106 protein-coding genes and 3 tRNA genes are annotated in these 113,794 nt (G+C 62.8%); 51 read left to right on the top strand and 58 right to left on the bottom strand.

What is annotated here, in order from left to right:
* Nucleotides 1–186: 186 nt before the first annotated feature.
* Complete coding sequence (locus NKI16_RS24365) at nt 187–3,390, bottom strand: efflux RND transporter permease subunit (RefSeq protein ID WP_023677132.1); 3,204 nt, start codon at nt 3,388–3,390, stop codon at nt 187–189.
* Nucleotides 3,387–4,493 carry an efflux RND transporter periplasmic adaptor subunit gene (locus tag NKI16_RS24360; RefSeq protein WP_051406143.1) on the bottom strand — a complete coding sequence of 369 codons (1,107 nt, stop codon included), beginning with the start codon at nt 4,491–4,493 and terminating at the stop codon, nt 3,387–3,389. Before NKI16_RS24360 ends, NKI16_RS24365 begins: the two co-directional genes overlap by 4 nt.
* Before the next feature lie 1,016 nt (nt 4,494–5,509).
* Here NKI16_RS24360 and NKI16_RS24355 point away from each other — a divergent pair.
* From NKI16_RS24355 to NKI16_RS24345, 3 genes are all read left to right on the top strand, one after another.
* Nucleotides 5,510–6,511 (top strand): hypothetical protein, encoded by a 1,002-nt coding sequence (locus NKI16_RS24355; protein ID WP_352457576.1) that lies wholly within the window; start codon nt 5,510–5,512, stop codon nt 6,509–6,511.
* A 58-nt stretch (nt 6,512–6,569) separates the two neighbouring features.
* Nucleotides 6,570–7,193 carry a hypothetical protein gene (locus NKI16_RS24350; protein WP_352457575.1) on the top strand — a complete coding sequence of 208 codons (624 nt, stop codon included), beginning with the start codon at nt 6,570–6,572 and terminating at the stop codon, nt 7,191–7,193.
* Nucleotides 7,194–7,310: 117 nt separating this feature from the next.
* Nucleotides 7,311–7,781: a hypothetical protein gene (locus NKI16_RS24345; RefSeq protein ID WP_352457574.1), complete on the top strand. Its 471-nt coding sequence runs from the start codon at nt 7,311–7,313 to the stop codon at nt 7,779–7,781.
* A 29-nt stretch (nt 7,782–7,810) separates the two neighbouring features.
* On the opposite strand, the gene NKI16_RS24340 is transcribed toward NKI16_RS24345, so the two are convergent.
* The 6 genes from NKI16_RS24340 to hisS all read right to left on the bottom strand — a co-directional run bounded on the left by NKI16_RS24340 (nt 7,811) and on the right by hisS (nt 16,338).
* Nucleotides 7,811–8,512 carry a hypothetical protein gene (locus NKI16_RS24340; RefSeq protein WP_352457573.1) on the bottom strand — a complete coding sequence of 234 codons (702 nt, stop codon included), beginning with the start codon at nt 8,510–8,512 and terminating at the stop codon, nt 7,811–7,813.
* A 904-nt stretch (nt 8,513–9,416) separates the two neighbouring features.
* Nucleotides 9,417–10,520: a calcium:cation antiporter gene (locus NKI16_RS24335; protein ID WP_352457572.1), complete on the bottom strand. Its 1,104-nt coding sequence runs from the start codon at nt 10,518–10,520 to the stop codon at nt 9,417–9,419.
* A gap of 85 nt (nt 10,521–10,605) precedes the next feature.
* Complete coding sequence (locus tag NKI16_RS24330; protein ID WP_352457571.1) at nt 10,606–12,372, bottom strand: AMP-binding protein; 1,767 nt, start codon at nt 12,370–12,372, stop codon at nt 10,606–10,608.
* Between the two features lie 408 nt (nt 12,373–12,780).
* Nucleotides 12,781–13,482 (bottom strand): ATP phosphoribosyltransferase, encoded by a 702-nt coding sequence (gene hisG, locus NKI16_RS24325; RefSeq protein ID WP_352797815.1) that lies wholly within the window; start codon nt 13,480–13,482, stop codon nt 12,781–12,783.
* Nucleotides 13,479–14,597: an ATP phosphoribosyltransferase regulatory subunit gene (locus tag NKI16_RS24320; protein WP_352797818.1), complete on the bottom strand. Its 1,119-nt coding sequence runs from the start codon at nt 14,595–14,597 to the stop codon at nt 13,479–13,481. Before NKI16_RS24320 ends, hisG begins: the two co-directional genes overlap by 4 nt.
* 178 nt (nt 14,598–14,775) lie before the next feature.
* Nucleotides 14,776–16,338, bottom strand: a complete 1,563-nt coding sequence (gene hisS, locus NKI16_RS24315; protein ID WP_352840673.1) for a histidine--tRNA ligase — start codon at nt 16,336–16,338, stop codon at nt 14,776–14,778.
* Nucleotides 16,339–16,776: 438 nt separating this feature from the next.
* Between hisS and NKI16_RS24310 the strand changes: the two genes are divergently transcribed.
* Nucleotides 16,777–17,028, top strand: a complete 252-nt coding sequence (locus tag NKI16_RS24310; RefSeq protein WP_031213141.1) for a hypothetical protein — start codon at nt 16,777–16,779, stop codon at nt 17,026–17,028.
* A 4-nt stretch (nt 17,029–17,032) separates the two neighbouring features.
* Here the strand turns inward: NKI16_RS24310 and NKI16_RS24305 are convergent, their stop codons facing one another.
* Entirely contained in the window at nt 17,033–17,668 is a 636-nt protein-coding gene (locus NKI16_RS24305) for a DNA-3-methyladenine glycosylase I (protein WP_352756685.1), read from the bottom strand.
* 222 nt (nt 17,669–17,890) lie between these two features.
* Here NKI16_RS24305 and NKI16_RS24300 point away from each other — a divergent pair, with 222 nt between their 5' ends.
* Both NKI16_RS24300 and NKI16_RS24295 read left to right on the top strand, forming a co-directional pair.
* Complete coding sequence (locus NKI16_RS24300; protein ID WP_352472683.1) at nt 17,891–18,625, top strand: L,D-transpeptidase; 735 nt, start codon at nt 17,891–17,893, stop codon at nt 18,623–18,625.
* A gap of 261 nt (nt 18,626–18,886) precedes the next feature.
* The gene (locus NKI16_RS24295) at nt 18,887–19,807 is read left to right on the top strand and encodes a bifunctional 5,10-methylenetetrahydrofolate dehydrogenase/5,10-methenyltetrahydrofolate cyclohydrolase (protein ID WP_352577555.1); all 921 of its coding nucleotides are present in this window, start codon (nt 18,887–18,889) and stop codon (nt 19,805–19,807) included.
* 166 nt (nt 19,808–19,973) lie between these two features.
* On the opposite strand, the gene glcF is transcribed toward NKI16_RS24295, so the two are convergent.
* From glcF to NKI16_RS24270, 5 genes are all read right to left on the bottom strand, one after another.
* Nucleotides 19,974–21,302, bottom strand: coding sequence for a glycolate oxidase subunit GlcF (gene glcF / locus NKI16_RS24290; protein WP_352577554.1), 1,329 nt, complete (start codon nt 21,300–21,302; stop codon nt 19,974–19,976).
* A gap of 68 nt (nt 21,303–21,370) precedes the next feature.
* Complete coding sequence (locus NKI16_RS24285; RefSeq protein WP_352577553.1) at nt 21,371–21,754, bottom strand: DUF4870 family protein; 384 nt, start codon at nt 21,752–21,754, stop codon at nt 21,371–21,373.
* Nucleotides 21,751–23,007, bottom strand: a complete 1,257-nt coding sequence (locus NKI16_RS24280; protein WP_352577552.1) for an FAD-binding protein — start codon at nt 23,005–23,007, stop codon at nt 21,751–21,753. Before NKI16_RS24280 ends, NKI16_RS24285 begins: the two co-directional genes overlap by 4 nt.
* Before the next feature lie 224 nt (nt 23,008–23,231).
* Nucleotides 23,232–24,728, bottom strand: a complete 1,497-nt coding sequence (locus tag NKI16_RS24275) for an FAD-linked oxidase C-terminal domain-containing protein (protein ID WP_352577551.1) — start codon at nt 24,726–24,728, stop codon at nt 23,232–23,234.
* Between the two features lie 136 nt (nt 24,729–24,864).
* The gene (locus tag NKI16_RS24270) at nt 24,865–26,199 is read right to left on the bottom strand and encodes a DUF3422 family protein (RefSeq protein ID WP_352457561.1); all 1,335 of its coding nucleotides are present in this window, start codon (nt 26,197–26,199) and stop codon (nt 24,865–24,867) included.
* 315 nt (nt 26,200–26,514) lie between these two features.
* On the opposite strand from NKI16_RS24270, the gene NKI16_RS24265 reads away from it, so the two are divergent.
* From NKI16_RS24265 to NKI16_RS24255, 3 genes are read left to right on the top strand one after another with little or no spacing between them, the layout of a single operon-like run.
* A complete protein-coding gene (locus NKI16_RS24265) occupies nt 26,515–27,318 on the top strand; it encodes an FCD domain-containing protein (protein ID WP_352457560.1) in 804 nt (267 codons plus the stop codon).
* A gap of 58 nt (nt 27,319–27,376) precedes the next feature.
* Complete coding sequence (locus NKI16_RS24260) at nt 27,377–28,513, top strand: alpha-hydroxy acid oxidase (protein ID WP_352457559.1); 1,137 nt, start codon at nt 27,377–27,379, stop codon at nt 28,511–28,513.
* Nucleotides 28,514–28,551: 38 nt separating this feature from the next.
* On the top strand, nt 28,552–29,322 hold the full coding sequence (locus NKI16_RS24255; RefSeq protein ID WP_352577570.1) for a metallophosphoesterase: 771 nt from the start codon (nt 28,552–28,554) through the stop codon (nt 29,320–29,322).
* Between the two features lie 28 nt (nt 29,323–29,350).
* On the opposite strand, the gene NKI16_RS24250 is transcribed toward NKI16_RS24255, so the two are convergent.
* Together NKI16_RS24250 and NKI16_RS24245 are read right to left on the bottom strand one after the other, a co-directional pair.
* Nucleotides 29,351–29,482: a hypothetical protein gene (locus tag NKI16_RS24250; RefSeq protein WP_280952144.1), complete on the bottom strand. Its 132-nt coding sequence runs from the start codon at nt 29,480–29,482 to the stop codon at nt 29,351–29,353.
* A 296-nt stretch (nt 29,483–29,778) separates the two neighbouring features.
* Nucleotides 29,779–30,477, bottom strand: coding sequence for a type 1 glutamine amidotransferase (locus NKI16_RS24245; protein ID WP_023680463.1), 699 nt, complete (start codon nt 30,475–30,477; stop codon nt 29,779–29,781).
* A gap of 74 nt (nt 30,478–30,551) precedes the next feature.
* Between NKI16_RS24245 and NKI16_RS24240 the strand changes: the two genes are divergently transcribed.
* From NKI16_RS24240 to NKI16_RS24225, 4 genes are all read left to right on the top strand, one after another.
* Nucleotides 30,552–31,199: a hypothetical protein gene (locus NKI16_RS24240; protein ID WP_023680464.1), complete on the top strand. Its 648-nt coding sequence runs from the start codon at nt 30,552–30,554 to the stop codon at nt 31,197–31,199.
* Nucleotides 31,200–31,231: 32 nt separating this feature from the next.
* Complete coding sequence (locus NKI16_RS24235) at nt 31,232–31,966, top strand: 16S rRNA (uracil(1498)-N(3))-methyltransferase (protein ID WP_023680465.1); 735 nt, start codon at nt 31,232–31,234, stop codon at nt 31,964–31,966.
* 186 nt (nt 31,967–32,152) lie between these two features.
* Complete coding sequence (locus tag NKI16_RS24230; RefSeq protein ID WP_023680466.1) at nt 32,153–33,526, top strand: glutamate--cysteine ligase; 1,374 nt, start codon at nt 32,153–32,155, stop codon at nt 33,524–33,526.
* 102 nt (nt 33,527–33,628) lie between these two features.
* Nucleotides 33,629–34,687: a DUF937 domain-containing protein gene (locus NKI16_RS24225; RefSeq protein ID WP_352571612.1), complete on the top strand. Its 1,059-nt coding sequence runs from the start codon at nt 33,629–33,631 to the stop codon at nt 34,685–34,687.
* A 175-nt stretch (nt 34,688–34,862) separates the two neighbouring features.
* Here the strand turns inward: NKI16_RS24225 and NKI16_RS24220 are convergent, their stop codons facing one another.
* Nucleotides 34,863–35,153, bottom strand: a complete 291-nt coding sequence (locus NKI16_RS24220) for a DUF1127 domain-containing protein (protein WP_352571613.1) — start codon at nt 35,151–35,153, stop codon at nt 34,863–34,865.
* Between the two features lie 178 nt (nt 35,154–35,331).
* Here NKI16_RS24220 and NKI16_RS24215 point away from each other — a divergent pair, with 178 nt between their 5' ends.
* From NKI16_RS24215 to NKI16_RS24205, 3 genes are all read left to right on the top strand, one after another.
* Nucleotides 35,332–36,288 carry a LysR substrate-binding domain-containing protein gene (locus tag NKI16_RS24215; protein WP_023680469.1) on the top strand — a complete coding sequence of 319 codons (957 nt, stop codon included), beginning with the start codon at nt 35,332–35,334 and terminating at the stop codon, nt 36,286–36,288.
* 70 nt (nt 36,289–36,358) lie between these two features.
* The gene (xseA, locus tag NKI16_RS24210; protein ID WP_352457093.1) at nt 36,359–37,924 is read left to right on the top strand and encodes an exodeoxyribonuclease VII large subunit; all 1,566 of its coding nucleotides are present in this window, start codon (nt 36,359–36,361) and stop codon (nt 37,922–37,924) included.
* Nucleotides 37,925–37,931: 7 nt separating this feature from the next.
* The gene (locus NKI16_RS24205) at nt 37,932–39,059 is read left to right on the top strand and encodes a DmpA family aminopeptidase (protein ID WP_352698063.1); all 1,128 of its coding nucleotides are present in this window, start codon (nt 37,932–37,934) and stop codon (nt 39,057–39,059) included.
* Between the two features lie 61 nt (nt 39,060–39,120).
* Here NKI16_RS24205 and NKI16_RS24200 read toward each other — a convergent pair whose 3' ends face one another.
* The 4 genes from NKI16_RS24200 to NKI16_RS24185 form a co-directional block, all read right to left on the bottom strand.
* On the bottom strand, nt 39,121–39,375 hold the full coding sequence (locus NKI16_RS24200; RefSeq protein WP_023677464.1) for a DUF768 domain-containing protein: 255 nt from the start codon (nt 39,373–39,375) through the stop codon (nt 39,121–39,123).
* A 510-nt stretch (nt 39,376–39,885) separates the two neighbouring features.
* Nucleotides 39,886–40,230, bottom strand: a complete 345-nt coding sequence (locus NKI16_RS24195) for an Atu4866 domain-containing protein (RefSeq protein WP_352577548.1) — start codon at nt 40,228–40,230, stop codon at nt 39,886–39,888.
* Nucleotides 40,230–40,958: an SDR family oxidoreductase gene (locus NKI16_RS24190; RefSeq protein ID WP_352698065.1), complete on the bottom strand. Its 729-nt coding sequence runs from the start codon at nt 40,956–40,958 to the stop codon at nt 40,230–40,232. The genes NKI16_RS24195 and NKI16_RS24190 overlap by 1 nt, the downstream gene beginning before the upstream one ends.
* A 94-nt stretch (nt 40,959–41,052) precedes the next feature.
* A complete protein-coding gene (locus tag NKI16_RS24185; protein ID WP_352634648.1) occupies nt 41,053–41,805 on the bottom strand; it encodes an SDR family NAD(P)-dependent oxidoreductase in 753 nt (250 codons plus the stop codon).
* Between the two features lie 125 nt (nt 41,806–41,930).
* Between NKI16_RS24185 and NKI16_RS24180 the strand changes: the two genes are divergently transcribed.
* Entirely contained in the window at nt 41,931–42,851 is a 921-nt protein-coding gene (locus NKI16_RS24180) for a LysR family transcriptional regulator (RefSeq protein WP_352698067.1), read from the top strand.
* A gap of 61 nt (nt 42,852–42,912) precedes the next feature.
* On the opposite strand, the gene NKI16_RS24175 is transcribed toward NKI16_RS24180, so the two are convergent.
* Nucleotides 42,913–42,989, bottom strand: a tRNA-His gene (locus NKI16_RS24175).
* Between the two features lie 339 nt (nt 42,990–43,328).
* Nucleotides 43,329–43,787, bottom strand: coding sequence for a phasin (locus NKI16_RS24170; protein WP_254819298.1), 459 nt, complete (start codon nt 43,785–43,787; stop codon nt 43,329–43,331).
* A gap of 253 nt (nt 43,788–44,040) precedes the next feature.
* Between NKI16_RS24170 and NKI16_RS24165 the strand changes: the two genes are divergently transcribed.
* Nucleotides 44,041–47,787: a PAS domain S-box protein gene (locus NKI16_RS24165; RefSeq protein WP_352698069.1), complete on the top strand. Its 3,747-nt coding sequence runs from the start codon at nt 44,041–44,043 to the stop codon at nt 47,785–47,787.
* A 281-nt stretch (nt 47,788–48,068) separates the two neighbouring features.
* On the opposite strand, the gene NKI16_RS24160 is transcribed toward NKI16_RS24165, so the two are convergent.
* Nucleotides 48,069–50,027, bottom strand: coding sequence for an acetoacetate--CoA ligase (locus tag NKI16_RS24160; protein ID WP_352698071.1), 1,959 nt, complete (start codon nt 50,025–50,027; stop codon nt 48,069–48,071).
* Nucleotides 50,028–50,310: 283 nt separating this feature from the next.
* Between NKI16_RS24160 and NKI16_RS24155 the strand changes: the two genes are divergently transcribed.
* On the top strand, nt 50,311–52,161 hold the full coding sequence (locus tag NKI16_RS24155; protein WP_352571621.1) for an AsmA family protein: 1,851 nt from the start codon (nt 50,311–50,313) through the stop codon (nt 52,159–52,161).
* A gap of 7 nt (nt 52,162–52,168) precedes the next feature.
* Here the strand turns inward: NKI16_RS24155 and NKI16_RS24150 are convergent, their stop codons facing one another.
* The 7 genes from NKI16_RS24150 to NKI16_RS24120 all read right to left on the bottom strand — a co-directional run bounded on the left by NKI16_RS24150 (nt 52,169) and on the right by NKI16_RS24120 (nt 60,307).
* A complete protein-coding gene (locus NKI16_RS24150; RefSeq protein ID WP_023677454.1) occupies nt 52,169–52,987 on the bottom strand; it encodes an ABC transporter permease in 819 nt (272 codons plus the stop codon).
* On the bottom strand, nt 52,984–53,952 hold the full coding sequence (locus NKI16_RS24145) for an ABC transporter permease subunit (RefSeq protein WP_352756671.1): 969 nt from the start codon (nt 53,950–53,952) through the stop codon (nt 52,984–52,986). The genes NKI16_RS24150 and NKI16_RS24145 overlap by 4 nt, the downstream gene beginning before the upstream one ends.
* A 9-nt stretch (nt 53,953–53,961) precedes the next feature.
* On the bottom strand, nt 53,962–55,101 hold the full coding sequence (locus NKI16_RS24140) for an ABC transporter ATP-binding protein (RefSeq protein ID WP_352571623.1): 1,140 nt from the start codon (nt 55,099–55,101) through the stop codon (nt 53,962–53,964).
* A gap of 72 nt (nt 55,102–55,173) precedes the next feature.
* The gene (locus NKI16_RS24135; protein WP_352571624.1) at nt 55,174–56,271 is read right to left on the bottom strand and encodes a polyamine ABC transporter substrate-binding protein; all 1,098 of its coding nucleotides are present in this window, start codon (nt 56,269–56,271) and stop codon (nt 55,174–55,176) included.
* A gap of 352 nt (nt 56,272–56,623) precedes the next feature.
* Nucleotides 56,624–57,577 carry a DMT family transporter gene (locus tag NKI16_RS24130; protein ID WP_023677450.1) on the bottom strand — a complete coding sequence of 318 codons (954 nt, stop codon included), beginning with the start codon at nt 57,575–57,577 and terminating at the stop codon, nt 56,624–56,626.
* 182 nt (nt 57,578–57,759) lie between these two features.
* Nucleotides 57,760–58,659 carry a DUF2167 domain-containing protein gene (locus NKI16_RS24125; protein ID WP_352571625.1) on the bottom strand — a complete coding sequence of 300 codons (900 nt, stop codon included), beginning with the start codon at nt 58,657–58,659 and terminating at the stop codon, nt 57,760–57,762.
* 196 nt (nt 58,660–58,855) lie between these two features.
* Complete coding sequence (locus NKI16_RS24120) at nt 58,856–60,307, bottom strand: helix-turn-helix domain-containing protein (protein WP_352756669.1); 1,452 nt, start codon at nt 60,305–60,307, stop codon at nt 58,856–58,858.
* Nucleotides 60,308–60,543: 236 nt separating this feature from the next.
* Here NKI16_RS24120 and aceA point away from each other — a divergent pair, with 236 nt between their 5' ends.
* Together aceA and NKI16_RS24110 are read left to right on the top strand one after the other, a co-directional pair.
* On the top strand, nt 60,544–61,833 hold the full coding sequence (aceA, locus tag NKI16_RS24115; RefSeq protein ID WP_352756668.1) for an isocitrate lyase: 1,290 nt from the start codon (nt 60,544–60,546) through the stop codon (nt 61,831–61,833).
* A gap of 78 nt (nt 61,834–61,911) precedes the next feature.
* Nucleotides 61,912–62,154, top strand: coding sequence for an SMc00767 family acetate metabolism repressor (locus tag NKI16_RS24110; protein WP_023719402.1), 243 nt, complete (start codon nt 61,912–61,914; stop codon nt 62,152–62,154).
* A gap of 65 nt (nt 62,155–62,219) precedes the next feature.
* Here NKI16_RS24110 and NKI16_RS24105 read toward each other — a convergent pair whose 3' ends face one another.
* A complete protein-coding gene (locus NKI16_RS24105; protein ID WP_352571628.1) occupies nt 62,220–62,681 on the bottom strand; it encodes a RidA family protein in 462 nt (153 codons plus the stop codon).
* Nucleotides 62,682–63,112: 431 nt separating this feature from the next.
* On the opposite strand from NKI16_RS24105, the gene NKI16_RS24100 reads away from it, so the two are divergent.
* On the top strand, nt 63,113–63,502 hold the full coding sequence (locus NKI16_RS24100; protein ID WP_352571629.1) for an ANTAR domain-containing protein: 390 nt from the start codon (nt 63,113–63,115) through the stop codon (nt 63,500–63,502).
* 32 nt (nt 63,503–63,534) lie between these two features.
* On the opposite strand, the gene NKI16_RS24095 is transcribed toward NKI16_RS24100, so the two are convergent.
* Nucleotides 63,535–64,251 (bottom strand): HAD family hydrolase, encoded by a 717-nt coding sequence (locus NKI16_RS24095; RefSeq protein WP_352571659.1) that lies wholly within the window; start codon nt 64,249–64,251, stop codon nt 63,535–63,537.
* A 167-nt stretch (nt 64,252–64,418) separates the two neighbouring features.
* On the opposite strand from NKI16_RS24095, the gene NKI16_RS24090 reads away from it, so the two are divergent.
* From NKI16_RS24090 to NKI16_RS24075, 4 genes are all read left to right on the top strand, one after another.
* Nucleotides 64,419–65,852 carry a glutamine synthetase family protein gene (locus NKI16_RS24090; protein WP_352571630.1) on the top strand — a complete coding sequence of 478 codons (1,434 nt, stop codon included), beginning with the start codon at nt 64,419–64,421 and terminating at the stop codon, nt 65,850–65,852.
* Nucleotides 65,853–65,885: 33 nt separating this feature from the next.
* Nucleotides 65,886–66,254 carry a four helix bundle protein gene (locus tag NKI16_RS24085; RefSeq protein WP_352571631.1) on the top strand — a complete coding sequence of 123 codons (369 nt, stop codon included), beginning with the start codon at nt 65,886–65,888 and terminating at the stop codon, nt 66,252–66,254.
* Between the two features lie 73 nt (nt 66,255–66,327).
* On the top strand, nt 66,328–67,614 hold the full coding sequence (locus NKI16_RS24080; protein ID WP_352756665.1) for an NAD(P)/FAD-dependent oxidoreductase: 1,287 nt from the start codon (nt 66,328–66,330) through the stop codon (nt 67,612–67,614).
* Between the two features lie 259 nt (nt 67,615–67,873).
* Nucleotides 67,874–68,674, top strand: coding sequence for an SH3 domain-containing protein (locus NKI16_RS24075; RefSeq protein WP_352756663.1), 801 nt, complete (start codon nt 67,874–67,876; stop codon nt 68,672–68,674).
* Nucleotides 68,675–68,737: 63 nt separating this feature from the next.
* Here the strand turns inward: NKI16_RS24075 and NKI16_RS24070 are convergent, their stop codons facing one another.
* Nucleotides 68,738–69,484 carry an SDR family oxidoreductase gene (locus tag NKI16_RS24070; protein WP_352756661.1) on the bottom strand — a complete coding sequence of 249 codons (747 nt, stop codon included), beginning with the start codon at nt 69,482–69,484 and terminating at the stop codon, nt 68,738–68,740.
* A gap of 274 nt (nt 69,485–69,758) precedes the next feature.
* On the opposite strand from NKI16_RS24070, the gene zwf reads away from it, so the two are divergent.
* From zwf to edd, 3 genes are all read left to right on the top strand, one after another.
* Nucleotides 69,759–71,228 (top strand): glucose-6-phosphate dehydrogenase, encoded by a 1,470-nt coding sequence (gene zwf, locus NKI16_RS24065; protein WP_023677437.1) that lies wholly within the window; start codon nt 69,759–69,761, stop codon nt 71,226–71,228.
* Nucleotides 71,210–71,923, top strand: a complete 714-nt coding sequence (gene pgl, locus NKI16_RS24060; RefSeq protein ID WP_023677436.1) for a 6-phosphogluconolactonase — start codon at nt 71,210–71,212, stop codon at nt 71,921–71,923. The genes zwf and pgl overlap by 19 nt, the downstream gene beginning before the upstream one ends.
* 73 nt (nt 71,924–71,996) lie before the next feature.
* Nucleotides 71,997–73,820 (top strand): phosphogluconate dehydratase, encoded by a 1,824-nt coding sequence (gene edd / locus NKI16_RS24055; RefSeq protein WP_023677435.1) that lies wholly within the window; start codon nt 71,997–71,999, stop codon nt 73,818–73,820.
* Between the two features lie 45 nt (nt 73,821–73,865).
* Here edd and NKI16_RS24050 read toward each other — a convergent pair whose 3' ends face one another.
* The 5 genes from NKI16_RS24050 to NKI16_RS24030 form a co-directional block, all read right to left on the bottom strand.
* On the bottom strand, nt 73,866–75,533 hold the full coding sequence (locus tag NKI16_RS24050) for a vWA domain-containing protein (protein ID WP_023677434.1): 1,668 nt from the start codon (nt 75,531–75,533) through the stop codon (nt 73,866–73,868).
* A gap of 112 nt (nt 75,534–75,645) precedes the next feature.
* Nucleotides 75,646–76,644 carry a GlxA family transcriptional regulator gene (locus NKI16_RS24045; RefSeq protein WP_023677433.1) on the bottom strand — a complete coding sequence of 333 codons (999 nt, stop codon included), beginning with the start codon at nt 76,642–76,644 and terminating at the stop codon, nt 75,646–75,648.
* Between the two features lie 16 nt (nt 76,645–76,660).
* A complete protein-coding gene (gene folD / locus NKI16_RS24040; RefSeq protein ID WP_023677432.1) occupies nt 76,661–77,560 on the bottom strand; it encodes a bifunctional methylenetetrahydrofolate dehydrogenase/methenyltetrahydrofolate cyclohydrolase FolD in 900 nt (299 codons plus the stop codon).
* A gap of 37 nt (nt 77,561–77,597) precedes the next feature.
* Nucleotides 77,598–77,732, bottom strand: a complete 135-nt coding sequence (locus tag NKI16_RS24035; protein ID WP_023677431.1) for a hypothetical protein — start codon at nt 77,730–77,732, stop codon at nt 77,598–77,600.
* 36 nt (nt 77,733–77,768) lie between these two features.
* Complete coding sequence (locus NKI16_RS24030) at nt 77,769–78,506, bottom strand: hypothetical protein (RefSeq protein WP_156937359.1); 738 nt, start codon at nt 78,504–78,506, stop codon at nt 77,769–77,771.
* A gap of 228 nt (nt 78,507–78,734) precedes the next feature.
* On the opposite strand from NKI16_RS24030, the gene proC reads away from it, so the two are divergent.
* Nucleotides 78,735–79,550 (top strand): pyrroline-5-carboxylate reductase, encoded by an 816-nt coding sequence (gene proC, locus NKI16_RS24025; protein ID WP_023677429.1) that lies wholly within the window; start codon nt 78,735–78,737, stop codon nt 79,548–79,550.
* A 14-nt stretch (nt 79,551–79,564) separates the two neighbouring features.
* On the opposite strand, the gene NKI16_RS24020 is transcribed toward proC, so the two are convergent.
* From NKI16_RS24020 to NKI16_RS24010, 3 genes are all read right to left on the bottom strand, one after another.
* Nucleotides 79,565–79,957 carry a type II toxin-antitoxin system VapC family toxin gene (locus tag NKI16_RS24020; protein ID WP_023677428.1) on the bottom strand — a complete coding sequence of 131 codons (393 nt, stop codon included), beginning with the start codon at nt 79,955–79,957 and terminating at the stop codon, nt 79,565–79,567.
* Nucleotides 79,957–80,199 carry a type II toxin-antitoxin system VapB family antitoxin gene (locus tag NKI16_RS24015; RefSeq protein ID WP_023677427.1) on the bottom strand — a complete coding sequence of 81 codons (243 nt, stop codon included), beginning with the start codon at nt 80,197–80,199 and terminating at the stop codon, nt 79,957–79,959. The genes NKI16_RS24020 and NKI16_RS24015 overlap by 1 nt, the downstream gene beginning before the upstream one ends.
* Nucleotides 80,200–80,285: 86 nt before the next feature.
* Nucleotides 80,286–81,614, bottom strand: a complete 1,329-nt coding sequence (locus tag NKI16_RS24010; protein ID WP_023677426.1) for an NAD(P)H-dependent oxidoreductase — start codon at nt 81,612–81,614, stop codon at nt 80,286–80,288.
* Nucleotides 81,615–81,777: 163 nt separating this feature from the next.
* Between NKI16_RS24010 and NKI16_RS24005 the strand changes: the two genes are divergently transcribed.
* The 4 genes from NKI16_RS24005 to NKI16_RS23990 all read left to right on the top strand — a co-directional run bounded on the left by NKI16_RS24005 (nt 81,778) and on the right by NKI16_RS23990 (nt 85,029).
* Nucleotides 81,778–83,133, top strand: coding sequence for a pilus assembly protein TadG-related protein (locus NKI16_RS24005; protein WP_348625932.1), 1,356 nt, complete (start codon nt 81,778–81,780; stop codon nt 83,131–83,133).
* A 26-nt stretch (nt 83,134–83,159) separates the two neighbouring features.
* Nucleotides 83,160–83,579 (top strand): TadE/TadG family type IV pilus assembly protein, encoded by a 420-nt coding sequence (locus NKI16_RS24000; RefSeq protein ID WP_023677424.1) that lies wholly within the window; start codon nt 83,160–83,162, stop codon nt 83,577–83,579.
* Nucleotides 83,569–83,973 (top strand): TadE/TadG family type IV pilus assembly protein, encoded by a 405-nt coding sequence (locus NKI16_RS23995; RefSeq protein ID WP_023677423.1) that lies wholly within the window; start codon nt 83,569–83,571, stop codon nt 83,971–83,973. The genes NKI16_RS24000 and NKI16_RS23995 overlap by 11 nt, the downstream gene beginning before the upstream one ends.
* Before the next feature lie 174 nt (nt 83,974–84,147).
* Complete coding sequence (locus NKI16_RS23990) at nt 84,148–85,029, top strand: YihY/virulence factor BrkB family protein (RefSeq protein WP_023677422.1); 882 nt, start codon at nt 84,148–84,150, stop codon at nt 85,027–85,029.
* Between the two features lie 105 nt (nt 85,030–85,134).
* Here the strand turns inward: NKI16_RS23990 and NKI16_RS23985 are convergent, their stop codons facing one another.
* The 4 genes from NKI16_RS23985 to NKI16_RS23970 form a co-directional block, all read right to left on the bottom strand.
* Nucleotides 85,135–85,896: a glutamine amidotransferase gene (locus NKI16_RS23985; protein WP_023677421.1), complete on the bottom strand. Its 762-nt coding sequence runs from the start codon at nt 85,894–85,896 to the stop codon at nt 85,135–85,137.
* A gap of 86 nt (nt 85,897–85,982) precedes the next feature.
* Nucleotides 85,983–86,984: a rhamnose ABC transporter substrate-binding protein gene (locus tag NKI16_RS23980; RefSeq protein WP_023677420.1), complete on the bottom strand. Its 1,002-nt coding sequence runs from the start codon at nt 86,982–86,984 to the stop codon at nt 85,983–85,985.
* A gap of 46 nt (nt 86,985–87,030) precedes the next feature.
* Nucleotides 87,031–88,020, bottom strand: a complete 990-nt coding sequence (locus NKI16_RS23975) for an ABC transporter permease (RefSeq protein ID WP_023677419.1) — start codon at nt 88,018–88,020, stop codon at nt 87,031–87,033.
* On the bottom strand, nt 88,017–90,575 hold the full coding sequence (locus NKI16_RS23970) for an ATP-binding cassette domain-containing protein (RefSeq protein ID WP_352691075.1): 2,559 nt from the start codon (nt 90,573–90,575) through the stop codon (nt 88,017–88,019). Before NKI16_RS23970 ends, NKI16_RS23975 begins: the two co-directional genes overlap by 4 nt.
* A 196-nt stretch (nt 90,576–90,771) precedes the next feature.
* Between NKI16_RS23970 and NKI16_RS23965 the strand changes: the two genes are divergently transcribed.
* The 5 genes from NKI16_RS23965 to NKI16_RS23945 all read left to right on the top strand — a co-directional run bounded on the left by NKI16_RS23965 (nt 90,772) and on the right by NKI16_RS23945 (nt 94,700).
* Nucleotides 90,772–92,055, top strand: a complete 1,284-nt coding sequence (locus NKI16_RS23965; RefSeq protein ID WP_352577521.1) for an ROK family transcriptional regulator — start codon at nt 90,772–90,774, stop codon at nt 92,053–92,055.
* 191 nt (nt 92,056–92,246) lie between these two features.
* The gene (locus tag NKI16_RS23960) at nt 92,247–92,447 is read left to right on the top strand and encodes a CsbD family protein (protein ID WP_023719429.1); all 201 of its coding nucleotides are present in this window, start codon (nt 92,247–92,249) and stop codon (nt 92,445–92,447) included.
* Between the two features lie 620 nt (nt 92,448–93,067).
* Nucleotides 93,068–93,499: a hypothetical protein gene (locus tag NKI16_RS23955; RefSeq protein ID WP_352691073.1), complete on the top strand. Its 432-nt coding sequence runs from the start codon at nt 93,068–93,070 to the stop codon at nt 93,497–93,499.
* Nucleotides 93,500–93,764: 265 nt separating this feature from the next.
* Nucleotides 93,765–94,022 carry a hypothetical protein gene (locus NKI16_RS23950; protein ID WP_352571650.1) on the top strand — a complete coding sequence of 86 codons (258 nt, stop codon included), beginning with the start codon at nt 93,765–93,767 and terminating at the stop codon, nt 94,020–94,022.
* Nucleotides 94,023–94,106: 84 nt separating this feature from the next.
* Nucleotides 94,107–94,700 carry an SOS response-associated peptidase gene (locus NKI16_RS23945; RefSeq protein WP_352589229.1) on the top strand — a complete coding sequence of 198 codons (594 nt, stop codon included), beginning with the start codon at nt 94,107–94,109 and terminating at the stop codon, nt 94,698–94,700.
* Between the two features lie 97 nt (nt 94,701–94,797).
* On the opposite strand, the gene NKI16_RS23940 is transcribed toward NKI16_RS23945, so the two are convergent.
* Entirely contained in the window at nt 94,798–95,349 is a 552-nt protein-coding gene (locus tag NKI16_RS23940; protein ID WP_352589226.1) for a globin domain-containing protein, read from the bottom strand.
* A gap of 1,215 nt (nt 95,350–96,564) precedes the next feature.
* Nucleotides 96,565–96,639, bottom strand: a tRNA-Thr gene (locus NKI16_RS23935).
* A 160-nt stretch (nt 96,640–96,799) separates the two neighbouring features.
* Between NKI16_RS23935 and NKI16_RS23930 the strand changes: the two genes are divergently transcribed.
* From NKI16_RS23930 to NKI16_RS23885, 10 genes are all read left to right on the top strand, one after another.
* Complete coding sequence (locus NKI16_RS23930; RefSeq protein ID WP_352571653.1) at nt 96,800–97,012, top strand: hypothetical protein; 213 nt, start codon at nt 96,800–96,802, stop codon at nt 97,010–97,012.
* 157 nt (nt 97,013–97,169) lie between these two features.
* Nucleotides 97,170–98,462 (top strand): UDP-N-acetylglucosamine 1-carboxyvinyltransferase, encoded by a 1,293-nt coding sequence (murA, locus tag NKI16_RS23925; RefSeq protein WP_023677408.1) that lies wholly within the window; start codon nt 97,170–97,172, stop codon nt 98,460–98,462.
* A gap of 300 nt (nt 98,463–98,762) precedes the next feature.
* On the top strand, nt 98,763–99,197 hold the full coding sequence (locus NKI16_RS23920) for a DUF2948 family protein (RefSeq protein ID WP_352457708.1): 435 nt from the start codon (nt 98,763–98,765) through the stop codon (nt 99,195–99,197).
* 4 nt (nt 99,198–99,201) lie between these two features.
* The gene (gene hisD, locus NKI16_RS23915) at nt 99,202–100,494 is read left to right on the top strand and encodes a histidinol dehydrogenase (protein ID WP_352756052.1); all 1,293 of its coding nucleotides are present in this window, start codon (nt 99,202–99,204) and stop codon (nt 100,492–100,494) included.
* 2 nt (nt 100,495–100,496) lie between these two features.
* Nucleotides 100,497–100,982 (top strand): UPF0262 family protein, encoded by a 486-nt coding sequence (locus tag NKI16_RS23910; protein ID WP_292663977.1) that lies wholly within the window; start codon nt 100,497–100,499, stop codon nt 100,980–100,982.
* A gap of 1 nt (nt 100,983) precedes the next feature.
* Entirely contained in the window at nt 100,984–101,451 is a 468-nt protein-coding gene (locus tag NKI16_RS23905; RefSeq protein WP_352571660.1) for an arsenate-mycothiol transferase ArsC, read from the top strand.
* Nucleotides 101,452–101,540: 89 nt separating this feature from the next.
* Nucleotides 101,541–101,759 (top strand): translation initiation factor IF-1, encoded by a 219-nt coding sequence (infA, locus tag NKI16_RS23900; RefSeq protein ID WP_006200926.1) that lies wholly within the window; start codon nt 101,541–101,543, stop codon nt 101,757–101,759.
* 25 nt (nt 101,760–101,784) lie between these two features.
* On the top strand, nt 101,785–102,414 hold the full coding sequence (locus NKI16_RS23895) for a Maf-like protein (RefSeq protein ID WP_352457706.1): 630 nt from the start codon (nt 101,785–101,787) through the stop codon (nt 102,412–102,414).
* On the top strand, nt 102,411–102,602 hold the full coding sequence (gene yacG, locus NKI16_RS23890) for a DNA gyrase inhibitor YacG (protein WP_023677402.1): 192 nt from the start codon (nt 102,411–102,413) through the stop codon (nt 102,600–102,602). The genes NKI16_RS23895 and yacG overlap by 4 nt, the downstream gene beginning before the upstream one ends.
* Before the next feature lie 319 nt (nt 102,603–102,921).
* A tRNA-Phe gene (locus NKI16_RS23885) sits at nt 102,922–102,997 on the top strand.
* 644 nt (nt 102,998–103,641) lie between these two features.
* Here NKI16_RS23885 and NKI16_RS23880 read toward each other — a convergent pair.
* From NKI16_RS23880 to NKI16_RS23845, 8 genes are all read right to left on the bottom strand, one after another.
* Nucleotides 103,642–104,256, bottom strand: coding sequence for a class I SAM-dependent DNA methyltransferase (locus NKI16_RS23880; protein WP_245274725.1), 615 nt, complete (start codon nt 104,254–104,256; stop codon nt 103,642–103,644).
* A gap of 217 nt (nt 104,257–104,473) precedes the next feature.
* On the bottom strand, nt 104,474–105,229 hold the full coding sequence (locus NKI16_RS23875) for an AAA family ATPase (protein ID WP_051406149.1): 756 nt from the start codon (nt 105,227–105,229) through the stop codon (nt 104,474–104,476).
* Nucleotides 105,230–106,139: 910 nt separating this feature from the next.
* Nucleotides 106,140–107,732 (bottom strand): gamma-glutamyltransferase, encoded by a 1,593-nt coding sequence (gene ggt / locus NKI16_RS23870; protein WP_352571655.1) that lies wholly within the window; start codon nt 107,730–107,732, stop codon nt 106,140–106,142.
* 21 nt (nt 107,733–107,753) lie between these two features.
* Nucleotides 107,754–108,473, bottom strand: a complete 720-nt coding sequence (locus NKI16_RS23865; RefSeq protein ID WP_352457755.1) for an ABC transporter permease — start codon at nt 108,471–108,473, stop codon at nt 107,754–107,756.
* A complete protein-coding gene (locus NKI16_RS23860; protein WP_352923753.1) occupies nt 108,470–109,183 on the bottom strand; it encodes an ABC transporter permease in 714 nt (237 codons plus the stop codon). The genes NKI16_RS23865 and NKI16_RS23860 overlap by 4 nt, the downstream gene beginning before the upstream one ends.
* 84 nt (nt 109,184–109,267) lie before the next feature.
* Nucleotides 109,268–110,113: a transporter substrate-binding domain-containing protein gene (locus NKI16_RS23855; RefSeq protein WP_023677394.1), complete on the bottom strand. Its 846-nt coding sequence runs from the start codon at nt 110,111–110,113 to the stop codon at nt 109,268–109,270.
* An 85-nt stretch (nt 110,114–110,198) separates the two neighbouring features.
* Nucleotides 110,199–110,870: a GntR family transcriptional regulator gene (locus NKI16_RS23850; protein ID WP_031211973.1), complete on the bottom strand. Its 672-nt coding sequence runs from the start codon at nt 110,868–110,870 to the stop codon at nt 110,199–110,201.
* A gap of 513 nt (nt 110,871–111,383) precedes the next feature.
* Nucleotides 111,384–111,761 (bottom strand): VanZ family protein, encoded by a 378-nt coding sequence (locus NKI16_RS23845; RefSeq protein WP_352571657.1) that lies wholly within the window; start codon nt 111,759–111,761, stop codon nt 111,384–111,386.
* A gap of 170 nt (nt 111,762–111,931) precedes the next feature.
* On the opposite strand from NKI16_RS23845, the gene NKI16_RS23840 reads away from it, so the two are divergent.
* A complete protein-coding gene (locus tag NKI16_RS23840; protein ID WP_023677391.1) occupies nt 111,932–112,174 on the top strand; it encodes a hypothetical protein in 243 nt (80 codons plus the stop codon).
* A 247-nt stretch (nt 112,175–112,421) separates the two neighbouring features.
* Here the strand turns inward: NKI16_RS23840 and NKI16_RS23835 are convergent, their stop codons facing one another.
* Both NKI16_RS23835 and NKI16_RS23830 read right to left on the bottom strand, forming a co-directional pair.
* Nucleotides 112,422–112,688 carry a DUF6894 family protein gene (locus tag NKI16_RS23835; protein ID WP_156937357.1) on the bottom strand — a complete coding sequence of 89 codons (267 nt, stop codon included), beginning with the start codon at nt 112,686–112,688 and terminating at the stop codon, nt 112,422–112,424.
* 102 nt (nt 112,689–112,790) lie between these two features.
* Nucleotides 112,791–112,982 (bottom strand): DUF3606 domain-containing protein, encoded by a 192-nt coding sequence (locus NKI16_RS23830; RefSeq protein WP_023677389.1) that lies wholly within the window; start codon nt 112,980–112,982, stop codon nt 112,791–112,793.
* A gap of 410 nt (nt 112,983–113,392) precedes the next feature.
* On the opposite strand from NKI16_RS23830, the gene NKI16_RS23825 reads away from it, so the two are divergent.
* The gene (locus NKI16_RS23825; RefSeq protein ID WP_352457747.1) at nt 113,393–113,692 is read left to right on the top strand and encodes a DUF1236 domain-containing protein; all 300 of its coding nucleotides are present in this window, start codon (nt 113,393–113,395) and stop codon (nt 113,690–113,692) included.
* Nucleotides 113,693–113,794: the final 102 nt, after the last annotated feature.

Below are 113,794 nucleotides of genomic sequence, written 5' to 3'. Positions count from 1 at the left end.
AGAAGATCGCATTGGCCTCGCCGCCCGGCATCGTCTCGCTGAACTGGATGCGGCTGTTAGGCTGGATCAGACCGAGCAGGGTCTCCGCCGCACCTCGACGCCGAGATCGCGCAGATCGTGGCCGTTGCCGCGCCGCGCCGATTTTCTGGAGTGATAAGCCGCGCCCGACGCGGCGAATTCGTAACCCTACTCGGCGGCCGTCTCCGATGGCGCCTCTGCCGGCCCCGAAGGCTCGGCCTCGGCACGGGGCTTGCGCCGTGAAAACAGCGACCTGAGCGTGACGTAGAACACCGGCGTCAGGAACAGGCCGACGAAGGTGACGCCGAGCATGCCGGAGAATACCGCGGTGCCGAGCGACTGGCGCATTTCTGCGCCCGGGCCCGTTGCAATCATCAGCGGCACGACGCCGAGGATGAACGAGAAGGCGGTCATCAGGATCGGCCGCAGCCTGAGCCGGCAGGCTTCGACGGCAGCCTCGGCGGCCGACAGGCCGCGTTCCTGCGCCTGCCGCGCGAATTCGACGATCAGGATCGCGTTCTTGGCGGCAAGCCCGATTAGCACGATGAGGCCGATCTGCACGAGGATGTTGTTGTCCAGCCCTCGGAGCGACACGCCGAGCAACGCCGCGAGCACGCCGAGCGGCACCACCAGCACAATGGCGAACGGCAGCACCCAGCTTTCATATTGCGCCGCCAGCGCCAGGAACACGAACAGCACCGACAGTCCGAAGATATAGACAGCGGCATTGCCGGTGTTGCGCTCCTGATAGGCGAGCTCGGTCCATTCATAGGAGGTACCGGCCGGCAGCGTCTTTGCCGTGATCCCTTCCATCAATGCCAGCGCGTCGCCCGTGGAAACGCCGGGCGCGGCGTTGCCCTGCAGCGGCACCGAGACGTACATGTTGTAGCGCTGGACCAGCGCCGGGCCGGTGACGTCGCGGATCTCGACCAACGTGCCGAGCGGAACCAGCGCGCCGGTCGCCGAGCGCACCTTCAGTTTCAAGATGTCGGCGCGATCGAGACGGAACGCCTGGTCGGCCTGCGCCCGCACCTGGTAGACGCGCCCGAAAGCGTTGAAGTCGTTGACGTAGGCAGTGCCCAAATTGATCGACAGCGCCTCGAAGATGTTGGGGATCGGCACGTTCAGGATGCGCGCCTTGTCGCGATCGATCGCCAGGAAGAATTGCGGGCTCGACGCGGAGAACGTGGTGAACACGCCCGTCAGCCCCGGCGTCTTGTTGGCCTTGCCGGCGATTTCGTTGGCAAGCGCCAGGATCTGCCGCATGTCGGCGCTGTTGCGCTCCTGGATCTGCAGCTTGAAGCCGCCGGCATTGCCGACGCCGCGGATCGGCGGCGGCGGCAGTGCGATAATGAAGGCTTCCTTGATGCTTTGCAGGCTGCCGAACAGATTGCCGATGACCTGGGTCGCCGACTGGCCGGCTTTCAGTCGCTCGTCAAACGGCTTGAACCTGGCGAAGATCACGCCCGCGTTGCTGGCGTTGGTGAAGGTCGCGCCGGAGAAGCCGGCGAAGGCGACTGCGTAGTCGACGCCTGGCGTTTTCTGGATGATCTGCGACGCCTGCTGGATGACCGCATCGGTCCTCGACAGCGAAGCGCCGTCCGGCAACTGGATGACGACGATCGCATAGCCCTGGTCAAGCGACGGAATGAAACCGCGCGGCACCGACTGCACCATGTAGACCGTGGCGTAGATGAGGGCCGCGAAAACGGCCAGCATGGCGGCGATCGTTATCCACGAGCCGACCAGCACGCGGATGATGCTCGAATACCAATGGGCGACCCTGTCGAAGCCGCGATTGAAGCCGTCGGCGAGCGCCCGTCCGAACCGCGCCAGGAAAAAGCGCGGCGGCGCCGCCGCGGCGTGATGCGGCTTGAACAGCAGTGCGGCCAGCGCCGGCGAAAGCGTCAGCGAATTGAATGCCGAGATCGCCGTCGACACCGCGATGGTGATCGCAAACTGCAGATAGAACTGCCCAGAAATGCCGGGGATGAAGGCTGTCGGTACGAACACGGCTATCAGCACCAGCGAGATCGCGATGACGGCCGTTCCGACTTCGTCCATGGTCAGGTGCGACGCCGGATTGGGCGCCAGCCCTCTGGCGATATTGCGCTCGACGTTTTCGACCACGACGATCGCATCGTCGACGACGATGCCGATCGCCAGAACTAGGCCGAACAGCGTCAGCATGTTGAGCGAGAAGCCGGCGGCGTAAAGCACCGCCAGCGTGCCGATCAGCGACACGGGGATCGCCACGATCGGCACGATCGCCATGCGCCACGATTGCAGGAAGACGATGATGACGATGATGACCAGCAGCATCGCCTCGAGAATCGTCTTGTAGACCTCCTGGATCGACTCGGCGACGAACTCAGTCGGATTGTAGACGATGTCGTAGCTCAACCCCCTCGGGAAGTCGCGGGAAAGCTCCTTCATCTTGTCCTGGATCTCCGCGGCTGCGGCGAGCGCATTGGTGCCCGGCCGCTGGAAGATGGCGAGCGCCACCGCCGGTTTGCCGTTGAGATAGGAGTTGGTGACGTAATCCTTGGCGCCGAGCTCGATGCGCGCCACGTCCTGCAGCGAGATCAGGCGGCCGTCGTCGGTCGATTTGACGATCACGTATCGGAAGTCGCGTGCGTCGTTGAAGCGGCCTTGCGTGGTGACCGTGTACTGGAACGCCGTGCCGGTGCTGGTCGGCGGCGCGCCGATCGAGCCGCCCGACACCTGGACGTTCTGGTCGCGCAGCGCCTGCACCACATCGCCCGAGGTCATCCCCAGGGCGGACAGTTTTTCCGGATCGAGCCAGATGCGCAGCGAATATTCGCGTTCGCCGAAGATGATGAGGTCGCCGACGCCGTCTAGTCTGAGCAGTATGTCGCGCACCCGCGAGCGGGCGTAGTTCGAGACGTAGAGCTGGTCGTAGGTATTGTCGGGCGACAGCATGTGCACGACCATCATCAGGTCGGGCGAGCTCTTGGTGGTGGTGATGCCGAGGCGGCGGACTTCTTCGGGCAGGCGCGGCTCGGCGACCGACACGCGGTTCTGCACCAGCACCTGAGCCTGGTCGAGATCGGTGCCCAGCTTGAAGGTGATGGTCAGCGCCATCGCCCCGTCGCCCGACGAATAGGACGACATGTAGAGCATGCCCTCGACGCCGTTGATCTCCTGCTCGATCGGCGTTGCCACCGTCGCTGCGACCGTCTCGGCGTCGGCGCCCGGATACTGCGCGCGAACGACGATGGTCGGCGGCGCGATCTCGGGATATTGCGCGACCGGCAGCTGGGTATAAGCAATCCCGCCGAGGATCAGCAGGACGATCGAAACGACCGATGCGAAGATCGGACGGTCGACGAAGAAATGTGCGAACCTCATTGCTGCAACTCGGCGGTCTCGGCCTTGGGCGGCAACGTCACCATCTCGACCTTCACCTTGGTGCCCGGCCTGGCGTGCATCAGCCCTTTGACGATGATTGTCTCGTCGCCGGTCAGGCCCTGGCGGATGACCCGGTAGCCGTCGAGAAGCGGGCCGGTGCGCACGGGCTTCGCCGACACCATCCCGGCCTCATCCACCAGGAACACGATGCGGCGATCCTGATCGGCGCCGATCGCCTCGTCGGGCACCAGCACGCCGCTATGCGGCAGCGACCCCGGCACGTTGATGCGCCCGAACATGCCTGGCTGGAGAATGCCATCGGCGTTGGGAAACCTTGCACGTACCCGCATGGTGCCGGTCGCGTTGTCGATCCGGTTCTCGGCAAAATCGAGCTTGCCTTTGAATACCGCCTCCGCGCGGTCGGCGACGCGCACCACCACCTCGAGCCCGCCGGCGCCTTCCTGCATGCTGCCGCCGCGCTCCTTCGCGTCGCGGGCATAGCTGAAATACAGGCGCTCATCGACGTCGAAATAGAAGTCGATCGGATCGCGCGTAACGATGGTCGTCAGCAAGGTGGAATCCGGCTGCACGAGGTTGCCGACCGACACCAGCCGGCGGTCGATGCGGCCGGACAAGGGTGCCTTGATCTCGGTGAATTCCATGTTCAGGCTGGCCGTCGTCAGGGCAGCCGTCGCGCCCTGCATCTGCGCCTGCGCCGAAAGGTATTCCCGCCGGCGGTCGTCGACCGTCGCGGTTGAGATATTGCCGGTCTTGGCGAGTTCGTCGGCGCGATCCAGCTGCATCTTGGAGAATTCGAGCAGACTCTTGGCGACGTCCACTTGCGACTTGGCGGCATCATAAGCCGCCTGGTACGGACGCTCGTCGATGGTGAAGAGCAGGTCGCCCTTGTTGACCAGTGCGCCGTCCTGGAAGCTGACCTTGTCCAGATAGCCGCTGACGCGCGAACGGATGGCGACCTGGTCGACGGCTTCGAAGCGCCCGACGAACTCGTCGTCTTCGACGATTTCACGGACCACCGGCTTGGCCGCTGTCACCACGGGTAGCTGCTGGTCCTGCGCAAACGCAGTGCTGCTGAAAGCCATGCCGAGCAGGAATGCCGCCGACACGGCGGCGCGGGGAAGCCAGCCGGCCGATCGACAGGGTCGCTCGCCCGCGTCGCGATGCAATTGCCCATTCTCTGGGGTGTCCATTTGCGTCCTCGCTCGCTGGACCCGGAGGTCGGTTGATCCGCTTCTACGCTCAGGCTTTTCGTCGAGATCAGAGCACTGCAGTGTTGTGCATGGCAACATGATCATTTTCCATGTGGGCTGAAATGTCCACCCTGTGGCTGCCCCGCCACCCGCCACTGGCAACGCAGATCCACCGGGCGGTCCGGGACGCCATTGAGACGGGACGGCTAGACCCGGGAGCAGATCTTGGTCCCGTCGGGCTGAACGTCCGCAATCCTTCTTCAAACGTTAAAGCCGCCATTCCGCTATCGGCCCCGAGGCTGCCGGTCTGCAACGCGCCCCAAGGTCGGCCGTTAAAGTTAGTTGTGCCACCGCCTTACAGCGGACAACACCGGCGACCGCGCTTGAGGGCGTAGTTGCGCCAGGAGCGGTCATTGCCGAACCACTACTCAGACGTCCCGTTTTGTGATGGGTTTCGGATGCCGGCCGTCTACTGAGATGGTGTGGCTCCGAGGCCGGCGTCCGGAAGCCTCCAGGGAAGGAACCCGCGGGGTGGAGATCTCGGTTTTGAGTCTATGGGGATTTGACGGTTCGGCTTGGTCCGTTGTGACCGCACCGATGGGCTTGGTGGGTGGGCAGCTTGCGAGGCAAGCAGCAGGTGCATTGCAGACAGAAGTAGCGTCGCGGCGTAGGCGAGTACGAATGCCGTGCGCGGTAGCAAAAACCGCAACGCGCCGTGAAGCGCATTCGCCCCGCGATGTCGCCGGCGCTGTGGTTTGTCTTGAATGTTAAAGTTCGTACCATTGCATCCTGGGCCGGTTGGGCGCACACTGATTCAATCGGGATGCGGGGGCTCTCCTCCCATCGGGAGCTTCAGAATTGTTCGGCACGCGCGGGCTGTCTGCCATTCTTTAGCGAAGGAGAAGGGCATGCCCAAGTTCACGAACGCAGTCACTGGCAGCGAAAATGCGATCGAGGGCGTCAGTGTCGACGGCGAGGGGGTCGTTGGAACGAGCACCGACGGCGTTGGTGTCTTGGGCGAAAGCAAGCGCAACGAAGGCGTGCGCGGAGTCAGCCGCGGCTCCCATCCGGGCGTCGTGGGCATCAATAATTCGGCGGACCTTCGTCTAGGCCCGGTTTCGCTCCACCACGAGGCAAGCTCTGGAGGCAATGGCGGCTGGTTCGAGAGCAGCCTCGGTGAGGGCGTCCGGGGATGGTCGAAGAATTTGAATCATGGCGGTGTTGTCGGGGTCAATTCGGCCGGCGGCAATGCAATTTACGGGACCAGCAGCGATGGCGCGGCCATCTGGGGCACCAGTCAAAACAATGAGGGCGTCCATGCCGAGACGCATTCTCCGGGGATGGCGGCGCTGGCCGCTTTCCAGCTCAATCCAGAAAGCACAGGCGCGGCGCTTTATGCGAAGCATGAGGGCAACCTGACCGCTGCGCTTTTTGTCGGGAATGTGGTCGTGACGGGCAATATCGATGTCACCGGGCCGGGCAGCGACATTCGCCTCCTCAACGAGGATTGCGCCGAGGACTTCGACGTTCGCGACGCACAGCAGGTCGAGCCCGGAACCGTTATGATCCTGGGGCAGGACGGAGCTCTTGAGGAAAGCAATTGCGCGTACGACAAAAGGGTCGCAGGCGTGATTTCGGGCGCTGGCGATTTCAAGCCGGGGATCGTGCTGGGCTCCCGGCCTCAGTCGATCAACAGGCAGCCGATCGCGCTGATGGGCAAGGTCTATTGCAAGGCGGACGCGCATTTCGGCCAGATCGAGGTGGGCGACCTCCTGACGACCTCGCCCACGGCGGGGCACGCGATGACCGCATCCGACCGGGATCGGGCGTTCGGCACGATCATCGGCAAGGCGCTCGGCCCATTGCAATCCGGGCGGGGTCTCATTCCCATCCTCGTGGCCCTCCAATGAACCAAGACTGGAGCGCGGACGGGTACGGATGGCTGCCTAACCCCGCACGCCGCGAAGCGTGAAAACGCTGAAATCGTGCCGCGCCTTCACGGGATCGCCAATCAGCGTGCGGGCGCTCGGTCGGCTCGAGAACCGGCCTCTGCCGATAAGCGTCCTGGACATGGTCGCCACCGATGGCTTCCGCCGGTTCACCGGGGACATCAGCAGCGGCGATGTCGATTGCTCTTGGGAAATGCAGCTATGGCAAAATGGCTTCTGGTCGGCGCATGGCGATTTTCACGACGGCGGTACCCTGACCGGCGATTTCTTCTATCTTGAATTGCTGCTCGATCACGATCATTCCATCGGTGCGCGGCTCGAAGGCCACATCGTCGACGTGATCGAAAGTCGCCACACCTCGCTGAGCCTCGAAGGATCAGATCGCTGGGTTCGTGACAACTGGCACAAGTTCGAAAGTTCAGGCCCGACCCAGCGCTTGCATGCAGCGCCCGCCTGGGGTCAGCTTGCATGGGAAGGATTCGTCGCGCTCTATCTCGCGGTCGGCGCTTTTTTCTATGTCGTGACGGGCGGCGGGCGCAGCCGCTACAGAATGCGCCGCGCCGCCCCGCAGAATCCGGATCCGGGCGATACCCGGCCGGGCGTCGAAATCGACCCGGACGACGACGATGAGGACTACGGGTAAAGAATGGCGTTCTCCCCGCCTGCAACACGGTCAGGCCGAACCTGAGGTTCCGAAGGAATGTCGATGGATTTGCGCGCGATCTTGGCACCGCGGAGCGCGCCGGATGCTCAGGTAAGCATGCGAAGCGTGTCGGAAAGCCTTGGACTGGGGATCCCGGTCGCCTTGCGCGCCATCGCGGATGTTCTCGAACCGGTTACCCTGTCCTTCACGCTCGATGCTGGCACATGCTCGGGAGAATGCCGTCTTCGCTTGGCGAGCGACGGGTCGGTACAATATGCCGGCAGGGTCCATGACAGTGGGGCGCTTTCCGCATCTTATGCCGCGATCGTCAGCATATCGCTCGTGGGCTCAGCCGACGGACCGTTCCTGTTTCCTCGCCGAGGTCATGTCGGCGGCACATTTTCATTCGAATCCCGCGATGACGATTGGGACATGAATGTCAGGCACACGCTCGTCGAGAAGAACTGGACGGCTCTCAAAGCAGGCCTGCCCTCGGCACGGGTCGATTTCGGCACCGGGACGGGAGCAATCGAATTGATTACCGGACTGGCGAGCGCGGCCACTGGCGGGTTCGTCATTCCGTTTTGAGCCGTTTTGAGGCCCGCCGATCGAGCCCGCTATTCAAAGCGGAGCGACACCTCGAAGGACAAGCCGTCGTCGGGACCGGCCAGATCGAGATTGGCTCCCTCGATCATGTTGGGCACTTCCCAGGCCGTAGTGTCGCTATAGTCGGTGTCGAGCAGGCTAAGCGGACGGTACAGGGCCTTGTCGAACTTCCGCCCCCATTCTCCAACCAAAGCATGGATCGGCCCCTGGAGATCGATGCTGCTGTGAACCCGGATTGTCACCCCTTCGTCCCGCGCGGCAATGAAATCATCCTCGATCCATCGTGAATAGCCTTTGATGGAGAAGGCCCCGCTGCTGGTTGGACTGGTGCCTTCGGAGGCTGGACCGCTGATATTCACGCCGGCAATCAAACCGCCGAAGTAGCAATGCTCATTGGTCGCAAATCCCGCAACCAGCGCCACGGGAATTGCAACTTGCGCCTCCACCTGGACATTGAGTTTCCAGTGTCCTGACCGGGTAAACTCGACGAGCGCCTCGGTGCAGGCGAGCCCTGGCGAAAGGAGAGGCATGACGGGCGGCAGGAAGGCTACCACGTTTTCGTCGATGACCTTGCGAAGCTCCAGCGGTCCTCGCGTAATTGCAAGCGGGCGCACGAGAAGGGGCTGCGCGAGAAACTCTTCGCGGCCATTTGGTGGGGCAAGGGCCGTCTGCAGGCGCCGCAGCCTCGAGCCAGCAAGCTTAACCTGATCCATTTATTCCACCACGCGCGCCGGCGCGGCGCGCAACCCGTCCATAGCACATTAGTGCTTAAACTGCTAAGACCTTCGGCGGCGAAAAGCCCGGTTCGTGCAGCCTCTCGAGGGATGGCGCCTTCTTAAGCATGCGCTCGCATATGGCTCAGCAAGAGATAACATCGAGTGTCGGAATCTTCCGCAATAGCGACAATGGCGGCATCCTGATAATCTACATCGACCAACGCGGAGTCTTACGCCCTGCGAGGTCAGCTTCGACAGCCACGAGATGTGGTGGAAACCCGCATGGTTGTGCATCCGGCTAGCGAGGCCTAGCCCGACGACCTGGCCAAATACTTTTCCTAGAGTTCATCGGTATCAAGCCAGTCGCGACCGATGGCCATGACTCGATCTACGGGCAGGTCGCATGGCTGGCCTAGCAACCATGTCGCGATTCAAGAGCTGCCTGTCGGGGCAGACCTCAGACTCAGCCGGTCCGGTAAGACGTTTTGCCCTTCCGACGGAGCGTCTACTATTAGGCATCACAATATCATGGGTGAACGACCGGGATTTGGGCGCATTGCTGCCATTCGCAACGAGCAGAATGAAGGTCTCCGATGGGTCAGATCGCGTCGATGCATGGGGGCGCCTGAACGTCCGCTTCTCACATTCCAAGCCTCCAAGCCGCAAGTCCGCTTCCGGCCCGATCGAGACGTTCAAGGCCTCGATACTAAGCGTCCGCCCATGGCGCAAAGGAGACAAATTGGCGCCCGCCCCTCAAGCCGTCTTTGCCGTCACCACCCCAACTCTCGACCATCGCCTCATCGGGAACTTCTGCGGCTTGTCTACTTCGCAACTCAGTGCGGAAACGCGTGGCTGCTCGGTCGAGAACAGTCGTCAGTATCTGCCTGCCCCCATGCCCCCCTCACGGCACAAATATCAAAAACACCCAAGTAAAAAACACCACCAGATGGACCAAGCCGGTCAAGAACGTCGTCCTTTCCGTGCTGAAACTCACATTGCAGATGAAAAGCGCCAGGACCAAAAGCACCGTGTCGGTCGCCGGCAGCCCCAGCGTCAGGCCTCTTCCGGTCAGCAGGCTGGCGGCGGCTATGCCCGGTATTGTCAGGCCGATTGTGGCACAGGCCGAACCCATGGCGACGTTCAGGCCGCGCTGCAGCTCGTTGTTGAGTGCGGCGCGAACCGCCGAAATGGCCTCCGGCATCAGAACCAAGCCCGCGATCATCGCGCCGACAATGGCGTCGGCCTGCGGCACCTGGTAGGCGACGAGCGCATCCTCGACGCTGGCGGCGACCTGTTCGGCCAGCATGACGATGCCGATCAGCCCGATCAGCAGGAGAACAGCGCCGGCGGCGACGCTTTCGTGGGCGTCGGTTCGCACTGCGGCGCCATGCGCTTGCCCGTCGATGAAATCGTCGCGGTGGCGGACAGTCTGCGCGAACAGAAAACCGGCATAGAGCAGCACTGAAAGGACGCTGACGAAGCCAAGTTGGGCCGCCGAAAACGTGCCGGGATCGGTGGTTCGCGTGTAGGTCGGCAGAATAAGCGTCATGACGCTGAGCGCGACCAGAACCGCCAGATAGGCGCTGGTCCCTTGCCGGACGATCGCCTGCTTGCGATGGCGCCAGCCACCAAACGTCAGGCACATGCCGACAACACCGGTGGAGGTGATCATCACCGTCGAGAACACGGATTCGCGTGCAAGCGTCGGGTTGTTGGCCCCATGCAGCATGATGGAAACGATGATCGACACTTCGATTGCCGTCACGGCGATGGTCAGCACCAACGTGCCGTACGGCTCGCCTACCCGCCTGGCCACCGCCTCGGCGTGGTCGAGCACCACGAAAATGGTGGTGAACATGATCGCGCTCGACAGCGCGCCGACAAATATCCTGGTGCCCAGCGACCCTTCGTCCACCGACACCCCGCTGGCCCTGACCGCGACAGCCATCGCCAGGGCGGCCAACGGCATGCCGTAGGAAACCGCCGATCTTGCGAGACCACTCATTCCAAGCCCCTTCCGCAAGCCCCTTTTGCAAGCCTCTTCTGGGCAAGCCTCGTCTGCGAACCCTGCGAAAGCCCGAAGCGCGCCCTCACGCCGTCTTCTGCGTCACCAGTCCCAGCTCGTCGACCATCGCCTGGCGCATCAGGAATTTCTGCGGCTTGCCGGTCACCGTCATCGGCAATTCGGTGCGGAAGCGGATATAGCGCGGGATCTTGAAATGGGCGATCTGGCCGGCGCAGAAGGCCTTGATCTCCTGCTCCGTGGTGATCTGGCCGGGCTTCAGCACGATCCAGGCGCACAGCTCCTCGCCATATTTCGGGTCGGGAATGCCGAACACCTGCACCTCCTTGACCTTGGGGTGGCGATAGAGAAACTCCTCGACCTCGCGCGGATAGACGTTCTCGCCGCCGCGGATGACCATGTCCTTGACCCGGCCGACGATGTTGCAATAGCCCTCGGCATCGATGGTGGCGAGGTCGCCGGTGTGCATCCAGCCGTCGACGTCGATCGCCTCGCGGGTCTTCTGCTCATCGTCCCAATAGCCCTTCATCACGGAATAGCCGCGCGTGCAGAGCTCGCCCGGCGCGCCGACCGCGACGGTGGCACCTTCGGCGTCGATGGCCTTGACCTCGACATGCGGATGGACGCGGCCGACGGTGGAGACGCGCTTTTCCAGGGGATCGTCGACGCTGCTCTGGAACGACACCGGGCTGGTCTCGGTCATGCCATAGGCGATGGTCACCTCTGCCATATGCATCAGCGACACTACCTTCTTCATCACCTCGATCGGGCATGGCGAGCCGGCCATGATGCCTGTGCGCAGGCTGGTGAGATCGAAGGAGGCGAACTCCGGATGGTCGAGCAGGCCGACGAACATGGTCGGCACGCCGTAGAGCGCGGTGCAGCGTTCCGTTGCCACTGCCTTCAGGGTGGCGCCCGCATCGAACCCCTCGCTCGGGAAAACCATGGTCGCGCCCTTGGTGACGCAGCCCATCGTGCCCATCGACATGCCGAAGCAATGGTAGAGCGGCACCGGGATGCACAGCAGGTCGTCGACGGTGAGCCGGATCGCCGCGGTGACGAAATTGCCGTTGTTGACGATGTTGTTGTGGGTCAGCGTCGCGCCCTTGGGCGCGCCGGTTGTGCCGCTTGTGAACTGGATGTTGATGGCGTCGTCGGGTTTTAGCCCCGCTGAAATCCGGTCGAGCTTGTCATGCTCGTCGCGGCCGGCCATCGCCAGCACATCGGCGAAATTGAACATGCCCGGCGAATTCTCCTCGTCCATGCGGATGACGGTCTTCAGCGCCGGCAGCTTGTTGGCGTCGAGCTTGCCAGGGGTGGCGTTGGCGATCTCCGGCGCCAGCGTCTCGATCATGCCGAGATAGTCGGAGCTCTTGAATTTGGCGGCGGTGACCAGCGCCTTGCAACCGACCTTGTTCAAGGCATATTCCAGCTCGACCAACCGATAGGCCGGGTTGATGTTGACCAGGATCAGGCCGATGCGGGCGGTGGCGAATTGCGTCACCAGCCATTCCCAGCGGTTCGGCGACCAGATGCCGACGCGATCGCCTTTCTCGAGGCCGAGCGCCAGGAAGCCGGCGGCCAGCGCATCGACCGTCTCCGACAGTTCCTCCCAGGTAAAGCGCTTGTCCTGCTCGACGAAGACGGCGGCATCGAGCGTGCCGTATTTGCCGACCGTATCGGCAAACAGCGCCGGGATGGTCAGGTTGAGCAGCGGCACGCTGCGGTCGCCCGAGACATGCGCCGTGCCGTCGACCGGCGCAATGAACGAACCGCCCTCACGCTTGGAGCGCAAATTGCTGGCATTCTTCAACTCGTCGAGATTGATCGGCATCGCCGTGTCCTCCGCAGACAGAACGAGCCTATCAGCCCGGCGGGGTAGTGGAAATCCCGTCGATGGTACGGTTGGGGTTCGAACGTGAGGGATGGCGCCGAAAATAAAAAACCCGCCACGGCGGGCGGGTCTTCGGGGCCAATTGGCACCATAGCGAGACTAGTAGCATAGCTGCCGGCACAAAGCAAGAACAAAATTGCTGTACGTCAAGAAAATCGCTTCAGGTCGGTGCCAGCGGCCAAGCTGCCAATCTCCCTCCTTGAGGGGGAGATGGCCGGCAGGCCAGAGGGGGTCGTCTCGCGTGGAGCACCTGCCTGTTCTGTCCGTTAGGAGAGTCGCGTCAAGACGTACCGACCCCCTCTGTCGCCTTCGGCGACATCTCCCCCTCAAGGGGGGAGATTGGCGACGTCAGCCTGAATTCACCGATGCCATCCTGGCCGCAATATCGCGCAAAGTCGCCTCGTCGGCCGCCTCGCGCTGCTTCCGCGACGCGACGAGGCAGGCCTGCGAGCGCAGGATGACGCCGTCGGCCAGCACCTTGAGATGGTTGGCGCGCAGCGTCGCGCCTGACGTGGTGATATCGACGACGATATCGGCCAATCCGGCTGCCGGCGCACCCTCGGTGGCGCCCAGGCTTTCGACGATGCGGTAGACCTGGATGCCGTGCTTTTGCGAAAAGAACTGCTGGGTCAGGCGCCAGTATTTGGTGGCGATCCTGAGCCGGCGGCCGTGGCGCTGGCGGAAATCGGCGGCGACGTCGTCGAGGTCGGCCATGGTGTCGACATCGAGCCAGATGTCGGGCACGGCGACGACGACATCGGCATTGCCGAAACCGAGGCGGGCGATGATTTCGGCGCGCGTCTCGCAATCGGCAAGGTTTTCGCGCAAAAGGTCCTCGCCGGTGATGCCGAGATCGACCGACCCCTGGCCGATTTCGCTTGATATCTCCGAGGCGGACAGGAACGCTATTTCGACGCCGTCCATGCCATCGATACGGGCGCGGTATTTGCGCTCGTCGCCGGGCAGGCTGACGGCAAGCCCGGCCTTGGCCAGCACCTCCAGCGCCTGCTCCTTGAGCCGGCCTTTCGACGGGATCGCCAGCGTGATCATGGCGCCGTCTCCCGCAGCGCCTCGATGCGGTCGAGCCAGACGGAAAAACCGACGCCGGGGATCGGCGTTTTTGCGCCGAGCAGCGTCAGCAGCCGGTCGTAGCGGCCACCACCGGCGAGCGGCCGGTCGCCATCCTGCGCCGCGATCTCGAAGACGAGGCCGGTGTAGTAATCGAGCGGCCGGCCGAAGGCGGCGTCGTAGCTGATTTCAGACATCGGCAGGCCGAGGCTTTCGATGGCCGCGGCGCGGGCGGCAAAATTCTCCAGCGCAGCCCCCAGCGAAAGCCCGGCATCGGCGGCAAAACTTTCGAGCGCCCCGGCGGCGCTGTCGAGCGGCACGTCGATCGCCAGGAAACTCTTTAGTGCCGCGAATGCCTCGTTCGACAGCCGTACGCTGCGCAGTTCGGCTTTCTCGATCAGGCGCCGCGCAATCTCGGACGGCGAACGCCCGGCCGTTGCCGACAGCCCGGCCCGTTCCATGCCGCCGGCGACATGCGCCGAAAGGCTGTCGAGATCGCCATCGAGGACAAGGGCGGCGACCGGGCCGGCAAGCTGGCTGTTGCGCGGCGGATTGGCGAGATCGGCAAGTGCTGCTTCCAGCATCGGCGCCGAGCCGAAGGCGCGCGCCAGCCGCATGCGCCAGCCGCGCGGCAGGCCAAGCGCTGCCAGCACCGCTTCAAAAATGGTCTGGTCGCCGAGCGTCACCGCCAGCTCCCGGCCGGGCAGCACCAGCGACAGCAGCGCATGCGCATCGGCCAGCGAACGGGCGTCGGCGGCGGCCGTGTCGCCGTCGCCGAGGTCCTCGATGCCGGCCTGGAAGAACTCGTTGCCGCCCTCGCGGCGCTGGCGAAACACCTCGCCGAGATAGCAATAGCGGCGCGGCGTGCCGGCCTGGCTGGCAATGTGGTCGAGGCAGACCGGAATGGTGAATTCCGGCCGCAGGCAAAGCGTCTGCCCGGTCTCGCTCTCGGTGAGAAAGATGCGGCGCCGCAAATCCTCGCCGGCCATGTCGAGGAACGGATCGGCCGGCTGCAGCACGGCGACCTCGACCGCATGGGTGTTGCGCGCGGCGAAGAGGTTGGTGATGTCGGATGCGATGGCGAGGCGGGAGGTCATGGGAATGTGGAGCGCGAGGCACCCCCCTCTGGCCTGCCGGCCATCTCCCCCTCAAGGGGGGAGATCGGCAGCTTCAGCCTCGGCGTCTTCTCTCCAACGCTTGAGTTTGGCGAAAGCAGGCGCGATATCCAATCTCCCCCCTTGAGGGGGAGATGGCCGGCAGGCCAGAGGGGGGTGCTCACGCGCCACCCTTCGCTCGGTCGGCCGCCTGCGCCGCCAATATCTTCTTCACCTCGGCGACCAGATCGCCTTCCGCCACGGTCACCTGCGCCGGTCGTGCGGCGCGCCATTCGGCGTTGTCGGCGATCTCGGCCGACATTTTCGCGCCTTCGATCAGATCCTTGATCTGCACCTCGCCTTTGGCGCGCTCGTCGCCGCCCTGGATGACGGCGACCGGGCTGCCGCGACGGTCGGCATATTTCAGCTGCGCCTTCATGCCGGCGCCGCCGAGGTACATTTCCGAGCGGATGCCGGCGGCGCGCAGCTCGGCCACCATCTTCTGGTAGCGGCCGAGGCTTTCCGTATCCTTGTCCATGGTCAGCACGACGACCGGCGCGATGACATCGGAAGTATCGAGCTTGCCGAGGTTCTTCAGCGCCGTCATCAGCCGCGAGACACCGATGGAAAAACCGGTCGCCGGCACCGGCTCGCCGCGAAAGCGCGAGACGAGACCGTCATAACGGCCGCCGCCGCCAACCGAGCCGAAGCGCACGATCTGGCCGTCCTCGTTGGGGATCTCGGCCAGCAGCTCGGCCTCGTAGACCGGGCCGGTGTAATATTCGAGGCCACGCACGACGGAGGGATCGATGCGAATGCGATCCTCACCGTAGCCGCTTTGTGCGACCATGGTTCTTATCTGCTCCAACTCTGCAAGACCCTCAACAAACGAGGCATTCGTTATGCCGAGATGTTCGAGTTTCCTTTCCTCGACAAGATTGCTGAGCCCTGGGGTGATAGATCCCAGTGTCTGGACAATTTGTTCGGGATCATGCTGCGCCATGACCGTGAAATAGCTGATCACAACATCGATTTGAGCGTTACCCAGCCCGGCACCCTTGGTAAAATCACCGCTCTCGTCCTTGCGCCCGGCGCCCAAAAGCAGACGAACCCCCTCGACGCCCAGCTTGTCCAGCTTGTCGATCGCCCGCAGCACCTGCAGCCGGCGGCCAGCGTTCTCGTCGCCGCCGAGGCCGATCGCCTCCAGCACGCCGTCGAGCACCTTGCGATTGTTGACGCGGATGACGTAGTCGCCGCGCTTGATGCCGAGCGCCTCCATCACGTCGGCCATCATCATCGCCATCTCGGCATCGGCCGCGACACCCGGCGTGCCTACCGTGTCGGCGTCGAACTGCATGAACTGGCGGAAGCGGCCGGGGCCCGGCTTCTCGTTGCGGAACACCCAGCCGGAGCGATAGCTGCGATAGGGTTTCGGCAGGCGCTCGAAATTCTCGGCGACAAAGCGCGCCATCGGCGCGGTCAGGTCGTAGCGCAGCGACAGCCACTGGTCGTCATCGTCCTGGAACGAGAACACGCCCTCGTTCGGCCGGTCCTGGTCGGGCAGGAATTTGCCGAGCGCATCGGTGTATTCGATCAGCGGCTGGTCGACCGGCTCGAAACCGTAGAGCTCAAAGACCGAGCGGATCGTCGCCATCATCTTCTCGACGGCGCGCAGATCGTCGGCGCCGCGGTCGACAAAGCCGCGCGGCAGCCGCGCTTTCATCTTTTCGGATTTGTCGGCCATGGGATGGGTACTTTGCTATGTAAACGGTGACTTATTTCGGGTCGGCGTGTCCTACCGATGCAGCCCGGAGAAGGCAAGGGTTTGCGCCTTTTCCGCGATGTCGCGGGACCAGTTGGTTCGCAAACGTCGCGCCGCCCCTCATCCGCCTGCCGGCACCTTCTCCCCGTATAGTGACGGGGAGAAGGGGACTTGTCGCAGCCTCGGCGCTACTTGTGCAACGCTGTGATTGGCGAAACCACCGGCGGAGGCGTCCTTTCTCCCCGTCCCTATACGGGGAGAAATGCCCGGCAGGGCAATGAGGGGCAGCGCAAAGCCATCAGGCAAGGCGACCATCCCCGAAACAAACCGCATCACAAATGAAACAATTGCGCCATGCGCGCGGCATCGTGCCGACACAATCCGGGCCGATAAGCGCGCCGAAACAAGGGGCTCGGGGCCATGGCCACGCTACAGAAGTTCGACATCATCGATAGCGGCGCACGCGACGCCTCGGTCCGGCTGCGGCCGGCCGATGGTTATGCGCCGAAGACGAAGCAAATCGCCGGACCGTTCGAGATCGCGGCGCAACAGCGCAGCGGACCGACGATGCGCGACGTGCTGATGACCGGCCTGCTGGTGATCTATCCGGTGTTCGCCGCGCTGGCGGCCATCCTTGCCGGGTTTTTCCTCGCCGGCGCCGGCGGCGCCTGAGCCGCTATTTCGGCCGCTTGAACGCTTTCCGTTCCGCCTCGACCGGCTCGCGGCAGACGCAGCCCTCGAGATGGTCGTTGACCAGCCCCATCGCCTGCATGAAGGCGTAGACGGTGGTCGGGCCGACAAAGCTCCAGCCGCGCTTCTTCAGCTCTTTCGAAATGCGGACCGAGACGGCCGTCGTCGGATTGGCGCGCAAATGCGCGAGGTCGACGATCTCGGGCCGCTCGTCGGGGCCGGGTTCGAACTTCCAGAACCAGGCGGCCAGCGAGCCGGCCTCGTCGATGAGTTCGCGGGCGCGCTTGGCGTTGTTGATGGTCGAAACGATCTTGCCGCGGTGACGGATGATGCCGGCATTGCCGAGCAGGCGCTCGACATCGGCGTCGGTGAAGGCGGCGATCTTGTCGACATCGAAGCCGGCAAACGCCTCGCGGAAATTGTCGCGCTTGCGCAATATGGTCAGCCAGGACAGGCCCGACTGAAAACCTTCGAGGCAGATCTTCTCGAACAGGCGGCGGTCGTCGGCGACCGGCCGGCCCCATTCGTGGTCGTGGTAGTGCAGATAATCCGGCAGGTTGCCGTGCCAGAAGCAGCGGGCGATGCCGTCGGGACCGGCAAGCAGACCTGCCTTTTTATCCATGGCGGAATTCCGTTCGTGTCTTGGCGTTAACGCGTTTTGACGCGGGCTTTACCGCGGCTTTACCAGATTCCTGAACCGGGCGGTAACCACACCAAAAGCTTTACTGACAGATCGGCATTTTACGCATTCCGATTCATGTTTCGGTTGCCGCTTCGCGCCCAATGTCGGCGAAATCGGGGAGGCTTTGCACCCCGGCATGTTCGACGATCAAGGTGCGTTGCGATGAAGACATTCTTGTTCCCACTGTTCGGCGCCGCGGCCGTGCTTGCGGCCGGTGCCGCCAATGCCAACGACCGCTATGCCGAGAGGCCGCCGGTGGTGGTCAGCCCAGATCTTTCGGCGCCCTGGGTGCTGCAGCTCGGCCATGCGCCGGGCATCGTGCGGCAGAGCCGGCAAGAGGCGCAGCCGCAACGGCGCTACCGGCGGCTGGCCGAACCCGATCAGCTGCGCACCGCAGCGGTGCAGGCGCCGGCCAAGCGCATGGTGATGCGGCCGCAGATCGACCCGATCTATCTGCCGCAGGAAGTCGCCTATGACGGCCCGCAGAAGCCGGGCACGATCGTCATCGATACGCGAGAGAATTTCCTCTATCTGGTCGGGAAGAACGGTAAGGCGCGGCGTTATGGCGTCGGCACCGGCAAGCCGGGCTTCGAATGGTCCGGCACCCACAAGATCACCAACAAGCGCGTCTGGCCGGATTGGCGGCCGCCGGCGGTGATGATCGCCCGCGAAGCCGCCAAGGGCCGTTATCTGCCGACCTATCTCGCCGGCGGCATGGAAAACCCGCTCGGCGCACGCGCGCTCTATCTCGGCTCGACCGAGTACCGTATCCACGGCACCAATCAGCCCTGGACGATCGGCGGCGCGGTCTCGTCGGGCTGCATCCGCATGCGCAACGAGGACGTGGTCGACCTTTACGAGCGGGTCAATGTTGGCACGACGGTTGTAGTGATGTAATCTGCGGTTGACCTCACCGATGATTCTGCTCAGAAGCCTCGGGAGCATTGAATAACGGGGGACGGGCCGTGTGGGGATGCGGCCAGTCACGAAAGGGCAGCGCGGCAAGCCGTGCTGCCCTTTTTGTTTCCGCCAGCAGGAATTGACGGGAAGATTTTGCCGGCACGTCGCGCGACCGGCATGGCGGTTCGCTTTTCGCGCTGCCTTTTCGCGGTTGCTTTGCTATGTGGCGGCTAAAATCCAGATAAAGGCCCCATCCCAATGTCCCTTTCCGATGACAGCCGCTATCTCAGAGGCGGCCCGGTTGCCCAACGCATCATCGCCGGCGTGCGCGAGGACGCGGCGATCGCCACCGCCGAAGGCTTTCCGCCCAAGCTGGTGTCGGTCACCGTCGGCGATACCGCCGCGGTCGACGTCTATGTCCGCAACCAGCGCGCCAAGGCCGGGTTGGCCGGCATCGGCTTCGAGGAAAGGCGCTTTCGCGCCGACATCACCGCCGGCGAACTGGAAGCGGCAATCCACGGGCTTAACGCCGACCCGCGCGTCACCGGCATCATCATTCAGCGGCCGGTGCCGGTGCACATTCCGATCAAGACGCTGCAGGCGGCGGTGCATCCGCTCAAGGATGTCGAGGGCATGCATCCGGCCTCGATCGGCAACATCGTCTACAACCAGCTCGACCTGGCGCCCTGCACCGCCGCCGCTTCGGTCGAACTGCTCAGGGAAACCGGCCTCGACCTCAAGGGGCTCGAGGTGGTGGTCGTCGGCCATTCCGAGATCGTCGGCAAGCCGATCGCGTTCCTTTTGATGAGCGAAGGCGCGACGGTGACCGTCTGTCACCACATGACGCGTTCGGTGGCGGCACACGCACGCCGCGCCGACGCCCTGTTCGTCGCCGTCGGCAAGCCGCGGCTGATCAAGGCCGACATGGTCAAGCCTGGTGCAGCGGTCATCGATATCGGCATCAATTCGGAAATCGGGCCGGACGGCGAGAGCCGCATCGTCGGCGACGTCGATGCCGAGAGCGTCAAGCATGTCGCGTCCTGGATCACGCCGGTGCCGGGCGGCGTCGGCCCGATCACTGTGGCGATCCTGCTGCGCAACACGATGGTGGCCCTCAGCCGGCAGCGTGCCCGCTATCAGGCGACTTATGGCGTAGTTGACAGGCTCGCGGCGGAATAAAGACCCGCAGGCGCCAAGCCCCCTCACCCAGCCTCCGCTTCGCTCGGCTGACCTCTCCCCGAGGGGAGAGGAGATCGCCAGCGTTGGTGCCACCCTCTTCTCCCCAGCGGGGAGAAGGTGGACGCGAAGCGGCCGGATGAGGGGCCTGACGCCCACGACCATCCTGTTACTCAGCCGCAACCAGCTTTTCTTCCGGAACGCCTTCCGGCTTCGGCCCGCCATAGGCCCAGGCGAGCAGCTTTATCGTATGCACCACCGGCAGCTTGGCGGCAGAAGCGATCTGGGTGATGCAGCCGATATTGCCGGTGGCGACGATTTCGGCACCGGTCGCCTCGATATTCCTGACCTTGCGGTCGCGCAGCGTTGCCGAAATCCCGGGCTGCAGGATGTTGTAGGTGCCGGCCGAACCGCAGCACAGATGCCCTTCGCGCGGCTCGCGCACGACGAAGCCGGCACGGACCAGAAGCTCCTTCGGCTGGCGGGTGATCTTCTGGCCGTGCTGCATCGAGCAGGCTGAGTGATAGGCGACGATGGTGCCCGGCTTGCGGACCGGCTCGGGCAGGTCGAGGCTTGCCAGATATTCGGTGATGTCCCTGGCCAGCGCCGAGACGCGCGCGGCCTTGTCGGCATAGGCCGGATCGAGGCGCAGCATGAAGCCGTAATCCTTGATGGTGGTGCCGCACCCGGATGCGGTGATGACGATGGCGTCGAGTCCGCCCTGCTCGACGGCGCGCGTCCAGGCGTCGACGTTCCGTCGGGCCGACGCCAAGGCAGCGTCCTCGCGCCCCATATGATGCACCAGCGCGCCGCAGCAGCCCTCGCCCTCGGGCACCACGACCTCAACGCCAAGCCGGGTCAGCAGCGAAATCGTCGTGTCGTTGATGCCGGGATCGAGCACGGATTGCGCGCAGCCGGTGAGGATGGCGACGCGGCCATTTTTCTTCGCGCCCTGCCCGGCATGGACGCCCGGCGAGGCCATCGGCGAGACTGCCGGGACCGACGCCGGGGCCAGCTTCAACATCGCGCCCAAAGGCTTCAATGCCTGGATTTTCTCAAACAGGCCGGCGAATGGCTGGCCGAGCTTCGCCAGCTTGAGCGCCGCGCGGAAACGCGAGGGATAGGGCAGCACGAAGGCCAGCATGGCGCGTGTCAGGCGATCGGCCAGCGGACGCTTGTAGGTCTCCTCGATATGGACGCGGGCGTGGTCGACCAGATGCATGTAGTTGACGCCCGACGGGCAGGTGGTCATGCAGGCGAGGCAGGACAGGCAGCGGTCGATATGGGTGACGATCTGCTTGTCGGCCGGCCGGCCGTTTTCCAGCATGTCCTTGATCAGATAAATCCGGCCGCGCGGCGAATCCAGTTCGTTGCCGAGCGTCACATAGGTCGGGCAGGTGGCGGTGCAGAAGCCGCAATGCACACATTTGCGCAGGATCTTCTCCGATTCCGCGACATGCGGATCGGCGAGCTGGGCAGCTGAGAAATTGGTCTGCACGTAAACGAATCCCTACCGTTTGAGCATGATCTTTTCCCAAAACCGGTACCCACTTTTGGGGATCATGCTCATAATCCCAGAAACCAGCTTTCCGGGTTCTTGACCGGCTCGCCGCGCTGCAGCGCCTGCAGGCCGAGAATGCAGCGGGCGATGAACCAGACCGCGACGGCAACCATCAGCACGACACCGATGACCACGATCATCAGCAGCGCCGAGATCAGTGCATAGAGCAGGCCGATCCAGAAGGTGCGGATCAGGAATGTGTAATGGCTCTCGACGAAGCCGCCGGCCTTGCCGCGATTGATATAGGCCAGGACGACGCCGACAATACCGCTGACGCCGATGGCCAGGCCGGCGAGATAGAGGATGTAGATGACCAGCGCGTTGGTCGGGCCGGGCTCCAGCCAGCGGTCGGTCTGGCGGGACGTACCGTTTTGGCCTGGATCGCTCATTGTGCTCCTCCCTCGGTTGCCGGCGCGAGAGTAGCAGAGCTTGCGCCCGGCGCCATACGGCCGGGATTGAGGATATTCTTCGGGTCGAATTCGGCCTTCAGCCGCGCCGACAGTGCTGCCAGCGGTGGCGCCTGCGGCTCGAACACCGGCACGGCGGCGCGATGTGCTTGGATTGCGCGCACCAGCGTCGCATGGCCGCCGCCATGTCTTCTGATCAGGCCGCGCAACAGGCCAGCCTCGGGATCGTCCTGCTGCATGCGCAGCCAGATCAGCCCGCCCTGCCAATCGTAGAAGGCATCGACCGGGGCCTGCATGCGCAGCGCCAGCACCATCTGGTGGCCCCGCGACGGCGCCATCGAGACGCGCCACACCGGCCTTTCGCTGCCATCGGCGAACGGCGCGCAGTCGCGGACATCGCGCCAGACCGAGTACGAGACCGAACCGGAAATCTCCTGCAGCGGCCCAGCGTTTTTCAGCAGGTCTTTCAGCGCGGCAATGCGGTAAGCGACCGACGGGCCGAAGCCCTCGATGCGCAGCAGCGTCGCGGCATCGCTGCCGAGACTGCCGCCAGCGACCCTAGCTGCGACCCGTTCGGGAAGATGGGCAGCACTCGACACTTCGGCGCTGGAACCCAGCGCCAGCGCCATGGCGGCGGCGGCGTGATCGTCGAGCAGGCCGCGGATGGCAAGCGTGACTTCGGTCTCGGCAGCAGGCAGCACCTTGAAGGTGACGTCGGTGAGCACCGCCAGCGTGCCCCAGCTGTTGGCCATCAGCTTGGACAGATCGTAGCCGGTGACGTTCTTGACGACGCGGCCGCCGGACTTGAAGGCCTCGCCGCGCCCGGAAACGGCCGCTATGCCGAGGATATGGTCGCGCGCAGCACCCACCTTCAGCCGGCGCGGGCCGGAAAGGTTCGCGGCGAGTGCGCCGCCGATCGTGCCTCGCGCTGGCTCACCGCCGAGCAGCGGGCCGTAATCCATCGGTTCGAAGGCAAGTTGCTGGCCGTTTTCGGCAAGCAGGCTTTCGATTTCGGCCAGCGGCGTGCCGGCTTTTGCCGACAGCACCAGTTCGGCCGGCTCGTAAAGCATGACGCCGGAGAGTTTGGAAAGGTCGAACGTATGCTCGCCCTGCTGCGGCCGGCCGATACCGCGCTTGGAGCCGTGGCCGAGGATTTCCAGCGGTGCGTCTTCCGCCGCGGCCCAGGCGACGGTGGAGAGGACTTCGGCTGCGGTGGTGGGGACGAAGGTGGTCATGAGGCGGATGCGCCAATGGCAAATGCAAAGACGTCGCGTTCCTTCGCGCCCCCCTCTGTCCTGCCGGACATCTCCCCCTCAAGGGGGGAGATCGGACGTCGCGTCTGGCTTCGCCAATCGTCAATATTGAAAGAAGGCTGAGGCGTGCAAGCTGCCAATCTCCCCCCTTGAGGGGGAGATGTCCGGCAGGACAGAGGGGGGTGTTCAAGCGCCAACATACCCACTCAAAACCTCGGAATGTCCGGAAACGCCACTTGCCCGCGATGCACGTGCATCCGCCCGAGCTCGGCGCATCGCCTCAATTGCGGGAAGACCTTGCCGGGATTCAAAAGATGGTTGGGGTCGAAGGCGCATTTGACGCGCATCTGCTGGTCGAGGTCGATCTGGTTGAACATTTCCGGCATCAGGTCGCGCTTCTCGACGCCGACCCCGTGCTCGCCGGTCAGCACGCCACCGACCTTGACGCAGAGCCGCAATATGTCGGCGCCGAAACTCTCCGCCTTGTCGAGTTCGCCCGGCACGTTGGCGTCATAGAGGATGAGCGGGTGCAGATTGCCGTCGCCGGCGTGGAAGACATTGGCGACGCCGAGCCCGTATTTCTCCGACAGCTCGCGCATGCCGGCGAGCACGCGCGGCAGTTCCTTGCGCGGGATGGTGCCGTCCATGCAGTAGTAGTCGGGCGAGATGCGGCCGACCGCCGGGAAAGCCGCCTTGCGGCCGGCCCAGAAGCTCAGCCGCTCCTGCTCCGATTGCGAAATGCGGCATATGGTCGAGCCGTTCCTATAGGCGATGGCTTCGACCAGGCCGATCAGGTGATCGACCTCGACACCCGGCCCGTCCAGCTCGACGATCAGCAGCGCCTCGACATCCAAGGGATAGCCGGCCTGGACGAAATCCTCGGCGGCGTGGATGGCCGGACGGTCCATCATCTCCATGCCGCCCGGAATGATGCCGGCGCCGATGATGTCGGCAACGCATTGGCCGGCCTGCTCGCTGGTCGGGAAACCGATCAGCAGGGCACGCGCCGTCTCCGGCTTCTTCAGGATGCGTACGGTGACCTCGGTTACGACGCCGAGCAGTCCTTCGGAGCCGGTCATGACGCCGAGCAGGTCGTAGCCTTCCGCGTCGAGATGGCTGCCGCCGAGGCGCACCACCTCGCCATTCATCAGCACCATCTCGATGCCGAGCACATTGTTGGCGGTGAGACCGTATTTCAGGCAGTGCACGCCGCCGGAATTTTCCGCGACATTGCCGCCGATCGAGCAGGCGATCTGGGAGGATGGATCGGGGGCGTAATAGAAGCCCTCCTGCTCGACGGCGGTGGTGATGCCGAGATTGGTGACGCCGGGCTGGGCGACGACGACGCGGTTCTGAAAATCGATCTCGAGGATGCGGTTGAAGCGGCTCATCACCAGCAGCACCGCGTCTTCGAGCGGCAGCGCACCGCCGGAGAGCGAGGTGCCGGAGCCGCGCGGCACGACGCGGATGTTGCGGTCGCTGCAATATTTCAGCACCCGCGAGACCTGGGGCACGGTTTGCGGCAGTACAACGACGAGCGGCAATTGCCGGTAGGCGGTGAGCCCGTCGCTCTCGAAGGCGCGCATGGCATTGGCGGCGTCGACGACGCCCTCGCCCGGCACCATGATGCGCATATCGGCGACGATCTCGTCGCGCCGGCGCATCGTGGCGTCGTCTGGTTTCGGCATGGCAAGGCCGGACATCGACAGCCTCCTTCGATCGACTGGTAAAAATCTTTTACCAGCGACGGTGGTCGCTTGCAAATGCCGCTTTGGCCGGGATGAGAGGCCTATGGCCGAGACAGCCTTCCGCAGCGGCAATCTGCCGCTGCGCCCCACACTACTCGCCCGGCTGCTTGCCTGGTTCGGAGTGCATGCGGCGGACGCGGCGCACGCCCCACCAGACGAGCACGATGGCGAGCGGCACCGAGGCGGCGGTGACCATTTCCGGCGCGAAGGCATGGCCGAAGATCGAGGCGCCCTTGGCGACGTAGCCGATGAGGCCGACGACATAGTAGGAAACCGCGGCGACCGAGAGCCCCTCCACCGTCTGCTGCAGCCGCAATTGCAGGCGGGCGCGATTGTTCATCGATGCCAAAAGATCGCGGTTCTGCTTCTCGACCTCGACGTCGACCCAGGTGCGCAGCAGTGTGGTGGCACGGGTGAGCTTCGTTGACAGGTTGGCCTGACGCTCCTCGACCGAACGGCAGGTACGCATCGCCGGCGCCACGCGGCGCTGCAGAAAACCGCCCCAGGTGTCGTAGCCGGGCACCGCCTCTTCGTCGAGCGCCTCCAGCCGTTCGCGCACGATGCCGTCATAGGCGCGGCTGGCGCCGAAGCGGTAGAGGCTGGAGGCGGCATCGGCCTCCAGCTCGGCGGCCAGTTCGGTCAAGTCGGCAAGTAGCGTCTGGCTGTCGCGGGTCTCGGCGACCTTCATTTCCAACGTGGTCTGGGCCAGCCTGTCTTCGATGCGGCGGGCGCGACCGGACAGCGTCAGGGCCAGCGGCAGCCCAAGCATGGCCAGCGTGCGGTAGGTCTCGATGTCGATCAGCCGCTGCGACAGTGCCCCGGTGCGCGCCGGGGTCAGGCCGCGGTCGAGCACCAGCATGCGGGTCAAGCCGTCGCCATCCTGACGGAAATCGGTGACGATGGCCGCGTTGCCGCGCTCGACCAGCGAATAGCACAGGCTGGTCGGGTCGAAGCCGGCGATCAGTTTTTCGTTCGCCGGCGTCCAATTGCGGATCTCCAGCCTGATGCCGGAAATCACCGTGCCCGGCGGCGAAAACCCGTTGCCGAAGGGTGTGTCTTCTTGCCCCCTGCCGTTTTCGGCGAGCGGGCCTTCCCAGAGATAGGTCGAGAATTCCGTGTGGCGTTCCCAACGCAGCGAGCCCTTGCCCCATTTCATCGCGTGATGGCGGGCGTGAGGGTCGGGCGCGGCAATGCCGAGGCGTCGCGACAATTCGGAAAGCACGGCCTGATCGATCCCGGATCCAGCTTCGGTCATGAAGGAAAGCTGCACCAGCACGCGCGGCTTTTCGACCAGCGGCTGCGGCCGGGCGTGGACCTCGCCGAGCGCGCCCGGCCGACCTTCATGCGCCGGAAAGCCCATGACGGTGCCGCCCACGGCTTTGGCGCGCAGCTGGAATTCGAGGCTGGACGGGTCGGCGTCTGGCACGGCTGGTCCCCCAGGCTTCTCTGAGCCCTTTGGCAATGATGTCCCTCTAGAGCGGCTCATTGTTTCATGGAAACGCCGAACCGCTCTATCTCTTTTATTCTGCGCAATTCCGGACGGAAAACCGTTTCACACTTTTCCTGGAATTGCTCTAGAGACAATCTCCAGAGGACGCAAACAGCCAGTTTAGCTGAAGGTGATATGAAGCCGCGGCTGTGAAACCGACCCGGCGCCCGGGGCGAATTGGATAAATAATTTGACCAGTTGGCGACGCTGGCTTTATCGTGCGCGACATCGGTTCAACCCCAGGCATTCCGTTTGAGCGATATTTTCTCCCGGATCGAGCATTCGCGCACCGCCGACGAGGTGGTGCAGCAGATCGAGAGCCTGATCCTCGAAGGCGTCCTGCGCACCGGCGACCGGCTGCCGGGCGAGCGCGAACTGGCGCGCCAGTTCGAGGTGTCGCGGCCGATCCTGCGCGATGCCTTGAAAGCCTTGGAAGGGCGCGGGCTGTTGACGACACGGCCAGGCGGCGGCACCCATGTCGCCGATGTCATCGGCCAGCTGTTCACCAAGCCGGTGACCGACCTGATCTCGATGCATCGCAAGGCGGTGACCGACTATCTGGAGTACCGCCGCGAGATCGAGGCGGTGGCGGCGGAATATGCGGCGCGGCGTGCCACATCGGACGATCTGGCGCTGCTCGACCGCATCATGGCACGTATGGACGAGGCGCACCGGACCGGCAATTTCGACGACGAGGCGGAAATCGACGTCGAGTTCCACCACGCGATCTGCGAATGCGCGCACAACATCATCCTGCTGCACACGCTGCGCTCCTGCTATCGGCTGCTGTCGGAAGGCGTGTTCCAGAACCGGCGGCTGGTGTTCAGCGTGCCGGGCGCGCGCGAGACGCTGCTTTCGCAGCACCGGGCAATCTACACGGCGGTCAAGGCCGGCGATGCAGCCGCGGCGCGGCAGGCGGCGATGGACCACATCTCCTACGTCGAACGATCGATGGCCGAGGCCGAGCGCAGCGGCGACTGGCAGCGCGTGTCGCGGCTGAGGCTCAGGCAACGCTCCGAGCCCGGTGACGGTGAGGCGGCAAGAAAACAGCCGTAGGCCCCGCCCAGAAAATTCAACGACGAACCAGCGAAGAACCAGCGGAAAAAAAAGATCCATGAGCAGCATTCTCACCATCGCCGACCTCAAGGACCTAGCGCGCCGCCGCGTGCCGAAGATGTTCTTCGACTACGCCGATTCCGGCGCCTGGACCGAAAGCACCTACCGGGCCAACGAGGAAGATTTCCAGAAGATCAAGTTCCGCCAGCGCGTGCTTGTCGACATGGACAACCGCTCGCTGGAATCGACCATGATCGGCGAGAAGGTGATGATGCCGGTGGCGCTGGCGCCGACCGGCATGACCGGCATGCAGCATCCGGACGGCGAGATGCTGGCGGCGCAGGCTGCGGAAGAATTCGGTGTGCCGTTCACGCTGTCGACAATGAGCATCTGCTCGATCGAGGATGTCGCGTCGGTGACCAGGAAGCCGTTCTGGTTCCAGCTGTATGTGCTGCGCGACAAGGACTTCGTCTTCGATTTGATCGATCGCGCAAAAGCGGCGAAATGTTCGGCGCTGGTGCTGACGCTCGACCTGCAGATCCTCGGTCAGCGCCACAAGGATATCCGCAACGGGCTTTCGGCGCCGCCGCGAATGACGCCGAAGCACCTCTGGCAGATGGCGACAAGGCCGCGCTGGTGCGTCGGCATGGCCGGCACCAAGCGCCGGAGCTTCCGCAACATCGTCGGCCATGCCAAGGGCGTCGGCGACCTCGCCTCGCTGTCGTCCTGGACGAAGGAGCAGTTCGATCCACATCTGTCGTGGAAGGACGTCGCCTGGATCAAGGAGCGCTGGGGCGGCAAGCTGATCCTGAAAGGCATACTCGACAAGGAAGATGCGCTGATGGCCGCCAGAACGGGCGCCGACGCGATCATCGTTTCCAACCATGGCGGCCGCCAGCTCGACGGCGCCTCGTCGTCGATCATGGCGCTGGAAGAGATCGCCGACGCCGTCGGCGACACGATCGAGGTGCATATGGACGGCGGCATCCGTTCCGGCCAGGACGTGCTCAAAGCACTGTGCCTTGGCGCCAAGGGCACCTATATCGGCCGGCCTTTCCTGTACGGCCTCGGCGCGCTCGGCAAGGAAGGCGTTACCAAGGCGCTGGAAATCATCCGCAAGGAGATGGACATAACGCTGGCACTGTGCGGAAAGCGTCTGGTCACCGACATGGGCAAGGATCAGCTTCGGCGCTAAAGTCCCGTGACGGCATGACCACGGAGGCGACGCAGGCATTGACGGAGCCCGGCATCAGTTTCTACGAGGCGCGCGGACCGCAAGGCATGCGCCTTTACGCGATCGGCGATGTGCACGGCCGGCTCGATTTGCTGACCGCCATGCACCGGCGGATCGAGGCGGAGCTCGGTCAAAGGCCGTCGGCCGATTGGCGCGTGATCCATCTCGGCGACTATGTCGACCGCGGCCCGGACTCCAGGGGCGTCATCGATTTCCTGATCGACGCGCAAAGACGCGATCCGCGTCACCTGATGCTGGCCGGAAATCATGATCTCGGCTTCCTCGATTTTCTCGATGTCCCCGACCCGGACGGCCTGTTCATGCGCTATGGCGGCATCCAGACGGCGCTGTCCTATGGCGTGTCGCTCGGTGGGAGCAGCGCCTGGTTTGGCCGCGCCGATGCGGCATTGCGGCAAGGGCACGCCGCGCTGATCGAGGCCGTGCCGCAGAACCATGTCGAGTTCCTGCGCTCGCTGGCCTTTTCGGTGACCTTCGGCGACTTCTTCTTCTGCCATGCCGGCATCCGGCCCGGCGTTGCGCTGGAAAGCCAGAGCCGGCAGGACCTGATCTGGATCCGCGAGGTCTTCCACGACCACACCGGTCTTCATCCGAAGATCGTGGTGCACGGTCATACGCCGGTGGCCAAGCCCGAGATCACCGGCAACCGCGTCAATGTCGACACCCTCGCCTGGCAGTCGGGAAACCTCACCGCGCTTGTCGTGGACGGCGCTGACAAGCATATCCTGACAGTGACGGGTGAGCGGGCGTAGGTAAGGCGTGAGGTTATGTGCAGAGGGTCTAGCGAAGCGCGGCGGTGACGCCGTAGCCGTCGACGGCATTATGGTTGTTGGCTGCGTCGGCGGAATAAATGCCGAGGCCGCACAAGACGATGGCCGACAACATGGCAAAGGACAAAAAGGCTGCTTTCACGGACGTCATCTCTTGTTGAGCTTTCTGCATCTATGCACGAGCGGGTTACCAATGCGTTGAAACGCAAAATACGTCGCAAATGTCTGACGGTTTCGCGCTTCTAGGCATGTTCTGTATCGGCGGTGTGTCGCGCGGGTCACAGGAAAGGTTCATCGCGGTTGCACGCAAGATGCAGAGCGGGCGCCTTTTAGGCTGGCGGACAGACACAGGCCAAGGATGAAACGCGTTATCCCCGGCGGATTTGCCGCCGCGTGCCAAATATGCAACGTCGCCAAATACGCTGACTATATGAGCCGTCAGATCGTCGCCACCCAGGCGCGGGCGATGGCCAGGCCGGCGGCATCGGCTTGCGGTCCGTTGCGGGCCATTTCATCGTCGAGCCGGCCCGCCCATTCAGGATGCCGCTCGGCGATCAGCGGTGCGAAGGAGGTGCTCCAGTCGCGCACCATCGGACTGTCGGCCTCGAAATGGAACTGGAAGCCGTAGACGGCGCGGCCGATACGGAACGCCTGGTTCTCGGCGACGGCATTGCCGGCCAGCCGCACGGCAGTCTTAGGCAAGACAAAGGTGTCGTCGTGCCATTCGAAGATCGGGAATTTTGCGGGCAAAGCGGCGAGCACCGGATCGGCCTGCGCCGCCGCGGTGAGCGCGACCTCGTGCCAGCCGAACTCCGACGCGCCGCCGATCTGGTTCTCGCCGCCAAAGGCGCGCGTGACCAACTGGCTGCCGAGGCAGATACCAAGCACCGCGCGATCCCTCTCGGCAAAGTCGCGCGTCAGGTCGAGCAGGCCCGGAAAATAAGGACAGAGCTCGTCGTCCAGCGCATTCTGGGCGCCGCCGAGCACTACCATGGCGTCATGCCCGCCGCTATCTTGCGGCAGCGCGTCGCCGCAGTAGGGACGGCGCAGGTCGATATCGACGCCCGCCTCGACAAGGGCCGCGCCGATCTGGCCAAGGCCCTCATTGTCGAAGTTCTGGACAACCAAGACCCGCATCGAAACCTGCTGACATGAAATTGATGCAACGAGCGATATCATGGCGCCAGCATTGCAGCCAACAGGGAACGCCTATGCCACTGCAAAACCGGGTCGACCCGTTCGGCGCCATCCATGCCGTGCCGGAGCGCGGCCTGTTCATGGGCAATCGCGGCATCATTCACGACCCCGAGACGAGAACGCTGTTGAAGAAGCGCTGGGCGCTGCAAGCCTGGATCATCTGCGTCTGCGAATTCCATAACGTGCGGCGCGAGCCGATGGGGCGCAACCGGGCTGGCGGCAAGGCCGGCTGGACCGAACTGTTTTTCCTCGACGAGGTGACGGCACTTGCCGCCGGGCACCGGCCCTGCTTCTTCTGCCGGCGCGAGCGGGCCAGGGATTTTGTCCGGCGTTTCGGCGACGCCTTCGGCATTGCCGAGCCACGCGCGCCGCAACTCGACAAGCGCCTGCACAAGGAGCGCGTGGCATCGGGCGGGCGGGCGCCGAGACTGGAACCGGAAGCGCTTGCGGACTTGCCGGACGGCACGATGATCTCGTCAGGAAACAGGGCGTACGTCCTGTTTGACGGCGCCGCGCTGCCCTGGAGTTTCGGCGGTTATGGCGAACCGGTGGGGTTCGGCGGTTTTACCGACAGTCCAATCCGCCTGCTCACGCCAGCGACAACTGTTTCGGTGCTGCAGAAAGGCTACGAGCCTGTCTGGCATCCTTCCGCCGAGGCTTGACGCCGAGGGTGACGTTGCCGCATTCCTCGGCGATGCGCGCCAATTACAAGATGCAGCGGCTGTTCGTGCCGGACGGGCTTGGACCGGACATCGAGTTCGACATCGGCCCGCAGCAGAGCCATTATCTCTCGCACGTGCTGCGGCTCGGCGAAGGCGCCGAAATTCTGGTCTTCAACGGCCGCGACGGCGAATGGTCGGCGGCGATCGCGGCAAAATCGAAGAAGGCGTTGCGCCTGAAGTTGCTGGCATTGCAGCGGCCGCAGCCGCCGTTGCCCGATCTCGTCTACTGTTTCGCGCCGCTGAAGCAGGGGCGGCTCGACTACCTCGTGCAAAAGGCGGTCGAGATGGGCGCTGGCATCCTGCAGCCGGTCATCACCCAGCATACGCAGGTGGCAAAGCCCGGCATCGAGCGCCTGCGCGCCAATGTCGTCGAGGCGGCCGAACAATGCGGCATATTGGCGGTGCCGGAGCTGCGCGAAGCGGAAAAATTCGAGCGCCTGCTCAGCAACTGGGACCGTGAGCGGCGGCTGATCTTCTGCGACGAGGATGCATCGACCAACAGTCCCCTGCCGGCATTGCAGGCGGTGCGGGAGAACAAGCTCGGCCTGCTGGTCGGGCCGGAGGGCGGCTTTTCCGACGAGGAGCGCAGGATGCTGAGAGCCCTGCCCTTCGTTACCGCCATTCCGCTTGGGCCGCGCATCCTGCGGGCGGACACGGCGGCCGTAGCGGCACTGGCGCTGATCCAGGCGACAATCGGGGATTGGTGATCAATTCCAGTTACCCTCTGGCTCAGGATTTTTCGCTTGATCGGCTACTGACATTTCGTCCATCTAGCGCCGGCAGTGGCCGCGCGTCCTTTCGGGCACGCAAAGGACGCTGTAACATATTGATTGGGCACATGATCCTTTCCGAAAATCGAAGCCGGTTTTCGGGGCCATGTGCGGAGGGCTATTATGGCGCGCGATACTACCGATTTCCGGCCGATCGAAGGCGTCGACGAACTCGTCGAGCACCTGGCCGAAGGCAACAAGCCGCGCGACAAATGGCGCATCGGCACCGAGCACGAGAAATTCCCGTTCTATGTTGACGGCAATGCCCCGGTGCCCTACGGCGGCGAGCGCGGCATCCGCGCCATCCTCGAAGGCATGCAGGACAAACTCGGCTGGGACCCGATCATGGATGCCGGCCGCATCATCGGACTGGTCGAGCCGACCGGCCAAGGCGCGATCTCGCTGGAGCCCGGCGGCCAGTTCGAACTGTCCGGCGCGCCGCTGGAGACGATCCACCAGACCTGCCGCGAAGGCAATGCGCATCTGGCGCAGGTGCGCGAGATCGCCGAACCGATGGGCATTCGTTTTCTCGGCCTTGGCGGCAGCCCGAAATGGTCGCTGGCCGAGACGCCGAAGATGCCGAAATCGCGCTACGAGATCATGACCCGCTACATGCCCAAGGTCGGCACCAAAGGTCTCGACATGATGTACCGGACCTGCACGATCCAGGTGAACCTCGACTTCGAAAGCGAAGCCGACATGCGCCGCAAGATGCAAGTGTCGCTGAAATTGCAGCCGCTGTCGACGGCGCTGTTTGCCAACTCGCCCTTCACCGAAAGCCGGCCGAACGGCTTGCAGAGCTGGCGCGGCGAGATCTGGCGCGACACCGACAATCAGCGCTCCGGCCTGCTCGAATTCTGCTTCTCGCCCGATTTCGGCTTTGCCGATTATGTCGAATGGGCGCTCGACGTGCCGATGTATTTCGTCATCCGCGACGGCCAGTACCATGACATGACGCACATCACCTTCCGCCAGTTCATGGCGGGCGCCGCCCGCAACGAACTGCCGGACGGGCTCCCGACGATGGGCGACTGGGCGAACCATCTGTCGACGCTGTTCCCGGACGTGCGGTTGAAGCGCTTTCTCGAAATGCGCGGCGCCGATGGCGGGCCGTGGCGGCGCATCTGCGCGCTGCCGGCCTTCTGGGTCGGGCTGCTCTATGATGCGGCTGCGCTCGACGCGGCCGAGGCGCTGACCTCGAGCTGGAGTTATGACGAGGTGCTGGCGATGCGCAACGCGGTGCCCGAACAGGGCATTTCGGCGCCCTTCCGCAACACGACACTGCGCGAGATAGCCCGCGACGTGCTCGTCATCTCGCGCATGGGACTGAAGAACCGCGGCCGCAAGAACCGCGACGGCTATGACGAGACCTCGTTCCTCAACACGCTGGACGAGGTCGTCGCGCGTGGCACCACCAGCGCCGAAGAGATGCTCTCGGCCTACCACACACGCTGGGGCGGCTCGATCGAGCCGGTGTTCATGGAATACGCGTATTAACGCTTCGCTATCCGCTTGGCCGATGGTCCGGCAAATTCGCTTCAATCAGTGATGGAAACGAATTAGGCTTCTCCAACGAGGATTTTCCCGGAGGAGAAAACAATGCCTTCCTTGTTCGATATTCTGGCACAGGCCCAGAACGGCAACGGCATGCAGGCGCTGGCCCAGCAGTTCGGGCTTTCGCAGCAGCAGACGCAGGCGGCGGTCGCGGCGCTGCTGCCGGCCTTTTCGCAGGGGCTGAAGCGCAACACGGCGGACCCTTATGGGCTCGGCTCCTTCATGACGGCGATGGCCAGCGGCCAGCACGCCAAATATTTCGAGGATGCAAGCCGGGCCTTCTCGCCGCAGGGCCTCGATGAAGGCAAGGGCATTCTCGGCCATTTGTTCGGCTCGAAGGACCTGTCGCGGGCCGTCGCCAGCCAGGCCGCGCAGGCGAGCGGCGTCAGCCAGCAGGTCCTGCAGCAGATGCTGCCGGCAATCGCCTCGATGATGATGGGCGGGCTATTCAAGCAGACCACCGACCAGCTAGGCGGGCAGATGCATGCGGCAGGCGGTGGCGGCAATCCGCTTGGCGAGCTCATCGAGCAGATGATGCGGCAGGCTGGCGGCGGCAGCCAGGCACCGACCCCTCAGCCTGCAGGCCCCACGGATAACCCGCTCGGCAAGGTGCTGCAGGATATGTTCGGCGGGCAGCAGCCGCAACAGACGCAGAGCCCTTACGGCGACAACCCGCTGGGCAAGGTGTTGCAGGACATGTTCGGCGGCGGGCAGCAGCCACAAAGCCAGCCGCAGCAGACACAGAACCCTTATGGTGACAATCCGCTCGGCAAGGTGCTGCAGGATATGTTCGGCGGCGGTGCACCACAGCCACAGCAGCCGCAGAACCAACCCCAGCAGACACAGAACCCTTATGGTGACAATCCGCTCGGCAAGGTGCTGCAGGACATGTTCGGCGGTGGCGCACAACAGTCTCAGCCGCGTCAGGCGCCGCAGCAACCCCAGGCGCCGCAGCCGCAGGCCAATCCGAGCGGCAGGCCGAGAAATCCGTTTGACGACCTGTTCGGCAAGATGTTCGAGACAGGCGCCCAGCAGCGCGACGACTACCAGAAAGGCATGGAGTCGATCTTCGACCAGTTCAAGCAGGGCATGGGCCGGCGGTAGACCAGACACCGGCAATCAATCATCAGTGCCGCCCAAAAAAGAAAGCCCGGTCCTGGGAGGACCGGGCAGCGCGCAGGCTGGCCGGGGGGATCCGGCAGGGAGTGGGGAGCCTGCGTAACTTAGTGGCGTCGTGCCTCAAAAAGGTTCAACGCGCCCGAACGGCGAAACCACGCGATCACACCACCTTGCGGGCAATATCCTCGATCGTTTCGGCGCGCTCGACCGCGATGACGCGAAGCCTTTCTGTCGGATCGCGGCCAAAGGGTACACCGACAGCGACGTGCAGGTCGGCGCGGGTCAGGCCGATGTCGGCGAGCTCGGCATCCGACATCTCGCCGAGGCGATAAAAGGCGCGGCGGTTTCTCCAGGCGCGGTAAACATTGGCAGCGGCATTGGCCACGCGCGTCGCAACGGCCGGACGCGAGGTGATGCGCGAGGTCTCGGTAGCGAAATCAAACGTAGCCATGTCGGTCTCCTTCACATTCGAACGGGCGAAACCGGTCGATCGGGCGCTGGCGACAGCGGCCGTTCCGGCTTCGATTCACATGCCTTCATGTGGACAATCGGAATTTGCCATGGCCCGATTGATTAATCCAACGAATGTTTCTAATCTTTAGCATCAGCATCAATGATGGATTAGGCCAATGAAAGCGCCGCTCGATCTCGATCAGTTGCAGACCTTCATCTCGATTGTCGACACCGGCAGCTTTACCCGCGCGGCGGAAGCGGTGCATCGCACCCAGTCTGCGGTGTCGATGCAGATGCGGCGGCTGGAGGAACGGATCGGCAAGCCGCTGTTCGAAAAAGACGGCCGCACCAACAGGCTGACCGAGGAAGGCGACAGACTGCTCTCCTACGCAAGGCGGCTGCTCTATCTCAACAAGGAAACACTGGCCGCCTTCGACGACCGCCGGCTCGAAGGCACCATCCGCATCGGCACGCCGGACGATTATGCCGATCGCTTCCTGCCAGAGATCATGGCGCGGTTTGCCCGTTCCAACCCGCATGTCGAACTGACCGTTATCTGCGAACCGACGCCGGGACTGGTCGAACACATCAAGCGCGGCAATCTCGACCTGGCGCTGGTGACGCACAACGACGCGCGCGGCCAGTCGGAAGTGGTGCGGCGCGAACCGCTGCTGTGGGTTACCTCGGCCAACCATGCGACGCATGAGCAGCCGATCCTGCCGATGGCCTTCGGCCGGCCGAACTGCATCTGGCGGCGGGCCGCCGCCGACGTGCTCGATCAGCAGAGCCGCGACTATCGCATCCTGTTCACCAGCTTCTCTGCCACCGTCATCGCCGCCGCGGTGCTTTCCGGTCTGGCGATCTCGGTGCTGCCGGAATGCGCGCTGCGGCCCGGCATGCGGGTGCTGGGCGAGGCCGACGGTTTCGGCGCCCTGCCCGATTGCCGCATCGGTATCATGCGCGGTCAGACCTCGCGGCCGGAGATCGTCGACGCGCTTGCGCGCCACATTTCGGAGAGCCTCGACAATATTTCCGTGCCACTCGGCGAGGAGACCGGCACGTTCGATTTCGCCGCCCTCGCCTTCGCCAAGATGAAGCGGACCAAGCCGAACCAGATCCTGCCGGGCTGGTGATCGCGCGTTTGGGGCGGACATCGAACACGGCCGCCTTGACGCCGGCCAGCAATCGTCCCCCAATCGGCCGATGAGCGACGCAGCATCCGAATCACGCACCAACGCCACCGAATATACGGTGAGCGAGATTTCCGGCGCGCTGAAGCGTACGGTCGAGGACGTCTTCGGCAATGTACGGGTGCGCGGCGAGATTTCCGGCTATCGCGGACCGCATTCCTCCGGCCATGCCTATTTCTGCCTGAAGGACGATCGCGCGCGGCTCGACGCCGTGGTGTGGAAGACCACGATGAGCCGGCTGAAATTCCGTCCAGAGGAAGGCATGGAGGTGATCGCCACCGGCCGGCTCACCACCTATCCCGGAAAGTCGAACTACCAGATCGTTATCGACAATCTCGAGCCGGCCGGTGCCGGTGCGCTGATGGCGCTGCTGGACGAGCGCAAGCGCCGGCTGCAGGCCGAAGGCCTGTTCGACGCGGCGCGCAAGCGCAGGCTGCCGTTCATGCCGTGCGTCATCGGCGTCGTCACCTCGCCGACAGGCGCCGTCATCCGCGACATCATCCACCGCATCAAGGACCGGTTTCCGCTGCACGTGCTGGTCTGGCCGGTGCGGGTGCAGGGCGAGACGGCGGGTGCGGAAGTGACCGCTGCCGTCAACGGCTTCAACGCACTGCCATGGGACGGCGCCATCGCGCGGCCCGATCTGTTGATCGTGGCGCGCGGCGGCGGCAGCCTGGAGGATCTGTGGGGGTTCAACGACGAAGCGCTTGCCCGGGCCGTCGCCGCTTCGGGCATTCCGGTGATTTCCGCGGTCGGCCACGAGACCGACTGGACATTGATCGATCTGGCGGCGGATGTGCGGGCGCCGACGCCGACAGGCGCCGCCGAGATCGCCGTGCCGGTCAAGGTCGACCTCGAAGCGACGCTTGCCGGCCTTGGCGCGCGGTTGAAGACCGCACTGTCGCGCAATTTCGAACGCAAGCGGCAGGCGGCACGCGCGGCCGCCCGTGCGCTGCCCTCGCCCGACCAGTTGCTGGCGCTGCCGCGGCGGCGCTTCGACGAGGCGACGAGCCGGCTCGGCCGGGCGCTGTCGGTCAGCGTCGAGCGCAAGCGAGCCAGGCTTCTGGGGCAGCGGCTGACGCCGGCGACTTTGTCGCGGCGCATGAACGAAGCCCGCACTCTGACCCGCCGCGACCTCGCCCGTGCGCAAGCGGCTTTCTTCGCCATCGTGCGCGAGCGTCGGGCGCGGTTTTCGCGCACGGCGACCAGACTGTCACCGGCGCCGATCGCAAGACGGCAGAAACTGCAAGGCGATGCCCTGCTGGCACTGACGCGGCGGCAGGACCAGGCGATTTCGCGGCGGCTGGACCGTCTGCGTGGAAAACTGACGCAGGCCGACCGGCTGCTGGCGACGCTCTCGCACAAGGCCGTGCTGGCGCGAGGCTTCGCGCTGGTCAAGGATGCGGACGGCGCGGTGGTCAAGCACGCGGCAGAAGTTGTGTCGGGGATGGCGCTTTCGCTGGAGTTCGCCGACGGCACCGCCGATGCAGTCGCCATCAGTGGCACGGCGCGGCCGAAGACGGTTGCCAAGCCCGCGGCCAAGCTCAAGGCGCCGGGCGGCCAAGGTTCGCTTTTCTGAGGAAAAAATGACCGACCCGCATCTTGCGACGCCCTCGGGCAAACTGCGCGCCCGCGCCTTCGCGATCCCATTCGATGGCACGCCAGGCCGCTTCAATGCCATCACCGATGTGCCCGGCGTGACGGTCGGCTATACCACGCTGATCTCAGGGGATGGGCCGCTCGTCGTCGGCAAGGGTCCGGTACGCACCGGCGTGACCGCGATCCTGCCACGGCCCAGAGACGAGTTGGCCGTCCCGGCGTTTGCCGGGATGTTCAGCGCCAATGGCAATGGCGAACTGACCGGCTCGCATCTGATAGAGGAGCTCGGAGCGTTCAATCTTCCCATCACCATCACCAACACGCATTCCTGCGGCGTCAGCCGCGACGCAACGCTGCGCTGGATGCAGACGGTGCTGCCGCAATCGCTCGACAGCGCCTGGGCGCTGCCGGTGGCGGGCGAGACTTACGACGGCTTCCTGAACGATATCAACGGCCACCATGTGAGCTTCGAGCACGTGTTTTCCGCGCTCGAAACGGCTGATAGCGGGCCGATCGAAGAGGGCAGCGTCGGCGGCGGCACAGGCATGATCACCTTCGGCTTCAAGGCAGGGTCCGGCACATCCTCGCGCAGCGTCGACTGGAATGGAAAGCGTTTAACGATCGGCTGCTTCGTCCAGTCGAATTTCGGTGCACGGCGAAACCTCGTGATCCGTGGCATCAGAGCCGGAGCGGAACTCGCCGATCCGGCGGCCCGGGACAACACGCCGCGAGCGGAGAAGAGCTCGATCATCGCGATCGTCGCCACCGATGCGCCATTCATGCCGCATCAGTTGAAACGGCTGGCGAAACGCGTGCCGCTCGGCGTGGCGCTAACCGGCGGCTATGGATACAATTCGTCCGGCGATATCTTTCTGGCCTTCAGCACGGCCAATCCCGACGCGGCGCGCGGCGCGGCCGGCAAGCTGGTCAGCGCCGGCTACATACCGGATGCCGATATCAACCCGTTCTTCGACGCCGTCGTTCAGAGCGTGGAGGAAGCAATCCTCAACGCGCTGGTCGCCAATGAAGACATGACCGGGCGCGACGGCAATTTCGTGCCGGCGTTGCCGAAAACATGGCTTAAGGAGAGATTTGGCAGAGCTGCGCGGCGATAAGACCGCGCAACTGCATCAGACAGGCAATGTTCGCCCGGCAGGTTTTGCCGGAGGCGGTCCGTCAGCCGGCAGGCTTGTTGGAATTCCGCTCGTCCTGGTCGGCCTCGGCCGCCTCTTCGAGCCTCGAAGCAATGAGCTCCTGAATGTCGCCGACCTCTTCCTGGATATCCTCCAGGGGTATGCCGGCCTCGGCAGCCTTGGCCGCACATTCCCTGGCGAGGGTCTCGGCCTGCTTCTCGATTCTGGCTGGCGAGGGCTGGCAGTGGACTTTTTCGCCAATCCACCCGCGCAAGAACTCGATCGCGTGTTCACTCATACTGCTGTTTCCCTAGCGGCTATGCCGGTTGGTAATCATAAACGTCGGCATCTTCGAAAAGATGCGTGCTGCCATTCGAGCCGAGTCGGCTTCGCCCGGCAAGCCGAACTTGTCCGAGGTCCACAGAGCTGAAGGGAATGGAGGGTTCAAGGAGCACGTTCTAGTTCTTGAGGACTGATTCTCTCGACGAAACTCGTTCGACCCGCGCTATTGTTTCTATTTGCTTTTTTTCGATTTTCAAGCCGTTTTAGATCACAATAGATGTCACAATGACTAGCACATTTACCGCGCTCTCGCCGGCACCATGTAAGAGGCGAGCCGTCAAAGCCGCCGCTATATAGTGACAACCATTTGCAATGTCGACTCTGCTCGCGATCCTGCTTCTTTCCGCCGCGCTTGCGTGAAGATATGTGGTGTGACGGGCCTTGCAGTGCAAGCTGCCGAGCGTCTCATGCAAGGCATGCAATAGCGTCTTGTGGAATCCTGAAGTGCTTGTCTCAGGGTGGCTCTCTACCGCCGGCGGTAAAGGATCATGCCGGCATGATAGAGGACGCCTTCGACGAACTCACCATCCGCGGTGAAGCCCGTATCGTCCCAGTATTCTATGTGGTTGCCGTGCACTTCATAGCGTCCCCGGTAGGCGCTTTCGCGGTCACCGCGCGCTTCGTCATAACGGCCGTTCGGCAGGAGTTCGTGCCTGATATGGCGATCCTCGGTGACCCACATTCCGACATAGGGATGATCTTGGTGCGTCATTGGTTCTTCCGCGAGGATTGGAGTTGAAGGAAGGGTCAGGCCGGTTGGAGCTACAGCAACGGCAATACGCGTAAGCACTGCGGCCAAAGTGGATCGCATCAATGCGCCGCCTTCGTCGGACGCACGACGATCTCGTTGACGTCGACATCGTCGGGCTGTTCGATTGCGTAGCGCACTGCCCTGGCGATGGCATCGGGTTGCAGGGCAATAGCACGCCAGGTTTTCATGGCGGCGGCAGCGGCTTCGTCGGAGATCGTGTTCGCCAGCTCGCTTTCCACCACGCCAGGATGAATGCAGGTTACGCGGATATCGTCACTCTCCTGGCGGAGCCCATCGGCAATCGCGCGGACAGCGTATTTCGTTGCGCAATAGACGGCGGCCGTGGGCGAGACGGCCAGTGCGCCGATGGAACCGATATTGATGATGTGACCGGAGCCGCGTGCCGTCATCTCGGGCAGAACCGCCGCGACGCCGTACAGAACACCCTTGATGTTGACGTCCACCATCAGCTCCCACTCGTCGACCTTCATGGCTGCCATGGCTGACAGCGGCATGACGCCGGCATTGTTGACGATGACATCGACCTGGCCCCATTCGGCCCGGGCTGCGTCGGCGAATGCTGCGACATCCGCCCTCCTGGTGACGTCGAGCGCTCGCACGCGAACCGTTCCACCAGCTGCCTCGATTTCGGCCGCAAGCGCTTCAAGGCGGTCGGTGCGGCGTGCGCCGAGCATCAGCTTCGCACCTGCCGCGCCAAGCTCGCGGGCAATGCCAGCGCCGATGCCGCTGGAGGCACCGGTGATCAGAACAACTCTGTTCATCGTCATCGAGATGATCCTTTTGGTTCTATGATTATTTTCACGATGTGAAGGGATTGGGTGCGGGTGAGCTCCCGCGGCGCGCCGGCCCTATTTGGGGGGCTCACTGGGCGGTGTAGCCGCCATCGACCAGAAGCAAGGCCCCGGTGATGAAGCTGGATGCCGGCGAGGCAAGAAAGGCGATGGCCTCGGCAACTTCTTGCGGCTGGCCGATCCGGCCGATTGGATGCGCGCCGCCGAAGCTGCGCAGCATCTCCCGGCCATTCTCCACCACGCCTTCCATGATGTCGGTTTCGATCACGCCAGGGGCAACGGCGTTGCAGCGAATGCCCATGCGCCCGTATTCGATCGCGATCACCTTGGTCAGCTGTGCGACAGCCGCCTTGGAGGAGGCATAGGCCGCCTGCGTCTCGAAGGCCGCGACGGCCGAGATCGACGAGACATTGACGATCGCGCCGCTACCGCCGGCGGCCATCAATTCCACTGCGGCACGGGCAGTGACGAAGCTGCCGCGCGCGTTGATCTGCAGGATGCGGTCATAGTCGTCGACCGAGGTCTCAGTCAGTCGTTTGTTGAGCGTGCGACCGGCATTGTTCACGACGATGTCGAGTCGACCGAAGCGCTTCGCGGCGAGTTCGACCGAGCGTCTGGCCAGATCCTCGTCGGCGACATCGCCGACCAGGGTCGCCACATCCTCGGCTTCCAATTCGCGTACGCTGTCGCTGAGATCGCTTGCCACGATCCGGGCGCCCCGCGCCCGCAGCAGTTCCGCCGCGCAGCGGCCGATGCCGCGTGCCGCGCCGGTCACGAGGGCGACTTTTCCATCCAGGTCCCAGGAGGAAGGGAGTGATGTCATGGGATATCTCCTTGTTGGTCGGCTTCGGCTTGGATCAGGAGGATCAAGCCTTCTTGCCGTTGCGACAGAGATAGAGCCATGGCATTGTCGCGATAACCCGCCTGCCGTTAACCTCGATGGTAAGTTTGACTAACCAATGGGACATCGATCTCAATGCAATTGCCGTCTTCGTCGCCGTGGCCGAGGAACGCAATTTTCGCGCTGCGGCAGACCGGTTGGGCGTGACGCGCTCAGCGGTCAGCCAGAGCATCCTCAGGCTTGAACAGCGCCTTGGCATCGCATTGCTGCAGCGCACGACACGCAGCGTCAACCTGACCGAAGCGGGCGAGCGCCTGCTGGCGAGCGTCGCACCGGCGATCGCCGACGTGAACGCGGCAATCGAAGCCACCACGGAGTTTCTGGACCGCCCGCGCGGCCGCCTGCGGATCGTGGTTTCGTCGATCGCAGAGGCCTTTCTGTCAGGACCGTTGCTGGCGTCCTTTGCAGAAAGGTTTCCCGAGGTGCATCTGGATATTGTGGTCACCGACGAGGAATTCGACATCGTTGCCGAAGGCTATGATGCGGGAGTGAGGCTCGGCGAAGTGATCGAGCAGGACATGATTGCCGTGCCGGTATCGGGCGATCAGCGACAGATGGCCGTCTGCGCCCCGCGCTATCTCGAAAAGTTCGGAGCACCCGCCCATCCGCGCGAGCTTGTGGCTCATCGATGTATCGGCTGGCGGCCGGCGCCGGGAGTTTCGCCCTATCGGTGGGAGTTCGGCGAGGACGGGCGCGAGTTCGACGTGGCGGTTGCGCCCGAGATCACAACCAACGACATGTGGCTGATGATCCGGCTGGCCGTTGCAGGCGCCGGAATCACGTTCGGCATGGCCGATACATTCCGCCCCTGGCTCGACCGCGGCGAGCTCGTGCCAATCCTCGACGGCTATTTTCCGCCGTTTGCGGGTTTCTATCTCTATTTCCCAAGCCGACGGAATATCGCGCCGAAGCTGAGAGCCCTCGTGGATCACCTGCGCGGCGCGCGTCAGGCGCGGGACCGTGGGTGAGCGCTACGGGATCGTAGTGAACGCTCGGCGCTATTGGTCAGAAACCTGGCTGAAAGCTGAATGGTACCGTTGGCTGGGATCGAACCAGCGACCTCCGGATCCACAATCCGGCGCTCTAACCATCTGAGCTACAACGGCACGTTTGCCTGAGCGGGATCGAGATGAAACGTTCGGGACCCGCTCTGTCGTTCGGCGATGCGTCCATACGGGCTATCGGAGTTTAATTCAAGGCTTTTGGCAAGGCAAAAGCTCGCTCCGGCATCGCGTCATTTTCCGCCGGACAAAAGAAAAGGCCGGCGGGAGGAGGTGCCGGCCTTTTCCTGTTACGAGCCAGCGGGAGGAGGTGCTGGCTGGTCACCCCGGTGAGCAGAGGGAGGAGGTTCCACCCGCCGGGTATTCACTTAAACCACTATATCGCACATCTATTTGTCTGACGAAATGCGACCTTTTGATGCATCGTCAAACTGTGCGCAAATATTAGGCGATCTTGATTTCTTTCACGGCCTTCTCGAAGGCGGTCTTGATCGGCTTGGATACGTCCTCGGCCGCCTTGGCAGCAACCGCCTGGAAGTCCTTAGCCTGCTCGACGGTCATTTCGACGCGCTTGCGCAGGAAAGCGGTCTGCAACTCGACGACTTCCGACAGCGACTTGGCGCCGATCAGCGCTTCGAAATGCGAGAAGCCGGCTTCGGCATTAGCGCGCAGGGCGGCGATGGTCTTGAGCGACAGGTCGCTGGAAACGGACTTGGCGGTCTCGTAGGTCGACTCCAGAGCCTTCTGGGTCTCCTCGGCGCCGGTCTTCAGCTTGGCATAGGCCTCTTTCGACTGCTCAACGCCCTTTTCGGCGAAGGCACGGATCTGGTCGGTGGCCTTCGAAGCGTCGAAGCTCGGGAATTCAACGTTTTCGATCGTTTCAGCGGTCTTGGTCCTGGACATTTTCCATCCTTTTCAGCGGCAGCGGCTTTGACAAAATGCCGTCTCGTTCATCTATCATGGCAATATAAAGGCAAATTTTGTGCATTGCAACATGTTTGTTGCATCGCACCATAAAATATTTGGTTCGCGGCGTTAACCACGCGCCTAGAGATTCCGCTGGTTGCACGCTATGACTTGTGGACCTTCGCGCCGTCGGCTTTTATTAACAAAGCGTTAACCGCAAATTGCCCGCTCTGTGAGGGTCGCCAAGCGCATGCCGGCTGAAAACTACTCCTTCCTCGATGTCGCCGTGCTCGACGCGGTCCGCCTGCGCTTCGCCGCAGGCGACGCGATCGCTATTCTGTCGGCAGATCTCGAGCAGGTGATCTGGGCCAACGGCCCCGGCGCAGCGGTATTCGGCTATCCCGACATCGGCGCGATCATCGGCGCCTCGGCAGGTTTGCCGCTGATCGCCAGGCGCCAGATCATGGCAACCAGCGGTTTTCCGCAGATCGGCCGCGACCGTGCCATCACGGTCCGGCTGGCGACTGGCCTGACCAGCCGCGCCGTCGGCTTCCTGGCCAGCGCGGTGACCATGCCCGATGGCGAGGAAGCAATCATGCTGGCGCTGCCGGCGGCGCAGACCGGCTCGCGAAGCGCCGCCGAGATCGCCGACCGCGCCATCGGTGGCTTTGCGGAAGACGGCCACTACATCGCCTTTGTCGATGCCAAGGGCAATATCGACGCCGCATCGGACGGCTTTTCGGCGCTCGGCATCCGGCCTGAGACGCTGGCCGCGCTTGTCGCCGACGTGGCGAACGAGAGCGACCGCATCGTCAAGCGCCTGGTTCCGGGTGGGTCCAGCTCCTATCCCGCGGGCCTTGCCCGGCTGACGGAAGAGCGGCACCTGCTGGTGGTGATCGACGAGGACCGGCTTGACGGCGAGGCCCCCGATGGCGAGCGCGCCGGCGGGGAAACCGAGGCGGCAGCGGCACTGAGAGGTGGCGATCTTCCCCAGCCAACGGATCAGGACAACGAGCAGCCGATCGCCAGCACCGGCGCGGCGGAGATCGACCTTGCAGCGATGCAAGGCACCTCGGCATCGGCGGAGCACGAACCTGCCGACGCGGCCGGCGATCACCGCACGGCTGGCGAAACGCCGACGCAGCATGACCATTGGTACTTCAATGCCGGCGACGACGCGCAGGTCCCGCCCGGGGCAGCTGCGTCCGGCAAAGTCGAGACCAGCCCGGACGCTTCGCAGGCCGGCGCGGATACTTCGCCGGAAAGCGCCGCAAAAGCCACCAAAGCCGCATCGCCGGCCGAACACCGCGCTTCGGCGATCGATCGCACCGCCGCGCCCATGCGTTTCGTCTGGCGTACCGACGCGGAGGGCCATTTCAGCGCCCTTTCGCCGGAATTTGCCGAGCTCGTCGGCAAGCCTGCCGCCGACGTGATCGGCCGCCGCTTCGAGGATGTTTCGGCCGCCTATGGCCTCGATGCTTCTGGCGAGATTGCCGGCCTGCTCGAACGGCGCGACACCTGGTCCGGCCGCTCCGTGCTGTGGCCGGTCGCCGGCACCGATCTGAAGATACCCGTCGATCTGGCGGCGCTCCCGGTTTACAGCCGCAGCCGCGTTTTCGAAGGTTTTCGCGGTTTCGGCGTGGCCAGGAGCGGCGATGCGGTGGTCGATCCGGATGCCGTCGGCATGGCCCTTGTCGCCGAGGAGAAACCTGCCGCGACCATCGGGCCGAAAGCCGTCGAACCTCTCCCCGAGACACCTAAACCCGCCGATCCGTTCAGGGGCGAAGTGCCGGCATTGACCATCGTGCCAAAACCCGAGCGGCGCTTTGCCGACAAGGTGATCCGGCTGGCCGAGCACCGGCAGCCGGCCAACGACAAGGGCCTGTCGACGCTGGAACGCAGCGCGTTTCGCGAGATTGGCGAGCGTCTCAAGAAGGACAGCACCCCGGCCGAAAAACAGCCCAGCGCCGGAAAGCAGAAGCCGGTTGAGAAAGTCGAGGCAGCCGGCAAGGCCGACGAGCCAAAGCTGAAAGAAGCCGGCCCGACGGACAAGGGTGAGATGCCGGCACAAGGTCCGGAAAGCGGGGCGGCTGCCGCCGAACCGCCCGAGGCCGATGCCGAAGACCAGAAGGATCTTGCCCGGCTCGACGGCGAGCAGCCGGATGAGGTGGAAGCAGAGGCGCAAGCCGGCGAACCCGTCACACGCCCTGTTTCCGGATCGCTGCTCGACTATGCCGACCGCGAACCCAGCGATGAGGCGCAGGAAGGCGTTGAGCCCAGCACGAACCGTCGAACGATCGTCGCCGAAGCGCCGCGGGATGGCGACGACGACAGCATGACGGCCGAAGACTTCCGTGACGCCGAAGACAGCGAGGATTGGTCCGAGGACAGCGCAGCCGCAGCCGACGCTGCCGGCCAGGTGCCGCCCATCGCGCGGCCGCAGGCACCACCGCTCAAACTCGACGGCTTCGTGCCGTCGGCGTTTGCCGGAGAGGACAACAAGGGGCCGGATACCTCGATCCTCGGCAAGCTGCCAGTGCCGGTGCTTATCCATTCCGGCGACCAGCTGCATTACGCGAACGACGAATTCCTCGGCTTGACCGGCTATGCGACGCTCAATGCCCTGGACGAGGCCGGCGGGCTCGGCGCGCTGTTTGCCGACCCTTATGCCGACGACGGCAGTTCGGATGGCGGCGACCGCGCTCTGCGGCTGAAAACGCGCGAAGGTCAGGAGTTTCCGATCGATGCGATTTTACGCTCCGTGCCCTGGGGAAACGGCAAGGCGCTGATGCTGGTCGTACGTCGTTCCGGCGACGACGAGGCAGCAGCCATTCCACATGGCGCCGCCGAAGACCAAACGCAGCCGGATGTTTCCGAGCTCAAGGCACGCATTGCCGAAATGCGCACTATCATCGACACCGCCACCGACGGCGTCGTGCTGATCGGCCGTAACGGAACGATCCGTTCAATTAGCCGTCCGGCGGAAGCGCTGTTCGGCTTCGACAGCGACGAGGTGACCGGCAAACCGTTCGTCTCGCTGTTTGCGATCGAAAGCCAGCGCGCGGCGCGTGACTATCTCGAGGGGTTGTCGGAGCCCGGCGTTGCAAGCGTGATGAACGATGGCCGCGAGGTGATCGGGCGCGAGGCGCAGGGGCGTTTCATTCCGCTGTTCATGACCATCGGCAGGCTGCCCAACGACAGCGGCTTCTGTGCGGTGGTGCGCGATATCACCCAGTGGAAGCGGGCCGAAGAGGACTTGACCCAGGCGCGCGCGGTCGCCGAACGCGCTTCGTCGCAGAAGACCGATTTTCTGGCCCGCATCAGCCACGAGATCCGAACGCCGCTCAACGCCATAATCGGCTTTTCCGAGCTGATGGTCGACGAGAAATTCGGGCCGGTGGCCAATGACCGCTATCGCGACTATCTGCGCGACATCAACCGTTCGGGCAACCACGTGCTCGATCTGGTCAATGACCTGCTCGACATTTCGAAAATCGAGGCCGGCCAGCAGGAGATGGCCTATGAGGCGGTGTCGCTTAACGACACGCTTGCCGAAACCGTGGCGATGATGCAGCCGCAAGCCAACCGGGAACGCGTCATCATCCGCTCCAGCTTCGCCTCGCGGCTGCCGGAAGTGGTGGCCGATCTGCGCAGCGTGCGGCAGATCGCGCTCAACATCCTGTCGAACGCCGTCCGCTACACGCAGGCCGGCGGCCAGGTGATCGTGTCGACGGCTTACGAGATCTCCGGCGATGTCGTCATGCGCGTTCGCGATACCGGCATCGGCATGAGCCAGTCCGAGATCGAGCAGGCGCTGAAGCCGTTCAAGCAGATCAATGCGCTGAAGCGCGGCCGTGGCGACGGCACGGGTCTTGGGCTGCCGCTGACCAAGGCGATGGTCGAAGCGAACCGGGCCCGGTTCACCATCAACTCGACGCCCGGCGAGGGAACCCTTGTCGAAGTCGCCTTTCCCTCGACCCGAGTGCTCGCCGGTTAGCTATGGTTGCGCAAAGAAAAAAGGCGTCCAACAGGACGCCTTGAGAAATTGGAATTGCTGTCACAACGGGGCTTGAGCGAATCAGATCCTCTCGGGGCTAAGAGGAACGGGATTTCTCCCTCAAGTTACGCACGACTATTGATGCCGGGCCTTAACAAATCCTTACCGGCACGCCGGAAAATTTACCAATGTGTACCACTCATGAAATCTAGGTAAATTCCGAAGAGATAATTCGTTAACGATACCGGAGACCTCAAAACAGCTCCCACCTTGAACCCGGCTCAGTCGGCAAGCTGCGGCAGGTTGCGGAACAGCTCGAGCGCTTCGGGATTGGCGAGCGCTTCCTTGTTCTTGACGGCGCGGCCATGCACCACGTCGCGTACCGCGAGCTCGGTGATCTTGCCCGATTTGGTGCGCGGAATATCGCTGACGGCGACGATCTTGGCCGGCACGTGGCGCGGGCTCGCCCCGGTGCGGATTTTCGCGCGGATGCGTTTTTCCAGCTCGGCATCGAGCTCAACGCCGGCCGCCAGCCGCACGAACAGCACGACACGCACGTCATTGTCGAAATCCTGGCCGATGCACAGCGCTTCGAGGATTTCCGGCATCTGCTCGACCTGATTGTAGATCTCCGCCGTGCCGATCCTGACACCGCCCGGATTGAGCGTGGCGTCGGAACGGCCATGGATGATCAGGCCGCCATGGACGGTCCATTCGGCGAAATCGCCGTGGCACCAGACATCGTCGAAACGTTCGAAATAGGCGGCTTTGTATTTCCTGCCGTCAGGGTCGTTCCAGAAGCCGATCGGCATCGCCGGAAACGCCTTGGTGCAGACGAGCTCGCCCTTCTCCTGGCGGAGCGGGCGGCCGTCATCGTCCCAGACATCGACGGCAAGGCCGAGCCCGGGCCCTTGGATCTCGCCGGTCCATACCGGTTCGATCGGCACGCCGAGCACGAAGCAGGAGACGATATCGGTGCCGCCGGAAATCGAAGCCAGATGCACGTCCTTCTTGATGCCTTCATAGACGAAGCGGAAATCTTCCGGCGATAGCGGCGAGCCGGTCGATGAGATGGTGCGCACGCTGGAAAGATCATGCGTGTGGATCGGCTTCAGGCCGGCCTTGCGCACGGAATCGATGAATTTGGCCGAGGTGCCGAAATAGGTCATCTTTTCGGCATCGGCGAAGTCGAACAGCGCATTGCCGTCCGGGTAGAACGGCGAGCCGTCGTAGAGCAGCAAGGTGGCGCCCGATGCCAGGCCCGACACCAGCCAGTTCCACATCATCCAGCCGCAGGTGGTGAAGTAGAAGAAGCGGTCGCCGTCGAGCAGGCCGGCATGCAGCCGTTCTTCCTTGACGTGCTGGATCAGCGTTCCGCCGGCCGAATGGACAATGCATTTGGGAATGCCGGTCGTGCCCGATGAAAACAGGATGTACAGCGGATGCGAAAACGGCAGCCTTTCGTAGGCGACAGGCCTTGCGGCAAAGGGTGACAGCGCCTCTTCCAGCGCAGCCGCCTTGCCGATGGTCGCGGCGACGTCGAGCGAGGTGCCGAGATAGTCGACAATGAGGACTTTGCGGACGGTGGCGAGCTTGCCCGCCACGGCCGCGATCTTGTCGGCGACTTCGATCGCCTTGCCATTATACCAGTAGCCGTCCGGCGCGATGAACACGACAGGCTCGATCTGGCCGAACCGGTCGAGAACCCCCTGCTCGCCGAAATCTGGGGAGCAGGACGACCAGACCGCGCCGATCGAGGCGGCCGCCAGCATCGCAGCAACGGTCTCCGGCATGTTGGGCATCATCGCGGCGATGCGGTCGCCCTTCTTCACCTTGAGCGACAGGAAAAGCTGCTGCAGGCGCGAGGTCAGCGCATGCAGCTCGTTCCAGGACAGCCGCCGCTCGACCTTGTCCTCGCCGCGAAAGACGATTGCGTCGCCAAGCCCGGTTTTCTTGAGGAGATTCTCGGCGAAGTTCAGCTTTGCCTCAGGAAAGAAGGTCGCGCCGGGCATCTTGTTGCCATCGACCAGCATGCGTTCGCCCTTGTCGCCGACGATGCCACAAAAGTCCCAGACCAGGCTCCAGAAGGTCTCGCGATGATCGATCGACCAGCGATTCAGGTCGGCATAGGAGGAGAAAACCTTGCCGGCCATGTTCGCCGCGGCGTTCATGAAGGCGGTCATCGGCGCTGCGTCGATCTGCTCTTGCGTCGGGATCCAGAGCGGTGCGTCGTCAGCCATCATTGTTTCTCCTTAAAGCACGTCACGTTTGAAGAGATTCACGCGACGCGCTTTAAACTTTTGTCTTTATGCATGTCGTTTATCCCAAAACCGCTGCGCACTTTTGGGCGACATGCATTGGCATCGCTTATGCATATCGCGATGCAGCAGAGCAAGATTTTGTTGGACCGCGCCGGTCAGGGTGTGCGCAAATGCCATCGCCGGGCCATAAAGACTTGAAATGCGTCAGCCGTCGGTTACACCCGTCGGGCGATTTTGTCGGAATGGAAGCATACGGGGCGATATGCCATCACCTTTGATCCGACGCGGAATATGGGCGATCGGCGCAGCCGTCATCGTCATCGCGCTGGTTGTCGCAGCCTTGCCGTTGATCGCCTCGACCCGCATCGTACGCGACCGTATCGCGTGGGAAATGAGCGCGTGGAGCGGTTTCCGGGTCACCATCGACGGCGCGCCGCGTATCGAGGTGTGGCCGAATTTCCGGGCGATCCTGAGCGACGTGACGCTGTCGCAATGGACGGAGACGGATGCGCCGCCCGTGGTCGAGGCCGAACGGGTCGAGGTCGACCTCTCGGCGATGGCGGCGCTGCGTGGCGATGTGGTGTTTTCGACGGCGCGGCTGGTACGACCGACGATCCGGGTTCAGCGTACCGCGAGCGGGTTTTTCCTGCCTGCGATTCCCAGCGGTGGGCGCATTACGCGTTCGATCGATGCTGCCCGCGCGGTGATCAACACAAATCCCGCCAAGCCGGATCTCGGCAAGCTGCCGACAGATCCGTTCGGCACAGTCGAGTTCAGGGACGGCCGCGTAGTGGCTGCCATCGGCGGCAAGGACCAGGAGATATTGAGCAGCCTGAGCGGCCAGGCGAACTGGGCCGCGATGAACAGCAATGCGACGCTGTCGGCGACCGGGATATGGCGCGGCGAAAGTGTTGCCATCGACGCCGCATCGCCGAACCCGCTCGTGCTGTTCGGTGGCGGCACAGCACCGGCCACATTTTCCTTCAAGGCGGCACCGGCCAGTTTTTCGTTCGACGGCCGCGCCAGCATGTCGGAGAACGGCTATTTCGACGGCCAGGCAAAATTCGCCGCACCTTCGCTCCGACGCGTGCTCGAATGGTCGCAGGCCGGCATCGCGCCCGGTGCCGCAATCGGCTCGATCTCGGTTTCAAGCAAGATCACGGCGACGGCCGGGCGCGTCAAATTTGAAAACACGGCCCTGACCCTCGACAATAACCCCGGAATGGGTGCGCTGGACTTCACCTATGGTGAGGCACTGCCGGTGATCTCCGGCACACTTGCCTTCGATACGCTCGACCTCAGATCATTTCTCTCCGCCTTTACGCCGGTGCCATCCGCCGGCGGCACCGGCCCGGGCGAAATCGACACAAGCTTCGCCGACCGGATCAATCTCGATCTCAGGCTGTCGGCGGCGCATGCCACCGCCGGCGCCATCCAGCTTGCCGACGTCGCTGCCACTGCCCAGGTCAAGAACGGCCTTGCCGTCTTCGACATCTCGGATGCATCCGCCTTTGGCGGCAACGTCCAGAGCAGCGTCCGTTTCGACCGCAAGCCCGCCGGCACGGAAGTCGAGATCCGGCTGCTTGCTTCCGATATCGACGGCGGCGCTTTCGGCACCGCGGCCGGGATGACGCGGCTGGTGCCGATCGGCACTGGAACCGTTTCGGTCATCCTCAAGGGGCCTGGCAGAACCTGGGACTCGATTTTCGAAAACGCCAATGGCTCGCTGTCCGCGACGTTCGGCGCGGGTGCGCTGAGCCGGCTTAACCTGCCGGCGTTCCTCAAGCACACCGAACAGGGCGGATTCTTCGCGCTGGACGACGTCTCGGACGGAACGCTGCCGATCGACGGGGCCGAGCTCAAGGCGAGCGTTTCGAACGGCGTGGCGCGTATCGACAAGGCCGAGGTGAATTCCGCGCAATACAAGATCTGGCTTTCCGGCATCGCATCCTATGCCGGACGCGGGCTGGCGCTGTCCGGCGGCATCGTCCAGCCGAGCCAGGCTGCCACGCAGACGAATGGCCAGCCGCCCAAGCAGTCGTCGTTCTTCGTCGGCGGCACGTGGAGCACGCCGTTCATCTCGCCGATAAGCCGCGGCGTTTCGGGAGAGTAGCGAGCCTTCAACCTCGCTGCGCCGCCTGCTCGTCGCGCTGGCGCTGCACCTCGCGGCGTTTGTTTGCGAGCGAAGCGATGATCACGCCAACTGCGACGACCGCGATCAGGATGGTGCACGCTGCGTTGATTTCCGGCGTCACGCCAAGGCGGACCTGGCTGTAGATCTTCATCGGCAGCGTCGTGGCGCCGGGTCCCGAGGTGAAGCTGGCAATAACCAAATCATCGAGCGACAGCGTGAAGGCCAGCATCCAGCCGGAGACGATAGCCGGCATGATAACCGGCAGCGTGATCTGGAAGAAGGTCTTCACCGGTGGCGCACCGAGGTCCATCGCGGCCTCTTCCAGCGAACGATCAAAAGTGATCAGGCGCGACTGAACCACCACCGCAACGAAGCACATGGTTAGCGTGGTGTGGGCAAGCGTCACCGTCAGAAAGCCGCGGTCGAGGCCGACGGCGACGAAGAGCAGCAGCAGCGACAGGCCGGTGATGACTTCCGGCATGACCAGCGGCGCAAACACCATGCCGGAAAACAGAAGCCGGCCGCGAAAGCGCGTGTAGCGTGTCAAGGTGAGCGCCGCCAGCGTGCCGAGCACGGTCGCGACGCTTGCCGAGATGACGCCGACGCGGGCCGTCACCCAGGTGGCGTCCATCAGACCCCGGTTGTGGAACAGCGACACGTACCATTTCGTCGAGAAGCCACCCCAGACGGTGACCAGCTTCGATTCGTTGAAAGAGAACACAACGAGCAGGACGATCGGCAGGTAAAGAAAGGCAAAGCCGAGCACGATCGAAATGATGTTGAAGCGGCTCCAGGTCGCGTTCATTGGTCCTGCTCCTGGGCGCGCGCCTGGGCTCGCTGGAAGAGCATGATCGGCACGATCAGCAGCAGCAGCAAGATGACGGCAACGGCGGACGACACCGGCCAGTCGCGGTTGGCGAAGAACTCGTTCCACAGCGTTCTGCCGATCATCAGCGTCTGCGAGCCGCCGAGCAGGTCGGGAATGACGAACTCGCCGACGGCGGGAATGAACACCAGCAGGCAGCCGGCGATGACGCCGGGCAGCGACAGGGGGAAGGTGATCTTCCAGAAGGCGCTGGTCGGCGGACAGCCGAGATCCTTGGCGGCCTCGATCAGAGAATGGTCCATCTTCTCCAAGGACGAATAGAGCGGCAGCACCATGAACGGCAGATAGGAGTAGATGATGCCGATGAAGATCGCCGTATAGGTGTTGAGGATGATCAGCGGCTGGCTGATGATGCCGGTGGCGAGCAGCAGCTGGTTGAGCAGGCCCTCGGGCTTGAGGATGCCGATCCAGGCGTAGACACGGATCAGGAACGAGGTCCAGAACGGCAGGATCACCAGCATCAGCAAGGTCGGGCGAATCGTCGCCGGAGCGCGCGCCATGCCATAGGCTATGGGATAGCCGACCAGCAATGTCAGGACCGTCGAGATGGCGGCGACGATGACGCTCGTCACATAGGAATTGAAGTAAAGCGCATCCTGCGTCAGCCAGGTATAGTTGTCGAAATTGAGCGCGCCGAATTCCGAGATAAACCCGGAAATGCCGCTGCGGAAATCGAGCACCGGCGTGTAGGGCGGCATGGCGATCGCCGTCTGCGACAGCGAAATCTTGAAGACGATGATGAAAGGGACGAGAAAGAAGAACAGCAGCCAGAGGTAGGGGATGATGATGACGAGCCGGCTAACGAAGGCCGCTCCCAGCCTGACCAAGGCGGATTTGCCGGCAGCGCTTGCCGGAGAGCTTGTTGCGGCGGTGACAGCGGACATGATCAGTCCCTACCGTGTCAGGACGACGCCGGCGTCGGGGCGGAAAGAAACCCAGGCGCGGTCGTTCCAGGTCAATGGATCCTCGGTGAGGCGTGCCCCGTTCATGGTGCTCGCCCGCACCACCTGACCGTCGTCCAGCCTGACGTGATAGACGGTCATGTCGCCGAGATAGGCTATGTCGTAGACCTCGCCCTCGATGGCGTTGACGGCACCGGCCGGTTTCGTGGAGGACACCTTGATCTTCTCCGGCCTGATGGCGAAGGTGACGGATGTTCCGGCGGCGGCCCTGCCGGCATTTTCGGTCCGGATGGTGATGCCGTTGCCGGCATCGATGCTCGCACTGCCGGCCTCGCCAGCCGCGATCTTGCCGTCGAACATATTCACATTGCCGACGAAGCCGGCGACGAAGCGGGAACCCGGCGCCTCGTAGACCTCGGCCGGCGTCGCCACCTGCATCACCTCGCCCTTGTCGATGATGGCGATGCGGTCGGCCATCGTCATCGCCTCTTCCTGATCATGGGTGACGACGACGAAGGTGAGGCCGAGGTTCTGCTGCAGGTCCATCAGCTCGAACTGGGTTTCCTCGCGCAGCTTCTTGTCCAGCGCACCAAGCGGCTCGTCGAGCAGCAGGACTTTCGGCCGCTTGGCCACCGAGCGCGCGAGCGCGACGCGCTGGCGCTGGCCACCCGACAATTGGTGCGGTTTGCGCTTGGCGAACTGCTCGAGCTTGACCAGCTTCAGCATCTCGGCGACGCGCTTGTCGATGTCGGCCTTGGCCATGCCTTCCTGCTTGAGGCCGAAGGCGATGTTGTTCTCGACCGTCATGTGCGGAAACAAGGCGTAGGACTGGAACATCATGTTGACCGGCCGCCGGTAGGGCGGAATGCCGCGCAGATCCTGGCCATCGAGCAGGATGCGGCCAGCGGTCGGCTCCTCGAAGCCGGCGAGCATCCTGAGCAGCGTCGATTTCCCGCAGCCTGAGGCCCCGAGCAAGGCAAAGAATTCGCGCTCGAAAATGGTCAGCGACAGATTGTTGACCGCGGTGAACTCACCGAATTTCTTGGTGACGTTGTCGAACTGGATGTATGGCTTGGCGTTCGGATCGTTCCATGGCGCAAAATCCCTGCGGATGCTGCCAAGCGATTTCATGTCCCACTCCGTCCTGCTGCTTGCCCCATGAGAAAGCGGCCCCGGCAACGGCTGCCGGGGCCTGGTCAGATGCTATTGGCCGGTGACGATCTTGGTCCAGGTGCGGGTGATGATGCGCTGGGTCTTGGGATCGTAAGGCGATACGGTGTAGAGCTTCTGCAAGGTGGCTGCATCCGGATAGATCGCCGGATCTTCCAGGATCGCCTTGTCGATGAACTGCTGCGAAGCCTTGTTGCCGTTGGCATAGAGCACATAGTTCGACGATTTGGCGATCACTTCGGGCTTCATCATGTAGTTCAGGAACTCATGCGCTTCGGCGACATGCGGCGCATCGGCCGGGATCGCCATCTGGTCGAACCACATCTGGGCACCTTCCTTCGGCACGGAGTAGCCGATCTCGACGCCCTGCTTGGCTTCGTCGGCGCGGTTGCGGGCCTGGAAGACGTCACCCGACCAGCCGACCGCCAGGCAGATGTCGCCATTGGCAAGGGCGTTGATGTATTCGGAAGAGTGGAACTTGCGGATATAGGGCCGGACCTTCAGCAAGGTTTCTTCGGCCTTGGCAATCTCATCGGGCGACGTGCTGTTTGGATCGAGGCCCAGATATTTCAGTGCCGCCGGTATGATGTCGGCCGGCGAATCCAGCACATAGACGCCGCAGTCCTTCAATTTGGCCAGGCTTTCGGGATTGAAGAACACGTCCCAGCTGTCGATCTTGTCGGTGCCGAGCGCTGCCTGCACCTTCTTGATGTTGTAGCCGATGCCAACCGTACCCCACATGTAGTTGATCGAATATTCGTTGCCGGGATCATATTTGGCGGTCCGTTCCATGACCGTGTCCCACATATTTGAAATGTTCGGCAGTTTCGACTTGTCGAGCTTCTGGAACACACCCGCCTGGATCTGGCGTGCAAGGAAATTGCCGCTGGGCACGACGACATCGTAGCCGCTGCCGCCGGCGAGCAGTTTCGTTTCCAGGATCTCGTTGGAATCGAAAGTGTCGTAGACGACCTTGATGCCGGTTTCCTTGGTGAAGTCGTCGATGATCGAACTGTCGATATAGTCCGACCAGTTGAAGACGTTGACGACGCGATCCTCGGCATGCGCGCCCAAGGTGAAAACTGCCAGAAACGCCGAAGTCGCCGAAAGCCAGAGCGCTTTGCGGGTCATGCTATTCTCCTTTGATGAGTGTTCCGTCGCCAGTTCGTCGCGGCGTCCGCGCGGCTGGGCATTTGCTTCAAGGTATTGGGCTTGCAGGCAGGCGACAAGCGCGAATTGCCGGCGCCATTATCGTTCGGCGGCGAGCCGACAGCGAAGACCTGGCGTGGCGTTGGTGGTGTTCCGACGCCGTCGGAAGCTTTCGCTACGGCGCGGGCAGGGAGACGACGATATTGTCCGGCCTCGATGCGGCCGGCATGGAGACTTGGCAAGATACGCCTGTCTTGTTGTTGCCGTGATCGCAGCCTGCCCGCGCGGCTGCGACGTTGTCAATGGTTCATCTCGCTTTGACGCGCGCACTGCATCAATTAGGTGACGGCACACCGGTGACGCCCGCTCGCGCGGGCCGCGTCTGACGCTTGAACTCGAGCCCGATATGGACGAGCAGCGCGGTGACCACGACCGCACCGCCTACGATGGTGCGCGCCGACGGCACCTCGGAATGGATGAGCCAGACCCAGATCGGGCCAAGGATCGGTTCGAACGTGCCGAGCAGCGCCGCGACGGCGGCCGGAACAAGCCGGGCTCCGGTGGCGAAGAAGGCGAGACCGAGTCCCAGATTGATCACGCCAAAGGCAAAGAGGAAGCCCATATCGTGACTGGAGACGCCCAGCGCCGACGCCTGCGATGCCGCAAAGGCGGCCGCCAGCATCGTGCCGAGACAGGTCGCCGGCGTCATGCGCACATGGGCAAAGCGGCGCGTGATGACGGTGGCGATCGAGAACATGACAGCGATGAGCAGCGCCAGCCCGTCGCCGATCGGCGACACCGCGCCATCGAGCGATTCCGACACCATGATGGCGACGCCGACAATGACGGCGGCGATCGCCACCCAGGTCGCCACCGCCACCCGTTCGCGAAACAGCGCCCAGGCAAACAGCGCCGCCAGAAGCGGCACGCCGGCCTGCATCAACAGGATGTTGGCGACCGTGGTATAGGCAAGCGCCACGACGAAAGAGGTCGACGCCGTGGCGAAGCAGAACGCCACCGCAAGGCCGGCCAGGCCCATGCCGCGAAACAGCTTCAGCGTGCCACGCCAGCCGTCGCGCCAGACCATGAAGCAGAGCAGGAAGGCGGCGGCCCAGACCGAGCGCCAGAACACCACCGTCCAGCTGTCGGCGTTGTCGATGAAGCGCGCAATGCTGCCGCCGAAGCTCCACATCAACGCCGACAGGAATACCAGCAGGAAGCCGACGCGTTCCCCTTGCGGCGACACGATCGGCGAAGCGGCAACAGGAGATGATGCGGTATCGGTCATGGGTACGACTGTCGGCGAATTCGGAGCAGCACGATGTGCAATGGACGACAGAGACGTGCCTAATTCGCGTAACGCAAAGCAGAAGGCCGGGCGTGATCCAGTTCGATGTTCCGTTTGGCGCACTGATGAGCGCGCCTCGCCCCTCGCCCGGCGATGATCCGAGGCGACCTGTCGATGATGCGTTACGAGGTGCTCTTGTTGCCGCGGATAAAACGCCAGAGACCGGCCAGCGGAATCAGCAGGAGCAGGCCAAACTTTTTCAGCGCGATCAGCGCCACGACCAGAAAACCTGCTTTCGCCGCCAGCTTGCCGGCAATCAGGCCACCGACGCCAATCGCCGCAACCGTATCGACGCCCGGCACGAAATCGGCGTATGTCTTGCCGGTATTGAAGTCCGCGAGGCCAAGCACTTCATCCAGGCTTTGCCTTATCTCCGGCAATTGTTCCACCGTCGCGATATAGCTCATCACGAAAACGCCCTCCCTGCCAAGGAAACGGACGTCGTAGTTGAGCGTATGGGCGGCATCGTTGCCAAATTGCAGCTCCTTGGCCCAGTGCAGGCGCTTGTGGGCCGCGTCATAAACCGGCGGCGACGCCCAGCCGATCAGCGTAATGGGCGCATAGCCATCCTTTACCCTCTGATCGTTGCCGGAAAGAGTGTCTGACTGCATGTTGCGCAGCAGTTCATTGTAATCGATGGACGCGGCGTCGCTGTCGTCGACGTAACCGATCTTTTCCCAGCGCAGCTCTATCCCCCAATTGTTGTCGGCAATGGGATCATGGGAGACTGGAAAGATCATGCCGAGGGCATCGGAACCAGAGTCGGGCGGATTGCCCCAAGCTTCGGTGAGGACGGAGAGCGTGTCCTTCTTGTCCAGAAAATAGAACTTGTCCTTGAGGTCGAGATGGATGCCTTCGGCAAGATTTATCGCGCCGGTCTTCGGATCGATCTTGTCCAGGAACGCCTTGCCGGCATCATTATAGTGTTGATAGGAATTGAAGAAATCCGAGGACTTTTCAGCCAATGCGGGATCGGCCGAAAACGCGAGCGCCAAGCCAAGCCAAAAAACTGTCCTGCCCATCATTGATCCCCCGACCGTTGCGCAGTTCTTTTTTTTGATACCGTACCGTCAATGCTGAATCAATATTCGGCTGAATCAATATTTTGGCTGAACCAATATTTTGGCCGGCAACCGCGAACCAGCTTACTGGTTGCCGCCGCAGGAACAGATGAGGTCCTTTGGTCGAAGATTCAGCCGCAATATTGCTGGAGCCGAATCACTGGAAATCGAACGCCGACAGTCCCGTGACCATCTCGTCGAGGCCGAGCGGACGTGTAACGGGTGGCTCGGCGCGGGCGAGGCAGCCGATGCGTTCGCACAGCCGGCAGGCAGGGCCGACCGGCGTCGCCAGCGCAGCGGCGCTCTGTCCGGTCTTGCCGATGGCGGCCGGCCCCGGCAATGCCGCTCCATAGGCGACCTCGTCGCGAAAACTGATGTCGCAGCCGAGCAACAGCGCCGTGCGCCGCGGGCGCTCGGCAAACGAGCCCTGCGGCCCTTCGAGCGTGCGGGCCATGCAGAGGAACGCCGCACCGTCGGGCATTTCCACTGCCTCGACCAGGATCTGGCCGGGCTGGGCGAAGGCGGCATGGACCGGCAGCTTCGGACAGCCGCCGCCGAAGCGGCTTTGCGGAAAGCCGTGGCTGCCCGCCTTGCGGAACCGATTGCCGGCACTGTCGACCTCGAGCATGAAGAACGGCACACCCGACGCACCCGGCCGCTGCAGCGTGGTCAGCCGGTTCGCCGCCTGCTCGAAAGAGACGCCGAAGCGCGACCGCAACATGTCGATATCATAGCGGGCACGGACCGCAGCGGCGCGAAAAGGCTGATAGGGCATCATCAGAGCGTGCGCGGCATAGCGGCCGAGCTCGAAACGCGCCAGCCGGCGGGCTTCGTCCGTGGTCAGCTTCAGCACCTGGATCTCGGCAGCTACAGCGACGCTCATGCGGATCAGGCAGGCCTCCATCGCCACCTCGCGTAGTTGATCGAATGGCGACAGCCGCTCGGACAGGAACAGGCGCTGCGAGTGACGGTCGTAGCGACGGCGCCAGTTGGGCATGGTGGCGACCGGCAGCACCTTGACGACGATGCCGAATTCACGCCGCAGCCAAGCCTTCAACGCACTGAACAGATCGTCGCCGGGATCGAGCACCGACGTGAATGCCTCGGCTTCCTCTTCGAGCGCGGCAAAATGGTTCGGCCGGCGTTCGAAAATCTCATGCACCTCGTCGATCGGCAGCCTGGCACCGGAGAGGGCGGTGGCCTTGCCCTCACGCGCGAGCAGCTCGTTGATATCCGACAATCGCTCGGCCTGCTCGCGATAGGCGCGAAACAGCTTTATGACAGCGGCGGAAGCGTTGGGCGCCGCCTCGGCAAGCTCGATGAGTTCCTGGTCGCCCGGCAGTTCGCCGGCCAGCAACGGATCTGAAAACACTTCCTTCAAATCGGCGACCGACCCCCTCGCCTCGCCCTGCAATTCATGTGGGTCGACCTTGTAGACGGTTGCCAACCTCAGGATCAGTTGCACCGTCAGCGGCCGCTGGTTGCGCTCGATGAGATTGAGATAGGACGGCGAGATGCCGAGCCCTTCGGCCATCGCCGTCTGGGTCAGCCCCTTGGCGTTGCGGATGCGACGAATGCGCGGCCCGGCAAAGATTTTGTGGTCGGCCAATCGAGTTTCCTTGACAGAAATTTACATCCACCGATGGCATGGCTGTCTTTACAATCATGACAGATTTACAGCTCTCATCAGTCAAACACAACACAGGTTTTCCCTTATTTTATGACTGATCAGGAGGTTTACCTCGCTTGCGTCGTGCCGACGTGTAAATGGTGTCACATATGGCGCACATATTTTCCCTCTGCGACGCCTTCCTAAACCGGCATCAAAACCGCCTGGAGTGATCAATGACCGACTTTTACAACCTCGTCCCGTCGGCGCCGCAAGGCCGCTTTGATGGCATCGAAAGGCCCTATTCGCCGGACGACGTGAAGCGGCTGCGCGGCTCGGTGCAGATCCGGCAGAGCCTCGCCGAAATGGGGGCAAACCGGCTGTGGCAGCTCATCCATGAAGAGGATTTCGTCAACGCGCTGGGTGCCATGTCGGGCAACCAGGCGATGCAGCAGGTGCGGGCCGGGCTGAAAGCGATCTATCTGTCAGGATGGCAGGTCGCCGCCGATGCCAACACCGCTTCCGCCATGTACCCGGACCAGTCGCTTTATCCCGCAAATGCCGCGCCCGAACTGGTCAAGCGCATAAACCGCACCTTACAGCGCGCCGACCAGATCGAGACCTCCGAAGGCAAGGGGCTGTCGGTCGACACCTGGTTCGCGCCGATCGTCGCCGACGCGGAAGCCGGCTTCGGCGGGCCGCTCAACGCTTTCGAGATCATGAAGGCGTTCATCGAGGCGGGTGCGGCCGGCGTCCATTACGAGGACCAGCTGGCTTCGGAGAAGAAATGCGGCCATCTCGGCGGCAAGGTGCTGATCCCGACCGCCGCACACATCCGCAACCTCAACGCGGCGCGGCTTGCCGCCGACGTCATGGGTACGCCGACGCTGGTCGTGGCGCGCACTGACGCGGAAGCGGCAAAGCTCCTGACCTCCGATATCGACGAACGCGACCGGCCCTTCGTCGATTATGACGCCGGCCGCACCGCGGAGGGCTTCTACCATGTCAGCAACGGCATCGAGCCCTGCATCGCCCGCGCCATCGCCTATGCGCCCTATGCCGACCTGATCTGGTGCGAGACTTCCAAGCCCGATCTGGCGCAGGCCAGGACGTTTGCCGACGGCGTGCGCAAGCATCATCCGGGCAAGCTGCTTGCCTATAATTGCTCGCCGTCTTTCAACTGGAAGAAGAATCTCGACGACGCGACGATTGCGAAATTCCAGAAGGAACTCGGCGCCATGGGTTACAAGTTCCAGTTCATTACGCTGGCCGGTTTCCACCAGCTCAATTTCGGCATGTTCGAGCTCGCCCGCGGCTACAAGGAGCGGCAGATGGCAGCCTATTCGGAACTGCAGGAGGCGGAATTCGCCGCGGAAGCCAATGGCTATACCGCCACCAAGCACCAGCGCGAGGTCGGCACCGGCTATTTCGACGCCGTCTCAATGGCGATCACCGGTGGCCAGTCTTCGACCACGGCCATGCATGGATCGACCGAGCACGCCCAATTCAGGCCGGCGGCGGAATAGCGGAACAGCAGACAAACAGAGGGAACGCCCAAGCGGGCATGGCAACACAACAGGCATGGCAACACAGGGAGAAGACCAATGGCATCGATAAGCCGCGTCAAGGAACGGGCCGAAGAGCAGGCCACAAGCATGAATGTCGATCAGCAGGCGACCATCCGCATGCTGGCGAACGATCTGCACAGGCTCAATCAGTCGGTAATGAAGGCGGTCGAGGCCGGCGTCTCGGTCGAGCTGGTGCGCTCGGCACGACACCATGGCGGCGACGGCAACTGGGGCGATCTGCTGATCCCGGTCATCGTCACGCAACGGAGCCACGACTGATGAATTCTACCGCACCGCGCCTCTTTTGAGCGCATGCTATCGCACCTTGCACGCCGCGGCTTTGCCTAATCCGGCAGAGCCGCTAATGCAACGATTTCAATGACAAGATCAGGCTGCGCAAGCGCTGCAACGCCAATAATTTCCGAGGGCGGCGGGTTGTTGTAGCTGCAGTGCTTCGGGCAGTGCACCGCAAAGAATTCGTCCAAGACGTCCAGGCGGAAATTGGGAGAGCTCAGAACACCGCCATCGGGAAATGGCCCCTTAACAAAGAAGGTCAGCCTGATGAGATGCTCGAGCGCAGTGCCAAGCTCTTCCAGATCTGATTTGATGTTGGTGAGAATCTTGCGCCACTGCGCCGCGGCATCTCCAACGGCGCCGCCACCGCTTTTGCCGATCGGATCGTAGTCGTCGGCCGTCGCGGTGTTTCCGGAAAGGTAGACAAACCCCTTTGCGCCGGTAACGACCGTACCCTTTCCCCATGGCATCAACCGGCCGTTTTTAAATTTCTTGTGAGTCACGAGTTCCATTGTCATCTCCCGTCGCCCAAAGAGACGTGCTTAGCCAACGAGGAAGGATAGTCCAGCGAGACGGTGCGACAAGCTCGCGACAGACTTGCCTCGCCTTCATCCAACCTGCGTCAATCCGGCTATGGCTGCGAGTTGATGCGTTCGCGCTGCACAGCCAAACTTCGCTGAAGCCTGCCCAGTTGCAATGGCGACTTCTCCTTTCGAGCGGCGGCAAAGAAAAGCACTTAATTTAAATTTTAATGTTTCTTGCGATATTCTCCTGATATGCCATTTCAGCTTGACATGAGCAGCGATCTCACGCCAATTACCTCCAAGTTTCAACCCTGCATTGAAACATTGAACAACGGCCTGCCCCCGCCATGTGCCCAGCGAATCGCGATATCGAGACTGCAAAACAGCTGGCTTTCGGTAGCCGGGACGTGGAGACCGGCATGCTTCCGGATTTCTCGCGTGTGCTGGTGGTCGGAAAATCACCGATCAACCGGGTCGTGGTTTCAAAGATCGTCGAGCGGTCCGGCCTCAAACCGATCTCGGAAACGCCAGAAACCGCGGCAAAGGCCTTGCACGCACTGGTTCCCGGCACTGTCGTTCTCGACGGCGGAGCGGAGAACGGGGACTGCGACGCTTTGCTGTCGGGTATCGATGCACTGCGAAGGGCGTCAGGCAAATCGCTTCCGTCGGTGATCCTGCTTTCAGTCAAGACCGGCACTCCGGAGACCCTGGGCCTGTCGAGCGTCATCGATGCGGTGGTCGTCAAGCCGATCACCACCGAACGGCTGCAGCCGGTGATCGACCGGCTGGTCGGGGTCGGCCGCAACTGACTTCTACCGCGACGCGTCGACTGCAGACCTGATTAATCAATCTCGCCGATACGCTCGATCAAGCCCGGCAGTTCACCGAGATTGGCTATCTGGCGAAAGCGTGGTGCCGAGACCGGCGGCTCGACATGTTCCAGCACCCAGGTCAGATCATGCGGAACGTGGATGCCCCAACTGCCGGCTTCGATGGCCGGTACGACGTCCGATTTGAGCGAGTTGCCGACCATCATGCCCTTTTCCGGGCCGTCGCCGTGGCGGCTGAAGATGCGGCTATAGGTGGCTGCGCTCTTGTCGCTGACGATCTCGACGGCATCAAACAGCTCGCCCAGCCCGGATTGCGCGAGCTTGCGTTCCTGGTCGAACAGGTCGCCCTTGGTGATCAGCACCAGGCGGTAGGCGCCGGCCAGCTTTTCCACGGTTTCGCGCGCATGGGGAAGCGGCTCGATCGGATGGTTGAGCATCTCGCGGCCCGCGGCGAGAATTTCGGCGATAGTCGAGGCCCGCACCTGGCCGTTGGTGACCTCGATCGCCGTCTCGATCATCGACAGCGTGAACCCCTTGATGCCGAAGCCGTAGACCGCGAGGTTGCGCTTCTCGGCCTCCAGCAATCTTGCTGAAATCCGGTCCTCCTCGGCGTGATCGGCGAGCAGTGCGGCAAAGCGCTTCTCGGTCACGCGGAAGAACTGTTCGTTCTGCCACAGCGTGTCATCGGCGTCGAAGCCGATCGTCGTCAGTTTGCGGCTGTGTTGCATGGGGACCATTAATTGCAGCCTTGCGGGAGGCCGACCCTAGACCAGGAGGCTTTTATCCGGAAGTCGTTGTGTTCCCCCGGTTATCGAGGCGCACGCCAGCCGGCTCCCCTTCCCTTTCGTCGTCGGCAACGGCTATACTCCACAATCTGCAACAAATCTGGTGATTGATGCCGCCTGCAAAAAAGGAAGTCCGTCCGTCGAGCCGCGGAGGACGCGCCCGCACGCCTGCCTTCGTGAAAAACCAACGTGGCGTCAAGAACTGGAAGGAAGTCAGCGCCTGGCTGGAATGGCGCGGCATCGAAGATATCGAATGCATCACACCCGACCAGGCCGGGGTTGCGCGCGGCAAGATGATGCCATCGAAGAAGTTCACCTCCAACACCTCGCTGGCGCTGCCTTCGGCGGTGTTCATGACAACGATTTCCGGCGGCTATCCGGAGGACGGCAACGGCTTCCACTATCCGGAGGACGACGGCGACCTCAAGCTGATGCCTGACCTCTCGACGCTGACGGTGGTGCCGTGGGAGGAGGACCCTACCGCGGCGGTTATCTGCGACCTCGTCCACCAGGACGGCCGCTCGGTCGAGTTCACGCCGCGCAACGTGCTGAAGCGCGTGCTTGCCGCCTATGACAAGCGTGGGCTGAGGCCGGTCGTGGCACCCGAGATCGAGTTCTACCTGGTGCGCAAGAACCCCGATCCGGACTATCCGCTGACCCCGCCAGTAGGTCGATCGGGACGGCCGATCGGCGGCGGCGCCGGCTATTCGATCGCCGGGGTTAACGAATTCGACGAATTGATCGACGACATCTACCATTTCTCCGAAAGCCAGGGCCTGGAGATCGACACGCTGATCCACGAGGAGGGCGCCGGCCAGCTCGAAATCAATCTGCGTCACGGCGATCCGATCGAGCTCGCCGACCAGGTGTTCATGTTCAAGCGAACCATCCGCGAGGCGGCGCTCAAGCACGAGATCTACGCCACGTTTATGGCCAAGCCGATCCAGGGGCAGCCCGGTTCGGCCATGCATATCCATCAGTCGATCATCGACAAGAAGACCGGCAAGAACGTTTTTTCGGCGGAGGACGGCTCGGAGACCGAGGCCTTCTTCCATTTCATCGGCGGCATGCAGAAACATGTGCCCAACGCGCTGGTGATGTTTGCGCCCTACGTCAATTCCTACCGGCGGCTGACGCAGTCGGCCTCGGCGCCGGTCAACAACAAATGGGGCTACGACAACCGCACCACCGCCTTCCGCGTGCCCCGCTCCGACCCGGCGGCGCGGCGCGTCGAAAACCGCATCCCCTCCTCCGACGCCAACCCCTATCTGGCGCTGGCGGCATCGCTTGCCTGCGGACTGATCGGCATGACCAACAAGATCAAGGCCGAGCCGCCGGTTCTGACGACCGCCAACGAGGACCAGATCGACCTGCCGCGCAGCCTGCTCGAAGCCGTCGACCTGTTCGAGGCTGACGAAGAACTCGGCACGCTGCTCGGCAAGTCATTTGCCGCCACCTATGCGGCGATCAAGCGAGCGGAATTCGAGACCTTCATGGAAGTGATCAGCCCGTGGGAGAGGGAGTATTTGCTGCTGAATGTGTAGTAGGGGAGTAGGGGAGTAGGGGAGTAGGGACGAATGGCTGAGAAAACGGGTTCCTACAAGGATTTGATAGTCTGGCAGCAGGCAATGGACCTTGCTGTGGCCGTTTACGGCGCGGCGAAATCATGGCCCAAGGAAGAACTTTATGGACTCACCAGCCAAGTGCGGCGCGCTGCAAGCTCGGTGCCGTCGAACATTGCGGAGGGATATGGCAGAGAGATCCGAGGTTCCTATCAACAATTTCTCCGTATCGCTCAAGGATCATTGAAGGAACTGGAAACTCAGCTTCTGATCGCCGAGCGTACCGGCATCGCGCCGAAGGCGACGGCGGCTTCATTGTTGGCGAGTACCGAAAGCGTTGGGAAGCTTCTTCGCCTCCTGATCCGCAAACTGTCACCCGACTAGCTCCCTACTCCCCTACTCCCCTACTTCCCTACTTCCCTACTCCCCTACTCCCCTACTCCCCTAGCCAAGCATCATGACCTACCAATCCCCAATCTCCCCCGGCCGCTCCTGGTACGAAGACACGGCCGGGCCAAGGCCCGAATATCCGGCGCTCGATGGCGACCGGACATGCGATGTGGTGATTGTCGGCGGCGGCTTTACCGGCCTGTCGGCGGCGGCTCATCTCGCCACGACAGGCGCGGATGTCGTGCTTATCGAAACGCATCGTTTCGGTGACGGCGCATCGGGCCGCAATGGTGGCCAGCTCGGCACCGGACAACGGGCCTGGGCAGAGGAACTGGAAGCGGAATACGGCTTTTCCCGCGCCAAGGCGCTGTTCGACCTGGCCGAAGAGGCCAAGGCGCATCTGCTCGACTTTGCCGCCATGCACCAGATCGAGATCGACTATATGCCCGGCCAGATGTCGGTGGCGCACAAGAAGCGCTATGTCGACGACTACAAGGCGCATGCCGAGATCATGGCGAGCCGTTTCGGCTATCCGCACATCTCATTCATGGATGCCGCGGAGACAGCCGAGCGGCTGGGCTCGACGCATTATTTCGGCGGCACCCGCGACACCGGCACCGGCCACATCCATCCGCTGAAACTGGTCATCGGCACCGCAAAGGTGGCGGCAGAGGCCGGCGCAAAGCTATTCGAGCAGACGTCGTCAACCGGCATCACCTCCGGCGGCGGCAAGGTCAGGGTTGCGACGCCGAAGGGCACGATCGCCGCCGCTAAATGCCTGATCGGGGTCAATGCCTATGGCGGCACGCTCGAACCGGTGAGTGCCGCGCATATTATGCCGATCGGCTCCTTCATCGGCGCGACGGTGCCGCTGGGAGCCGATTCCAAAGTGTTGCCGGGTGGCGAGGCGGTCGATGATTCGCGCTTCGTCGTGCGCTATTTCCGCAAATCGAAGGACGGGCGGCTGCTGTTTGGCGGGCGCGAGATCTATGCGGTCAATGATCCCAAGGACATCCACATCCACATCCGCCGGCAGATCGCCGAAATCTATCCGGCACTGAAGGACGTCGAGATCACGCATGGCTGGGGCGGCTATGTCGGCATCACCGTGCCGAGAAAGCCGTTCGTGCGCGAAGTGATGCCCAATGTGACCTCGATCGGCGGTTATTCCGGCCACGGCGTCATGCTGTCGAACTTTTTCGGCAAGCTTTATGCCGAGACGGTCGCCGGCAACCGCGACCGGCTGAAGCTGATCGAGGACCTGAAAATTCCACCCTTCCCCGGCGGCCGGCGTTTGCGCGCGCCACTGCTCTTTCTTGCGCTCAACTGGTACGCGTTGCGGGACAGGATTTAACCAGACGTTGCAGAATCCTTAACCAGGGCGCAGAATCCCCGCCAAGGGCGCAGTGATGCCACAATCGCGGGCGAAAGATGATGCTCGTGGGCAGCTGAACGGGGAATTTTTGCGGGCCTGCCCGCTTTTGGTTTGGGACCGATGCCGATCGAAATGCCGGCTCTCCGGCATGGGTCGTAAGAACATCGGCCCGCAAATGGAGGTGGCAAGTGTGAGAGAGCCCTTCAGTTTCGGCGCGCCGGAACGACGGCGCCTTGCGATGCAATTCGGTTACGATATGCGGCCGACGTTCTGGCACGGGGTCCGGTCGAACGCGCATCTGGTGATAGCCGCGCTTGGCACGGCCGCACTGCTCGGCGTTGCCGCGGTGGCACTGTGGCTGGCATTGCCGGCAAATGAGCGACAAGCGGCCGCAAGTCCTGAGCAGATCGTTCCGACCATCCCGGTCAAGACGACGAAGATCATGCCTGCCAAGGTTGCTGCGGCGCCGCGGACGACGGGCAAGGCAGATGCGGTTTCCCCAGCGGTGGCCGCAGCGGAAGCCGAGATACCAGCGCTGGCTCCCAACGATCCGCGCTGGACGGGGCCAAAGACGGCATCGGCCGCCGCCACGGCAGCATCCGACCAGCTGGCAAGCCAGACCGAGCAGGCGGCCGATAAATCGTCTGCTTCGGTGGCATTCGCCGACCCGGCAGCAAAACCCGACGCTGCGGCATTGTTTGCCAAGGTCGCGGCTCCCGGCAGCTCGACGAAAAACAGCGGACCCGATGGCGCGCAGACCGCCGCCATCCCCACGCCCAAGCCGCAACTGCCGACGCAGACCGCGAGCGAAGACGACAACAGCACCAAGGCAAAATCCGGAAGAGCCAATACTGCCGGTACCGGACGCATCCTGAGATCCGTCACCATGCGCACCGGCCCAAAAAAGAATGCGGCCGCCATTCTCACCGTGCCGGCCAAGACATCGGTGCAAGTGATGAGCTGCAAGCAATGGTGCCAGATCGTCTACAACGGCAAGCGCGGCTGGATCTACAAGAGCTACGTCAAAACCGGGGCGTAGGGCCGGCAGAGCGATTGCGGGTCGCTCGCCATCAGCCGGTCCTCCGCCGGATAACCGGACCGTTCAAATACAACGCCCGCCGTCGACTTCCAGCGCCACGCCGGTGATGAAAGCCGCCTCGTCCGAAGCGAGCCAAAGCGCGGCATTGGCTATGTCGAGCGGCGTCGAAAGCCGGCCGAGCGGGATCGACGCGCGGAACTTCTCGCGGATCTCGGGTGTGTCGGCGCCCATGAATTTCGCGAGCATGCCGGTCTCACCAGCAACTGGGCAGAGGCAGTTGACGCGGATGTTCTTCGGCGCGAGTTCCACCGCCATCGATTTGGTCGCGGTGATCGCCCAGCCCTTCGATGCATTGTACCAGGTGAGGCCGGGCCGCGGTCTGATACCGGCCGTGGAGGCCGTCGTCAGGATGACGCCACCGGCTTGCCGTTCCATGACCGGCACCACTGCAAGCGCTGCGTGGTAGATCGCCTTCATGTTGACTGATGTGATCAGGTCGAAGGTCGCTTCGTCGACTTCCAGCATGTCACCGTTGCGATGGGTGTAACCGGCATTGTTGACCATGATGTCGATGCGGCCGAAGGCGCTCATTGCGGCATGGACCATGTCGTCGAATTCGGACCGCAGCGAAACGTCGGTCTGGGTCCAGATCGCCTTTTCGCCGATCTCGCCGGCAACGCGCTCTGCGCCCTTGGCGTTCAGATCGGCGACGACTACCCGCGCGCCCTCCTCGGCAAAGCGCCTGGCCATGCCCTCGCCAAAACCCGAGGCAGCGCCAGTGATGATGGCGACTTTGTTTTGCAGGCGCATGCTTTTCTCACTCATCGTTGAAGACGATCGAAAACGCGTTTGGCGATGGCCATCGAAAGATGTGCGTCCATCGACGATTTCTCCTTTGGCTTTCGCTGCCATCCGGCTCTATGCTGCAACTGCGAACGCCCCCGGAAGCATCGCTTGCCGACAAGCCTCCGGCCAGCGCCGGTGTCAAGAGCACACGCGGATGTGACGCAATGGCACTGGCAAGTTTAAATCGATTAGATTATATCAGCCGCGTTATCGCGACCGGCGTCACAGCGGACAGACCATGACCAGCCAGATCATTCCCGTCGACCCTTTCGACTTCATCATTTTCGGCGGCACCGGCGACCTGTCGGAACGCAAGCTTCTGCCGTCGCTATACTACCGCCAGCGCGACCACCAGTTTTCCGAGCCGACGCGCATCATCGGCACATCGCGTTCGAAGATGACAGACGAGGAGTTCCAGTCTTTCGCCAGGCAGGCGATTGCCGACCACGTGAAGCCGGAAGATATCGACGCCACGGAACTGAAGACGTTCCTCGCACGGCTTTCCTATGTCCCGGCAGATGCAACCACAGGTGCCGGCTTCGACAGGCTGAAGAAGGCGATCGGCGACAGCGAACACATCCGCGCTTTCTATCTGGCGGTGGCGCCGGCACTGTTCGGCGACATCTCGCACAAGCTGAAGGAGCACGGGCTGATCACGCCGAATTCGCGCATCGTGCTGGAAAAGCCGATCGGCCGCGATCTAGCTTCGGCGCGCGCGCTCAACGACCTGGTCGGCGACGACTTCCATGAAAGCCAGATTTTCCGCATCGATCACTATCTCGGCAAGGAGACGGTCCAGAATTTGATGGCGCTGCGCTTTGCCAACGCGCTCTACGAGCCGCTTTGGAATTCCGCCAATGTCGATCATGTGCAGATCACCGTGGCCGAGACAGTCGGCCTGGAAGACCGCGTCACTTATTACGACAAGGCCGGCGCATTGCGCGACATGGTGCAGAACCACATGCTGCAACTGCTCTGCCTCGTCGCCATGGAGGCGCCGTCGTCGATGGACGCCGATGCCGTCCGTGACGAAAAGCTGAAGGTGCTGCGGGCGCTGAAGCGCATCAACGGCAACGAAGCGCCGAAGCACACGGTGCGCGGACAATACCGTGCCGGCGCCTCGGCCGGCGGGCCGGTGAAAGGCTATGTCGAGGAGCTCGGCAAGTACAGCAACACCGAGACTTTCGTTGCGCTCAAAGCCGAGATCGGCAACTGGCGCTGGGCGGGCGTGCCGTTCTATCTCCGGACCGGCAAGCGGCTGGCGACGCGCGTTTCGGAGATCGTCATCGAATTCAAGCCGATCCCGCATTCGATCTTCGGCGAGAGCGCCGGGCCGATCTCCGCCAACCAGCTGGTCATCAGGCTGCAGCCCGACGAGGGCGTCAAGCAGTTCATCATGATCAAGGATCCGGGGCCGGGCGGCATGCGGCTGCGCCAGATTCCGCTCGACATGAGTTTTGCGCAATCCTTCGACGGCCGCGCCCCCGATGCCTATGAGCGGCTGATCATGGACGTCATCCGTGGCAACCAGACGCTGTTCATGCGCCGCGACGAGGTCGAGGCGGCGTGGAAATGGATCGACCCGATCCAGGACGCCTGGGAAAGCGGCAGGCAAGAGGCGCAAGGCTACACCGCCGGCACATGGGGCCCCTCGGCCTCGATTGCGCTGATCGAACGCGACGGGCGGACATGGCACGAGAGCAATTAGGCGGCGCCTACAACTGGCACGAATTTGCCGGACGCCAGGAGTTGGCGACAGCGCTTGCCGGCCACGTCGCCGGCCGTCTCTCAAAGGCGATCGCCGAGCGCGGCATGGCGCTGCTTGCGGTCTCGGGCGGCACGACGCCGGCGAAATTCTTCGCGGCGCTTTCGACCGTTCCGATCGCCTGGGAAAAGGTGACGATAACATTGGTCGACGAGCGCTTCGTGCCGCCCTCATCGCCGCGCTCCAATGCCGGCCTGGTTGCCGCCAACCTGCTGCAGAACGCGGCCGCCGCCGCGAATTTCGTGCCGCTCTACCACGCCGCGGCAACGATCGAGGGTGCAGCGGTCTCCGACAGTGAGGCGCTGCAAGTGCTGCCCTGGCCACTCGACGTTGTTGTGCTCGGCATGGGAACTGATGGCCACACCGCCTCGTTCTTTCCGGATGCCGACAACCTGGCAAGATTGCTCGATCCGTCGTCGCAAAAGATCGTGCTTCCGGTTCACGCGGCAAGCGCCGGCGAGCCACGGCTGACGCTATCACTGGCGCGGATCATCAATGCCGCCTTCATCGCGCTGCATATCGAGGGCGCGGAAAAACGCACCGCATTCGAGGCCGCGCTTGGAACTGGAGCACGAAAGCCCATTCGCGCCGTGCTCGATGCCACTCAAAAGCCCGTAGAGGTTTTCTGGGCACCCTGATCTCAACTTGGCTGCAGGTCCCGGCAATAGCCGGAAGGTGTTTGCGGGACCTCGCCTGAAAGGACCGACCGCCATGACCGCAAGACGCGATATCGAAGCCATCACCCAGCGCATCCGTGAGCGCTCCAAGCCCGGTCGCGAGGCCTATCTCGGCCGCATCGCCGAAGCCTCGAACCGCACCGCCAACCGGGCCGTGCTGTCCTGCGGCAACCTGGCCCATGGCTTTGCCGTCTGCAGCCCTTCCGAAAAGGTAGCGCTTGGCGGGGACCGGGTGCCGAATCTCGGCATTATCACCTCCTATAACGATATGCTGTCGGCACATCAGCCTTTCGAGACGTTTCCGGCGCTGATCAAGGATGCGGCGCGCGAGGCCGGCGGCATCGCCCAGGTGGCCGGCGGCGTGCCGGCGATGTGTGACGGCGTCACCCAGGGCCAGCCCGGAATGGAGCTGTCGCTGTTCTCGCGCGACGTGATCGCCATGGCCGCGGCAATCGGCCTGTCGCACAACATGTTCGATGCCGCCGTCTATCTCGGCGTCTGCGACAAAATCGTGCCCGGGCTGGTGATCGCGGCGCTGACCTTCGGCCATCTGCCGGCGGTCTTCATCCCGGCCGGGCCCATGACGACCGGCATTCCGAACGACGAAAAGGCCAAGATCCGCCAGCTCTATGCCGAGGGCAAGGCCGGGCGGGCCGAACTGCTCGAAGCCGAATCAAAATCCTATCACGGGCCGGGAACCTGCACTTTCTACGGTACCGCCAATTCCAACCAGATGCTGATGGAGATCATGGGCCTGCACACGCCTGGCGCTTCCTTCGTCAATCCCGGCACGCCGCTGCGCGACGCGCTGACCAGGGAAGCGACGAAGCGGGCGCTGGCGATCACCGCGCTCGGCAACGCCTACACGCCGGTCGGACGGATGATCGACGAGCGCTCGATCGTCAACGGCATCGTCGGCCTGCACGCCACCGGCGGTTCGACCAACCACACCATCCACCTGATCGCCATGGCAGCGGCGGCCGGCATCGCCACTACCTGGCAGGATATTTCCGACATCTCGGAAGCCGTGCCGCTGCTGGCGCGAGTCTATCCGAACGGCCTTGCCGATGTGAACCACTTCCACGCCGCCGGCGGGCTCGGCTTCCTGATCCGCGAACTGCTCGACGCAGGCATCCTGCACGAGGATGTGCAGACGGTGTGGGGCGAAGGGCTGCGCCCCTACGCGGTCGAGGCCAAGCTCGGTGCGGACGGCGGCGTCGTGCGCGAGGCTTCGCCGCGCGAGAGCGGGGACGAGAAGGTGCTGGCGCCGTTCAAGAAGGCGTTCCAGCCGAGCGGCGGTCTGAAAGTGCTTTCGGGCAATCTCGGCCACGCCGTCATCAAGACATCGGCGGTCAAGCCGGAGCGGCGCGTCATCGAGGCGCCGGCCAAGGTGTTCGACAGCCAGCAAGGCCTGAACGAGGCGTTCAAGGCGGGGTCGCTGACCGGCGACTTCATCGCCGTCATTCGGTTCCAGGGACCGAAGGCCAACGGCATGCCGGAATTGCACAGGCTGACCACCGTGCTCGGCATCCTGCAGGACCGCGGCCAGCATGTGGCGTTGGTCACCGACGGCCGCATGTCGGGCGCTTCAGGCAAGGTGCCAGCGGCGATCCACGTGACGCCGGAAGCGGCGGAGGACGGGCCTATCGCCAGGATCCATGACGGCGATATCATCAGGCTCGACGCCGAGGCCGGGACGCTGGAGGTACTGGTGCCAGCCGGCGATTTCGCACTGCGCCGCCCCGCGGACAGCGACCTCATAGGCAATGAATTCGGCTTCGGCCGCGAGCTTTTCGCCGGGTTCCGGCAGTTGGTGGGACGCGCCGACCATGGCGCCAGCGCCTTCGGTACGGCATGACTTTTCGACCATGGAAGAGCGGCTGGTGGCCGCTCTCCCTTAGATCTACTGAACGGTCAGCTCGGCTCGCGCGCCGGCCCTGACCGTTACCGTGCCTTCCCTCGAGCTGTTGTCCGATTTCTCCGAAACCACCGCGTAGTCGCCGGCCGACAGGGTGGCTTGATACTTCTGGTCGTAGGCGTAGCCGACCGACTTGCGGGTTCCGTCGATGGCCTTCCTGGCCTCGAATATCTCGATCTTCGAGGCCCCTGGCGCGGTTATCGTCAGCATGCCGGCGTTCATCGCGATCTTCAGATCCTGATGGTCGCCAACCTTGACGCTGAACGGCTGCTCGGCCACCGCAAGGTCGACCGTCGCGACCATTACATAATCGTCGGGCGGCAGATCGAACTTGCTGTCCGGACCGTAGGCATAAGTCACCTCCTGCCTGGTTCCGTCGACGTTCTTTTTCGCCTGGAGCACTTTGAAGCCGACGCCCGAACCCTCGGCCTTGTCGCCGCCGGCAGCATAATAGGCGTTGGCGACGATACTCCCGACGCCGACGATGATGTCCTTGTCGATGACCCTGCCGGCGGCAAGCGGGATCGTCTCGATAACCATGCCCTGGCCGATCGTGACCGTCACCTTCTGGTCACCGGCCGGCAGCACGACTTTCGTGTCACCGTAATAGGTCGGCGGGGTGTCGACGCCGGGATAGCCGATTACGACAGCCGCGCCGTCATCAACGTCCGCTCCTTCGCTTGGCCGCGGGTGGATGACCAGCGTGCCGGCATTCAGGTTGAAGTGCGGTTTGGCGACCTGGCCAGGCTCTATCTTGATCTTCTGTTCGGCCCTGGCCTCGCCGGCACGCGCGACGACGATATAGTCGCCCGGCTCCAGATTGCCCTTGTAGGTGCCATATTCGGTGGTGACGGGATCGCCGCGCGTGCCGTCGGAATTCGCCTTGTAGATCTCCCAGGCGTTGCCGTCGGTGACGGGATCGCCACCCTCGGCAAGCACGACGGTGGGCACGAAATTGGACTCCGCCGGCTGGGCGGGCGCCGGCTGGGGAGCAGGCTGCGGGGCGGGAATCGGTTCAGGGGCGGGTGGCGGAGGCGCAACGGTCTCGACGAGGGCGTCCTGCAATGCGTTTTCATCCGACGCTTCGATATATTTGCCGCCGGTATTGTCGGCGAGGCAACCGACCTGCTTGCCCTCGGCCGCCGTCAGGCCGAAGCCGACGACATTGACGGTGAAGTCGACGCCAGCAGCCTCCAGTTCCTTGCCGAGCGCACAGGGATCGCCGCTACATGTCTCGATGCCATCGGTGATGAGAACGACCGTCGCCTTGTCCTCGGTGTATTTCAATGCTTCCGCCGCTTGCTTGACCGCAGCGGTCAGCGGCGTCTTGCCCTGAAATTTCAAGCTGTCGGCCGCGGCTGAGATCGCACTTGCCGAGCCTGCCTGCGGTGGCACGATGAGTTCGATGTCGTCGCAACTGGCCTTCTCGCGATGGCCATAGGCCATGAAGCCTATTTCCTCCTCGGCCGGGACCGATTGCAGCACGTTCCGCAGTGATTGACGGGCGATTTCGAGCTTGGGCTTGCCGTCGATCTGCGCCCACATCGAGCCGGAGGCATCGAGAATGACGATGACGCGATCGGCGGCGAAGCCGAACCCCGTCGTCCGCAGCAACAGGGCCGCCGCAGCGACGCTCTGCACAAATCCCGCCATCAAAAATCTCCCCCGTCAGTCGCCGCCGCTCGGCGCCGGAAAGCTATTTGACGCCGGGTCGCGACACAAGCCCGGACGGAGTACGAAGCTGCGTCGCCTCTCTGCCAAACCCTCAATAGGCCGTGCGGCGTTCCTCGGAAGGCGGCCGGCCGAATTGCAGCCGGTAGCTCTGGGCAAAATAGGAATGCGAGGTGAAGCCGGTGGCGATTGCCACGTCGAGGATCGGCATGTTGGTCTGGCGCAGCAATTCGCGCGCCCGCTCGAGCCTGAGCCGCATATAATAGCGCCCGGGCGTCACACTGAGATGGCGCAGGAACAGGCGCTCGACCTGGCGCACCGACAGGCCCGCCGACTTGGCGAGCTGCACCGCCGACAGCGGCTCGTCGAGATGGTCGGCCATCAGCTCGACGATGCGGCGCAGCTTCTCCGACTTGCCGGTCAGGTCGCGTTCCGGGCCGACGCGCTGGCGGTCCCCGGCCGAGCGGATGCGCTCATGCTGGAACTGGTTGGCGACGCCATTGGCGAGGCTCGAGCCGAAATCACCGCGCACGATCTCCAGCATCAGGTCGATCGATGTGGTGCCGCCGGCGCAGGTGTAGCGCTTGCGGTCGATCTCGAAGACGTTGCCGGTGCAGTTGATGTCCGGAAAGCGTTCGAGGAAGCCGGCGCGGTTTTCCCAATGGATGGTGCAGCGATAGCCATCGAGCTGGCCTGCTTCGGCAAGCAAATAGGAACCGACCGAAAGCGCGCCGAGCGCATTGCCGCGCCGGCCCCAACTGCGCAGCGCTGCCAGCACCTTGCTCTTGCCGGGAAATTCCGTCGTCAGCCCGACCGAGACGAACAGGATATCGACCGGCGGCAGATCGGCAACCGCGTAGTCGATCTTGAGCGGCAGGCCGTTGGACGCCATGACGGCGTCGCCGTCGGCCGACACCGTAGTCCAGCCATAGAAATCGCGGCCGAGCAGCCGGTTCGCCGACCGGAACGTGTCGATTGCCGCGGCCAGCGAGAACATGGAGAACTTGTCGACCAACAGAAACCCGAACTGCCGCCCGCCCTGAACGGGATCATTGGTGACCGGCCGTTCTAAGGGAACAGTGAGGTTCGGCAAGGACGCTGCTTTCTGGTCAGAAGGAAGGCCGTTTCAATCCGGCTGCGAGATAGGCGGAAGCTAGCGTGTTGGCCATCAGCATGGCAATGGTCATCGGTCCGACGCCGCCAGGCACCGGCGTGATGGCGCCGGCCGCCTTCGCTGCTTCGGCAAAGGCGACGTCGCCGACGAGGCGCGTCTTGCCTTCGCCCTTTTCAGGTGCGGCGACGCGGTTGATGCCGACATCGATGACAGTGGCGCCAGGCTTGACCCAGTCGCCGCGGACCATTTCAGACCGGCCGACGGCGGCGACCAGAATATCGGCGGTGCGGGCAAGCGCCGGCAGGTCCCTGGTCCGGCTGTGTGCGATGGTGACGGTGCAGTTGGCGGCAAGCAGAAGATTGGCCATCGGTTTGCCGACGATGTTCGAACGCCCGACGACGACCGCATTGAGACCGGACAGGTCCTTGCCGCGCACGCGTTCGATCAGCAGCATCGAGCCGGCCGGCGTGCAAGGCACGAAGGCGGTCTCGAGTTCGCCGGTGCCGAGCTTGCCGACATTGATGAAGTGGAAGCCGTCGACATCCTTCTCCGGCGCGATGGTCTGGATGATCTTGCCGGAATCGATATGGCCGGGAAGCGGAAGCTGCACGAGGATGCCGTTGATGGCCGGATCGGCGTTGAGCTGGCCGATGATCTTCAACAGGTCCGGCTCGGAGGTTTCGGCCGGCAGCGTGTGCTGAACCGAATGGAAGCCGCATTCCTTGGCGGTGCGGGATTTGGAGGCGACATAGACCTGGCTCGCCGGATCCTCGCCGACGATGACCACGGCGAGACCGGGCTGCCGTCCGCCCTTTTCCGCCAGTTCGGCGGTCAGGGCCTTGACCCGCCGCACCACGTCTTCGGCGACGCTTTTTCCGTCAATCAACTCAGCCATGAACCACCCTCGACGCCTATCGCGTAAGCCTGCCGCGTTAAAACATCCATGCGGCGCGCTCCAGATATCTTTTATGCAGGCCGTTGCCCAGAACCATGCGCTGCGGGCGGACATGCAGCGCGGCATTTTCACGAAAATCGAGCCGGGCAATCCCGTCAATGCGCCGTCCCATGCCGTTAACTCGAAACCGGCATGTTTTATTCGACGCTCAGAAATAGCGGCGGCGCGCGCGGTTTTCGGTGAGCTCGCGAACGACCTCGCGGAATTCGCGCAGGCTGGCGCGGATTTCCTCGATCTGGCTTTGCTGATCGGCGGCTTCCGAGGCCTGATTTGCCTTCCTCGACCAGGCCTGAGTATGGGCCGAATGCGGCGGCGTGGGTTGCTGCGGATAAGGTGCCCGACCGGCATAGAGCGGCTGCGGGTGGAACGCAGGTGGCATCGCTGCGGTGGAATTTGTCGCGGCGGAAGTCTCACCGGACGCCATCTCCTCCGGCGCTCTGCCAGGCATGAGCCGGCTCAGCGCCGACAACACGGCACCGATCGGACCAGGACGTTTGGTACGCGCGACCTCGACCGGCTGAGCGGGAGGCGGCGCTGCCCGGTATGCTGCGTGATCGGCGGAACCGGCATCGGGGCCGCCAAGGGAGCCAGCGGGGTCGAAAAACCCATCGGCAGCTGCAGCCTCTTCCATCAGTATGGTGCCGGCCTTTGGCTCATCAGGATCGGGCTGGCTTATGCCGGCGGCTGCCAACAGGATCGGACTGGCACACGCTTCGCGGCGCGAGCGGGCAAGACGATGGCGTGTGGCGGCATCCTCGCGCCATGACGGGCCTGCGCGGTCCTCTAGCAAAACCAGCGATGCTTCGTCCTCGCCGCGCACCGCCTCGACGAGCGACAGCAAGGACTGCTCGTTCCTCCAGTGTTCACGATTTTTCCTATAAGCCATGGTTTCTGGAGCCTTCCCCTCGGGCTGGGACGTAGCGACCGCCACTGGTTAAGCGATGCTAAACAGGCATAGGAAATAAAAGGTTAATTTGGTCGCCGCGCGGCTGCGCGACTACATACGCATCCCAACCGCAAGGTCGGGGTTTCCGCCTGATCACGGTCCCAACAGGGCTTCCCCGCCCTGCCGCGAACGTCTATGGGGAAGCCATCTCAATATGGGAGGCTTTCGATGACGGTCAGGCTTGTTCTCGCCGGTTGCGGCAATATGGGCTACGCCATGCTCTCGGGCTGGCTGAAAGCCGGCAAGCTGGCTCCGGCGGTGGTGTTCGTGGTCGAGCCCAATGCCGAGTTGCGCAAGCGTGCCGAAGCACTGGGCTGCGCTGCCGGCGCGGATGCTGGCGCCATACCGGCCAACGCCGTGCCGGCCCTCGTCGTCCTTGCGGTCAAGCCACAGGTGATCCGCGACGTCACGGCTGGCTACATCCGCTTCAACGATGGCCGAACCACTTTCCTCAGCATCGCCGCCGGGACGCCGGTCGCCACGTTCGAAGGCATTCTCGGCGACCGCGCGCCGATCGTGCGCTGCATGCCCAACACGCCGGCGGCAATCGGCAAGGGCATGATGGTGGTGTTTTCCAACAGGCTGGTTTCCGAGGACACCAAGCGTTTTGTGGCCGACCTGCTTTCGGCGGGCGGGCAAGTGGCCGATATCGATGACGAGGGCCTGATGGACGCGGTGACGGCAGTCTCCGGGTCGGGGCCGGCTTATATCTTCCATTTCATCGAAGCGCTGACGGTGGCAGCCGAGAAGGCCGGCCTGCCGACCAGGACTGCCAAGCTCTTGGCAATGCAGACGGTCTACGGCGCCGCCTCGCTGGCCGCCGAAAGCGGCGAGGAGCCGGGCGTGCTCAGACAGCAGGTGACCAGCCCCAACGGCACCACGGCTGCGGCCCTTGCAGTACTGATGGGCGAGGACCGGCTGACGCGCCTGCTCACCGAGGCGGTGGAAGCGGCGCGGCTGCGGTCGATAGAGCTGGGGAAGTAACAGCCGGTTGCGGATTACGCGAGGTCGGTATGCGAAAAGTCGTTGCCCTTGTAGAGCAGTGCGGAGCCATGACTTTTTGCGCAGGCATAAGAAAGGCAGTCGGCTAAGTTGAGCTGGGCGGGATGTCCGCGCCCCTTTCCGTAGTCTGAAAACGCCTGGATCGCGAGCTTGGCATCGCTGGCGTCGATCGGCACAATTTCGATTTCGGCTTCGCGAAGAAACGCCTCTATCGCATCTCCGGCGACAACCGGCGGCACGGCAAGCATCGTCGAAAGCCGCATCGCCGCTTCAAGCACCACCAACGCCGAAGTTATCCTCGCGGGCGCTGCCTCAATGCGGTTACTCAACTCGCGGGCATCCTCTTCGCCTGAAAGAATCGCGACAACCACGGAGGTGTCGATGAACATCAGGAATGGCCCCACATCTCATCGATCTCATCCTTCGTCACAGCCCGACCACCTTGGCCTGCCTTGGCCTTGAAGTCGTTGGCAATGGCAGCAAGCCGCTCAGCCAGGGGAATGCGTCCGCTCTCCCGCTTCAACTCGGATTCAAGCGCTTCGATGACCGCTTCGGTCATCGAAATCTTGCGTTTGGCAGCAAGCTCTCGCGCCAGTTCGCGTGCGCGCGGGTCCCTGATCTGAAGATTCATGTGATCGCCTCCGCCTTCATCGTCAATACAATATAGAGAGTTGTAATGACAATGCCAGTGGGCCCGGCCAAAGGCACCGCGACAGCTCACCGGTCGACAGCGTCACGCCCATACAGCATCTCGTCCTGCAGCCGGCGCAAGGCGAATAGCCTGGTCGTCGGGTCGGGCGCGGCATTGTCGGCGGTGAGCAATTCGCCTTTCCTCACCGGTTTCAGCACCTTGCCGCCTTCGAGCAGACCGACCGGCACGGCGCGATGGGCGCGGGCTTCTTCGACGGTCATGGTCCAGGAGCGGTAGCAGGTCTCGCCGATCGCATCGAAAACCTCGCCTGCCGCCAGATCGCGCTTGGCCACGGCGCAGACCTCGGCCACCGGCCGCGGCAGCGGCACCATGTCGGGCTTGCCGTAAAGCGCGATGCGAGCGGCCGTCAGCGGCACTTCCAGCGAGGTCAGATGGTAGGGCCTGAAGAAGCTGTAATAGGGACCGTGGCCGATATGCAGATCGTCCATGCGCTCGATGATGCGCGGATGCGTCGCCTCGACGATGACGAAGACACCGGGCGCCACGCCCTTGCCGACGGTGTAGTCGACGACGCCCTTCTTCGACAGAATGCCGCCCTGCTCGCGCGGGATCAGCACCTTGACCAGCTCGTCGCGATCGGCCTTGGGGCCGTGCATGCCGGGAACGTCGGGCACCAGCCCGGTGGCGTTGGCAATGGCGCACATCTCGACCATGGTTTTCGAGCCGTCGACGAACTCGACCAGCATGCGCGGATTCATGTTGCGGCGCAGCGCCTCCTCGCGGTAGTCGTCGGGAACGGCGTCGTGGTTGAGAGGGTTGTTCTTGCCCTTGCCGGCGGAGACGATGGTGTAGCCGAGCGCCGAGGCGAACTCGATCAGCTCCATGCAGCTCGACGGCTCGTCGCCGGCGCCGACCGAATAGACGACGCCGAGCCGGTCGGCCTGCTGCTTTAGATAGCAGCCGATGGTAACGTCGGCCTCGACATTCATCATCACCAGGTGCTTGCCGTGCTGCATCGCCATCAGGTCGAAATCGGCGGCGACCCCGGGCTTGCCGGTGGCATCGATGACGACATCGATAAGCGGATTGGTGACCAGCATTTCGTTCGAGGTGACGGCGATCTTGCCGCTTTCGATCGCCTGGCTGACCTTCGAAGCGCTGTCCGCTTCGGCTGCCATCGCCTGGTCGCCATAAGCAATGCGGATGGCCTCACGCGCCGTATGCGGGCGGCGCGTCGAGATCGCGCAAACCGAAATGCCCGGCATCAGCATGCCTTGCGTCACCAGGTCGGTGCCCATCTCGCCCGAACCGATAACGCCGATGCGCACCGGGCGGCCTTCCGCGGCGCGCTTGGCAAGATCGCGGGCAAGCCCGGTCAAGGCGACATTGGTCATACTGGAACGTCCACTGCTTTTTGATTTGAAGCGGGAATAGCAGGGAACGGCAACCCATTGCCAATCGAAACCGGCCGCGGCGGTCTTTTCTTGCGCATGACCCCGGAAACCAGAATTGTTCCTATGAAGACATGCACCCGGCCGAAGGACTAACGAGGGTCCTGTGGCGCCAAAGGCCCGCGTTGAAGCGGCGGAACGGGCCGTTAAGCCTGGATGGATCGCAGCCAAGAAATGTACGGAAATTCTTAGTCATTCTTTTATGCAATCCTGCTTTAATAGGGAAATGGACTGGCGTGCCCGCATTTTTAGGTGTTTTTTCCGCGCTATGCGACCGATCGGCGAGAGCGGCAACGTTGCTACTATTTTTGCTCTGTCTTTGCCGATTGTCGTCGGCGGTGCGGGCCTCGGTATCGAGACTTCCTATTGGTATTACAGCAGCCTGAAGCTACAAGCGGTGGCGGATGCGGCCGCCTATGCTGGCGCTTTGGAAAAGGTTTCGGGATCCGACACGCCAAAGATTGTCTCCGCAGCGACAGCGTCAGCGACCACGAACGGCTGGGGACCGTCAGCAGGTACAATAGAGGTCTTCTCGCCTCCGTCAGCCGGTCCAAATGTCGGAAAAAAGGCGGTTGAGGTAGTCGTTCATCAGAACCTCGATCGGTTCTTTACGTCGATATTCACGCAAAACGCAGTTGGCGCACAAGCAAGGGCGGTGGCTCTTATTACGGATGCTTCAAAAGCCTGCATTTTGACGGTCGATCCTTCCGCTTCGAAAGCGGCGCTCTTTTCCGGCAGTTCGACCACAAAACTGACAGGCTGCTCCGTCATGTCGAATTCGATAGCTCCGGACGCCATCAAACTTCAGGGATCGGCAAGCCTTGATGTCGATTGCCTGATATCGGCAGGCGGTGTTTCGTTGAGCAACGTCGTGAAGACCGTTTGCGCCAGCCTGATAACTCAGGCGCTGCCCGCTGCTGATCCTTTTGCCGACCTGCCGGCGCCGCCGGCCACGAACCCTTGTCAAAACGGCAATCAGTCAACCTTGCAACCTGGAACATACTGCAAGGGGCTCAGCTTGAGCGGCAATGTAACCCTCTCGCCCGGGATATACGTCATTGAGGGAGGCGATTTCAAAGCGAGCTCGAATGCAAATATTTCCGGCGAGGGTGTCGTCATTTATCTGGCCGATACCTCCGGCGTTAGCATGAACGGCACGGCGACCGTCAAGCTCAGCGCACCGACGTCGGGCACCTATTCAGGTGTGCTGTTCTATGGCGACAGAGCCAACCTGGCGGGATCCAACACGTTTAATGGCACGGCGGATTCGCTATTGACCGGCGCTCTGTATTTTCCAACACAGGGCGTCAATTATCTCGGCAATTTCTCGGGCAAAGGTGGTTGCACGCAGGTCGTCGCAAGTACCGTGCAATGGTCCGGCAACGCAAACATCATTCAGGATTGCACGAGCCTTGGAATGCGAGACATTCCGGCCACGCAAACCGTTCAGCTTGTCGAGTAGTTTTCGTGGATCGGCTACAAGTCCGGATGTTCCGGAGTGATTCGGGTGTTGCCGCGGTAGAGTTTGCGCTGGTTCTGCCCGCCCTTTGCCTGGTACTTCTTGGCATCATCGACGGCTGGTCTTTTGTCTCGAGCGCATTGTCGATGCGTGCAGGCGTCAAAACCGCGGCGAACCTCGTGATGCAAGGAGCAGTCGAGGATACGACCATCCAAGCTGTCGCTCTTTCGAGCTGGGAAAACCATCCTGATGGCGCGCAGGTGGCAGTGAGCCGGAAATACATGTGCGGGAACATCGTGGCCGATCCATCGGTCCTGTGCGACACTTTGAAAGCCCCCTCGGTCTTCCTCGTAATACAGGCGACAGCCACCTGGTCACCGCCCTTCAGTTTTGGTGCGTTTTCCCTCTCGCGCGAACTCAGTCATCAACAGGTGATTCGTGTCCGCTAAGTCGAGAGCTTTCACGGGGGATGCATCAGGCGGAGCTGCATTAGAGTTCGCGCTGATCGCGCCTTTTCTGATAATGCTTTTGATCGGCATCTTTGCATTCGGCTGGGCTCTGAATGCTATGTCGAGTGTTCGGTACACGCTGGAAACGTCGTCACGTGCGCTGCAAATGAAGAACTCGCTGACGCAGGCCCAGATCCAAGCCATTGCCACGGAAAAATTACTGGATTTGGGATTGAAAGACGTCGATGTAACAATAGCAATCGACGCCCCCAGCGGCGGCTTTCGCATGGCACATCTGACCGCCCAATATGCGTTCGTGATCGAGTTCCCGTATTTCAACCGATATCCGATAAATTATCAGACAACTGTCACAGTTCCCCTGATTGCATCGTGAGCACGTCCCCGGCCAGTCGAGCGGCACCTTTCGCAGGATGTTCGCTGCACGCCGCCTTTATAGGCGATCGCCTTGTACAGCGCGCCGTTGCCGGCTTTGTTCCGGCCGAGCCCCCACCCCTCGCCCAGCGCTGCGCCGCCGCTACTTGTTTGTTGACAGGCATGCGAGGCCTACATGTGGAATTTGGCAGCAGAGGGCTGGAGGCTCCTCAAGCAGAGCGTCATCGGCTTCATCGACGACAATGCGCTGAGCCATGGGGCGGCGATAGCGTTTTATGCCACGACCTCGCTTGCGCCGATCCTGCTCATCGTTGTGGCTATTGCCGGCATGGCCTTCGGGCACGAGGCGGCGCAACTCGCCCTTTCGGCACAGATCGCTGGCCTGATGGGGCCGCAAAGTGCCGAGCTGCTGCGAGCTACGATCGAAAACGCCTCGCAGAAGGAAGCCGGAACCCTCGCCAGCATTCTGGGGCTGGTCACGCTGTTCGTCGCCGCATCCGGCGTGTTCGGCGAGATGCAGCTGGGGTTGAACGAAATCTGGAAAGTCAAACCGAGCGGGGCAACGATTTCACGAATGGTTCGGGCACGCATTGCAAGCCTGGGCCTCGTCGCGGCGCTCGGCTTTCTGCTCCTGGTGTCGCTGGTCGTAAGCGCTGCAATTTCGGCGCTCGGAGACGTCATCAACGCCTACCTGCCGTTCGGCACCATCATCCTGAGCGCGATCAACGGGATCGTCTCGTTTGCCCTGATCACGCTGCTGTTTGCCGCAATCTACAAGGTGCTGCCGGACCGCAGCCTGCAATGGCGCGATGTCGGCATCGGCGCCGTGGTCACCGGGTTTCTGTTCACCATCGGCAAGTCGCTAATTGGCTGGTATATCGGAACCAGCGCCATCTCATCGTCATACGGCGCGGCCGGCGCCCTGCTCGTCGTGCTGTTATGGGTCTATTATTCGGCCGAGATATTTCTGCTGGGCGCCGAATTCACGCGAGCCTATTCGGTTCGACACGGCAGCCGGTCCGATTTGAAGAACAAGGTGGAATTGCATGACAAATGAGTTCACGCCGAAATTCGACCTCGCCGGCAAGGTGGTGCTGGTCACCGGGGCCTCGCGCGGCATCGGAGGCAGCGGCAGGCAGCCGCACTGGTCAAACCAGCTTTCTCATCCATCGCCGGCGAGCCAACCGACCATGTTCGCCATCAGTCTTCCGTAGAACGGCCATCCGAGGAAATCCTGCGAGAGCCAATGCGGGCCGATATCGGTTGCCCAGGCAATCGTGCGGCCGCGGCCATGGCTACCGACGGCAAGGAGCGGCCAGTCGGTGCCGCGATGGTGGCAGGTCGCCAGAAGCCGGGACGAACCGTCGCGCCTGAATTCCAGCTTGTTCATGCCGAGAATCGGCGGCAAAGGCCCCTCCACCCCGGAAAAAATCGGATGTGACGACTGCAGGATGGAGGCCTGCACGCCTTGCGGCACCTCCATGCCGTCGCAGTAGGGTAGGCAACGGACCGGCAGAACGTCCTCGACCGGGGTGTCGTGGAAACGCGCCGTCCCGAACATGCCCTGAAAGCCCATGTAACCGCCGGCCAGCATCAGCCCGCCGCCACCTTCGACATAGGCCTTGAGCACATCGAGGCGGTTGACGCCGACACGCCCGGCGCGGGCATCCGGCGTCACCAGCAATGTCAGGGCGCCGACGTCGGAGATCACCACCGCCTGATATTGGGCGAGCCCATCGAGGTCATAGGGAAACGCCGCGCTGCAACGCTCGCCGCCGATCTGCGTGACCGCGATGCCTTCAGTGGCCAGCGCGGCATTGAAGGCCGTCGCACCATTTGTCGAGGCCGCACTTGTAAGCACGTCGCTGCCGATGGCAACCGAGGTCGTCGCTGCAAAGGTTTCGCCTGCAAGCAATATCTTCATTGCCGCCCCGCACTGTTTTCATTCGAGAGGTTTTTAGGAAGGGCGCCGGATGGACCGGCGCCCCCTAGAACTCAAGCTCTATAGGATCAGAATTTGAACTCGGCCAGATTTTCGGGAGTCACGATCTTGGCCGGACCAAGGATCAGTTCGCCGCCGGCGCCAATCGTGTATTCGCCGAGCCTGCCTGCCGTGAACTTCTCACCCTCCTTGCCGGTGATCTTGCATTGCGCAAACGCCTGGGCCGTCTGATAAGTAAGATAGCCAAGATCGGTGACGTTCCACCAGATATCCTGAGCCGCTTCGTCCTTGATGTATTTCGAGATCAGAGTGGCCGGCGCGAGCCCGGTCAGCTTGACCTTGCCGATCATGCCCGCTTCCTCGAGTGCACGCGCGGCCGCCGGAAGGCCGATGCCTGCCGGGACGATGATCACCTTGAGATCGGGAAACGCCTGCACCAGCGCCAATGCCTGCTGCTGGTTGATCTGTTCGCTTTCTTCGCCATAGGCCACCTGCACCAGCTTCATTTTGGAGAACTTCGGCTCGGCCGCCATCTTCGCCTTCATGAAGTCGATCCAGGCATTCTGGTTGGTCGCCGTCGGCGTCGACGACAGGATCGCGAATTCGCCTTCACCGCCGCTGAGGGCGAATGCACTTTCGAGCATCATCTCGGCGAGGCTGTCGCCCTTCACCTGATTGACGAACACCGCACGCGCATCGGCGGCCACATCGGAGTCATACGAAATCACCCTGACCCCCTGCTGAACGGCGCGCTTCAGCGCAGGCGCGACGGCATTGGCGTCGTTGCCGGCAATTGCGATGACTCCGACCTTCTGCGACACGAGGCTGTTGATGAATTCGATCTGCGCCTCGGCGGTCGCCTGCGATGGGGCGACCTGCGTAGCGGTGCCGCCAATTTCCTTGGCTGCCTCTTGTGCGCCTCCGAAGGCCACTTTGAAGTAGGGATCCGTGTCGAGCTTGGGCAGGAAACCGACCGTTACGGGTTCCTTGGCGCACTCCTGGCTGAAGGCCAGCGAGCTTGGCGCAAGCAGAACCGCGGATGCGAGCAGGGCTAATCTAAACGCTTTCATTGTGACTCCTCCGTCAAAATTCGGGCTTGAAGGAAGGGGCCCGAGATCACCCCTTTGTCTCGCGCATTGCGCGGGATCTGCTGAGCATCTCCTGTGTGGAGCGCCAGTAATTGCCGACCAGCAGCGAGCCGATCAGAAGCAGGCCGATGATCATGCCCTGCGCGTCGCCACCGATCTGGTTCAGCGCCAGCACGTTGCGGATGATGGCGATCAGGACCAGTGCCAGCATGACGCCGGTCAGGCGGCCCTTGCCGCCAAAGACGCTGACGCCGCCGAGCAGCACGATGGTGATGACGTCGAGCTCCATGCCGAGCGCATTGTTGGCGCGGGCGTTGGAAAGGCGCGCGGTATAAACGATGCCGGCTATCGCCGCGACGACGCCCGAGACGACGAACAGGTTCAGCACCATCCGGCGCGTGTTTATGCCGGAATAGCGCGCCACTTCGGGGCTGCCGCCGAGCGCGTAGATGCGCTTGCCGGTCGGCGTCTTCTGCAGCACGACCGCAAACACCGGCGCCAGCACCAGGAAGGGCACGATGGTCCACGGTATCTCGGTGCCAGGCAGGTTGTTGATGCCGAAATCGACGAGCGCGGGCGGCAGGATGTTGACCGAGCCGGTGCCGAGCAGGATGTAGCCAATGCCTCGGTAGAGCGCCATGGTGCCGAGCGTCACAACCAACGACTGCAGTCCAAGGCCCGAGACCAGATAGCCGTTGAAGGCGCCGAGCAGGCCGCCGATGACGAGCGTCAGCGGGATTGCGGCAAGCGTCGGCACACCGGCCTGGACCAGCAAGCCAAAGACGACGGAGGTCAGCGCCAGCACCGAGGCGATCGACAGGTCGATCTCGCGGGTGATGATGAGCAGCGTCATCGGCAGGATCAGCAATGCCTTTTCCGAGGCGCTGGCGGCCAGTTGCGAGAGATTGAAGCCGGAAACGAAATTCGGCACGAAGATCGCGGCATAGAGGAAGATGGCCACGCAAGAGGTCGCCAGCAGCAGATCCCAGAAGTCGATCGAACGGAGGAACTTTTTCACCGCGCCCTCGCCTGTCTTGCCTGCTCGGCACGCCGCACGATGAAGGTGTCGATGCCGATGGCCACCAGGATAACCAGGCCGTAGACGCCCTGCAGCCACAGCGGGTCGACGCGCACCAGCGTCAGCCCGTTCTTGATGACGAGCAGCGTGAGCGCGCCGAGGATGATACCGAGCAGCGTGCCCGAACCACCGCGGATGGCGACGCCGCCGACCACCGCCGACGCGATCACGGTGAGTTCGAAGCCGAGCGCGACGCGGGCATCGATGGTCGCATAGCGCGATGCCCACAGCGCACCGCACAGGCCGCCGAGCAGGCCGGCCATGCCAAAGGCCAGCAGAATGCGCCGGTCGACGGGGATGCCGATCAGACGCGCGCCGTCGGGATTGGAGCCGGCGGCGAACAGTTCGCGCCCGATGGCCGTGCGATAGAGCAGCACATAACCCAGGCACAGGATGACGATCGCGATGACGACGATCAGCGGCACGCCGGCGATCTTCAGGCCGGTCATGTCGAGCCAGGCTTGCGTGACTTCGTCGGCGCTGATCTGGTCACCGGCTGCCCAGATCGAGTTGAAGCCGCGGAAGATCGACATCGAGGCCAGCGTGACGACGATCGCCGGGATCTTTCCCCTGGTGACGACGAGGCCGTTGATCAGGCCGGCGACGCCACCGACGGCGCATGCGGTTATCAGGCCAATGCCGATGTCGAGCCCTGGATAGGCCTGGACCATGCTGGCCGCCATGTAAGCCGACAGGCCGATCACCGCAGCGATCGAAAGGTCGATGTTGCGGGTGATCAGCACCAGCATCTGCGCGAGTGCTGCAACGACGAGCAAGGCGGCATCCATCGACACGGCGGTCAGGTTTGCAGCGCTCACCATGCGCGGGTTGATGATGGTGACCGGGATGGCGACCGCCAGCATCGCGGCGAGCAGACCGAACTCCCGCCGCTTCAGTATGTCGAGCGGTCCTTTTCTCTTCTCCTCGCCGGCGGCCTGTGCCGCCGCATCGGCGCTTTCGCCGGCCTTGGTCGCTGCTTCCAGCACCTTTTCCTGAGTGGCTTCGCCCCTGCTGAATTCGGCCGTCCGATGGCCTTCGCGCAGGACGATGACGCGGTCGCACATGCCGATGAGCTCGGGCATTTCGGAGGAGATCAAGATAATGGCCATGCCTTGCGCGGCAAGGTCGGCGATCATCGCATGCACTTCCGCCTTGGTGCCGACATCGATGCCTTGCGTCGGCTCGTCGAGGATGAGGACGCGCGGTTCGGTGCGCAGCCATTTGGCCAACACCACCTTCTGCTGGTTGCCGCCGGACAGTTCCTTTACCGGCTGCGCGTAGCCGGAAAAGCGAAGCTTCATGCGCTTCAGCCAGTCCGAAACCAGATTGATCGCGCGGTTCGTGCCGTAGAAGCCGGAGCGGGCTGCCTTGTCGAGGACTGGCAGCACCGCGTTGTCGAGGATGGAAAAATCCATCACCAGGCTCTGGCCCATGCGGTCTTCAGAGACATAGGCGATACGCGCACCCATGGCGTCGCGTGCCGACGCGAAGCGCACAGCTTCGCCGTCGATCAGGATTTCGCCGGCATCGGGCTGGTCGATTCCGAACAGCACGCGCGCGATCTCGGTCCGCCCGCTGCCGACCAGGCCGCCGAGCCCGAGCACCTCGCCGGCATGGAGCTTGAGGTCGATATTGGAAAAGCCACCGGCGTGCGAAAGCCCCCTCGCCTCCAGCACCAGTGCACCGGTCGCGTGGCTTCGTTGCGGATAGAGGTCGGTGACCTCGCGGCCGACCATCATGCCGATGGCGGCGGCGCGGCCAAGCTCGGCCCTCGGCTTGACGCCAATGAGACGCCCGTCGCGCAGCACGGCGATGCGGTCGGCGATGCGGAAGATCTCGTCCATGCGGTGGCCGACGAACATCATCGCCACGCCGTGCAGCCGCAGGTCGGCGACGACGGTGAACAGCCGCTCGACCTCGCGCTGCGACAGGGCGGCCGTCGGCTCGTCCATGATCAGCACCCGCGCGTCGAGCGACAGGGCGCGGGCGATCTCGACCAGTTGCTGTTCGGAGGTGCGCAACGTTCCGAGCCGGGTTTCGGCCGGCACGTCGAGGCCGGCTGTCGCCAGCACCCTGCGCGCGCCGGCAAGCATGGCGGCGTTGTCGATGCCGCCGAAGCGGTCGCGCGGCATATGGCCGAGATAGATGTTCTCCGCCACCGAAAGATCAGGGAAAAGACCGGGGTGCTGGTGCATGACCGAGATGCCGGCAGCCTGGGCGTCGTGCGGCGAATGGAAGACCACAGGCTTGCCATCGACTTCGACATGGCCGCCGGTCGGGAGATACACGCCGGCCAGCAGCTTTACGCAGGTGCTCTTGCCGGCGCCGTTTTCGCCAAGCAGAGCCAGCACCTCGCCTGAGCGCAATTCGAAGGACGCGTCCTTGAGGGCAATCGTGCCGCCGAAGGCTTTTGTCGCCTGAACCAGGGCAACGGGGACAGCCGCGTCGCTCTTCACCATGGCGTCGGCTTCGCCTAATGCGCCCAAGTGCAGCACCTTTCCTCCCTGGTCCTGTTTTTTCAATTTGCTATATTAAATGGCCGAATGCCGCAACTGGAAAATTGACTTCCATGGCCGCGAAGGGCACTGTCGCGTCGCGCACGGGTGCGATTGGAGTGCTCGACCCCGCGGCAGCCTCAAAGCTGCAAGCGGCTGGAGTGGCTCTGCGGGAATGAATGGGGAGGCGCCGGTTTTGTCCGGAAAAGGCAGCAATTCGGTCAAGGTTCGGCATTATAACGAGCGCTTCGTGCTTGATGCCATTCGCCGCCTGAAGGAGGCATCCAAGTCCGATCTGGCGCGCGCCGCAAATCTGACGCCGGCCGCGGTCGCCACCATTGTCGACGGGCTGGAATCGTCCGGATTCGTAAAGCAAGTGGGGAAAAGGTTCGGGCAACGCGGATCGCCATCCACTCTCTACCGACTTGCACCTGAGCGTATCTACAGCGTCGGCATCAAGATCGGCCGGCGCGCGCTGGAAGCCGTGCTCGTCGACTTTGCCGGCGAGGTCCGCTCGCGCGAGTCGCACGAATATCGCTTTCCGGATCCCGACATGGTGCTCAAGGCCGGCAACATGTCGCTGGCCAATTTCGACAAGCTGGTCGAGGGGCTTGGCGATGCCAGCATCGTCGGCGTCGGCATCGCCTCGCCATATTTCCTCGGCGGCTGGAGCGAAGAGCTCGGCTTTCCCGACGATCTCGGCAGCCGCTGGGAAGCAATCGATCTGACGACGTTCTTCGCCACAAAGCCGAAGACCCCGGTCTTCGTGGAAAACGACGCATCATCGGCCGCACTCGCCGAACTCATCCAGGGGACCGGCGCGCGGTTCCGCGACTTCATGCATATCTCGATCGACACCTTTGTCGGCGGCGGACTGGTGCAAGGCGGCAAGGTCCATACCGGGCCGCACGGCAACAGCGCCGCGCTCGGTCCTTTGCCGGTCTCGCCTTCAAGCCTCGATTCGGTGGCGGCCAAGCCGGCGCGCTACCAGAGCCTGCTGCATCGCGCTTCGATCTATGTGCTGGTCAATCATCTCAAATCGCGCGGCATCGAGATCAACCGTGTGCGCGAACTCGATCCCTTGCCGCCGGGGGCGCGCGAGCCGCTGTCCGAATGGATCGACGATTGCGCCAATGCGCTGGTCGAGGCGATCATCGCCATCACCTCCGTCATCGACATCGAGGCGATCGTTCTCGACAGCATCCTGCCGCGGCCGATTCATCTCGAGCTGTTGGCAAAGGTGCAGACCCAGTTCAACAGGATCAGCGCCATCGGCATCGTGGCGCCGGAAATCGTGTCGGGACAATTCGGCCCCGAGGCTTCGCCGATCGGCGCGGCGATGCTGCCGTTCTCGGCACTGTTGGCGCCCGACAGCGGCGTGCTGATGATCGGCAAGGACAGAACAATGCTGCCGGGTAGCCTTTCGAGGCTTGCCAGCCAAGGCCAACCAGCAAGAAGCTCGGCGACTTCAACGGCATAAGATAGTGCCGCGAAAGAGCATCAAGCTCCGGACATCATCAACATCAGCTCACAGTCAGGCACGGGCACGGCGGGCTTTTTGCGCCGGCACCGGAACTTTTAGCGGCCGCTAATCTTCATTCGTCACCGACATGCAATGCTGATCGGTCCGCGCTCCGCTTTAGTGCGGGCCTAGGAAGCAAGGAGGAACATATGAACTGGGATCAAATCAAGGGAAAATGGACGCAGTTCAAAGGCAAGGCGAAAGAGCAGTGGGGTGACCTCACCGACGATGATCTTGATCGCATCGAGGGCAACCGAGACCAGCTTTTGGGACGCATCCAGGAGCGATATGGCATCGCCAAGGAAGAGGCGGAGCGCCAGGTTGATAACTGGTCCAGAAGCATCAGCTGAGCCTTTGGATGCAATGCCGTTTGCTGCCCACCACCAGGGTGAAACTCTGCGTCGCCCGCCGTGCCGACTGGTGCGGTGGGCTCTTTCGACAGCGAGGCGAGCGAGGAACCTTTAGCCATATCTGATGTTCTACTTGCGTGGCGGGCTTCGCCTCGGCGTGCACCCCACCCGGAGGCGAAGGAGTGCAATCATGAACAACATTATCTGGCTGGTCGGCGCGATCGTGATCGTAATAGCCATTTTGAGCTTTTTGGGTCTGCGATAGGCCTTAGCCCTCTCCTCGACCTCTTCGATTCAGCAACGGCTCCCTCTCGGCGTGGCCTCACTGCCCGTTGCATTCAAGCAGGTCAGACTTAGGTCCCAAGCAAGATACTCCAGGATTGGACCGAAGCCCCGGCTGGGAACGTAGCCGGCTGGCTCACGTTGTGGTGAGCTTTGGCGCGACGAAGATGCGTCCGGGCGGAAGAGTTCAAGCCAGGGAGGAGAGGCCCGACGCTCCGAACGGGCGGCGGGCCTGGGCGTAAATGCAAACGATCAGCAGGCTGTTCAATTCCCATGCCCAGGCAGCACGTGCCGTTGCGAGGCTTCAGGCTGCCGGGATTCGTCGCCGGCAAATCAGCGTGGTCGGATCTTACAACGACAATGATGAACCGATCAGCGTTGCTGGATATTACGACGATGAGATGAGCGCTCTCTGGCGGGGTGCGGTTGCTGGTGCCGCACTTGGCGCCACGGCTGGTCTGTTGGCCGGCTTCAGCGCTTTTGGAGCTCAAGACGTTGATCCTGCGGGGATGACCGGCATGGCCCTGGTCGGTGCGGCTTGGGGCGGCTTTGCCGGCGTGCTTCTCGGAACTTTCGCCAATTTCGCCCAGAAGCCGCGCAAGCCGAAGATCGCAGAAGGTGTCGTACTGGTGATGGCCCGCGTCGATGAAAGGCAGGCCGGCGCCGCGCATACGGTGCTCCGGAGTTTCGCGGAGATGCCTTCCGGGCCGATGAAGAGGAGCGCTTTGCCAAATTCAAGCCGGCTCCGCGTCCGATCTGGTGCCCGATGAAGTTTGTTTCGCGAAACAGGAATTCAAACCGGAGGCGCCCGACGAAAGCTTGGCAAACCAACACTTTGGAAGCATGCGGGCTACTTGCCGTCGTGTTGTCCTTTATTCTTACCGTTCTGTTGGTTGGTCTCATCCTTGGCTGAACCCATGCCCTTGCCACCGGCGACACTATGCCCGGCAATTGGCGAAGGTTGTGGCCAGTTCGAAGGATTAAACCATTCGTGCTAAGCGTTAATAGCTTGTAGCCATAGGAGAGGACGCCAACGTGGACAAACGGGCTGAAGGAGACGCGGAGAGATTGGCTCGAGGCGAGTTCGAGCTCAAAGCCGAACGATATGGTGTGAACGCCTTTCTTCTCGTTGTCGAACTCGTAAATCTGCTGGAAAAGCGTGGAACGATCAGCAGCGACGACGTCGCGAAAATAGCCGAAGCCGCCGCACTTGCCGTTGCCGCATCCAGCGAACCCGACGTGAACAGCATCAATCTGTTGCAGGCCATCGCTGCCGCACGCCGGCCCAAATAGGCTTATATCAAACCCGCCAGCAATCGGCGCCCACCGATAAACGCTATGTTGAACTGATCTCGGTCGAGCGTACGGAGCCTTTCCATGTGCAATGACTACGAGCAGCACATCGCCTGGGCCGAATACTGCCGGATGATGGAATCGCTGGCGCTCAAAATCCCCAGCCATCAAACCGAACTGGATCTGCCGCAGGCGGATGACATCCACATCAACGACCCCGCGCCTGTAATGCGCGCCGCCGGCGACGCAATCGAACTGGCGTCGATGACATTCGGCTTTCCCCCGGCCGGGCCAAAAGGCGGACCTGTATTCAACTTTCGCTCGGAGGGCCGGCAGTTCGGCAACAGCAAGCGCTGTCTCGTTCCGGCGTCGGCATTCTTCGAATTCACGGGAACGAAATATCCAAAGACCAAGCACAGGTTCTCGCTGAATGGCCATTCGTTCATGGCGATTGCCGGGCTGTGGCGCGAGGGTGTCGGCAACAAGCCGCCGACGTTCACGATGCTGACGACCGATCCGGGGCCGGACGTCGCGCCATATCACAATCGGCAAGTGGTTGTGCTGCGGCCATCGGACTGGGCGGCCTGGATCCATCTCACGAGGTCCGAGGCTGAACTCCTGCGGCCGCTGCCGGAGGGGTCGCTCAGTGTGGAAACAGCTCGGGCAGGTTTGGAGTAGGAACCATCGGATAATTGCGCGCTGAGCTGCGGCCGCGCCGCATAGTCACGGCGACGCGCGCCATGTTCAGAACGAATGCCCATACGATATAGACGCTTCAGCCCGGCTTGACGTAGCCAGCGGTGACCTCGTTCTTGTGGGCGGCGAAAGCTTCCAGGACTTCGGTTTTCTCAGGCTTCGGAATCTTGAAATGATCCAAGGTCCGCCCGAGTTCGGCTGCGACCTCATCGAATTCCGCGGGGGCAATCCGCAGGTCGCGATGCGCCTCCTCGAGGCCGAGCGGCGTCGTGCCGGGCTTGGTGGCGACGAACTTGAAGGGCCCGCCAGAAACGTCGCAGACCCACAGCGTGCGCATGAACTTGAGGCCGGGCAACCTTTCCAGGTTCTTGGTGTGCCATTTGCGCAGCTGCGGATTCTTGGATTTCTTGCCGACGATCGGGTTCTTCACGACGGCGTCGCTGAAGTGATCGATCACCGCTGCGATGGCAAACACGCCGCCCAGCCGCTCATACAGACTTTTCTCAGCTGTGGTTTTCTTGGCCTGGGCGAGCGCGTTGTCGGCAGGCAATACCGCCGTCGATGCCGCGGTCAGCGCCAGCGCGGCGACAACACTTCGTCTTGTCAAAGAGGTCGAAACAGCCGTTTTCATTCCTGGTTCCCTTCGCGGTTAGGCCAGAGCGAGCCGCAGCCTGTCTGGCGGGCTTCATGAGATGACATTCGGACACTTTGCCGTATTTTAGCACTGTCTAACGAACTAACGAGCCGTTCGCCCGAATTAGTCCGATTGGGCGCATTGTCATGGTCAACATGCGTCAAAAGGGGCGAAGGCCGCGCGGATGAGGAAGGCTTAGCAGGCGTCGCTGCACGCGGCAGAGGTCGCGAAGCCACTTCGGCCGCATCTGTGCCCCTGACCTTGGGCATTTTCCTTCTGTGTCGTGTTGTCGGCGGCAATCAGCCCCGGTAGGGGGCGTACAATCGCTTCCCGCGGCTTTGCCGGCTGCTTGCGGCCAATAGCTTGTGCTTTTCGAAGATCGCGAGCTTCTGCGGATAGGTCATCCGCACCTTGCGGTTGCACCCGTCGCATCTGAAGTGCGCGATTGTTCTTAGTGCGGAGCCCTTTCTTACCGCCGGGTGTGAGCAATCCGGACATTCGAATGTGAGCGCGACATCAGATAAGTCTTCGGCCAAACCCATTTCTATCCCCTTCGCAAGCTCGGTGGCTACACTCTGGCGATCATCAATGGGCAATTCAGATGCCAATCCGATTGTGCCAATGCGGGACTAGAACAATTCGCCTCGGAACGCCGCCTAGCTAGTGCGCCTTCTCTGCGCCTTTTGAGCGACGAAGAGACCTAACTTCCTCCAGCAGTTCGCGCTCATTGGTAGTCACGTTTCGGAAGATTGCGACAATCATCACCGCTAAGGCTTCGGCATCCAGGCTTAGAGGGTCAATGTGCTCATCTGCGCAAACCTGATCAAACACGCGTTCACAAATAGCCAAATCGTGAGGGCTGAGGCGAGTGCGATTGAAACGCCGGCGCGACATTTGCGAGCCTTCGAGGCCCGCTGCCCGTGCAAAAGAAGCGGGTCTTCGCAAGAAACGCGAGTCATTGAGCGATTGTTCCCGGCTGCAAGCTTTGTTAAGCAGCCTGCAGCAGGGCAGACTAGAACGCTTTCCCCGCGCGCATCATGGCGCGTGCGAGCGCCGGGAGGTGCGCGTGCAAGACCACTGTTTCGACGAGCTTGTGCGCGTGGCACTCGGCAGATCGCGGGGCGCCATATTTTTCGGCAACCTCGCCAACCGCGCACAATCATCATCGAGCAGGTCAAAGAGGCCTTGGAAGATGCGCCAGCGAAAACAATCTGGTGCTGCGAGAGAGGATTGAACTCTCGACCTCTCCCTTACCAAGGGAGTGCTCTACCACTGAGCTACCGCAGCCGCCGATGGCGGGGCTTCTGCCATATCGAACCGGCAAGCGCAAGGCCAAGACAAAGACGGGTTGAAAGGCCGCACCGGCGATTGTTCCGGACATGGCCGTGCCACAATGTTGGCTATCCCTTGATAGCACGCTGGCGGGTCGCCGGCCGGAGACGGGACGATGAACGACAAGACGCTTTCACCAAAAAAGGATGACCCACCGAAAAAGGCCGGAACGGGCCGCAAGGACCGGCTGGCCGAGCAGTTGCGCGCCAACCTGCAGAAGCGCAAGGCGCAATCGCGCTCACGAAGGACCGGCGACGCCGACAAGCGGCGCGCTGGCGAGGCCGACGAGCGGCCGGAGGGGCTGCAGGCGGCGATGAAAAAAGATTAACGCGAATCGGCTATGTTGGTCGCCGGTACTTTGGCCAAGTCGGCGTGGGCCAAAGTGGGGAGTAGCCTGTTTCTTGAACCAAGCCGGCCAATGGTCTAGATGGCCGCAACAGACTCAACCGATTTAAACCGGCCTTGGCGCCGAGGGGACGCTCTTCATGGATCGCATCAGAATTGTCGGCGGCAACAAGCTTGCCGGAAGCATTCCGATCTCGGGCGCGAAAAACGCTGCGCTGCCGCTGATGATCGCCGCGCTTTTGACCGATGACACGCTGACGCTGGAAAACGTGCCGCATCTGGCCGATGTCGAGCAGCTGATCCGCATCCTCGGCAATCACGGCGTCGACTATTCGGTCAATGGCCGCCGCGAAAAGCAGCAGGAAGGCTATTCGCGCACCATCACTTTCTCCGCCCGCAACATCGTCGACACGACGGCGCCTTACGAGCTGGTGTCGAAGATGCGGGCCTCGTTCTGGGTGATCGGCCCGCTGCTGGCCCGCATGGGCGAAGCCAAGGTGTCGCTGCCCGGCGGCTGCGCCATCGGCACACGGCCTGTCGACCTGTTCCTCGAAGGCCTGCAGGCGCTGGGCGCCGATATCGATGTCGACACCGGCTACGTCATCGCCAAGACCAGGAACGGCCGGCTTGTCGGCAACCGTTATGTGTTCCCGAAAGTTTCGGTCGGCGCCACCCATGTGCTGATGATGGCGGCCTCGCTGGCCAAGGGCGAGACGGTGCTCGAAAACGCCGCCCGCGAGCCGGAGATCGTCAACCTCGCCGAATGCCTCAACGCCATGGGCGCGAAGATCTCGGGCGCCGGCACGGCGACCATCACCATCGACGGCGTCGAGGCGCTGTCGGGTGCCCGCGTCAGGGTGATCCCCGACCGCATCGAGACCGGCACCTATGCGATGGCGGTGGCGATGACCGGCGGCGACGTCGTGCTGGAAGGCGCGCGGCCCGACCTGTTGCAGACGGCGCTCGACATCATTTCACAGACCGGCGCCGAGATCACGCAGACCAATTCCGGCATCCGCGTCAGGCGCAACGGCGCCGGCATTTCGCCGGTCGACGTGACGACGGCGCCCTTCCCGGCTTTCCCGACCGATCTGCAGGCGCAGTTCATGGGCCTGATGACGATGGCCAAGGGCAAGTCGCGCATCACCGAGACGATCTTCGAAAACCGCTTCATGCACGTCCAGGAACTCGCCCGGCTCGGCGCCCACATCACGCTGTCCGGCCAGACGGCGATTGTCGACGGCGTAGCGAAGCTGAAGGGCGCGCCAGTCATGGCGACCGATCTTCGGGCCTCGGTGTCGCTGGTCATTGCCGGCCTTGCTGCCGAAGGCGAAACCACGGTCAACCGCGTCTATCATCTCGACCGCGGCTTCGAGCGGCTGGAGGAAAAGCTGTCCGGCTGCGGCGCGGAAATCGAGCGCATTTCGGGGTAATGATAGCAGGCTCAGGTCGGCGCTGCCCCTCACCTGCCTGCCGGCATCTTCTCGCCGTATAGGGACGGGGAGTAGGACCGCCTCGCGAAGGATTTCGCCAATCTCCGGCGTTGCGGAGAGGGTGCCGAGGTTGCGGCCAGCCCCTACACCCGTCCCTATACGGGAGAAGGTCCCGGCAGGAGGATGAGGGGCGGCGCCGACCGGAGCGATTGCCTGGCCAAGACCTCCGGCGCGGTTGCACGAGCCGGAAAGACCGCCTAACAGAAGGTCGAATAATCAACTCGCAGGTGCGAATTCCGCATGAATGGCCTCAAGCTTGTCGCGCTCGACGATCAGGATCTGAGCATCATCTCGGCGCATGTCCAGGATGCCGTCATGAAGGTCAGCGATCTCGAATACCTGCCTTCTGTAAAGCGCTTCGTGCTGACCATGAACCGCTTCGTGTGGGAGGCGAAATCCGGCTTCTTGCGCCAGCACAATGAGCGGCGGCAGGCCGTGCTGCATTTCGACCGGGTGCTCGGCGCCAAGACCAGCGGCATTGCCCGCGACAAGCCGGACGAAGTGCTGTCGCTGCTGGCGATCAGCTTTCTCGCGCTCGACAAGCCGGCCGGCATCGTCGAGCTGATCTTTTCGGGCGGCGGCGCGATCATGCTCGATGTCGAATGCATCGAGGCACGGCTTGCCGATGTCGGCGGCGCCTGGGAAGCGACGTCGCGCCCGGTCCACAGGGTTTGAGCCGATGGCCATCACGCTTCGCCAGTCCGACGCCGATTTCGAGCAGCGCTTTGCCGCGTTCCTGCTGACCAAGCGGGAAGTCTCGGCCGATGTCGACGCCGTGGTGCGCGAGATCATCGCCAAGGTGCGTGCCGAGGGCGACGCGGCGCTGGTCGGGTACACGCAGAAATTCGGCGGCGGTGACCTGGCCAGGCTCGGCATCGCCGTCTCCAGGGACGACATTGCCAAGGCTTATGAGGCCGCCGATCCGCAGACGGTCGAGGCGCTGAAATTCGCGCGCGAGCGCATCCGCTCCCACCACCAGCGGCAGCTGCCGCAGGACGACCGCTACACCGATGCCGCCGGCGTCGAGCTCGGCTCGCGCTGGACGGCAATCGAGGCCGTCGGGCTCTACGTGCCGGGCGGCACGGCGAGCTATCCGAGCTCGGTGCTGATGAACGCGGTACCGGCCAAGGTCGCCGGCGTCGAGCGCATCGCCATAGTGGTGCCGGCCTCCGGCGGCGAGGTGCCGCCGCTGGTGCTGGTGGCAGCCGACCTTGCCGGTGTCTCCGAAATCTACCGCGTTGGTGGCGCCCAGGCGATCGCGGCCCTTGCCTATGGCACCGAGACGATAAAGCCCGTCGCCAAGATCGTCGGCCCCGGCAATGCCTATGTCGCTGCGGCCAAGCGCCAGGTGTTCGGCACGGTGGGCATCGACATGATCGCCGGGCCGTCGGAAGTGCTGGTCGTCGCCGACGGCAGCAACGATCCGGACTGGATCGCCGCCGACCTGCTCGCCCAGGCCGAACACGATGTGTCGGCGCAGTCGATCCTGATCACCGACGACACTGCCTTTGGCGCGGCGGTCGAACAGGCGGTGGAGCGGCAGTTGCAGAACCTGCCGCGCGGAGAAACGGCGGCGGCGAGCTGGCGCGATTTTGGCGCCATAGTCCTGGTGCCGACGATCGAGGCAGCACTGCCGCTGGTCGACCGCATCGCGGCCGAACATGTCGAGCTTGCCATCGACGACCCAGAGGCCTTCCTGGCGCGAATGCGCAATGCCGGTGCGGTGTTTCTCGGCCGCCACACGCCGGAAGCCATCGGCGACTATGTCGCCGGCTCCAACCACGTGCTGCCGACGGCGCGCTCGGCGCGCTTTTCGTCCGGGCTTTCGGTGCTCGATTTCGTCAAGCGCACCTCGGTCCTGAAGCTCGGGCCGGAGCAGTTGCGGGCGCTGGCGCCGGCGGCGATCACGCTCGCCAAGGCGGAAGGGCTCGATGCACATGGACGCTCCGTCGGCATTCGGCTGAACATGTAGAAATGTCCGACTACGACCAAACCCGCGCCAGGCTGATCGATGTCGAGCTCGACGAGACGATCGGCCGCTCGACGCCCGATGTCGAGCATGAGCGGGCGGTGGCGATCTTCGACCTGATCGAGGAGAACCGCTTCCAGCCGGTCAATGACGACGGCGCCGGCCCGTACCGGCTGAAACTGTCGCTGGCCGAATCCCGGCTGGTGTTTGCGGTGGCGCGCGAGGACGGCGCAGCCGTGGTCACCCACATCCTGTCGCTGACGCCGCTTCGGCGCATCGTCAAGGATTACTACATGATCTGCGAAAGCTATTACGATGCCATCCGCACCGCGACACCCAGCCACATCGAGGCGATCGACATGGGCCGGCGCGGCCTGCACAATGAAGGCTCGCAGACGCTGATGGACCGGCTTGCCGGCAAGATCGAGATTGACTTCGACACGGCGCGCCGGCTGTTCACGCTGGTTTGCGTGCTGCACTGGCGAGGCTGAACTGGCCGCCCCGCTGCCCCGCCCGATCCTGCCCCGCTCGATCCTGTTTGTCTGCGGCATGAACGCCGTGCGCTCGCCGATGGCCGAATTGCTGGCGCGCAAGGTGCTTCCGCCCACCACCTTCGTCGCCTCGGCCGGGGTGCGCGGCGGCGAACGCGATCCGTTCGTCGATGCCGTGCTGGCCGAAGAAGGGCTGTCGCTCGGCGAACGGCACCCGAGAACGATGGACGACCTCGAGGATGATTATTTCGACCTGATCGTGACGCTGGCGCCGGAAGCCCACCACACCGCGCTCGAGCTCACCCGCTCGCTGGCCGTCGAGGTCGAGTATTGGCCTATGCCCGACCCGACCGGCGTCAGCGGCACGCGCGAGCAGATCATGGCCGCCTACCGCGACGTGCGCGAGCGGCTGAAGGCGCGGATCGGCCGCCGTTTTCTCGGCACCGGGGCTGAAAACGCCGCGGATTAAGCATGTTCACAAGCGGACGTTTATCATATAGGTTCCGCGCAACTTTCCGGCCGGGGCGCTGGAAGTACCCATCCAAGCAAAGGTATCGAATGCCGAAGGAAGAAGTCCTCGAGTTTCCGGGTGTCGTGACGGAACTGCTGCCCAACGCGATGTTCAGGGTCAAGCTCGAAAACGAACATGAAATCATCGCCCATACGGCCGGCCGCATGCGCAAGAACCGCATCCGCGTTTTGACCGGCGACAAGGTCCTGGTCGAGATGACGCCCTACGACCTGACCAAGGGCCGCATCACCTACCGCTTCAAGTAAGTTCAAGAACCCGGCCGGGATCGCGATGGGCATTTTGCAGAAGCTCGTGCTTGCCTCGGGTTCGCCGCGCCGGATCGAGCTGCTGCAGCAGGCCGGCATCGAGCCGGACCGTGTGCTGCCGGCCGATGTCGACGAGACGCCGCTGCGCGCCGAACACCCGCGCTCGCTGGCCAAGCGCCTGGCAACACAAAAGGCCGAGAAGGCGCTGGCTTCGCTGAAGACCGAAGCCGACTACCTGCCGAGCTTCGTGCTGGCCGCCGACACGGTGGTTGCCGTCGGGCGGCGCATCCTGCCCAAGGCCGAGACGCTCGACGACGCCGCCAACTGCCTCGGGCTTTTGTCCGGCCGTTCGCACCGGGTCTATTCCGGCATCTGCCTGATCACGCCGGGCGGCAAGCAGCGCTTGCGGCTGGTCGAGACCAGGGTGCGTTTCAAGCGGCTGCCGCGCGAGGAGATCGAGGCCTACATCGCATCGGGAGAATGGCGCGGCAAGGCCGGCGGCTATGGCGTCCAGGGGCTCGCCGGCGCCTTCGTCGTCAAGCTTGTCGGCTCCTACACCAACGTCGTCGGCCTGCCGCTCTACGAGACGGTAGCGCTTTTGAGCGGCGAAGGGTTTAAGGTGCACGCCAACTGGCTGTCGGGTGCGCGGATATGAGCCCGGACGACAAGGTCACGCCATTGCGGCCCAAGCGGCCCTGCCCCGAATGCGGCAAGCCATCGGCGCGCGAAACCTACCCGTTCTGCTCGACGCGCTGCAAGGACATCGACCTCAACCGCTGGCTGAAGGGGGTCTACGTCATCCCGGGACGCGACGACGAGGACGAGAACGACGACCAGAAATAGCGCCGTCCACCTGCGGTTTTCCACAGGCTTGGGACGGTTTCGCAGCCGCGATCGTGACCGATGATCGGCCTTGCGGACTGCCTGTCGTTTCGCGCCTGAAATCAATGTCCAGAACTTGTTCCATCCGGGCACTGTCGGACGGAACAGGTTCTGGCGTTTTGTTTGAGCATAATCTTTTCCGAAAACCGGATTCCACTTTTCGGGATCATGCTCTAAGCGCTGGACAGGCCGAATTCCCGTGCTATAACCCACGCGCTTTCAAGGGGTGCCGACGGCGCTTTCATGAACCCGGTGTGCAGATTGCCGCCCGCCGGAGCAGGCCCAGATAGCTCAGTTGGTAGAGCAGCGGACTGAAAATCCGCGTGTCGGTGGTTCGAATCCGCCTCTGGGCACCACTACTTCCTCATATAAAATCACTCAATGGCTTGCGGTGTCGCCAACTTGGCGACTTACGGCATTTCATGTCGCGCCGTGTTGCGAACTGTTACCGTTGATTTTCAAGGGTTTCCTGCGACTGTAGGCAACTCCACGCGACATGAACGCGACATGGGCACGCGTAAAGCGCGCCGTAGCCGCTTTCAGACGTTCTCTCATGCGTCTTTATGGTTCGAGATGCGTGGGCACTGTCTGCGAGAGGCTTACAGGCCGGCAGGTGCGGCATCGGGCCAAACCGGAGTTCATACGCAGGCATTACGAGGAATTCGCGTCCCGCAATCGGCAGGGAGATACTTGAACCTCAAGACGTCTGGAAATTACGGCGCGAACCCGCGTTACGTTGCCGGAATCCCCCAACCTACGAAAGTACCTCGCGACGTCGGGATGCTTGCGATCGTCCTGCCTCAAAAGGGCAAGTGCATCGTTGGTCACCGGCGAGCGCCGTCGCCAAACGCACTGATGAGCAGAGGCGAGCAGCGCTTTGTCTGATTGAGCCAAGCGAAGCGCAGCCAAAAACGACACTCGATACTTTCCTGCCAATAGCTTCAACAAAGACCAGCCTCATGGCAAATGCTCGGTTTCAAATTTCATGTGCCCGCCGGCTTTACCGCTTTCTGGCAACCACCAGGAAATTCTGCGCAAGCTCCGCCGGAATCCTGGCACTTGCGCAGATCCTTTCAAACGGCACGATCAATATTTCGCAGAGTCTTGGCAGCAATTTCCCGGGTCGCGGCAAAAAACCGTACCCAACTATCCGCTCGACAATAAAGCCGTTTGCAATGAGCGTCTGCTCGTATCCTTTAATGCTCAAAGTGTGGCGGACTGTCCCTCCTGCATAACGGTTCAGAATGCGGCAGACCAGCCCTATTGGCGAGGTCGCATTCATGTGGATATTCGAGATTAGCAATCCACCTTCGTTCAAATGCGCGCTGATGGCCGACAGTGCATCCTTCCTGAGCTCATCTTCAGCATTGAGGAAGAATCTGAATGCCGTGACCACGTCGAACCTTTCGGCGAGCGGAGAGAGCGTAATATCAGCGCGGACCAATTTCACGTTCTTCGGAACCCGTGCGCTAGCCAGCATAGATTGGGAGATGTCAACGCCGACGACTTCACCAAAAAATTGAGCTGCGATATTTGCTATGCGGCCTGTGCCGCATGCGAAGTCCAGGCATTTCCGGTTCGGCCCGCCGACAGGCAGGAGAGTACGTTCGACCAAGGGCTTTTCGATACCCGACCACAGAGCTGCATAGTAGCCGGACCGGAACGTGTCGGAGTAATGGGCACCGTACCCATCCGTCTGGTGGCTTGCTCGGTAATCCCGACGAGCGGGTGCACGGTTCTCATGGACGCTGCCTAACGGTCGCCGCTGCGCCCGTAGAAATCTGCGAATGCCAACGAACGATCTCACCGTGAGCACCATGCAACTCGCGCCTCTAGTCTGGCCCGACGCATGCCGTCGCCGGCAATCCGTGCCCCACGATGCGCGCGACGACCTGTTCGAAATTGCGTGGGTCGAGGCCGTCGACACGCATCAGCGGCCATTTGTCTTGCAGGCATTGGCCGATCTCCCTCGCGATATCCGCTTGCTTCAGGCCCCTGACCACTCCGACTTCGAGAAGGCGCTCGAGGTACGGCTGCCGCGCATACCGCTCAATGAGGCGGTGGCGCAGCGTTTCCCCGGGCGCGTCGACTTGAATGAGGAGATCCGGTCGCGGCAGGAACGTCATGCAATTACGAACCATGTCGATACTTGGATTTCGTGCCAACAGGACGAGCGCACACAACGCCTGAACGATGCCCTCTTCGAAAATGAAGTACCCTTCTGAGGCCTGCGCCGTATTCCAGGCTTCGAAGAGCAAAACGACGTCGATCTTCAGACGCAACGCCCATATTCGACTTTTTGGAGGGATCGATGCCAAAAGCCGCGCAGCGGCCCCCTCGCTCGGCGGGGTCGAGAACAAGACCGGACTCGCGGTGGCGAGCTTGTGCACCAGACGCTGGATGCCATGGCGTGTCTCCGGGCCTTCATCCTCGACCGAATCGACTTCGCTGCCGAAAGACACAAAATCAATCCGGCGATAGCCATTGACTGTCTTCACACGGATGTCGCGTTTCGCCAGCTCACGGCAAAGGGCGCGGAGAAGGGTCGTCTTGCCTGCACCAGGCGGACCGAACAACTCGATAATCATGTAGGGACCTCCCGAACAGGAAACAGAAAGATCGGATGAAGCGAGCTCGCCCGCTCCGGCGGTGTGGCGAGCGTAAACACTCTGGCATCCGCCTGGCCGAGTTGACCCCGCTCGCTGGCATCCTGCTGACGCCGCAAAAAGATTTGGAGGAGATGCGATGCGGCGGGAACTGCCTTTCCATGGCGTGCAGTCCCGCCTGTTGAGCCGCGACAGCGTTGCCGGTTGACTTGGGAACTTGCAATTGCTTCTCGATCGCCTGCGCTTGCGGCTGGTTGACACGCCTGTCGCTGTCGAACTGGCTCGTCGCCCGTGCCATCTCCTGATCGAGCGCGTGCCCCACGGTTGCCCGTTGGTCGACGTCGGTCGTTGTGGCTTCCAGGCGTGCGAGCCTCGACGACGCCGACCCCGCCGCCTGCGCCAACACCTCCGTCGTCGCGCCGCTTGCGCCCATAGGAACATGGACCTCAGAAAGTCTCTAAATTGCCTGGTGATCGGAGCTTACTAGGAGTGCCGAACCATACCATCATCCATCTGAATGACTGTCGGCACCACGGCACGCGTGTTTGGGCGCTGAACAAGGCAACGAGTTCAGGCCGAGCGGGCGCTTTTGGCTTGACGCGACACAAACGCGACATTCGACCTAAAATCTGAACAATATCAATCACCGACAGCGGACTGAAAATTCGCATGTCGGTGGTTCGAATCCGCCTCTGGGCACCATTTTTCCCTGTACGGCCCGGAGATGGGTAACAGTTTGTACCTAAGACATGGGTGACAACCTCGCGCCGATCGGATTGTCGATGGCGTGCAAGAATTATCTGGACCATGGCGCCAGCGGCTCCTGCTCGCCGGCCAAATGTCGATGAAGAGCATCTTCGGCATCTTGGATCCCACTCTGGCCATAACCGGTCTACAGACCGAGGGCGCAGCCGTCCTTGCGCGGTTCAGAACCGCCCAGCAGGGTCCCGTTTGCCCAATCGATGCGAATGGCCTGCGCACCGCCGATCGGGTCCGTGGCGGGAATGATTTCGAAACCGCGTCGGCTAAGTTCAGCTACGGTTTCGCCAGCGAGCCCGTGTTCGGCCTGGACGTTCATGGTGCCGCTGACGGGGGCGACCCGCGGCAGATCAATCGCCTCCTGCAGATCCATCCCGAAGTCGAGCACCTTCGTCAGCAGGTGCGCGTGGCCCATTGCCTGGTAGTAGCCACCCATAACGCCGAAAGGCATTTCTGCCCGGCCGTCTCTCGCAAGCATCCCGGGTATGATGGTATGCAAAGGTCGCTTGTTCGGCGCCACTGCATTGGGGTGCTTGGGGTCAAGCGAAAAGCTTTGCCCGCGATTGTGCAAGACGACACCGGAGCGTGGCGAGACCAGGCCCGAGCCAAAGCTGTCGAAGACCGAGTTGATGAAACTGACCGCATTGCGATCCTTATCGACAACGGAAATATAGGCCGTGTCGCTGTGCAGCGGCATATCGAACGCCGGCAGGTCCGCGCGGGCGCGCTTTAGGTCAATCATGCCGGCCAGACGATCGGCCCAGGCATTCGACAACATGTCGGCCACCGGGACCTCGGACGCATCAGGATCGGCGACGAGCAGGTCACGCGCGGCGTAAGCGAGGCGTGTCGCTTCGATTTCCAGGTGAAGCCGGTCCGCGGATTGCGGGTCGCCGTGCGCTTCGAAGCGCGAGAGGATATTTAGAATGAGCAGCGCGATCACACCCTGGCCATTGGGCGGACATTCGAACACATCGCAGCCTCGAAACGCGGTGCTGATCGGGATCACGTATTCGCCTGTTGCCGAGGCGAAATCTTCGAGTGTGTGCAATCCGCCGAGCCCTCGAAGATAGGCGACCATGTCTCCGGCCACAGGGCCAGTGTAGAAGGCCTCTCGTCCCTTCTTGGCGATCAGCCGCAGCGTTGCAGCCAACTCAGGCTGGCGATGCACTTCGCCAACGCCTGGCGCGCGGCCGTTTGGCAGGAAAATCCGTTTCGCGGCTACATCGGAGGCCAGAAGTTCTTCTTCCAACGCCCAGTCACGATGGACCCGCGGTGAAATGGCGTAGCCTTCCTCGGCGAAACGTATAGCGGGGGCCAGGATTTGATCGAAGGGCATATGTCCATGATCAGCGTGCAATCTGGTCCAGGAATCGATGGCTCCCGGGATGGTGACGGAGCCAGGAGAATTGCGGGCCACCTCCGCCATGCCACGTTCGAGGAACCAGTCAATTGTGAGGGCGGCGGGTGTCCTGCCCGATCCGTTGTAGGCGATGACCTCGCCGGATCCGTTTCGCGACAGAAGAGCGAAGCAGTCGCCTCCAATGCCGGTCGAGGCTGGCTCGACGACACATTGCACCGCGCAGGCTGCGATGGCGGCATCCATGGCGTTGCCGCCGGCCGCCATGATCTCCACCGCCGTGAGGGTCGCCGACGGATGAGAGGTGGCGGCCATGGCCTCGCGTGAAACGACGACCGAGCGCGTTGGTTTCTCAAAATTTCGCATGCTATGCCCTTCTGATAGTGCTCAAGAGGCGGCGTCGCTCATCGTCGAGGGGCGGTGCCGCAGATGCCGCGACATCCAGTATTCGAGTGCCGCCAAGGCACGGATGATCGCGAAGTTCAAAGTGAGATAAATGGCGCCCGCGCAGATGAAGACTTCAAAGGCGCGGTAGGTCTGGGAGATCAATCCCTGGGCAATTCCAGTCACCTCCATCAAGGTCACGATGGAAGCCAGAGACGTGCCCTTGATCATCAGGATGATTTCATTGCCGTAACTCGGCAGCGCCTGGCGAAAGGCCAGCGGCAGGATAACGTGCCGATAGGTCAAATAGGTGGACAGGCCGACAGACCGGGCCGCCTCGACAAGGCCGCGTGGCACCGATTGAATCGCGCCGCGGAGGATTTCGCTGCCATAGGCGGTGGTGTTGAGTGTCAGCGCGATGATTGCGCACCAGTAGGGTTCGCGGAAAACGGCCCATAATCCAATTGCCGACAGTTGGTGCCGGAACTGACCAAGGCCATAATAGGTCAGAAAAATCTGCACCAGCAGAGGCGTGCCCCTGAACACGGCAACGAAGCCGCGGATCGGCAAGACGACGAAGGGCGATTCCGATTGCTGGGCAAGCGCCAATGTGACGGCAAGAACGAAGCCGGCAACGATGGAAGTCAGGGCCAGTTCCATCGTGAGCGGCAGGCCGGCGAGTAGCTTCGGCAGGATTTCGAGGAAAAAACTGAAATCTATCATGCCGACCGGACGCGCCACGGCGCCTTCCGTTCCAGACGGTAAAAGGTGTGGCCCGTGACGGAAGCGATAGCCAGATAGAGCAAGGCTGCAGCAATGTAGAAGATGAACGGTTCACGGGTCGAACCTGCAGCGATCTGCGCCTGGCGCATCAGTTCAACGAGGCCGATTACCGATATCAGCGACGAGTCCTTCAGAACCAACTGCCACACATTGCCGAGACCTGGCAGCGCGTATCTCAGGAGCTGGGGAAAAATAACCTGTCGCAGTCGCTGCAGCCGGTTGAGACCAAGCGCGCAAGCGGCATCGTGCTGTCCCTGGTCGATGGCGAGGTAAGCCCCTCGATAGACCTCGGCTTGATAGGCGCCCGAGATGATCGCGATAGCCAAGGTTCCAGTGGCAAAGGCCGGAACGCCGACGAATCCGGACCCGCCCAGGCTATGACCAAGCGAGGTCAGGGCGACGCTTCCTCCGTAGTAAAGCAGATAAATGGTCAGAAGGTCGGGCACGCCCCTGAAAACCGTGCAATAGCCAAGGGCCAAGAACCTCAATACCTTGGAGTTGCGGAGACGCCCGGCCGCTGCCAGCCCGCCAAAGACAGCGCCAAGCGCAAAGCCCAGCACAGACAGGAGCACTGTGACCGAGGCCGCCATGAGAAGAGCAGCCCCCCAACCTCCGTGCTGGAAACCAAGCAGCCGGAATGCGTCAACCATTGATACCCCCGGCATTGATACCCCGGCAGGACGAACGGCTCAGCTCCGGAACGTGGTCAGGAATGGCCGTTCGCCGGCAAGCGCTTACTTGACTGGAGTGACGTCGCTCTTGAGCCATTTAAGTGACAGGGTTTTGATCGTGCCGTCGGCGGTCGCGGCGTCGATGGCGCCGTTGAGCATGTCTTTCAGCTTGGTGTCCTCTTTGCGGATACCGGCCCCGGAGCCAAGACCGAAGAGACCCCCGACAAATCCTGGTCCTGCAAGCGTATAGTCGCTGAACTCCGGCTTGCTCAGCGTGGCGGCCAGCGCTGTCTGTTGCGCGAAGAGCGCGTCGATGCGACCCGCGGCGAGATCGAGATCGTGTTGCTCGGTGGTCTTATATTCGCGAATCTCGGCGACGTCCGAGAAGTATTTTTTCACAAATTCCAGGTTCGCCGTTGCAGCCTGAACTCCAATGATCTTTCCCTTCAGCAATGGCTTGAGCTTGTCGATTGCCGCCTGCGCAGAGGCTTCATTCTCCAGCTTGAACCGCTCGTTGGAAATGCCGAGCTTGCCCAGTTCGCTATCCTTGGCGACCGCGAAACCTGAGGGATCCACCGCATATGGCTGGGTAAACTCAATGATCTTCAGACGTTTTTCAGTGATGAACATGCTCGCCATGATCACGTCGAACTTGCCGACGGTCAGCGCGGGGATCATGCCGTCCCAGTCCTGTGCGACGATCTTGCACTCGATCTTCATTCGCCCGCACAGATCATTGGCGAGATCGACTTCGAAGCCGTCCAGCTTGCCGTCGGCTGTTGTGAAATTCCAGGGCGCGTAGGCTCCTTCGGTGGCAATGGTAATTGCCTTTGGTGTTTCTTGTGCAACGGCGGCCTGGACCAGGCCGAACAGGACCGACGCAATGGCTGCGATGCGGCTAATTTTCATATCATTCTCCTCTTTTTGCCGGTATGGCAGTTCCCTTTCGTCGTGCCGGATTATCTTCCGGCTTCAACGAGTTAGATGGTATTCCCTAGCGGCGGCCGGGACTTGCGAAGTTGGCCAGAAGCGGCGCCGTCTCGACGATATGATCCCGCATGACGATCTCAGCCTTGCCGGCATCACCTGACCGCAGCACGTCGATCAGGATCTCGTGCTCGGCACGCGCGCTGGCGGGCTTGTCGACATAGTCGAACCAGATGCGCAGGTAGGGCTCGATCACGACGTGCAGGCTGGCGATCTGCCGGACCAGCTTGGGCCGGTTGCTCAATTGGCAAATCTGCAAATGGAAGGCCTGATGGCGCACGACCCAGTCGCTGCTGCCGGTCTGGCTGGCGCGCTCCATCCGGTCGAGCTGGCGTTCCAGTTCTTCAAGCACTTCGACATCGATGTGCGGCATGGCAAGCCTCACCGCCAGCCCTTCGAGCACCGAGCGTATTTCAAATGTTTCGTAGATCTCATCGAGGGTAAGCCCGGCGACGATGCAGCCACGGTTCGGGCGAATGAGCACAAGACCTTCCGCGGCCAGTTGGCGGAATGCTTCGCGAACCGGCATGCGGCTCATGCCGATTTCCGTCGCGATCTCTTCCGGGATCAGCCGGTCCCCGGCCCGATAACGCCCCATCCTCAGGGCCCGCTGAATGTGGCGATAAGCTTCCTCCTCGGCGGTCGTGATGCCCAACGGCTCGATTGCGTCAGCTGCCATGTCTTGGGTCCGATCAGAGCGTATCTGTGTATCCACTTATCCAGTTCTCGAAACCTGTGTCAAGCACCGATGCTTGGGCGCTTTGGAATTTCTCTTGTGAGAATAAGCACTTGGTAGGGGAAATCGGGCTAAGCACACTGTGATCGGCTAAGCCGCTGATCGGCCTACTTTTCAACATCCGGCAAAAAGGCCCGCCGCTCCATTTGCGAAGCGGCGAGGCCCCATATTCGGGGACGATTGCCGGGATTCCCCGGCATTGCCTACAGTGCAATTCAGGTGCCAGAATTGTTGACCCAAAACGGGTCACCGCACCGGAGGCGCGAGCGCGGACCTTCCGCGATCACGCTACTGCCGCGCATTGCCGTTCCTGCTATGTTACTTTGCGGCGGACGTAATTTTTCCGCCTGGCCGGCGCCCCATCAGGCAACTTACCCCAACGCGCCCCCCAAGTGGCGCCGGCCATTTTCCCCTTATTGGGGCATGGGCGCGCCGATTCCGTTATGCGCTTTCGAGCTATGGCAATCCGCCGGCGAGCCGCTTTGTCCAGCCTGCAACCATCAGTCCGCACGCGATTCCCGCGCAGTCGGCCACCCAGTCGAATAAATCCGGGTCGCGCCCTATCAGTTGCACGGCCTGAAGCCCCTCGATCGCCGCACCCGTGAGAACGAGGAGTACGATCAGCTTCGCCTTGCGTTCCGGCCAGCCGAGACTTCCGAGAGCCGCCAGGACGACGAAGGCGGCGGCGTGATTGAGCTTGTCGTGATCAAACGTGAAAGCCAGGCCAAGACCCTGCAAGAGCCGCTCCGGCAGAAGGGCGAACAGCAGAACGCCGGCAAACGCGGCCGGAAAGGCAATCCTTGCCACGATCTGATAAGAATCCAGGCGCAACAAGGGTAGAATGGCCTTTCGTCCGAAATCTGCAGGGAATACCGCCGGCCGCCATAGTCGCGAGCGAGCGCGGCGTCCAATTTCCGCCGTCGGGGCGTCCGGTGCATCGTCAGAATGAATGAATGCCTCGGGTCAGCCGCTGGGCAGGCCGAACTGCTGGGGAGGGCTCTGCAATGGTGCGGCTTCCGCGATCACGCAATTACCTGCTGCGCCAACGCGGCTACTATCTGGCTGCGGCGGACCTGATTTCCGCTTGGCCGGCGCTGCGTCAGGGCACCTTACCCCATGCCACACGAATCAGCGCCGGCCAGAATTCCATCGATTGCGTGATGACCGACCCGCGTCAAAAAAGCCCGCCGCCCTGTCGGACGACGGGCTCCGTTGCCTGGGCGCCAGGGCGCCGCGGTAGCGACTGATGTTACTAGTGCTCCCGCAGGTCTCCAATATGCTGCCGCCGCATGGCGTTGCGCATCGGCTAAACAAACGAAGCCCGCGCCTCTGGCGGAGGGCGCGGGCCGACCGGGTTGCACCCGATCTGCAGCAGAATCCTGGGAGGTTCCCGCTGCTTAAGATAACAATTAGAGACTTCTAATGTTCCGCGCCAGGGGAAGATGCCGCTGCACCAGAAATCTGATGATGGTCGGCGCGATGATGATCGAGCCGTCAGTTCGTGCGCAAGTCGATCTGGAAAATCCGCTCGTCGAAGTGCCGCGTTTCAACGGCAAAGGTCAAAGCCACTTCAAGGACCAGACCGCCACGGTCGTCCCGGACCTTGACTGCAATCCTGCGATGAGGAAGGCCATCCCTGGCCATCTCGGCCAATGTGCGAAGGGCTTCTTTCCTGAGCAGCGGGAGATCGTCATATAACGTTCCCTGATCGTCGGAATAGACGATTCCGTCTTCATCGGAATCGAAGAAGTAGCGGGGCATTGCGCTTGGCCGAAGCGGCGGCATCCGAGCACGTTGTCGATTGCTGGCCGGATCTCGGCCGATCGCGATCAGCGCCTCTCCACCGTTGGCTTCGCCGCCAGCTCACTTGCGCTCGCGCAATGCCTTCACCGCCTGCGAGAGGATCATCCGGTCGCCGCCGGTCCTTTTGATCAACTTGCTCACCTGGCTGGGCGAAACACCATTTTCCCGCGCGAAATGTTCGACCTCATAATATTCATCCGCCGAAACGCGATTGCGGTCGCTGAAGTCTCGCTTGGTCTTGTCGTCGGCCATTTCTGTTCTCCTCGCCTCAGGGCCAACTTTGGACTGACGCACGCTGCAATCGAGGGTTCGCCCGCCACCAAAGTGACGCGCGAACCCTATCGGCGCAGGAAGGGACAAGGCTGCGCAGATGCTGTATTCGATCGAAATGGAAACAGCCAGGATCGGTGCGAGCCGCCATCGATATTTTCCAAAGAATCCTCCCGGCACGTGCAGCCAGCAACGGCTAGGTGCCGCGGCGGTTCCGGGTCACGCGGCAAACCCGCCCTTTGCGCGCAAGGATCAGACTTAGGTCCTGCGGCAACACGTCGGTTGGTCCCTGCCGGGCGGGACCGAAGCCCGTCGACGGAACGTTTTCAGCTGCCTTCCGTTCGAATGAGCCTTGGCGCGAAGAGCGGACCGAGTTCGCAAAGGAGACGACCATGAGAATGCATCTTTCCACCGCGGTGGCGGGATTTCTGCTGCTGGCAGGCATCGGCGCCGCTGCGGCGCAAGACGTTGTCATCGAACCGCAGCAGGAAACGGTCATCAAGGAGTATGTGAAGAAGCAGCCGCTGGCCTCGGTGAAAATCCCTGGGGTGGAGCTCAATATCGGCTCAACGCTTCCCGATACCGTCGAGCTTCATGAAGTCCCCAGCGTCAAATACCGCTATGTCATCGTCGACAACCGCACCGTCGTGGTCGACCCAGGCACGCGCAAGATCGTCAAGATCATCGAGTGACGTGAAAGCTCGGGCAGTAGTCGCCCCCCCGGCCGGACCAAGAGCGCGGGCCGCGGTGCGCGTTGTGGTGGGGGACGGCCGCGGCGGGCGACGCGCCCCCCC

Source organism: Mesorhizobium sp. M0698, assembly GCF_040320455.1.
In the GTDB taxonomy this organism is placed as follows: Bacteria; Pseudomonadota; Alphaproteobacteria; order Rhizobiales; family Rhizobiaceae; genus Mesorhizobium.
This window is presented reverse-complemented; position numbering and strand designations above follow the sequence as displayed.

Excerpts from the sequence above, each read along its gene's own strand:
- NKI16_RS23835 (WP_156937357.1), bottom strand. The coding sequence starts at position 112,688 with ATGCCCCGCTACTTCTTCGATTCCGATGAAGACGGAATCGTCTATTCC.
- NKI16_RS24035 (WP_023677431.1), bottom strand. The coding sequence starts at position 77,732 with ATGGGACGGCGCATTGACGGGATTGCCCGGCTCGATTTTCGTGAAAAT.
- NKI16_RS24205 (WP_352698063.1), top strand. The coding sequence starts at position 37,932 with ATGACCGACCCGCATCTTGCGACGCCCTCGGGCAAACTGCGCGCCCGC.
- NKI16_RS24235 (WP_023680465.1), top strand. The coding sequence starts at position 31,232 with ATGCGCGCCAATTACAAGATGCAGCGGCTGTTCGTGCCGGACGGGCTT.
- NKI16_RS24240 (WP_023680464.1), top strand. The coding sequence starts at position 30,552 with ATGCCACTGCAAAACCGGGTCGACCCGTTCGGCGCCATCCATGCCGTG.
- NKI16_RS24080 (WP_352756665.1), top strand. The coding sequence starts at position 66,328 with ATGACCTACCAATCCCCAATCTCCCCCGGCCGCTCCTGGTACGAAGAC.
- NKI16_RS23985 (WP_023677421.1), bottom strand. The coding sequence starts at position 85,896 with ATGAAGATATTGCTTGCAGGCGAAACCTTTGCAGCGACGACCTCGGTT.
- hisD (WP_352756052.1), top strand. The coding sequence starts at position 99,202 with ATGGCCATCACGCTTCGCCAGTCCGACGCCGATTTCGAGCAGCGCTTT.
- hisG (WP_352797815.1), bottom strand. The coding sequence starts at position 13,482 with ATGATCACGCTGGCGATCCCGTCGAAAGGCCGGCTCAAGGAGCAGGCG.
- NKI16_RS24365 (WP_023677132.1), bottom strand. The coding sequence starts at position 3,390 with ATGAGGTTCGCACATTTCTTCGTCGACCGTCCGATCTTCGCATCGGTC.
- NKI16_RS23920 (WP_352457708.1), top strand. The coding sequence starts at position 98,763 with ATGAATGGCCTCAAGCTTGTCGCGCTCGACGATCAGGATCTGAGCATC.
- NKI16_RS24015 (WP_023677427.1), bottom strand. The coding sequence starts at position 80,199 with ATGAATCTTCAGATCAGGGACCCGCGCGCACGCGAACTGGCGCGAGAG.
- NKI16_RS24110 (WP_023719402.1), top strand. The coding sequence starts at position 61,912 with ATGGCATCGATAAGCCGCGTCAAGGAACGGGCCGAAGAGCAGGCCACA.
- NKI16_RS24310 (WP_031213141.1), top strand. The coding sequence starts at position 16,777 with ATGGCCACGCTACAGAAGTTCGACATCATCGATAGCGGCGCACGCGAC.
- NKI16_RS24170 (WP_254819298.1), bottom strand. The coding sequence starts at position 43,787 with ATGTCCAGGACCAAGACCGCTGAAACGATCGAAAACGTTGAATTCCCG.
- folD (WP_023677432.1), bottom strand. The coding sequence starts at position 77,560 with ATGGCTGAGTTGATTGACGGAAAAAGCGTCGCCGAAGACGTGGTGCGG.
- proC (WP_023677429.1), top strand. The coding sequence starts at position 78,735 with ATGACGGTCAGGCTTGTTCTCGCCGGTTGCGGCAATATGGGCTACGCC.
- NKI16_RS24200 (WP_023677464.1), bottom strand. The coding sequence starts at position 39,375 with ATGAGTGAACACGCGATCGAGTTCTTGCGCGGGTGGATTGGCGAAAAA.
- NKI16_RS23945 (WP_352589229.1), top strand. The coding sequence starts at position 94,107 with ATGTGCAATGACTACGAGCAGCACATCGCCTGGGCCGAATACTGCCGG.
- NKI16_RS24195 (WP_352577548.1), bottom strand. The coding sequence starts at position 40,230 with ATGCGATCCACTTTGGCCGCAGTGCTTACGCGTATTGCCGTTGCTGTA.
- NKI16_RS24085 (WP_352571631.1), top strand. The coding sequence starts at position 65,886 with ATGGCTGAGAAAACGGGTTCCTACAAGGATTTGATAGTCTGGCAGCAG.
- NKI16_RS24230 (WP_023680466.1), top strand. The coding sequence starts at position 32,153 with ATGGCGCGCGATACTACCGATTTCCGGCCGATCGAAGGCGTCGACGAA.
- NKI16_RS24150 (WP_023677454.1), bottom strand. The coding sequence starts at position 52,987 with ATGAACGCGACCTGGAGCCGCTTCAACATCATTTCGATCGTGCTCGGC.
- NKI16_RS24225 (WP_352571612.1), top strand. The coding sequence starts at position 33,629 with ATGCCTTCCTTGTTCGATATTCTGGCACAGGCCCAGAACGGCAACGGC.
- NKI16_RS23910 (WP_292663977.1), top strand. The coding sequence starts at position 100,497 with ATGTCCGACTACGACCAAACCCGCGCCAGGCTGATCGATGTCGAGCTC.
- NKI16_RS23990 (WP_023677422.1), top strand. The coding sequence starts at position 84,148 with ATGTGGAATTTGGCAGCAGAGGGCTGGAGGCTCCTCAAGCAGAGCGTC.
- NKI16_RS23850 (WP_031211973.1), bottom strand. The coding sequence starts at position 110,870 with ATGGCAGCTGACGCAATCGAGCCGTTGGGCATCACGACCGCCGAGGAG.
- NKI16_RS24130 (WP_023677450.1), bottom strand. The coding sequence starts at position 57,577 with ATGACCGATACCGCATCATCTCCTGTTGCCGCTTCGCCGATCGTGTCG.
- yacG (WP_023677402.1), top strand. The coding sequence starts at position 102,411 with ATGAGCCCGGACGACAAGGTCACGCCATTGCGGCCCAAGCGGCCCTGC.
- NKI16_RS24275 (WP_352577551.1), bottom strand. The coding sequence starts at position 24,728 with ATGTCCGGCCTTGCCATGCCGAAACCAGACGACGCCACGATGCGCCGG.
- NKI16_RS24160 (WP_352698071.1), bottom strand. The coding sequence starts at position 50,027 with ATGGCTGACGACGCACCGCTCTGGATCCCGACGCAAGAGCAGATCGAC.
- pgl (WP_023677436.1), top strand. The coding sequence starts at position 71,210 with ATGGCACGAGAGCAATTAGGCGGCGCCTACAACTGGCACGAATTTGCC.
- NKI16_RS24355 (WP_352457576.1), top strand. The coding sequence starts at position 5,510 with ATGCCCAAGTTCACGAACGCAGTCACTGGCAGCGAAAATGCGATCGAG.
- NKI16_RS24330 (WP_352457571.1), bottom strand. The coding sequence starts at position 12,372 with ATGCCGATCAATCTCGACGAGTTGAAGAATGCCAGCAATTTGCGCTCC.
- NKI16_RS24140 (WP_352571623.1), bottom strand. The coding sequence starts at position 55,101 with ATGAAATCGCTTGGCAGCATCCGCAGGGATTTTGCGCCATGGAACGAT.
- NKI16_RS23940 (WP_352589226.1), bottom strand. The coding sequence starts at position 95,349 with ATGAAAACGGCTGTTTCGACCTCTTTGACAAGACGAAGTGTTGTCGCC.
- NKI16_RS24095 (WP_352571659.1), bottom strand. The coding sequence starts at position 64,251 with ATGCAACACAGCCGCAAACTGACGACGATCGGCTTCGACGCCGATGAC.
- ggt (WP_352571655.1), bottom strand. The coding sequence starts at position 107,732 with ATGCGAAATTTTGAGAAACCAACGCGCTCGGTCGTCGTTTCACGCGAG.
- NKI16_RS24070 (WP_352756661.1), bottom strand. The coding sequence starts at position 69,484 with ATGCGCCTGCAAAACAAAGTCGCCATCATCACTGGCGCTGCCTCGGGT.
- NKI16_RS23865 (WP_352457755.1), bottom strand. The coding sequence starts at position 108,473 with ATGATAGATTTCAGTTTTTTCCTCGAAATCCTGCCGAAGCTACTCGCC.
- NKI16_RS24295 (WP_352577555.1), top strand. The coding sequence starts at position 18,887 with ATGTCCCTTTCCGATGACAGCCGCTATCTCAGAGGCGGCCCGGTTGCC.
- NKI16_RS24185 (WP_352634648.1), bottom strand. The coding sequence starts at position 41,805 with ATGACATCACTCCCTTCCTCCTGGGACCTGGATGGAAAAGTCGCCCTC.
- murA (WP_023677408.1), top strand. The coding sequence starts at position 97,170 with ATGGATCGCATCAGAATTGTCGGCGGCAACAAGCTTGCCGGAAGCATT.
- edd (WP_023677435.1), top strand. The coding sequence starts at position 71,997 with ATGACCGCAAGACGCGATATCGAAGCCATCACCCAGCGCATCCGTGAG.
- NKI16_RS24155 (WP_352571621.1), top strand. The coding sequence starts at position 50,311 with ATGCCATCACCTTTGATCCGACGCGGAATATGGGCGATCGGCGCAGCC.
- aceA (WP_352756668.1), top strand. The coding sequence starts at position 60,544 with ATGACCGACTTTTACAACCTCGTCCCGTCGGCGCCGCAAGGCCGCTTT.
- zwf (WP_023677437.1), top strand. The coding sequence starts at position 69,759 with ATGACCAGCCAGATCATTCCCGTCGACCCTTTCGACTTCATCATTTTC.
- NKI16_RS24245 (WP_023680463.1), bottom strand. The coding sequence starts at position 30,477 with ATGCGGGTCTTGGTTGTCCAGAACTTCGACAATGAGGGCCTTGGCCAG.
- NKI16_RS24010 (WP_023677426.1), bottom strand. The coding sequence starts at position 81,614 with ATGACCAATGTCGCCTTGACCGGGCTTGCCCGCGATCTTGCCAAGCGC.
- NKI16_RS24285 (WP_352577553.1), bottom strand. The coding sequence starts at position 21,754 with ATGAGCGATCCAGGCCAAAACGGTACGTCCCGCCAGACCGACCGCTGG.
- NKI16_RS24145 (WP_352756671.1), bottom strand. The coding sequence starts at position 53,952 with ATGTCCGCTGTCACCGCCGCAACAAGCTCTCCGGCAAGCGCTGCCGGC.
- NKI16_RS24125 (WP_352571625.1), bottom strand. The coding sequence starts at position 58,659 with ATGGGCAGGACAGTTTTTTGGCTTGGCTTGGCGCTCGCGTTTTCGGCC.
- hisS (WP_352840673.1), bottom strand. The coding sequence starts at position 16,338 with ATGGCCGACAAATCCGAAAAGATGAAAGCGCGGCTGCCGCGCGGCTTT.
- NKI16_RS23930 (WP_352571653.1), top strand. The coding sequence starts at position 96,800 with ATGAACGACAAGACGCTTTCACCAAAAAAGGATGACCCACCGAAAAAG.
- xseA (WP_352457093.1), top strand. The coding sequence starts at position 36,359 with ATGAGCGACGCAGCATCCGAATCACGCACCAACGCCACCGAATATACG.
- NKI16_RS23840 (WP_023677391.1), top strand. The coding sequence starts at position 111,932 with ATGGTGCGGCTTCCGCGATCACGCAATTACCTGCTGCGCCAACGCGGC.
- NKI16_RS24165 (WP_352698069.1), top strand. The coding sequence starts at position 44,041 with ATGCCGGCTGAAAACTACTCCTTCCTCGATGTCGCCGTGCTCGACGCG.
- NKI16_RS24220 (WP_352571613.1), bottom strand. The coding sequence starts at position 35,153 with ATGGCTACGTTTGATTTCGCTACCGAGACCTCGCGCATCACCTCGCGT.
- NKI16_RS24345 (WP_352457574.1), top strand. The coding sequence starts at position 7,311 with ATGCGAAGCGTGTCGGAAAGCCTTGGACTGGGGATCCCGGTCGCCTTG.
- NKI16_RS24090 (WP_352571630.1), top strand. The coding sequence starts at position 64,419 with ATGCCGCCTGCAAAAAAGGAAGTCCGTCCGTCGAGCCGCGGAGGACGC.
- NKI16_RS24190 (WP_352698065.1), bottom strand. The coding sequence starts at position 40,958 with ATGACGATGAACAGAGTTGTTCTGATCACCGGTGCCTCCAGCGGCATC.
- NKI16_RS24360 (WP_051406143.1), bottom strand. The coding sequence starts at position 4,493 with ATGGCTTTCAGCAGCACTGCGTTTGCGCAGGACCAGCAGCTACCCGTG.
- NKI16_RS24105 (WP_352571628.1), bottom strand. The coding sequence starts at position 62,681 with ATGGAACTCGTGACTCACAAGAAATTTAAAAACGGCCGGTTGATGCCA.
- NKI16_RS23875 (WP_051406149.1), bottom strand. The coding sequence starts at position 105,229 with ATGATTATCGAGTTGTTCGGTCCGCCTGGTGCAGGCAAGACGACCCTT.
- NKI16_RS24300 (WP_352472683.1), top strand. The coding sequence starts at position 17,891 with ATGAAGACATTCTTGTTCCCACTGTTCGGCGCCGCGGCCGTGCTTGCG.
- NKI16_RS23860 (WP_352923753.1), bottom strand. The coding sequence starts at position 109,183 with ATGGTTGACGCATTCCGGCTGCTTGGTTTCCAGCACGGAGGTTGGGGG.
- NKI16_RS23980 (WP_023677420.1), bottom strand. The coding sequence starts at position 86,984 with ATGAAAGCGTTTAGATTAGCCCTGCTCGCATCCGCGGTTCTGCTTGCG.
- NKI16_RS23825 (WP_352457747.1), top strand. The coding sequence starts at position 113,393 with ATGAGAATGCATCTTTCCACCGCGGTGGCGGGATTTCTGCTGCTGGCA.
- NKI16_RS23895 (WP_352457706.1), top strand. The coding sequence starts at position 101,785 with ATGGGCATTTTGCAGAAGCTCGTGCTTGCCTCGGGTTCGCCGCGCCGG.
- NKI16_RS24260 (WP_352457559.1), top strand. The coding sequence starts at position 27,377 with ATGAGCAGCATTCTCACCATCGCCGACCTCAAGGACCTAGCGCGCCGC.
- NKI16_RS24075 (WP_352756663.1), top strand. The coding sequence starts at position 67,874 with ATGCAATTCGGTTACGATATGCGGCCGACGTTCTGGCACGGGGTCCGG.
- NKI16_RS24030 (WP_156937359.1), bottom strand. The coding sequence starts at position 78,506 with ATGGCTTATAGGAAAAATCGTGAACACTGGAGGAACGAGCAGTCCTTG.
- NKI16_RS24305 (WP_352756685.1), bottom strand. The coding sequence starts at position 17,668 with ATGGATAAAAAGGCAGGTCTGCTTGCCGGTCCCGACGGCATCGCCCGC.
- NKI16_RS24020 (WP_023677428.1), bottom strand. The coding sequence starts at position 79,957 with ATGTTCATCGACACCTCCGTGGTTGTCGCGATTCTTTCAGGCGAAGAG.
- NKI16_RS24320 (WP_352797818.1), bottom strand. The coding sequence starts at position 14,597 with ATGACCTCCCGCCTCGCCATCGCATCCGACATCACCAACCTCTTCGCC.
- NKI16_RS23960 (WP_023719429.1), top strand. The coding sequence starts at position 92,247 with ATGAACTGGGATCAAATCAAGGGAAAATGGACGCAGTTCAAAGGCAAG.
- NKI16_RS24215 (WP_023680469.1), top strand. The coding sequence starts at position 35,332 with ATGAAAGCGCCGCTCGATCTCGATCAGTTGCAGACCTTCATCTCGATT.
- infA (WP_006200926.1), top strand. The coding sequence starts at position 101,541 with ATGCCGAAGGAAGAAGTCCTCGAGTTTCCGGGTGTCGTGACGGAACTG.
- NKI16_RS24100 (WP_352571629.1), top strand. The coding sequence starts at position 63,113 with ATGCTTCCGGATTTCTCGCGTGTGCTGGTGGTCGGAAAATCACCGATC.
- NKI16_RS24135 (WP_352571624.1), bottom strand. The coding sequence starts at position 56,271 with ATGACCCGCAAAGCGCTCTGGCTTTCGGCGACTTCGGCGTTTCTGGCA.
- NKI16_RS23855 (WP_023677394.1), bottom strand. The coding sequence starts at position 110,113 with ATGAAAATTAGCCGCATCGCAGCCATTGCGTCGGTCCTGTTCGGCCTG.
- NKI16_RS23830 (WP_023677389.1), bottom strand. The coding sequence starts at position 112,982 with ATGGCCGACGACAAGACCAAGCGAGACTTCAGCGACCGCAATCGCGTT.
- NKI16_RS24000 (WP_023677424.1), top strand. The coding sequence starts at position 83,160 with ATGTTCCGGAGTGATTCGGGTGTTGCCGCGGTAGAGTTTGCGCTGGTT.
- NKI16_RS24280 (WP_352577552.1), bottom strand. The coding sequence starts at position 23,007 with ATGACCACCTTCGTCCCCACCACCGCAGCCGAAGTCCTCTCCACCGTC.
- NKI16_RS24340 (WP_352457573.1), bottom strand. The coding sequence starts at position 8,512 with ATGGATCAGGTTAAGCTTGCTGGCTCGAGGCTGCGGCGCCTGCAGACG.
- NKI16_RS24335 (WP_352457572.1), bottom strand. The coding sequence starts at position 10,520 with ATGAGTGGTCTCGCAAGATCGGCGGTTTCCTACGGCATGCCGTTGGCC.
- NKI16_RS24050 (WP_023677434.1), bottom strand. The coding sequence starts at position 75,533 with ATGGCGGGATTTGTGCAGAGCGTCGCTGCGGCGGCCCTGTTGCTGCGG.